Below are 112,126 nucleotides of genomic sequence, written 5' to 3'. Positions count from 1 at the left end.
CGGATCCAGCGCGAACTGCTGGCGAGCACGCCCACCGGATGGCGGGCGAAGCTGGGCCTGGGCGGGCGCCCGGCGCCGGTAAAGGGCCTGTACCTGTGGGGTGGCGTCGGCCGCGGCAAGACGTTCCTGGTCGACCTGTTCTACGACGGCCTGCCGCTGGAGCAGAAGCGGCGTACCCACTTCCACCGCTTCATGCGCGGCGTGCACGAACAGCTGCGCGAGCACGCCGGCCAGGCCGATCCGCTGGCCAGGATCGCGCGGCAGTGGCGCGACGGGCTGCGCGTGCTCGTCCTGGACGAGTTCTTCGTCACCGACATCGGTGACGCGATGCTGCTCGGGCGCCTGCTGGAGCGGCTGTTCGCCGAGGGCGTGACCCTGGTGACCACCTCCAACACCGCGCCGCAGAACCTGTACAAGGACGGCCTGCAGCGCGAGCGCTTCCTGCCGGCGATCGCGCAGCTGCGCGAGCACTGCGTGGAGCTGGCTGCCGACGGCCGCGAGGACTACCGCCTGCGCGCGCTGACCCGTTCACCGGTATACCGGCAGCCGCTGGACGGACACGGCGACGCCTGGCTGGCCGAGCGCTGGCAGGCGCTGGCGGCCGGCGCGCCGGCGCGCAACGGCAGCATCCAGATCGAGGGGCGGCGGATCGCGGTGCGCGGCCGCGGCCACGGCGTGGCCTGGTTCGACTTCGCCGAGCTGTGCGAGGGCCCGCGCTCGACCACCGACTACATCGAGATCGCGCGCGAGTTCCAGATCGTGCTGCTCGGTGGCATCCCGGCGTTTGACGCCGCCAACGAGGACGCCGCGCGCCGCTTCGTCAACCTGGTCGACGAGCTCTACGACCGCCAGGTGACCCTGGTCTGCACCGCGGCCGCCGCGCCGGTGGCGCTGTACAGCGGCAGCCGCCTGGCCGGCGCGTTCGAACGCACCGCCTCGCGCCTGATCGAGATGCAGAGCGCCGAGTACCTGGCGCGCGCGCACCGCGGCTGAGCATACGCCGGCCCCCCACGCAGGGCCTTGCCACCACGGGAGCGTCTTCGGACGCAGTGCCGGAGCGGCGCCGGCATGCCCCGCGCATGCCAGACCGCACGACCAGGATCTGACCTGTTCAGCCTGCGGCGGCGCGCCCGGCCGACGGACGGTAGCCATTTCCGGTCCAGGCCCGCGCGCGGGAACACAAGCCGCGTATGGTGGGGAGATGATGCACCAGTTCCTCACCGACAACCGCGCCGAATTGATCGCCCGGTGCCGCAGCAAGGTGGCCCAGCGGTCGGCTTCCGGCACGCCGGGCGACGAACTGGATTTCGGCGTGAGCGTCTTTCTCGACCAGCTCATCAAGACGCTGCAGGTCGAGCAGACCTCCGAACCGATGCGCAGCCGCAAGGTATCCGGCCCGACCGGCGGAGGAAAGCCGGAACTGTCCGAGATCGGCGAGTCGGCCGCGCTGCACGGCAAGGAACTGCTGCAGCACGGTTTCACCCTCGACGAGGTGGTCCACGACTACGGCGACCTGTGCCAGGCGATCTCGGACCTGGCCTTCGAGCGCGGGGAAACCATCGGGATCGACGAGTTCAGGACGCTCAACCGGTGCCTGGACAATGCCATCGCCAATGCCGTCACCGAGTTCGGCTACCAGCACGACGTCGCACTGGCCGAACGGCAGGCCATGGAGCTGAACGAACGACTGGGATTCTTCGCCCACGAACTGAGGAACCAGCTCTGCACCGCAACGCTCGCCCTTTCCATCATCAAGCAGGGCAAGGTCGGCCTGTCCGGCGCCACCGGCGGTGTGCTCGATCGCGCCCTGGTCGGGCTGGGCAACCTGATAGACCGCTCGCTGGCCGAGGTCCGCATGACCGCGGGCATCCCGGTGCAGAACCGGCTGTACTCGCTCGCGGACTTCATCGCCGAGATCAAGCTCTCCGCCACCCTGGAAGCGGACGTCAAGGGCTGCGTGCTCAAGGTGTCCGAAGTCGACCCGCTGCTGGCCATCGATGTGGACCGGGACCTGCTGCTCTCGGCGACCGGCAACCTGCTGCAGAATGCGTTCAAGTTCTCGCGGCCGCGCAGCGAGATCGCACTGAACGCCTATGCCGTGGCCGACCGCATCCTGATCGATGTGGAGGACCGCTGCGGCGGACTCGCGGCCGGTGCCGCCGACACGATGTTCCTGCCCTTCGTGCAGGAGGGCGAAGACCGCAGCGGACTGGGTCTGGGACTGTCCATATCGCGCCGCAGCGTCGAGGCCAACCACGGGCTGCTCAGCGTCCGCAGCATCCCCGGTTCCGGTTGCGTGTTCACGATCGACCTTCCACGCCACCTGGTGGCCGATCCCGATTAGGTGCCTGACGACGGCGCTTGATGCGATGACGCATCTGGCGGGCATTGGAGCCGGAATACCGGCTGCCCGTTCTGCTGCACCGGCCCCGGGTGTCAGCGGTGGAACTCCAGCGCTTCCAGGTCGAACGGCCCGGCCTCGGCGTGGACCACCAGTGTGTTGCGCCCCGGTTGCAGCGCCAGGCCGGGGAAGACGGTGCCCGCCCTGGTCGTCGCGCGCGCCGGCACCGGCTCGCCGTTGAGCAGCAGCGAGACACGGCCGCGACCGCGCGTGTGCAGGCGCAGGTCGAAACGGCCGGCCTGCGCCGCGTCGAAGGTGTACTTCAGCCACTCGCCCGCCTCCAGGCCGCTCACGTGGAAGCGGCCATCGGCGCCGCGGGCCAGGTCGACGCCATCGTTGCGGTAGGCCATGGCCGGGTTCCAGACCACCCGCTCGCCGCCTTCGGAGATGTGGTGGTTGGCCGGAGTGCGGTCGCGGTAGGCGACGCCGTCGCGGCCCATGTCGAAGTCGACCGCGGCGATGCGGCCGCCGTCGGCGCCGATGGTGTGTTCGCGGAACGGCAGCGACCGGTCTGAATGCGGCGCGCGGATCAGCGCATCGACCACGTCCGGGTGGAAGCGGTTGTTCTCGTGGCGCACGTCGTGGCGGGCCAGTTGCATCAGCCCGGCCTCCGCCTCCTCGCGCGAGGGCTGCGGGCCCTTGCCGTTCCAGTACGCCAGCACCTGGCGGTAGCCGTCGTTGGCCACGATCTGCAGCGGGTTGTTGTAGCGCAGCTTCTTCAGCGGCCACCATGCCCAGCCGATGCCCTCGCCCTCGGCCAGGGCCACTGTGCGGGCGAACCAGTCGTTGGAGTTCTCGCCGGTCTCGCCAAGCCACAGTGGCATGCCATGCTTCTCGCGCAGTTCCAGCATGCCGGCGATGCTGTCGCGGTCGGTATGGTTCCAGTACTTGTGGAAGCTGATGACCAGGTTGTCGTCCCAGGGACCGCCATCAAGCACGCCCCGATAGTTGTTGCCCCAGCAATTGCCGGCGATGACGATCATGTGGCGCCGGTCCACTTCGCGGATCGCCGCAGTGGTGCGCACCAGCAGTTCGCGCAGCGGTGCGTTGCCTTGCTCCTCGCAACCATTCCTGTCGTCGCTCGAGGCGAAGCCCCAGTTGGGCTCGTTGATGATGTCATAGGCGGCGACGTACGGCTCGTCCCGATAGCGCTCGGCGAGCCGGCGCCACAGCGCGACCATCTTGTCCTGGTGGCGGCGGTCGTCCCACAGCGACGGCGCGTCAGGATCGCGGTCGGCGATGTTGATGTCGTTGCCCTGGCCGCCGGGCGCGGCGTGCAGGTCCAGGACCAGGTACAGGTCGTTGGCCTTGGCCCAGGCCAGCAGCTCGTCGGTGCGGCGGAAGCCTTCCTCCAGCCAGGTCTGTTCTCCGGGCACCGGTTCCTGTTCCACCGGCAGGGTGTACAGCGCGTAGTGCATCGGCAGGCGCACCGAGTTGAAGCCCCAGCGCGCCAGCGCGTCGATGTCGGCCTTGGTGGTGTGGTTGTCGCGCCAGGCCTGGTAGAAGGTCTCGGCCTGTTCCTCGCCGATGAGATCAACGATGCGCGCATGGATGCTGCGCTGGGTGCCGGTGCCTTCGAGGTCGAGCATGTAGCCTTCCTGCAGCATCCAGCCGCCCAGGCCCATGCCGCGCAGGATCACCGGCCGGCCGCCCTCGTCGACGATGTGGCGGCCTTCGGCACGCAGGAAGTCCTTGGACTGCGCCACGGAGGCGGCGCCCAGGCCGAGCAGCGCCAGCAGGATGGCGATGATGCGCATGCGGTTCCTCCCTCGGGTGCGCGGGCGAGGATAGCAGCGGCCCCTGGAAGGCCATCGCATGCGGATGGCCGGTATGGCAGGGTGCGGACATGGATGCCGCCGTGCCCGCCGCCATCGCTGCCGCCTGCCGCGCCGCGTTCGCCGCCGCGGCGCGGGTCTGCGTGCTGACCGGCGCGGGCATGTCGGCTGAGAGTGGCGTGCCGACCTTCCGCGGCGGCGGCGACAGCCTGTGGTCGCGTTTCGACCCGCGGGTGCTGGCGACCGCGGACGCCTGGCGCCGGGATCCGGCGCTGGTCTGGGCCTGGTACCGCTGGCGCATGCACCTAGTCGGCCAGGCCCGGCCGCATGCCGGCCACTTCGCCCTGGCCGAATTGGGCCGCTGCCATGGCCAGGCGCTGTCGCTGGTCACCCAGAACGTGGACGATTTGCACGAGCGCGCCGGCAGCGAAGTGCAGGCGCACGTGCACGGCAGCCTGTTCGCCCTGCGCTGCTTTGACTGCGGCCAGGCGTACGACCGACCGCTGCCGGACTACGAGCCCGGGCTGGAGCGGATCGCGCCGCCGGCGTGCGTGGCCTGCGGCGGCGGCGTCCGGCCCGGGGTGGTCTGGTTCGGCGAGGCGCTGCCCGAAGCAGCGTGGCGGATCGCGGTCGGGTGCGCGACCGGTTGTGCGCTGATGCTGGTGGTCGGCACCTCCGGGCTGGTCCATCCGGCGGCGGGGTTGCCGGCGCTGGCCCGGCGCAACGGTGCAATGGTGGTGGAGATCAATCCCGAGCCGACCGCGCTGTCGGACACGGTCGACCATGCCTGGCGCGCGAACGCGGCCGATGCCCTGCCGCGACTGTTGGCACTGCATCCGGCCGCGCCGCGCGCTGGCGCGGCGGACTAGGTGGGCGAACCCTCCAGGCCCGTCGCGCCGCCTTCGGCGGCCATCGCTGCCGGTGTCGAGCGCAGCCGCCACGCTGCCGTCCCCAGCCACAGCAGGTACAGGGCGATCACCGCTTTCTGCGAACCGCCACGCGGCAGCGCCTTCCACAGCGCATGCAGCCACAGGCCGCCGAACGCTAGCGTGGCCAGCGCCAGCAGCCACGCCGCCAGCGGCCGCCAGTGCGGATCGCGGTGCAGCGCCGCCGACTGCAGCAGCATCGCGGTACCGACGAACAGGAAGGCGCCGATCGCCGAGAGGCCGTGCACCAGCGCGCCGAGGTCGCTCACCGGATGGCCCGGGCTGGCCCCGGGCCAGGTCGCGGTCACCGCCAGCGCCGCGCCGCCGGCCACCAGCAGCGCCGGGACCAGTGCGTAGCGCGCCGCCGGCGCGAGCGTGCGGTACAGGCCGATCGCCAGCAGCACCGAGCCGCCGGCCAGCCCGTAGTACCCCAGCCGCAGCCAGGTGCTGTTCGGTCCGGCCAGGTAGAAGCTCAGCGGCGCCTGCCACCAGTCGTATTCCGGACGCGAGGCCTGCACGCCCAGCGCGGCGAGGCAGAACAGGACGAGCAGGCAGAGGATGGCGGTGCCGAGGCGGCGGTTGCCGGATGCGTCGAGGGAGTCCATGCGCGCAGTGTCGCCGATGCCACAGCGCCGGTCAGGCCCGGGCGAGCACTGCGCGCACCGCGCCCAGGTAGCCGGCGCCGAACAGGTTGAGGTGGTTGAGCAGGTGGTAGAGGTTGTACAGCGGCGCCCGCGCGCGCCAGTGCCGATCGATGCCGGCGGCCTCGTGGTAGGCGTCGAAAAAGGCGGCGGGCGGTTCGCCGAACAGGGTCAGCATCGCCAGTTCCGCCTCGGCCCAGCCGTGGTGCACGGCGGCCGCGTCGATCAGCGCCAGCGCGCCGTCGGCGCAGGGATGCAGGTTGGCCAGCCACAGGTCGCCGTGCAGCAGCGAGGGTGGTTGTTCCGGGATCAGATCCGGCAGTCGCACGCACAACCGTTCCAGCGCGTGCAGGTCCGATGCATCCAGACGACCGGCGTCGCGCGCGCGCCGGCCCTGCGGCAGCAGCCGGCAGCGGGCGAAGAACGCCCAGCCGTCGTCCGCCGGTGTGTTCGCCTGGGCGCTGTCGCCGCACCAGCCGTCGTGCTCCAGGCCAAAGCGGTGGCCGTGGTGCGCATGCAGCACCGCCAGCCGGCGTCCGGCATCGGTCCAGTCCGCCGGCCCGGGGTGTCCGTGGCCGAGGTCCTCGAGCACGATCGCCTCCGCATCGCAGGCGTATACCTGCGGCACGCGCAACGTGGCCGTCGCCCGCAGCCGCGCCAATCCATGCGTCTCGGCGGCGAAGAAGCCGGCCGGGGCACCGCGCCGGCGCTTGGCCACGGCCGCACGGCCATCGGCCAGCCGCAGCCGGTGCAGGCCGTCGGGCAGCGCGGCCAGGCGCGGGTCGTCTCGAGGGGAGTCCGTCGGCACGGCGAGGTCGTGGTGCGGCAACGGCCGCACCTTAAGTCGCCGCCGCTGCCGCCACAATCGCGCGGCTCCAGCGCCGCCGGCCGGCAACCAACCGGCCGCCTCGGGGAGGTTGGGCAGCCCCCTGGAACACGCTCCACCCCGGCCGGGTCGACGGTTTGCGGGGACTGCGTCCGCCGGCCCAAGGCCAGGATTGCTTTCCGCCGCTTTCCCGGCTAGGCCCAACATTCCGTATTGACGATCCCGCTTCCCCCCAATATCTTGTGGTCGTCGGTTCCGGCGGCCCGCTCGCCTCCGGATCAAAAGGGAAGCCGGTGACGCGCCTTGGCGCCAGTCCGGCACTGCCCCGCAGCGGTAATTGGGAACGACCCCGCCATATGAGCACTGGGACCGCCGGTCCCGGGAAGCGGCGGGTAGGAGGAAGGCCAGGCCTTCCGCGCCCATGAGTCCGAAGACCTGCCGACAGCCGCGCGCAGCACACCGCGCGGTGCCGGCCGCGGAATCTCCGGGGGGAGATGGCTGGCGACGCAGGGCCGGCCCGTGCCGGTGCTCTCAATCCCTGCGACGCCGCGTTCCCATCCTCGTTCCGTTCCGGCTTCGCGATCCCGCGCGGGCGGGTCGTGGCGTGCACCACGCACAGGAGGGGACGCAATGACGCACCAGGACACCATCGCCGATGCCGCGCCGGCCGCCGCCGCCGCCGCCACGCCCGCCGTCGCGCCGCCGGCCGCGATCGCCGCCGACTCGACCGACCTCGTGCCCCCGCCCCCCCAGGCCCCGCCCATGCCCCAACCGACCCTGGACGAAAGCGCCGTCGCCACCTGGATCACCAAGGAGGCCGGCAACCGCCGCATTCCGCTCGACCGCGCGCGCCTGGAGCGCAGCATCGACGCCGTCCACGCCGAGTTCCCGCAGCTGGACGTGGCCGACTACAAGCGCAGCGTGTTCGGCTTCGTCGAGCGCAAGGACGCGGTCAACGCCGACGACCTGGTCGACCACCTGATCCGCGAGGCCGAGGCGCGGGTGGACCTGGCCGCGCCGGAGTGGGAGTACTTCGCCGCGCGCCTGTACCTGCGCCGGCTGTACAAGCGCGCCAGCCGCAACCGCTTCTACGACGCCGAGCAGAAGTACGGCTCCTACGTCGGCCTGCAGGAGAGCCTGGCCGACCGCAACGTCTATTCCAACGACATCCTGCGCGCCTACTCCAAGGAGGAACTGCAGGAGGCCGGGCGCATGATCGACCCCGAGCGCGACAAGCTGTTCGCCTACAACGGCCTGTACCTGCTGGCCACCCGCTACCTGGCCACCGACACTTCGCGCGGGGTGTTCGAGCTGCCGCAGGAGCGCTGGCTGACCATCGCCCTGTACTTGATGCAGGACGAGTCCGGCCCCGGCAAGGGCAGCCGCGAGCGGCGCATGCAGCTGGTCGGCGAGGCGTACTGGGCGCTGTCCAACCTGTACATGACCGTGGCCACCCCGACCCTGCAGAACGCCGGCAAGGTCGGCGGCCAGCTGTCGAGCTGCTTCATCGACACGGTCGACGACAGCCTGCAGGGCATCTACGACTCCAACACCGATATCGCCCGCGTTTCCAAGGGCGGCGGCGGCGTGGGCGCCTACCTGGGTTACGTGCGCTCGTCGGGCTCTTCGATCCGCGGCGTGCCCAACTCCTCCGGCGGCGTGGTGCCGTGGATCAAGCAGCTCAACAACACCGCCGTGTCGGTGGACCAGCTCGGCCAGCGCAAGGGTGCGGTGGCGGTCTACCTGGACATCTGGCACCGCGACATCGAGGCCTTCCTCGACCTGCGCCTGAACAACGGCGACCAGCGCCTGCGCGCGCACGACGTGTTCACCTCGGTGTGCGTCCCCGACGCGTTCATGGAGGCAGTGGAGCGCCGCGGCGACTGGTACCTGTTCGACCCGCACGAGGTCAGGCGGATCAAGGGCTGGTACCTGCAGGACAGCTACGACGAGAAGAAGGGCGAGGGCACCTTCCGCAAGCGCTACGAGGAGGTCGTCGCCGACGAGCGCATCTCGCGCAAGACGGTCAAGGCGATCGAGATCTTCAAGCGGATCATGGTCAGCCAGCTGGAGACCGGCAACCCGTTCATGTTCTACCGCGACGAGGTCAACCGGAAGAACCCGAACAAGCACGCCGGCATGGTCTACTCGTCCAACCTGTGCACCGAGATCCTGCAGAACATGAGCCCGACCCGGCTCATGCAGGAGATCATCTCCGGCAACCAGATCGTGACCACCAGGCAGGCCGGCGACTTCGTGGTCTGCAACCTGTCCTCGGTCAACCTCGGCCGCGCCGTGGTCCCGCAGCAGGACCAGGGCGACCTGATCACCGACGTGCTCGAACGCCTGATCCCGATCCAGGTGCGCATGCTCGACAACGTGATCGACCTCAACGACCTGCCGGTGCCGCAGGCCACGATCACCAACCGCAAGTACCGCGCGATCGGCCTGGGCACCTTCGGCTGGCACCACCTGCTGGCGCAGAAGGGCATCCACTGGAACTCGCCGCAGGCCGAGGACTACAGCGACGCCCTGTACGAGCGGATCAACCAGCTGACCGTGCAGGCCAGCATGGAGCTGGCCAAGGAGAAGGGCACCTATCCCGCCTTCCCCGGCAGCGACTGGCACACCGGCGCCTACTTCCGCGACCGCGGCTACAACAGCCCGTCGTGGCTGGACCTGGCCGCACAGGTGGCGGTCAACGGCGTGCGCAACGGCTGGCTGCTGGCGGTGGCCCCGAACATGTCCACCGCGCAGATCGCCGGCTCCACCGCCTCGATCGACCCGATCTACTCGGCGTTCTACTACGAGGAGAAGAAGGACTTCCGCCGCCCGGTCGCCGCGCCGGGGCTGTCCCTGGAGACCTGGCCGTACTACGAGAAAGGCGCCTACAAGGTCGACCAGTTCGCCTCGGTGCGGCAGAACGCCCGCCGCCAGCGCCACGTCGACCAGGCGATCAGCTTCAACCTGTACGTGCCCTCCACCATCCGCGCCAGCACCCTGCTGGAACTGCACATGACCGCCTGGCGCGAGGGCATCAAGACCACCTATTACGTGCGTTCCAACGACATCGATATCGCCGAGTGCGAATGGTGTTCGAGCTGATCGGCTACGGTCGGACTCGACTGCGCCACCCCCAGCGCCGTCATCCCCGCGTAGGCGGGGACCCAGTGACTTTGCTCGCCCGCTTCGCGAAAGACACTGGGCTCCCGCCTACGCGGGAGTGACGAACAAAAGCGACAGCAGGAACCGCGCCTGCGGCGCGTTCCCCTTCCCAATCCTCCCCCCGCAAGCGGAGGGAGGGAGCAAAACTAGAGACCCGAATCCCATGTCCGCCATCGCTCAGCCCACGGCCGCTCCGCTCACCGCCACCCCGCTCGACCGCATCAAGATCCTGGAGCCGCGCCACCCGAACCGCTCCACCGGGATCATCAACGGCAGGACTTCCGGCATCCTCAACTGGAACGACATCCCGTACCCGTCGTTCTACCGCGCCTACAAGGAACTCTCGACCAACTTCTGGATCCCGGACGAGGTCGACATGAAGGGCGACGCCAAGCAGTACGGCGAGCTGTCGGCGCGGGAGAAGAACGCCTACGACTCGATCATCGGCCTGCTCGCCACCCTGGACTCGCCGCAGACCCGCTTCATCTACAACGTCGCCGAGTACATCACCGACCCGGCCGCGCACGCCAACGCCGCGATCATCGGCCAGCAGGAGGTGATCCACAACGAGAGCTACAGCTACGTGCTGGCCTCGATCACCGACCTGGCCAACCAGAACCGGGTGTTCGAGATCGCGCGCACCCACCCGACGATCCAGCGGCGCAACGCGCCGATCATGGCGTCCTACGACGATTTCATGCGCGAGAAGACCGCCGAGACCCTGCTGCGCTCGCTGATCCAGTCCTCGATCCTGGAGGGCATCAACTTCTATTCCGGCTTCGCCTACTTCTACAACCTGGTGCGCCAGAACCGGATGACCGGCACCGGCAAGATCATCAGCTTCATCAACCGCGACGAGCTGGCCCACACCAAGTTCATCAGCGAGGTGATCCGCGCCATCGTCGGCGAGAACCCGGAGCTGCAGACCGACGAGCTGACCGACTACGTGCACGGCGCCTTCGCCCACGCCATCGAGCTGGAGACGCAGTGGACCGGCGAAGTGCTGGACGGCATCGACGGCATCGACGTGGACGAGATGATCCGCTACGTGAAGTACCGCGCCAACAAGATGTCCGGCATGCTCGGCATCGAGAAGCTGTACTCGGAGAGCACCGACAACGTGATGCCGTGGATCAAGGCCTACGCCGACAACTTCACCGAGACCAAGACCGACTTCTTCGAGATGCGCAACGCCAGCTACAAGAAGACCAATTCGGACAACGGCTTCGATGACCTCTGATTCCGTCGTTCCCGCGCAGGCGGGAGGTGCTTTTCCACAGCCGAATGGCTGGTCACCCAAGTGACTTTGCCGTTGGCCCCCCAAAGTCGCTGGATCCCCGCCTACGCGGGGATGACGGCGGAAAGCCAGCCGCAGGAATCCACCCCATGCGCATCCTGATCGCCTTCTCCTCCCTCAGCGGCAACACCCGTGACGTCGCCCGCCAGGTGCGTGCGCGCTGCGAGGCGCTGGGCCACGAGGTGAGCTGGATCGAGGCCGGGATCCAGGCCCTGACCGACGCCGGCGAACCGCGCCACGACCTCTACGTGCTTGGCGCCTGGACCGACAACGCCGGGCGCACGCCCTCTGAGATGAAGGCGCTGATCGCCGAGCTGGTCGCGGCGGTCGGCAAGCCGGCGCAGCTGGCGGTGTTCGGCACCGGCGAGACCCAGTGGGGCGAGGAGTACTACTGCGGCGCGGTGCGCCGGATCGCCGCGTTCTTCGGCACCCGCTACCCGCGGCTGGAGATCGAGCAGATGCCGCACGGCGAGCGCGACGCGCTGAGGATCCAGCGCTGGACCGACCGCATCCTGACCTGTACCCAACGCATGCCTGGTCCGGGCATGCCAAGCGAGACCATCGAGAATGCAGACCCTGCACGCTTCGTCGCCTGACGATTACGCCGCCGCCGTCGCCGCGCACCCGCGCCTGCTGGTGGACTTCCACAAGGACAATTGCCCGGGCTGCACCATGCTCGACATGTCGCTGAGGAAGTTCGCCGCCGAACCTGCCGCCGAGGGCATGGTCCTGCTCAAGGTCAAGCTCGAGCAGGTCGGCGAGGAATTCTTCCGCGGCCTGGGCCTGCGCCAGACTCCGACACTGGCGTTGTTCCGCGACGGTGAGGAAGTTGCCCGGCTGCCAGGGTTCCAGTCGCCCATCCAGGTGGCGCAGGCGGTGGATTCGCACCTGAAGTCATCCATCCGCGAAGCCGCCGTCCCCTTGTAGGAGCCGGGTTCAGCCGGCGACACGGGCGTCGGAACCATGAGGGAGTCGCCTGTGTCGACGTCGTCGTGTCGCCGGCTGAAGCCAGCTCCTACAACAGCAACAGCGCCGCCGCTTTGTGTAGGAGCCGGGTTCAGCCGGCGACCAGGGCGTCGGAACCATGAGGAAGTCGCCTGTGCCGACGGCATCGTGTCGCCGGCTGAAGCCAGCTCCTACAAGAAGCCGTGCCGCGCGGTCACCGTGTACGCAAGTCGTCCGCGCGCGGCGATGACGCGCCTGGAAGACCGAGCCTCTCTGGAGAGCACCACGATGTCCGAAGCCCCCGAGTCCGACTACCGTCCCACCGAGGCGCGGCTGCTGCACATGGTCTTCCCCGACCACACCAACCACCTGGGCACACTGTTCGGCGGCCAGGCGCTGGCGTGGATGGACATGGCCGCCTTCATCGTCGCCTCGCGCTGGGCGCGGACCACGGTGGTGACCGCGCGCTCGGAGCAGGTCGACTTCAGCCAGCCGATCCACAAGGGCGACCTGGTCGAGGTGGTGGCCCGGATCGCCCGGGTCGGGCGCAGCTCGATGAACGTCGAGGTCGAGGTCATCAACGAGAACCTGCTGACCGGCGAGCGCAAGCTGTGCACCCGCGGCCGCTTCGTGATGATCGCGCTCGACCCGCTGGGCCGGCCGACGTCGGCGCCGCCGCTGCCGGCGACGGCTTGAGCCGATACACCGCCGTCCGCTTCACCTGTAGGAGCCCACTTCAGTGGGCGACCCGAGGTGGTGGATGGCCCCGCGTTGAACCTCCACGCTGGCCGGAGCGAGGCAGCCGTCGCACCTGCCCACGGCGTCGCGTCGCCGGCTGAACCCGGCTCCTACAACGACGGCGGACCTGCGTCCGGGTGCCGCCGCTTCCACTCGGCCAGCGCGTGCCGGTATTCCTCCAGCGCTTCGGCGTAGAGGTCGTACACGCAGATCGGGCAGCCGCTCTCGCAGCACTCGGCCGGCAGCGGCTTGTCCGGCGGCAGCGGCGGCGGATCGTCGTCGTCCGGGCGCGGGAGTTCGTGTTCGGGAAGCATCATCGGGAAGCATGGCGGGCGCGTACCGGCCCGGCGGCGGATGCGGGCGGCGGGCGATGGGCGCCGCCACCGCGGGTGCCGGCGCCCACGACGCCGGCACCGGGACGGTCAGGCGATCGAGGCGCGGTAGATCGACTCGATCGTCGCATCCAGTTCGCGGTCGAACTCCTCGTCGCTCTGCTGCGCGCTCAGGCTCTCGGTCAGCGCGCGGCTGAAGCTGGCGATGACGCCGGGGTTGCGCGCCAGCCTGGCGTTGGCGTCGTCGCGGCTGTAGCCGCCCGACAGCGCCACTACCTTGAGCACGCTCGGATGGTCGACCAGTTCCTGGAAGTAGCCGTCCACGCTCGGCAGGGTCAGCTTGAGGATCACAGGCGTGGCCGGGTCGATCTTGTCCAGCCGCGCCAGCAGGCCCTTTTTCAACTCGACCTCGATGGCCTCCTTGTCGGCGGCCTTGATGTCGACCTCCGGTTCGATGATCGGCACCAGGCCGGCGTCGAGCACCTGCTGCCCCAACTCGAACTGCTGGTCGAGCACGGAGGCGATGCCGGCGGGGTTGTTGGCCTTGATCACCGAGCGTTCCTTGGTGCCGAACACGCCCTTGGCCTTGGCCCGCGCCAGCAGCTCGGCCAGGCCCGGGATCGGCTTGAGCCGCTGCACGCCTTCGGCCTCGTCCTCCAGGCCCTTGTCGATCTTCAGGAACGGCACGACCCGCTTGGTCTGCCACAGGTAATGGGCCGCTTCCTGGCCGGCGAAGCTGTCGTCGAGCGTGCGCTCGAACAGGATCGCGCCGAGCACGCGCTCGCCGCTGAAGGCCGGGCTGGTGACGATGCGGGTCCGCATCTGGTGGACCAGCGCGAACATCTCCGCGTCGCCGGAATAGGCCGATTCGTCGATGCCGTAAAGCTTGAGCGCCTTGGGCGTGCTGCCGCCGCTCTGGTCGAGGGCGGCGACGAAGCCCTGGCCGGAGGCGATGCGGTCCTTCTGTTCCTGGTTGATGGACACGTTGGGCGGTTCCTGTGGTGTGCAGGGGGGACCGGCATGGTAGCGCGCCGCGCCGCGCCGGGCAGCCCCGGCGGCGGGCAGCGCCATCGCCGCCGGAACCGGCATGCACCGGCGGTCGCCGGCGCATGCCGTGTGCCCGGGCCGCGTGCTCAGGCCGCGCGCGCCTGCCCGCTGCGCAGGATCCGCGCAGCCTCGACCATCCGCTCCAGCGCGGTGCGTACCTCCGCCCAGCCGCGGGTCTTCAGCCCGCAGTCCGGGTTGACCCAGATCTGCTCGGGCGCCAGCACCGCGCGCGCCTTCTCCAGCAGCCCGACCATCTCGGCCACGGTGGGGATGCGCGGGGAGTGGATGTCGTACACGCCCGGCCCGATCTCGTTGGGGTAGCGGAACCTGACGAACGCGTCCAGCAGTTCCATGCGCGAGCGCGAGGTCTCGATCGAGATCACGTCCGCGTCCATCGCCGCCACCGCCTCGATGATGTCGTTGAACTCGGAGTAGCACATGTGGGTATGGACCTGGGTGGCGTCGGCCACGCCGGAAGCAGTCAGGCGGAAGCCGTGCACCGCCCAGGCCAGGTACGCGTCCCATTGCGCGCGGCGCAGCGGCAGGCCTTCGCGCAGCGCCGGCTCGTCGATCTGGATGACCTTGATGCCGGCCGCCTCCAGATCGGTGACCTCGTCGCGCAGGGCCAGGGCGATCTGCCGGCAAGTGTCGGCGCGCGGCTGGTCGTCGCGCACGAACGACCACTGCAGCACGGTCACCGGGCCGGTGAGCATGCCCTTCATCGGCCGGTCCGTGAGCGACTGCGCGTACTTCGACCAGCGCACCGTCATCGGCGCCGGCCGGACCACGTCGCCGAAGATGATCGGCGGCTTCACGCAGCGGCTGCCGTAGCTCTGCACCCAGCCGAGCTTGGTGAAGGCGAAGCCCTCGAGCTGCTCGCCGAAGTACTCGACCATGTCGTTGCGCTCGAACTCGCCGTGGACCAGCACGTCGATTCCGACCTGTTCCTGGAAGCGCACGCATTTTTCGGTCTCGGCTTCCAGGAAGGCCTCATAGTCGGCCTCGGCCAGCTTGCCGGACTTGAACTTCGCGCGCGCCTCGCGCACCTCGTGGGTCTGCGGGAACGAGCCGATGGTGGTGGTCGGGTACAACGGCAGGCCCAGGGCCGCAGCCTGCGCCTGGCGGCGCGCCGGATATGGCGATTGGCGGCGGCCGGCGTCGGCGGCCAGGCCGGCCAGGCGCGCGGCGACTTCCGGGCGGTGCACGCGCGGCGACGTCTTGCGCGATTCGATCCGCTGGCGCGCCTCCTCCAGCGCGGTCTCGGCGCCGTCACGGCCTTCCAGCGCATCGGCCAGCAGCCTGATCTCGCCGAGCTTCTGCCTGGCGAACGACAGCCAGGACTTCAGGTCCGCATCCAGCGCCTTCTCACCGTCCAGGTCCACCGGCACGTGCAGCAGCGAGCACGACGGCGCCAGCCACAGCCGGTCGCCGCCGACCCGGTTGCGCGCGTAGCGGGCCAGCAGCAGGGCGTTGTCCAGGCGCGTGCGCCAGACGTTGCGGCCGTCGACCAGGCCCAGCGACAGCACGCGATCCGCCGGCAGCCGCTCCAGCACCGCCTCCAGTTCCTCCGGCGCGCGCACCAGGTCCAGGTGCAGGCCGTCCACCGGCAGCGACGCGGCCAACTCGAGGTTGTCGCCGAGCCCGCCGAAGTAGGGCGTCAGCAGCAGCTTCGCCCGCGGCCCGGCGGCGAGGGCCGCGTAGGCGGTGCGGTAGGCCTCGCGCAGCGCCGGGGGCAGGTCCAGCACCAGCGCCGGCTCGTCGACCTGCACCCACTGCGCGCCGGCGGCGTGCAGCTTCTCCAGCAGCAGCGCATACACCGGCAGCAGGCGTTCGAGCAGGGCGAAGCGGTCGCTGCCGTCCACCGTCTTGGACAGCCACAGCAAGGTGACCGGACCGATCAGCACCGGCCGGGTCTCGATGCCCAGCGCCTTCGCTTCCAGGTATTGCGCGACCGGCTTGTCGCCGCGCAGGGCGAACTGCTGGCCGGCTTCGAGTTCCGGCACCAGGTAGTGGTAGTTGGTGTCGAACCACTTGGTCATTTCCAGCGCACGCAGGTCGATGCCGTCGCGCTGCAGGCCGCGGGCCATGGCGAAGTAGCCCGCCAGCGGCGCCGCATCGACCACGGCCCGGTAGCGCTGCGGGATCGCGTCGAACAGGAACGCGGTGTCCAGCACCTGGTCGTACAGCGAGAAGTCGTTGGACGGCGGCAGGTCGATGCCGGCCTCGCGTTGCAGCCGCCAGTGGCGGGCACGCAGTTCGCGGGCGGTGTCCAGCAGTTGCGTGGCGGCGGTATCGCCGCCCCAGTGGGCCTCGAGGGCCTGCTTGAGTTCGCGGCGGGCCCCGATGCGGGGGAAGCCGAGGTTGGTGGTGAGCGTCATGGTGCGATTCCTCATGCATGGTCGATGAGGAACGAAGGGCGGGCGCCGTCCGCGGCCTGGGCCGCGTGCGGTGCCGGAGCGACCTTCGCCCCCGCGGGCGAACCGGAGCGGCCACGGGGACGGGCGCGGAAACGCGCGCACGGCGGGCCGCCGCGCGCAGGTTCCGGCCGCCTCCCCGCGGAGGCTCCAGGTCAGGCGGAAGGCGGGCACGCCTTCCGGCCGGGGCAGGTCTTCGGGCTCATGGACGGGCGGCGCACGGGGCGCCGGGGCCTACTGTCCGCCGCTTCCCGGCCGCGAGGGCCAGTGCGATGGCGGAGGTCGTTTCCAATTACCGCTGCGGGGCAGCGCCGGAATTGCCCGTGCTCGCGCACGGGCGCACCGGACTTCCCTTTTAATCCATCGCTCCATTGGGATGAAGCGATGGAACCGCCGGCGGGGCCACGTTAGCCGGCCGGCCGCGGGGCGTCAACCGCACCGGCTTGCGCCATGCCGCGGGCGGCCCCATGCAGGGCTGCATGGATGCCCTTGTCCAAACCGCCGACGCTGCCGTGCATGAGCCGGCCGCGGTGCTGCGCGACTTCATCGACCGCCACCCTCGCCTGTTCGTGCTGACCGGCGCCGGCTGCAGCACCTCGTCCGGCATCCCCGACTACCGCGACGCCGACGGTGGCTGGAAGCGCGCGCAGCCGGTGACCTTCCAGGCGTTCACCGGCGAGGCGGGCACCCGCCGCCGCTACTGGGCGCGCAGCCTGGCCGGCTGGCCGCGCTTCGCCGCCGCGCAACCGAACCCGGCGCACCGCGCGCTGGCGGCACTGGAAGCGGACGGCCGCCTCGAGGCACTGGTGACCCAGAACGTCGACGGCCTGCACCAGCGTGCCGGCAGCCGCGCGGTGATCGACCTGCACGGCCGGCTGGACCGGGTGGTCTGCCTGGATTGCGCGGCGGCCATGCCGCGCGACGCGTTCCAGCACGAACTGCTGACGCGCAATCCCGGCTGGGAGCGGCATGTGGCCGCGGCAGCACCCGACGGCGACGCCGACCTGGACGGCGTGGACTTCGCCGCGTTCCGGGTGCCCGGCTGCGCCCGCTGCGGCGGCATGCTCAAGCCGGACGTGGTGTTCTACGGCGAGAGCGTGCCGCGCGCGCGGGTCGAGGCCGCCGCCACCCACCTGCGCCGCAGCGACGCGATGCTGGTGGTCGGTTCTTCGTTGATGGTGTATTCGGGATTCCGCTTCGCGCGGATGGCGGCGGAGGCGGGGATTCCGCTGGCGGCGGTCAACCTCGGCCGCACCCGCGCCGACGATCTGCTCGCGCTGAAGGTCCGTGCCGATTGCGCGCAGGCACTGGCGCAGCTGGCCGGCGGCGCCACGGTGGGCCGGCTTCGGTAACAGCTGCAACCGGCCGCGCGCCGCCGCCTGTGCTCGCCTACCATGGCGCCCCTATGCGCCACGACCACGTCCTCGCCCTCTCCTGCCCCGACCGCACCGGGATCGTCTACCGCGTCAGCGGCCTGCTGTTCGGCCAGGGCTGCAACATCCTCGACGCCCAGCAGTACGGCGACGAGGAGAGCGGCCGCTTCTTCCTGCGCGTGCATTTCGAGGTGCCCGAGCCCGGCGTGCTGCCCGTCGTGCACGAACGCTTCGGCCACCTGGCCGACGAGTTCGACATGGACTGGCAGATCCACGACGCGCGCCGGCGCGCGCGCCTGCTGGTGCTGGTCAGCCGGCAGGGCCACTGCCTCAACGACCTGCTGTTTCGCGCGCACAGCGGCCAGCTGCGGGTGGACATCGCCGCGGTCGCCTCCAACCACGCCGACTTCGCGGCGCTGTCGGCGTCCTACGGGGTGCCGTTCCACCACCTGCCGGTGGACGCGGCCAACCGCGCGGAGCAGGAGCAGGCGATCCTCGGCCTGGTCGAGCGCGAGCGCATCGACCTGGTGGTGCTGGCGCGCTACATGCAGATCCTCTCGCCGCGGCTGTGCGAGGCGCTGGCCGGGCGCGCGATCAACATCCACCACAGCTTCCTGCCCAGCTTCAAGGGCGCCCAGCCGTACCACCAGGCGCACGCGCGCGGGGTCAAGATCATCGGCGCCACCGCGCACTACGTGACGCCCGACCTGGACGAGGGCCCGATCATCGAGCAGGACGTGGCCCGCGTGGACCACGCCATGACTCCGCGCGACCTGGTCCGCACCGGCAGCGACATCGAATCGCAGGTGCTGGCGCGGGCGGTGCGCCGCCACGTCGAGCACCGGATCCTGCTCAACGGCCACAAGACCGTCGTATTCCGCTGAGCGACGTCGCAGCGGCATCGCGCTTTTTGTAGGAGCCGGGTTCAGCCGGCGACACACCACGTCGGCACAGGCGACGCCCTCGTTTTCCCGACGCCCGTGTCGCCGGCTGAACCCGGCTCCTACAAGGAACTGCGTGGCGGGCTCAGAATCCCAGCCACCCGCGCAGCGGATGCGCTGGATCGGCCAGCAGCTTCAGCGCCAGCAGCAGCGACACGGTCACCAGCAGCGGCTTGATCACCCGCGTGCCGTGCCGCATCGCGAAGCGCGAGCCCAGCTGCGCGCCGAGGAACTGGCCGGCGCCCATCAGCAGGCCCACCTTCCACAGCACCGAGCCGGTCACCGCGAACACCGCGAACGCGCCCAGGTTCGAGCCGAAGTTGAGGAACTTGGTGTGCGCGGTGGCCTTGAGCAGGCCGAAGCCGGCCAGGCCGACGAAGCCCAGCATCAGGAACGAGCCGGTGCCCGGGCCGAACACGCCGTCGTAGAAGCCGATCGCCGGCACGAAGGTCAGGCCGAACGCGCGCGGGCTCATCCGCCGGTGGCGGTCGACCGCGCCGATGTCGGGCTTGAGCGCAAAGTACAGCGCGATGCCGATCAACAGGAATGGCAGCACGGCGCGCAGCCACGCGCCCGGCACCACCGTGGCCAGCAGTGCGCCGAGCACCGCGCCGGCCGCGGCGGCCAGCGCCATCGGCAGTTGCCCGCGCAGGTCCACGTGGCCGTGACGCGCGTAGGACCAGCTGGCCGAGGCCGAGCCGAACAGCGACTGCAGCTTGTTGGTCCCCAGCGCCTGCAGCGGCGGGATCCCGGCCAGCAGCATCGCCGGCAGGGTGATCATGCCGCCGCCGCCGGCGATCGAATCGATGAAGCCGGCCAGCAGGCCGGCGAGGAAAAGCAGCAGCAGGAGCTGCAGGGCGAGATCGGCCATCGGGCTACCGGCGTGGGGAAGACGCCGGCGCGGATGACGTGGCGTGGGTCGCCATTCTAGGGAAAGGCCTGAACAACTGTCGTCGTCCCCGCCTGCACGGGAATGACGAAGACCGTTCCGGCCCTTCCTGGAGTCCGATGCCGCCATGTGCATGCGTAACCGGTAGCATCGACGGATCATCCACCGGAGTCGCGCGATGTCCCTGGCTGCCCGCTCGAGTGCTTCCCTGCTTGCCTGCGCCCTTTCGTTCGCCCTTGTCCCGCCGGCGCAAGCCGATGCTGCGCAGCGCCCCGAAGTGGCCGCGGCAGCCGCGCAGCTGCAGCAGCAGGTGGTCGACTGGCGCCGCGACTTCCACCAGCACCCGGAGTTGTCCAACCGCGAGGCGCGCACCGCCAGGGTGGTGGCGGAGGAACTGCGGCGCATGGGCCTGGAGCCGAAGACCGGCATCGCCCACCACGGCGTGGTCGCGATCCTCAAGGGCGGAAAGCCGGGACCGCGGATCGCCCTGCGCGCGGACATGGACGCGCTGCCGGTGACCGAACGCACCGGGCTGCCGTACGCGTCGAAGGCGACGGCGACCTACCGCGGCCAGACCGTCGGGGTGATGCACGCCTGCGGCCACGACGCCCACACCGGCATCCTGCTCGGCGTGGCCAAGGCGCTGGTGGCGATGCGCGACGAGTTGCCGGGCGAGGTCATGTTCGTGTTCCAGCCCGCGGAGGAAGGCGCGCCGGAGGGCGAGGAGGGCGGCGCCTCGCTGATGCTGGCGCAGGGCCTGTTCGCGGACTTCAAGCCCGAGGCCGTGTTCGGCCTGCACGTGTTCTCCTCGGTGCCGGCCGGGCAGATCGCGGTGCGCGGCGGCCCGCTGATGGCCGCGTCCGACAGCTTCAGCATCAAGGTGGTCGGCCGGCAGACGCACGGCTCGCGGCCGTGGGGCGGGATCGACCCGATCGTCGCCGCGGCCGACCTGGTCGGCACCGCGCAGACGATCGTCAGCCGCCGCACCGACATCGCCAGACTGCCGGCCGTAGTCACCTTCGGCGCGGTCAACGGCGGCATCCGCTACAACATCATTCCCGACGACGTGGAGCTGATCGGCACCATCCGCACCTTCGACGAAGCCATGCGCGAGCGGATATTCGCCGACCTGCGCAACGTGTCCGAGCACGTGGCCGCCGCGCACGGCGCCATGGTCGAGGCGAAAGTACCCGACGGCGACGGCAACCCGGCCACGGTCAACGACCCGGCGCTGACCGCGAAGATGCGGCCGAGCCTGCAGGCGGTGGTCGGTGCGGACAACGTGTACGAGCCGCCGCTGCAGATGGGCGCGGAGGACTTCTCCTTCTACGCGCGGCAGGTGCCGGCGATGTTCTTCTTCGTCGGCGCGACCTCGCCGGGCATCGACCCGGCCACCGCGCCGGGCAACCACTCGCCGGAGTTCCTGCTCGACGAGACCGCGCTGGACGTCGGCTTGCGCGCGCTGCTGCAGGTGTCGCTGGACTACCTGCACGGCACCGCCGGCTGAGCCGCGGTCGCGCTTCCTGAGCGTGTGTGTAGGAGCCGGGTTCAGCCGGCGACACGGGCGTCAGGAGAATGAGGGAGTCGCCTGTGCCCGCGACGTCGCGTCGCGGGCAAGCCCGGCTCCTGCAACCGCAATGGCGCAGGCCTTGTAGGAGCCCAGCTTGCTGGCGACACGGGCGTCGGAACCATGAGGAAGTCGCCTGTGCCGACGGCGTCGTGTCGCCGGCTGAACCCGGCTCCTACAACAGCCATGGCGCCGCCGCTCTTCTGTAGGAGCTGACTTCAGTCGGCGACATGGGCGTCGGAACCGTGAGGGAGTCGCCTGCGCCGACGTGGCATGTCGCCGGCCGGAGCCCGGCGCCTAAAGATCGAACCCCAGCAACAGCGGATCGTGGTCCGAACTGCGCCACGGGCCGGGCACGTTGCGGCCGGCATAGCCGGCGTCACCGGGCTCGTCGGCGTTGACGTGCCACTCGGCCGCGCCGCGCAGGTGCGGCACCAGCGCCGGGCTCAGCAGGGCGTGGTCGAGCCGGCCGCTGAGGCCCTGGTACACGTAGCTGTAGGGACCGGCTGCATCCGGGTCCGCGACTCCGGCGGCGGCGAAGGCATCGGCCCAGCCTCCCTCCTCGCGCAGCCAGCGCACCGGATCCTCCATCCCGTAGGCATTGAAATCGCCCAGCAGGATCACCCGCTCGCGGCCGCGCCCCAGCGGCGCCGACTGCAGCCAGGCGTGCAGCCGCTGCGCCGAGTCCAGGCGCAGCGCGTTCCAGCAGGCCTGGCCGTCCTTCTGGTCGGCGTCGGCGCCCTCGGCTTCGCTGCAGCCCTTGGACTTGAAGTGGTTGGCGACCACCACGAACTCCCCGCCGCCGCCCTTGCGCCGGAACGCCTGCGCCAGCGGCACGCGGCTGCGTTCGCCGAACGGCCCGCCCTCGAGCACCGCCGGCTTGCCGCGCGCGACCAGGCGGTCGGCGCGGTAGAGCAGGCCGACGCGTATGGCGTCCGGACCGGGGCCGTGGCCGGTGTTGACGAAGCGCCAGCGGCCGCCGTCGGGGTCGAGCGCCCGCACCAGTGCGGCGATGCTGGAATCCTCGCCATAGCCGTCGTTCTCCAGCTCCATCAGCGCGGCCACGTCCGGGTCCAGCGCCTCGATCGTGGCCACCAGCTTGGCCAGCTGCGCGTCCAGCGCCTGCGGCGTGCGCGCGCCGCGCGCGGTCGGGAAGCCGCCGCCACGACCGTCGCCGTTGAACAGGTTCTCCAGGTTGAACGCGGCCACGCGCACATTGCCCGGCACCTGCGGCGGTTCCGGTCGCTCCGCCGCCTCGATCCGTGGTGGCGCGGTCAGCTGCAGCCGCCAGCCGCCGTGGCGCTGGTCGACGATGCCTTCGGCGCCGCGCACCACGCTGCCCGTGCGCGGCACCTCGCCGCCGTCGAGCCAGGCGACCTGCGCCGGGTCGCGCTGCGCGCTGCCGTCGTCCAGCAGCAGGCGCTGGCGCGCGTTGCGCGCCGCCAGCGCGGCGTGTTCGGCCGAGCCCGGGCGCGCCAGTTCGCTGGGCTGCCACTGGCGGCCATCGAACGACACCGCCAGCTCGCCGAAGCGCTGCACCGCGTCGGTACCGGTGACGGTGAGCGGGGCGTCCACGCGCACCGCCATGCCTTCCAGCGACTCCCAGTCGTCCGGCAGCGCCGCGATCGCCTGCACCGGTACCGGCGTGCCCGGCCGGCAGCGGTCGATGCGGTCGACCCGCAGCGCGGTCAGGCTGTCGCCGCCGCGTCCTTCCAGTTCGGCCACGCGGCCGTGGAAGCGGCAGCGCGCACCGGCCGCCAGGCCGGCCGGAAACTCGAAGCCGTCGGCCGCCTGCACGAACAGGCCGTCGGAGGTGGCCGGGTCGCCGTCGCCGGCATCCTGGATGTAGAGGCCGCCCAGTCCCTCGCGGAAATCGGCGCTCACCGTGCCGGCCACCGATACCGCCTGGCCCTCGAGCGGGCTGCGCGGGCCGCTGCCCTGGACCTGGCCGATCGCCAGGGTGGCGGCGCCGGCCGGGCCGGCGACGGCGAGGGCCAGCAGCAGGAGGGACGGACGCAGCGGCGAAATGGGGCGCATGGTGGGCCTACCGTGGGCGGAAACGACAACGCCGCCCGGAGGCGGCGTTGTCTGGAAGGGGGCGTGGCTTACTTCAGGTTGGCGAGCATCCAGTCGACCGTGACCTGGACCTGTTCGTCGGTCAGCGAGGGGTTGCCGCCGCGCGGCGGCATGATCCCGCCGTCCGGGCCGGTGAAGCCCTCGATGGCATGCCGGTACATCGTCTCGGTGCCCTGCGCGATGCGCGCATTCCACTGCGCGCGGTCCAGGGTCGGGGCCTGGCCCACGCCGGTGGTGTGGCAGGCGCCGCACAGGTTCTGGTAGATGACCGCGCCGTCGGTGGTGCCGCCGTAGGCGACCTGCGAGGCGGCCTTGGCCGCGGCCGCGGCGGCCGCGGCGGCCTGGGCGGCGGCGCCGGTGTCGCCGGCATAGACCGCGCCGACCGGGTGGATGCGCTCGGCCGTGCGCCGGGCGGCCGTGGGCGAGATTTCCGGCGGCAGCTGGCGGTGCAGGTAGATCGCCAGCAGGATCAGGCCCAGGGTGACCAGGGCCAGCAGGCCGATGATCATCGAGAAGCGCTTGAGGAATTCCAGGTCGTAGTTACGCACATCGCATCCTATGGCGAGTGGCGCGGCCGGCCACAGCTGGCGGCGATTATAGAGAGGGTTGCGCCGGCTTCGGAAGCCGGAAGCCTTGAAGGGCGGGCGCTGCGGCGTCGCGGTGGGCGATCCGGCGCGGCCGGGGAGGTCGTCCCTCTGTCCGCGGCGGGATGGCCTGGCTGGCCCGCCGACCTCTCCGGTCCGTCGCAAAAGGGCTGTTGCGATGCAGCAGGCCGGGCCCCGCCCATGGCCGGCCCGACATGGGCCTGCCCGCGGGACGGGAGGACGGCAATCGCCCGCCAGCACGGGGGTTTTCCGGGCCCGGCCGCGCCCCGCGCGCGGACGCCCGCCGGGGCCCTGCCGGAAGTCACGGGACAGGAACCCGCCCGTCCGGTTGACAGCGCTGCCATTTGTGACAAGCCTCTGCGCCCGTCATTGCCGCAAAAGGCGCCCGGATGGTTGTGGGCGCCTCCAGAGACCGACCGGAGGGAGATCCTGATGAGCATCCATGCCGGCGCCCGTGCGCCTGCCGTCCGCATCCGCCACGCATTGGCCGCCGCACTGGCGCTGGCCGTGCTGGCCGCCTGCAACCGCGCCCCGGCACCGGCCGACGCGCCGGCCACCGCCGACCCGACGGCCACAGCCGACGGCAGCATCCACCCGGATGCCTGGCCGGCGCTGGCCTGGCCGCTGGCCGCCGATCCGGCGCTGGAGCAGCGTATCGACGAGCTGCTGGCGAGCATGACCCTGGAGGAGAAGGTCGGCCAGATCATCCAGGGCGACATCGACAGCATCACCCCGGAGGACGTGCGCAAGTACCGGCTCGGCTCGATCCTGGCCGGCGGCAGCTCCGACCCCGGCGGCAAGTACAACGCCGCCCCGGCCGAATGGCTGGCGCTGGCCGACGCGTTCTGGGAGGCGTCGATGGACACCTCCGGCGGCGGCAAGGCGATCCCGGTGATCTGGGGCATCGACGCGATGCATGGCCAGAGCAATGTCGTGGGCGCGACCCTGTTCCCGCACAACGTCGGCCTCGGCGCCACCCGCAACCCGGAACTGCTGCGCCGCATCGGCGAGATCACCGCGCTGGAGACCCGCGCCACCGGCATGGAGTGGGCATTCGCGCCGACCGTGGCGGTGCCGCAGGACGTGCGCTGGGGCCGCGCCTACGAGGGCTATTCGGAGAACCCGCAGGTGGTGGCCGAGTTCGCCGTGGCGATGGTCGAGGGCCTGCAGGGCAAGGTCGGCGCGCCGGACTTCCTCGGCGACAACCGGGTGATGGTGTCGGTCAAGCACTTCGTCGGCGACGGCGGCACCACCGGCGGCCGCGACCAGGGCGACACCCAGGTCAGCGAGGCCGAACTGCGCGACGTGCACACGGCCGGCTACAAGACCGCGATCGAGGCCGGCGCGCAGTCGGTGATGGCCTCGTTCAACAGCTTCCACGGCACCAAGATGCACGGCCACCAGCCGCTGCTGACCGACGTACTGAAGGGCCGCATGGCCTTCGGCGGCTTCATCGTCGGCGACTGGAACGGCCACGGCCAGATCCCCGGCTGCAGCAACGACGACTGCCCGGCCACCTTCGTCGCCGGCCTGGACATGGCGATGGCGCCGGACAGCTGGAAGGGCATGTACGAGACCACCCTGGCCGCGGCGAAGAACGGCACGTTGCCGATCGAGCGCCTGGACGATGCGGTGCGCCGGATCCTGCGGGTCAAGTTCCTGATGAAGCTGTTCGACGCGCCCAAGCCGTCGCAGCGCGCGCTCGGCGGCAAGTTCGAGTTGCTCGGCGCGCCCGAGCACCGTGCCGTCGCACGCCAGGCGGTGCGCGAATCGCTGGTCCTGCTCAAGAACCAGGGCGGCGTCCTGCCGCTGCGCACGGACCAGCGGGTGCTGGTCGCCGGCGACGGCGCAGACAACATGACCAAGCAGACCGGCGGCTGGACCCTGAGCTGGCAGGGCACCGGCACGGTCCGTGCCGACTTCCCCAACGCCGACACGATCTGGGAAGGCATCGCCCGCGCGGTCAAGGCCGGCGGTGGCCAGGCCGAGCTGGCGGTGGACGGCAAGTACCGGAACAAGCCGGACGTGGCCGTGGTGGTGTTCGGCGAAGAACCCTACGCCGAATTCCAGGGCGACATCCCCAACCTGCTGTTCAATCCCGGCAACGACAGCGACCTGGAACTGATCCGCAGGCTCAAGGCCGACGGCATCCCGGTGGTGGCGGTGTTCATCACCGGCCGGCCGCTGTGGATGAACCGCGAGATCAACGCCGCCGATGCCTTCGTCGCCGCCTGGCTGCCGGGCGGCGAAGGTGCCGGCGTGGCCGACGTGCTGCTGCGCAAGGCCGACGGCAGCGTCGGCCACGACTTCAAGGGCAAGCTCAGCTTCTCCTGGCCGCGCAACGCGCTCGACGCGGCGGTCAACCAGCCCGGCCACGACCCGCTGTTCGCCTTCGGCCATGGCCTCACCTACGCCGACAACGGCGACCTGGCGCCGCTGCCGGAAGATTCCGGCATCGAGGGCCTGCAGGCGCCGGCCGGCGTGTACTTCGCCCGCGGCCTGCTCGCCCCGGGCCTGAGCCTGAAGCTGGAGGACGCGCAGGCCCAGGCCGTGCAGGTCACCACCGTGCCGGCGGCGCTGGCCGACAACAGCCTGGCGGTGACCGCGGTCGACCACGAGCGACAGGAGGACGCGCGCCGCTTCACCTGGTCGGGCGCGCAGGCCGCCAGCGTGGCGATCGCGTCCCAGCCGCCGCAGGAGCTGACCCGCGAAACCAACGGCGACCTGCTGCTGGTGCTGACCCTGCGCCCGGACGCGGTCCCGGCCAGCGGTTCGGTCGCCGCCAGCGCCGGTGCCGGTTCGCCGCTGCCGCTGCGCGACGCGCTGGCCGCGCTGCCGGCCGGGCAGTGGACCACGCTGGGCATCCCGCTGAAGTGCTTTGCCGCCAGCGGTGCCGACGTGGCCGGGCTCGACACGGTGGTCAGGCTGCACAGCGATGCGGCGACCACACTGTCGATCTCCCGCGTGGCGATCGGCGCAGTGAGCGAGGCGCGGCAAATCCTCGACTGCCCCACCGCGAACTAGCCGTACCCGGCCCGCGCCGCGCCGGGAGGGCGGCGGCGCGGGCCTGCTGATGGAAACCTGCCGCCGCGGCTGCGATCGCCGCGACCCGGCGGGCCGTGCCGCCCTCCCCACATCGACGGCAAGCAACCGGGAGAGGCTGGATGAAGCTGGCAACACTGGATGTGGTGATCGTGCTCGTCTACCTGGCGGGCATCTTCACCCTGGCGCAATGGGTCTCGCGCGAGAAGGCGGGGCACCAGAAGTCCGCCACCGACTACTTCCTGGCCAGCAAGTCGCTGCCGTGGTGGGCGATCGGCGCCTCGCTGATCGCGGCGAACATTTCGGCCGAGCAGATCATCGGCATGTCCGGTTCGGGCTACGCCCTCGGACTGGCGATCGCCTCCTACGAGTGGATGGCCGCGGCCACCCTGCTGATCGTCGGCAAGTTCTTCCTGCCGATCTTCCTGCGCAACCGCATCTACACGATGCCGCAGTTCCTGGAGGAGCGGTACGGCACCCGCATCCGCACGCTGATGGCCGTGTTCTGGCTGGGCCTGTACGTGTTCGTGAACCTGACCTCGATCCTGTGGCTGGGCTCGATCGCGGTGACCCAGGTCACCGGCATGGACCAGACCTTGGCGCTGGTGCTGCTGGGCGTGTTCGCCTTGGCCTACCAGCTGTACGGCGGCCTGAAGGCGGTGGCGCTGACCGACATCGTGCAGGTCACCCTGCTGGTGATGGGCGGCCTGCTGGTCACCGGGATCACCCTGAGCCACATCGGCGACGGCAGCGTCGCCGGCGGCTTCTCGCGCCTGTGGGCCGAGCACCCCGGCCACTTCGAGATGATCCTCAGCAAGGACAACCCGTTCTACAAGGACCTGCCGGGCATCAGCGTGCTGATCGGCGGCATGTGGATCATGAACATCAGCTACTGGGGCTTCAACCAGTACATCATCCAGCGCGCGCTGGCGGCCAAGGACCTGCGCGAGGCGCAGAAGGGCGTGGTGTTCGCCGCCTTCCTCAAGCTGCTGATGCCGCTGGTGGTGGTGGTGCCGGGCATCGCCGCGGTGATGCTGGCGCCGGACCTGGCCAAGCCCGACCAGGCCTATCCGACGATGATGTCGCTGCTGCCCGGCGGCATCCTCGGCCTGGTGTTCGCCGCGCTGGTGGCGGCGATCGTGGCCTCGCTGGCGTCCAAGATCAATTCGGTGGCCACCATCTTCACCCTGGACTTCTACGCCAAGTCGCGCCCGCAGGCCGAGCAGGCGCGGCTGGTGCGCGTGGGCCGCATCGCCGCGACGGTGTCGGTGCTGCTGGCGATCCTGACCGCGCGCCCGCTGCTGGGCAGCTTCGACCAGGCCTTCCAGTACATCCAGGAATACACCGGCTTCTTCACCCCGGGCATCGTGGTGATCTTCGTGCTGGGCCTGTTCTGGAAGCGCGCCAACGAGGCCGGCGCGCTGGCAGCGGCGATCGGCTCGTTCGTGCTGTCGATCGTGCTCAAGCTGGCCTGGCCGTCGCTGCCGTTCATCGACCGCGTCGGCCTGGTGTTCCTGCTGGCGCTGGCGCTGGCCGTGGGCGTGTCGCTGGCGACGCGGCCGCAGCGGGCCGGCAGCGACCTGATCCGTACCGACGACGTGGACTACTCCACCTCGGCCGGCTTCAACATCGCCGCGTTCGGCGTGATCGCGATCCTGGCCGCGCTGTACGCGCTGTTCTGGTGATGCGGATGCGACGGGGCGGGCACATGGCGGGGGCATGATGCGGGTCAGGATCGAGGACGTCGCCAACCAGGCCGGCGTATCCATGAAGACGGTGTCGCGCGTGCTCAACAACGAGCCGGGCGTGCGCGAAGTCACGCGCGCGCGCGTGCTGGAGACGGTGGCGGCGCTGAACTACCGTCCCGATCCGTCGGCGCGCAGCCTGGCCGGCAACCGCTCCTACCTGGTCGCGCTGCTGTACGACAACCCGTCGCCGAACTATCTGATGGAGATCCTGACCGGGGTGGTGGAGGCCTGCGAGAGCCACCACTACGGCATGGTGATGCAGCCGGTCGGCTACCACAGCCCCGACTTCCTCGACGCGGTCGATGCGCTGGTCATGGCCTCGCGCCTGGACGGGCTGATCCTGACCCCGCCGCTGACCGACAGCGCCGCGCTGCTGGACCGGCTGGACCAGCGCGGGATCGCGTTCTCCTGCATCTCGCCCAAGCACCGCGAGGGCCGCATCGGCGTGACCCTGGACGAGCACGAGGCGGTGGGCGAGCTGATGGCGCACCTGATCGCGCTCGGCCACCAGCGCATCGCCCACGTGCGCGGCCACCCCGACCACGGCGCCAGCGAATGGCGCATGGCCGGCTACCGCAGCGCACTGCGCCGCGCCGGCCTGCGCTACGACCCGGCGCTGGTGGTCGACGGCGAGTTCTCGTTCGATTCGGGCCTGGCCGCCGGGCGCCAGCTGCTCGCCCTGGCCGAGCGGCCGACCGCGATCTTCGCCGCCAACGACGACATGGCCGCCGGGGTGATGCGCGCGGCCAGCGAACTGGGCCTGCGCGTGCCGCGCGACGTGTCGGTGTGCGGCTTCGACAACACCCCGATCTCGCAGCAGATCTTCCCGGCGCTGACCACCGTGCAGCAGCCCACCCGCGACATGGGCCAGGTCGCCACCGTGCAGCTGCTCAACGCGATCCGCGACCGCAGCGCCGGGCGCATGGTGCGCATGCCCTACGCGCTGCAGCTGCGGCAGTCGACCGGGCCGGTGCCAGCGGGGTGAATGGCAGCCTCGTGCTGCCCGCGGGTATTTCCTATATCCGGCAAGCCGGTTTCCTGGTTTTCCCGGCGTACTGGCGTTGGGACATTGGACGCCGCGCGCGGCAATTCCCGGCATGCCCTGGCGGTGGGAGCGGGCAGGAAGTGGCGGGACGCACGCATTGCCATTTATTCCCGAACAGGTATATTCATGGAGCAGCACCGGAAGCGGCTGTACTGGGAGGGCTCCGCGAAGAAGGATTTCAAGGAATTCCCCATCGATGTGCAGAAGGACATGGGCGTGGCGCTGTTCGTGGTCCAGCTGGGCGGCCTGCCGGATTCGGCCAAGCCATGGAAGGGGCTGGGTTCCGGCGTGCATGAACTGGTGGAGGACCACCGGGGCGATACCTTCCGGGCGGTCTATACCGTGCGGCTGGGCGATGCAGTCCACGTGCTGCACGCCTTCCAGAAGAAGTCCAAGTCCGGCGCCGCCACGCCACAGCCGGACGTGGAACTGATCGAGAAGCGGTTGAAAGCGGTGCTTGCCCGCCATGGCGCAGGCAGGAGGACGCAATGAAACGCAATTCCCATCCCCGGGGTACCGACAACGTGCTGCTGGATCTCGGCTTCGACGATGCCGAGGAACTGTCGGCCAAGGCCGCGCTTGCGTTCAAGCTCAACGAACTGATCGCGCAGCGCGGTTTGAGCCAGACGGAAGCGGCGGCGATCACCGGCATGACCCAGCCCAAGGTGTCGCAGGTGCGCCGCTACAAGCTCCAGAACATCTCACTGGAGCGGTTGATGCAGGCGCTGGTGTCGCTGGACCAGCGCGTGGAGATCGTGGTGCAGCCGGCCCGGCGTGCGCGGGCGGCGGGGATCAGCGTGGCGGCCTGAATCGCCCATGGGCGCCGAGAGGCGGCCTGACGTCATTGGAGTCGACACCGTTCCGCGGCATGAGGTCACTCCACTTCGCCATGCGCCCGCTTCCTGCGCTCGAACCACCACAGCGCACCGACCAGCAGCAGCCAGCCGAGCAGCCACGGCCAGGACGGGCCGCGGCGTGGCGGGCCCGCCGCTGCCGGAGCCGCGGCCGGGGCCTGCGCGGCCAGTCGCAGGGTCGCTTCGCGGCGTTGCGCGGACTGCAGGACCAGGCCGTCGTCCCGCGCCGTCACGTGGAACGGCACGGGCGGGTCGTCGCCCTGCTGCAACCAGTGCCAGCCGGCCTGCTGCGGCCAGGCCGCGGCACAGGCGCCGGGCACGGCCGGGTCGATCACCAGCGGGATGGGACTTCCATCCGGCGGGAGCAGGCGCGCGCCGTCGTCCAGTCCGCACAGCACCAGGCGTTCGTCCTGCCGCGCCGGCGACGGCGGCACGACCCGCGGTGCGTGCATGCCGCGGGCCACGGTGGCGAAGGCGTGGCTCCAGAATTCGCCATGGCGGTCGGTGCGCCCGGCCAGCACCAGCCGGTAGCTGTCGGCCAGGCCGACCACGCCGACCCGGCCGCGGCCGCGCGCCGTCCACGCCGCCAGCGCCTGGCCCTTGCCATCGCGCGCCAGCGGCAGCACGGCATCGCCGTCGATGCGCAGGTCACGCCGTTGCAGTGCCGGCAGGGCGGTGGCCGGCGCGTCCGCGCTGCGCGGCGCATCGGCGGTGCCGGGGCCGATGCGCGCGTGCAGGGTCGCGGCCCGTCCGTCTTCGCCGGCGCCGAAGTCCTCGTCCAGCACGGCCTCGACCGCGGCATCGCCGGCACTGGCGTGCAGCCCCCAGGCCTGCAGCTGGCGGCGCAGGTCGGCCGGCAGCGGGCCGGTCGCGCGCAGCAGCAGGCCCAGGCCGGCGGCGACGGCCTCGTCCAGGCCGCGGCGCTGGGCGGAAGACAACGACGACCAGGCGCGCTCGTCCAGCACCAGCAGGTCGAACCTGCCCAGCGAGGCGGCGTCCATCGCCACCGGGCCGTCGCCCAGGTCGATGCCGGCGCCGGCGTCGATGCGCGCGTGCAGGTCCAGGCCGGCATCGACCGCCCAGCGGCGCAGGTACTTCAATTCCGGGTTCGGCGCGCCGGCCAGCACCAGCACGCGCAGCGGCGCCGGGTCGGTCACCTGCAACGGCAGTGGCAGGCGCTCGTGCGGCTGGCCGCGCGCGTCCAGCACGCGCAGCGCATAGTCGGCCAGCCCGGCCACGCGCGCGGTGCCGGCGAGGTGGAAGCGGCCGTCCTCGCCCGGCGGTTGGCGGTCCAGCACCTGTCCGGCGGGATCGAGCAATTCGATGCTGCCGCCTTCGATGCCGTGCACGCGGCCGCGCACGGCGAAGGCGTCGCCACGGCCGACGCGGAACGGTGCATCCAGTTCGACCAGGCCGACCGGCTCCGGCGGCGCGGCGAATTCCAGCGGCAGGCCGCGCGCGGCATCGCGGTCGCGCGCTTCCAGCCCGCCGCCCAGCACCTGCAGCGCTTGGGTGCCCGGGTGCCGGCGCAGCGCGGTGGCCAGGTCCGGCACGCGCTCGGCGTCGCTGCCGGCTGCGGCTTCCGGCAGGACGACCAGGGTTTCGCTGGCGATCGCGGGCGCAGTTGTTTCCGCGCCGGCGGTCAGCACGGTCAGCCGGCCGCCTTGGGTGGCGGCATGCGGCGGGAACAGGACCAGGTACAGCAGACCGGCGGCCAGCGGCTGGGCCAGCAGCAGCACCGCCAGGCGACCGCGGCGCGGCGGCTGGCCGGCCGCGCGGTGGCGCTGCCAGTGCAGCAGGCGCGCCCAGGACAGCACGGTGGCCAGGGCCAGCAGCAGGGCGCAGGCGAGTGCGGGACCGCTCATCGCTGTTCCTCGCGGCGCAGGGCGTCCAGGTAGCGCCGGCCCTGCGCATCGCCGTCGTCGCGGCGCAGCGTGGCGGCCGGCGGGCGCGGCAGCAGCGGCCACAGCAGGCCGCGCAATGCAGTGCGGCAGTCGGCGCAATCGGGTTGCCGGCGCAGCGCATCGATTGCCGCATAGAGCGACAGCGCGTCCGGTGCGCGGTCCGGGTGTTGCCGCAGCCAGGCCTCCAGCCCGTCCAGGCTGTCCGTGATGGAGCTGCCGTCGCTGCCATCCTGTTGCGGACCCAGCGCGCGCCACAGCGATTCGATCGCCGCCGCGTCGGCGTCGTCGCGGCGCTGCAGCGCACCGGCGCGCGGAGCGATGCCGTCGCGCTTGCCGCCCAGCCGGCGGCCTTCGTCGATCGGCGGCAGCTGCGGGCCGACCCGGGCCAGGTAGATGCGGCTGGCCTGCTGCACCTGCTTGATGAAGTCCAGCGCCTTGTAGGCATAGGGCAGCGCCTGGTCGGGACGGCCCTGGCGCAGGTGCAGTTCCGACTGCCACATCTGGTCCAGCGCCTGCTTGAGGATGGCGCGGGTCTCCGGATCCAGCAGGGTCGCGGCCTCGGCGTGGTCGTGGGTATGGCCGTACTCGGCCAGCACGTCTTCCTGGCGGCCGAACACCTGCGGTTGGCCCGGGTCGTCGTCGTGGCCATGGTCGTGCAGGTCGGCGGTCGCGGCGGAGCGGCCATGGTCGTGGCCGTCGTCGTCGTGGTGCTCTTCCCCGGCATCGTCGGTCGGCAGCGGCGGCCGCCTCGGCGCGCCTTCGGTTTCCTCGCCGAGGAACTGGCCGTAGCGCAGGCGCAGGATGCGCTGGTCCACGCCGATCGCGTCCGAGCGCTTGACGAAGTCCGCATCGCCCAGCGCCGGCTTGCGCTTCTGCAGCGCCTCGGCGTCGATGATGATCTGGCGCTGGCTGCGGAAATACGCCGGCAGGACCTGCCTGACCACCGCCTCGATCCCGGTCGGCGCCGCGCCCAGTCCGGCCTGCCAGCGCAGGATCAGGCTGGGGCTGCGCGCCTCGTGCGGCCGCGGCCGGCGGTTGTCGGCGACGACCAGCTGCACCACCAGGTCGTCGCCTTCGGCGAAGCCCAGCGCGGCCAGGTCCAGCCGGTGGGCGAAGCGCTTGCGGACCGGTTCGCCGCTGCCGGCCAGGGCGATCCGCGATTCCCGGAAGGCGATGTTCTCGCCGCTGCCCTGGGCCAGCACCACGCGCAGCTGTGCGGCGGCGGCCACGCCGTAGTCGTCGCTGGCCTCGAAGGCCACGTCCCAGTGGCGCTGGCCCGGCGTCGCCAGGCTCAGGCTGCGATCCGGCTGCAGCACCCGGACCTGCGGCGGCCGGTCGGGGATGGCGTCCAGCCGGTACAGGCGCTGCGCATCGTCGGCCGCACCGTCCGCTTCGATGCGGTACAGCACCGATTCGGTGAGCACGGCATCGGCGTGCCACGCGCCCTCGTGCAGCCGCAACGGCAGGCGCCTGCCGTCGTGGAAGACCAGCGCTACCGCTTCGGGCGTGCGGTCGTAGCGCAGCGACCAGTGCAGGCGGGAATCCTGCGGTGCCTGGGCCTGCAGGTCGGTGCTGCTGCGTTCCGGCAGGCCGGTATGGGCCGGGGGCTGCACCCGCAGCTGCTGCCCGATCCGTTGCGGTGGCGGCGCAGGGACGACGGCGTCCCGACCCGCCACGGCGGCGGTCGGGCCGGCCGGCAGCGGATCGGCCGGGGGCCAGCCCAGCGCGAGGACGGCCACGGCCAGCGGCAAGGCCACGGCCGGCAGCAGCCGGCGCCACGGCCACGACCGGCGCAGGTCGGGCGGATCGGCGCGCAGGCGCTGCCACAGGCGCTGCTGCTGCAGGCGCGGCAGTGGCGGCAGCGCGGCCGCATCGGCCAGCAGCAGGTCGGCGCTGTCCTCCAGGCCGGCGCGTTCGTCGTTGAGCCGGCGCACCAGCCAGGTGGCGTCGTGCCGGCGCCAGCGCCGTATGAGCTGGATGCCGGCGATGGCTGCGGCCAGCGTGGCGATGGCGATGGCCGCAGGCGTGCCGCCCAAGCGCCAGGCCAGGGAGGTCATGGCAAGCAATACCGGCACGACGAAGGCCAGGTCGATCGCCAGGCCGCGGCGTTGCGCCTGTCGCAGCAGGCGGTGGGGCAGGAACGGCAGGGTCACGGCGACGGGCCCCGTTGCCGGCGCGTGGCCAGCCAGCGTTCCAGCGCGAACAGCGCCGCCAGCAGCACCGCCAGCCAGGGCTGCAGCGGCAGCGGCGGCTGCGGGTAAACCGCATCGCCGGTATCAGGTGTGTAGGCCGTTGCCGCGACCAGCGCCGGCGCCGGCGCTGGCGGTTGCAGCAGGGCCAGTAGGCGCTGCGGGAAGTCCGCTTCCAGCAGGACCGGCATCGCCTGCGGCCGCAGCGGCACGGTGAAGCGCAGCAGGCGGCCGCGGCCGTCGCGCACACCTTCGACCAGCACCGTGCCCTGCGCGTCGCGCCACAGCGGGGCGAAACCCGCCACGCCATCGACCGCGGTGTCGTGGTCGACCAGGGCGGTGCCGCCAGCCTGGATCCATTGCCGCACGGCGGCCGGCAGTTCGCCCGCGCCCAGCCACAGCAACGGCCGCGGCGCGGCTTCCGGCGGTTGCGCGGCCGTGGCGATCGATAGTGCGGCGTCGCTGACGTCGACTTCGCCGCCGTCATCGGCCGGCGGCTGCCAGGCGCGGGCGGCGGCGCGCAGGTAGCGCAGGCCTTCCGCACCGTCGCCATGGCGGATGGACGGCAGCACGGTCGCGGCCGGCTCGCGCGGTGCGGCGCCGCCGCCGTCGACGATGCGCCAGTCCACCGCGCGCGACAGCCGTGGCCGCTGTGCGTCGGTGCCGTCGAGGATGTCCGGCACGATCACCGTCAACGGCACGCCGGCCGGCAGTTCGGCGTCCAACTGGCGCAGCAGACTGGCCAGCGGTGCCGGGCCGGCGGGCGTGCCGGTCGCGTCCAGTGCCGGGAAGCCCGCGGCCAGCCGGTGCAGACGCGCTCCGGCGGGCAGGGTGTCGCGGTCGATCGCGGCCGCATCGACGCCGGTCGCCACCGCCACGTAGGGGCGCCGGTCCTCGCGGCCCAGCAATACCGGCTGCGCCAGCCACAGCGCCAGCCCGGCCAACAGCAGCAGGCGCAGCAGCAGCAGCGGCCATTCGTCGAAGCGGATGCGATGGCGCGGCCGCGGTTTCTGCCGCAGCCAGCGCAGCGCGGCAAACGGCGTCGGCTGCAGCTGGCTGCGCCGCGCCAGGTGCAGCAGCAGCGGCACCAGCAGGGCCGCGAGCGCGACCAGGGCGGCGGGCAGCAGCAGCGCCAGGCTCATGCGTATTCCACCGCGTCGTGCCTGCCGAACAGCCTGCGCAACGCCAGGTCCGGCGCTTCGTCCAGCACGTGGCGCGCATGGCGGATGCCGGCCGCGTCGAGCCGCGCATCCAGCGCCGCCTGCGCCTGGGCGAAGCGGGCCAGGTAGTCGGCGCGCATCGCCGTGCCGTCGCCCAGCAGTTCCTCGCCGCTTTCCGGATCGTGGAAGCGGTGCCCGCCGCGGAACGGGAAATCGCGTTCCTCGACCGTCAGCAGCTGGATCGCCAGCACCTCGCGGCGCGCGGCCGCCAGCCGTTCGGCCAGCGCCACGGCGGCCTCGTCGAAGCAGTCGCTCAGCAGCACCACCAGGTCGCGGCTGCCGATGCGTTCCCACAGCGGCGCCAGCCGCGACTCGGGCGGGAAGCCGCCGCCGGCCTCGAGCCCGCGCAGTTCCAGCTGCAGGCGGTCGCGCTGGCGGGTGCCGGTGCCCGGCGGCAGCAGGCGCAGGCCGCCCTCGTGCAGGCCGACCAGGCCGAAGCGGTCGCCCTGGCGCAGCGCCAGTTCGCCCAGGCAGGCGGCCAGGCAGCGTGCCGCATCCAGCCGCGACCAGTCCGGACGGGTGGCATCGGCCTGCGCCATCGAGGCGCTGGCGTCCAGCAGGATCCACACGTCCAGCGGGCTTTCGCGCTCGGATTCGCGGACGAAGAACCGGTCCGAGCGCGCGTACAGCTTCCAGTCGACCTGGCGCGGGTCGTCGCCCGGCTCGTAGGCGCGGTACTGGGAGAACTCCAGCCCGGCGCCGCGGCTGTGGCTGCGGTGCAGGCCGATGCCCTGCGCGCCGATTGCATGGCGCGAGGTCAGGCGCAGGTCGCGCAGGCGGTTGCGCAGTGCGGGCGGGATGAGGTCGCCGGTCACGGAAGGCGGTCGCGGGCCGGGATCAGGCGCCGGGGAACGGTACGGCCTTCAGCAACGCGGCGACCACGCTGTCGGCGTCCTGCTGTTCGGCCTCGGCGGCGAACGACAGCAGCAGGCGGTGGCGCATCACCGGCGCGGCCAGCGCGACCACGTCCTCGCGGGTGGCGGCCAGGCGGCCGTGCAGCAGCGCGCGCGCCTTGGCCGCCAGCACCAGCGACTGCCCGGCGCGCGGGCCGGCGCCCCAGCGCACGTACTTGCGCACCGCGTCCGGCGCGCCCTCGCCGGGGCGGCTGGTGCGGACCAGGCGCGCGATCCAGGCCAGCAGGTCCGCGCCCAGGTGCACCTGGCGCACCAGTGCCTGCAGCTCCAGGATTTCCTCGCCCTGCATCACCTTGGGCACCTGCTGGGCGTCGCTGCCGGTGGTCCGGACCAGGATCGCCTGCTCCTCGGCCTCGCTGGGGTAGTCCACGCGCACGTGCAGCAGGAAGCGGTCGAGCTGCGCTTCCGGCAGCGGATAGGTGCCGGCCTGCTCGACCGGGTTCTGCGTGGCCAGCACGAAGAACGGCCGCGGCAGCGCGTAGGTGGTGCCGGCGTAGCTGACCGTGCGCTCCTGCATCGCTTCCAGCAGCGCGGCCTGGGTCTTGGGCGGCGTGCGGTTCAGTTCGTCGGCCAGCAGCAGGTGGGTGAACACCGGGCCGGGCTGGAACTTGAAGTGGCGCTTGCCGGTGCCGTGGTCCTCTTCCAGCAGCTCGGTGCCGAGGATGTCGCTGGGCATCAGGTCCGGGGTGAACTGCACGCGCCGGAACTGCAGGTCCAGCGCCTGGCCGAGCGTGCGCACCAGCAGGGTCTTGCCCAGCCCGGGCACGCCTTCCAGCAGGCAGTGGCCGCCGGCCAGCAGGCCGATCAGCAACTGCTCGACCACCTCGGCCTGGCCGACCACGGCCTGGGCGATGGCTTCGCGCAACGGGTCCAGGCGGGCGAGTCGTTCCTGGATGAGGGTTTCTTCGGTGGCCTGCGGCATGGTCGTTCCGGGTCCGTCAGTTGTTCAGTGCGTACATCACGATGTTGACCGCGAACCGGGTGTTGTCCTCGGCCAGGAAGCGCTTGTTGCGCCAGTCGTAGTCCCACTCGCAGCCGTAGTCCTTGTTGCTGTAGAGCACGCCCAGGCGGCCATCGATCTCGATGCCCTTCAGGTAGTCGTGCACCAGGTCGTCGCCCCAGCCGTTGAGTTCGAAGCTGGTGGCCGGCGGACCGTCGGGAAAACGGAAGAAGCTGTGGTAGACCGGGTGGCGGTTTGGCAGCTTCTTCAGCGCGCGCGGGCCGAAGATCGATGCCATCTGCGCTTCGAACGACTTGGCGAACAGGCCGTCGATGTCGTGGTTGCAGTCGTCGACGAAGACGAAACCGCCGTTGCGCACGTAGCGCTCGAAGATGCGCCGCTCGTCCGGGTTGAACTCCACCAGCTTGTGCCCGGCCAGGTAGCAGAACGGCGCGTCCAGCACCTTCGGGTCGGACAGCGCCAGAACGTGTTCCTTCGGGTCCACCCGCAGCGTGGTGTAGTCGATCAGCGAAGTGATGACGTTGGACGGCATGCGCGCGTCCACGTCCCAGTCGCCGGAGTCGTACTTGAGCCGGGTGAACCAGAAGTCGTAGCCCGCCGCCGCGCGCGCGGCGCGCAGCGGGCCGGCCAGCAGCGCCGCGCCCAGGCCGGAGGCCATCAGCCGCAGGAACTGCGCCCGGTTCATCGCGGTGCGCATCCGCGCCGGCCCGCGGCCGCGGAGGCGGTCGTGCTGGCTGGCGGTACGGGCGGGGAGGAGTTCATCGGGCGAGGGCACGGCGCTGGAGCGGCATCGGATTGCGGAACGACCCGGCGCCATGTCGCGTGCGCCGGATCGCGTCGGGTCCGCATCCTGGCCCTCCCCCGCGCGCGGGGGAGGGCATCCGCACTCAGACCGCGTCGGACAGCGAGGTGAAGGTGAAATCGCGCAGCCGCATCGGCGGCAGCACCATCGCGAAACGGGACTCGTCGCCGCCGACGCGCACCGGCTTGCCCAGTTCGTCGATGTTGTTGAGCATGATCACCGGCGACTCGTTGAAGCGGAAGTTCTTGATCGGGTGCTTGATCTGGCCGTTCTCGATGTAGAAGGTGCCGTCGCGGGTCAGGCCGGTCAGCAGCACGGTCTGCGGGTCGACCATGCGGATGTACCAGGTGCGGGTGACCAGCACGCCGCGGTCGGTGCCGCGGACCAGGTCGGCGGTGGACTTGTCGCCGCCGGTCATCAGCAGGTTGCCGGGGCGGCCGACCGCCTGCTTGCCCTGCTTCTGCGCCCAGAAGCGCGAGTAGTCCAGGTTGGCGATCCTGCCGTTCTCGATCAGCGGCTGCCGGGTCCGCGCCAGGCCTTCGCCGTCCCACGGCATGACCGGGGCCAGCGGGTCCCACGGGTCGGCGTAGATGTTGACCTGCGGATCGTAGACCTGCTCGCCCAGCCGGTTGCCGCCGCCCTTCCTGGACAGGAAGCTGCGGCCTTCGTCGGCGGCGCGCGCGTCGAAGAAGTTCATCATGAACGAGATCAGCCCCGCCGCCGCCGCCGGTTCCAGCACCACCGTGTACTTGCCCGGCTCCAGCGCCTTGGCGTCGACCGAGGCGCTGGCCTTGCGGATGGCGGTGCGGATGTCCTGGCCGGCGTCGAATTCGCTGGCGTCCCTGAGGTTGCGCCCGACCCAGCCCGAACCACGGCCGTCCTCGGTGCGCACGGTGCAGGTGTAGTTGAGGTCGGTCGCCCGCTGGTAGCCGAAGTTGCCCTTGCTGTTGGCGAAGGCGACGAAGCGCTGGCCGTCTTCCAGGAAGCCGGCGGCGACCAGTTGCTCGGCCTTGCACGGGGCGATGGTGTCGGCGGCGACCTTGGCGCGGTAGGCCGGGTCGATCGCCGCGGTCGACTCGCTGAAGGTCGGGGTGGGCCGGTAGGCCTGCTTCTCGATGGCCGGCATGAATTCCGGGTTTTCCGGCGCCAGCCTGGCCAGGTCCTCGGCACGCTTGACCACGCGGGCCAGCGCTGCGTCGTCGAACTCGTTGATCGTCGCGGTGCCCACGCGCCTGCCGAACGCAACCTGCACGCCCAGTTCGATGTCGTAGACCTCGCCGCTGGTGGAGACGTTGTTCAGGGCGAAGCGGATGTTGCCGGTGGTGGTGCCGGTCAGGGTCGCGGTGCATTCGTCGGCGGTGGACAGGGCCAGGACCTTGTCCAGGATGGCTTTGGCCTGTGCTTCGGTGAGGATGCTCATGATTCGTGGATTCTCCTGACCGTCAGCCGAGCGACCGGGCGGTGTTGATGACGTTGATGCCGTCGAAACGGGCGGTGGACGAGCCGTGCGAGACCGCCGAGACCTGGCTGGGCTGGCCCTTGCCGTCGAAGAACGAGCCACCGAGTCGGTAGTCGCTGTCGTCGCAGATGGCCGAGCAGGCGTTCCAGAATTCCGGCGTGCGGATCTGGTAGGCCACGTCCTCGATCTGCTGGGTGATCCGCCCGTCCTTGATCTCGAAGAACAGCTGGCCGCCGAACTGGGCGTTGAACCGTTGCTGGTCGATCGAGAACGAACCGTCGCCGATGATGTAGATGCCGTTTTCGACGTCCTTGATCATGTCGGCCACCGAGAGCCTGGACTTGCCCGGGGCCAGCGAGACGTTGGGCATGCGCTGGAACTGCACGCTGGACCAGGAGTCGGCGTAGCAGCAACCGTCCGACTCGTTCTTGCCGAGGATGTGCGCCTGGTCGCGGATGGTCTGGTAGTCGACCAGGATGCCGTCCTTGACCAGGTCCCACTGCTTGGTCTTGACGCCCTCGTCGTCGTAGCCGACGAAGCCGAGGCTGCCGGGCTGGGTCTTGTCGGCGAACAGGTCGACCCGGTCGCTGCCCCAGCGGAAGCCGGCCTCGCGCTTGTCCAGGGTGGCGAAGCTGGTGCCGGCATAGTTGGCCTCGTAGCCGAGCACGCGGTCCAGCTCCAGCGGATGGCCGACGCATTCGTGGATGGTCAGCCAGGTGTGCGAGGGATCCAGCACCAGGTCGTACTTGCCCGGCTTGACCGACGGCGCACTGAGCTTGGCGCGCGCGTGTTTGGCGGCGGCGGTGATGTCTTCCAGCAGGTCGTAGCGCTGGCCGTAGTTGACCACGCCGTTGGGCGAGACGAACTTCTGCGCGGGGTCGGCGTCCAGGTATTCGTAGCCCAGGCCCATCGGCGCGGACAGTTCACTGCGGGTACGGAACCTGCCGCTGGCCTTGTCGATGGCGGTGACCGTGAACGGCAGCCAGATCCGGTGCACGTCCTGGTCGATGTAGGAGCCGTCGGTGCTGGCGAAGTACTTCTGCTCGTTGACCAGGAACAGGGTGGAATTGACGAAGTCGGCGCCGGCGTTCATGGCCGCGGCGTTCGCGCCGAGCAGCAGGTCGACCTTGTCCTTGATCGGCACTTCCATCGCGTTCTTGCGGATCGGGGTCTTCCAGGCGACCTCGCCCACGCCCGGCGCGGGCGCCAGCTGCACCGGCGCGGTCCGGATCGAGCTGTTGGCCTTGGCGATCGCCACGGCCCGGCGCGCGGCCTCGGCCACGTCGTCGGGTGTCAGCCGGTTGGTGGCGGCGAAGCCCCAGGCGCCGTTGGCGATCACGCGCACGCCGGTGCCGGTGGACTCGGTGTTGACCACGTTCTGCACCCGGTCCTCGCGGGTCATCACGAACTGGCGCAGGTAGCGGCCGACGCGCACGTCGCAGTAGCTGGCGCCGGCCTGGCGTGCGGCGGCCAGCGCGGCGTCGGCCAGGCGCCGCTTGAGCGCCGGGTCGAGCACGGACACCAGCTGTTCGGCGGCGATGGCCTTGCCGAACATGGCCGGCAGGGCGGCACCGGCCAGGCCGAGGCCGCTGCAGATGAGGAAGTCGCGTCTGTGCAAGGCAGGTCTCCGGGAAGTGGCCACGGACGGCCACGGCAGGCGGGAAGGCAGGTCGCGCTTACTGGTTCCATCACCCATGACAGGCACGCGCGGCGTGCCCGATTCTCGTCATGCACCGCCACCTGGGTCAAATGACTTTGGTCATGTCCGCGCTGCGGTGGGCGGAGCGTCGCTCAACCCAGCGATCGGGCGGTGTTGATGACGTTGATGCCGTCGAAACGGGCGGTGGACGAGCCGTGCGAGACCGCAGAGACCTGGCTGGGCTGGCCCTTGCCGTCGAAGAACGAGCCGCCCAGCCGGTAGTCGCTTTCGTCGCAGATGGCCGAGCAGGCGTTCCAGAATTCGGGCGTGCGGATCTGGTAGGCCACGTCCTCGATCTGGCGGGTGACCTGGCCGTTCTTGATCTCGAAATACAGCTGGCCGCCGAACTGGGCGTTGAAGCGCTGCTGGTCGATCGAGTACGAGCCGCGGCCGTGGATGTAGATGCCGTTCTCGACGTCCTTGACCATGTCGGCTACCGAGAGGGACGCCTTGCCCGGGGCCAGCGAGACATTGGGCATGCGCTGGAACTGCACGCTGGACCAGGAGTCGGCGTAGCAGCAGCCGTCCGACTCGGCCTTGCCGAGAATGTGCGCCTGGTCACGGATGGTCTGGTAGTCGACCAGGATGCCGTCCCTGACCAGGTCCCACTGCCTGGTCTTGACGCCTTCGTCGTCGTAGCCGACCGCGCCCAGGCTGCCGGGCTGGGTCTTGTCGGCGAAGAAGTTGACGATCGGGCTGCCCCAGCGGAAGCCGGCCTCGCGCTTGTCCAGGGTGGCGAAGCTGGTGCCGGCGTAGTTGGCCTCGTAACCGAGCACACGGTCCAGCTCCAGCGGGTGGCCGACGTTCTCGTGGATGGTCAGGAACAGGTTGCTCGGGTCGATGACCAGGTCGTACTTGCCCGGCTTGACCGACGGCGCGTCGAGCTTGGCGCGCGCCTGCCGGGCGGCGGCCACCACGTCCTCCATCACGTCGTAGGAGCGCTTGTAGGCGACGACCCCGCCGGGCAGCTGCAGTTTGTCGGCCGGGTCGGCGTCCAGGTATTCGTAGCCCATGCCCATCGGCGCGGACAGGCCGTCCCGGGTGCGGAACGCGCCGCTGGCCTTGTCGATGGCGGTGACCGTGAACGGCAGCCAGATCCGGTGCACGTCCTGGTCGATCCAGGAGCCGTCGGTGCTGGCGAAATACTTCTGCTCGTTGATCAGGAACATCCGCGAAGCGACGAAGTCGGCGCCAGCGTTTTGCGCGGCGGCGTTGACCGCCAGCAGCAGTTCGACCTTGTCCTTGATCGGCACTTCCATCGCGTTCTTGCGGATCGGGGTCTTCCAGGTGACCTCGCCGACGCCCGGCGCGGGCGCCAGCTGCACCGGCGCGGTCCGGATCGAACTGTTGGCCCTGGCGATCGCCACGGCCCGGCGCGCGGCCTCGGCCACGCCGTCGGGCGTCAGCCGGTTGGTGGCGGCGAAACCCCAGGCGCCGTTGGCGATCACGCGCACGCCGGTGCCGGTGGATTCGGTGTTGGCCACGTTCTGTACCCGGTCCTCGCGGGTGACCAGCGACTGGCTCAGGTAGCGGCCGATGCGCACGTCGCAGTAGCTGGCGCCGGCCTGGCGTGCAGCGCCCAGCGCGGCATCGGCCAGCGACTTGCGGGTGGCGACGTCGATCGAGCCCAGCAGCTCCTCGGCGGCGACCAGGCGCGAATGCGGCAGCATCAGGCCGGCCAGGCCCAGGCCGGAACAGGAGAGGAAATCGCGTCTGCGCATGGGGAATGCCCGCAAGGAGAACAGCGCCGGACTTTGGTCGGCGTGCGCCGTTGCGTCAAGCGATGGAGGTCACGTCGGTGGCGTGATGCACAATGCGCCGATGTCCGCCGCCAGCGAAAAACCGTTCGCGCCGGCCTGCGAGCGCAACCAGGGGCCGATCCTGGCCGTACTGCAGAGGCACTTCGGCGGCGTGCGCCGGGTGCTGGAAGTCGCCAGCGGCACCGGCCAGCATGCGGTGCACTTCGCCGCGGCGATGCCGTGGCTGGTCTGGCAGGCCAGCGACCGTGCCGCGTACCTGCCGGGCATCCGCCAGTGGCTGGACGAGGCGGCGCTGGTCAACACGCCGCCACCGCTGGCGCTGGACGTGGCCGGCGAGTGGCCGTCCGCCGGTTTCGATGCGGTGTTCAGCGCCAACAGCCTGCACATCATGGGTTGGGCGGAAGTCGAGGCCTTCTTCGCCGGCACCGGCCGCGTGCTGGCGCCCGGCGGCCTGCTGGTCGTGTACGGGCCGTTCAACTACGGCGGCGGCTACACCAGCGACAGCAACCGCGACTTCGACGCCTGGCTGAAGGCCCGCGATGCACGCTCGGGCATCCGCGACGCCGAGGCCGTGGACGCACTGGCGTGCGGCATCGGCCTGGCATTGCTGGAAGACAGTGCCCTGCCGGCCAACAACCGCTGCCGGGTCTGGCGGCGGACGGGCTGAGGCGGTCGGCTGCGCGAGTCCGGCGCCAGTCACCGGCGAAGCGCATCGCGTGCCGCGAAGATCGTTCCCCGCTGCAGGGCCCGGTCTCCACACTGCCGCCTCTCGTGTGCGGTCCAGGCGAACCGCCTTTGCTGATGGCGCACCTGATCGCGCTCTGCTACCAGCGCATCGCCGACGTGCAGCGATTCGGGCCCGGAGGAATTGATACTCTCGCCCCTCGCTTCCCGGGGACCCACCATGCGCCATACGATCATCGGTCTGTTGCTGGCCATCGCCGCTTTCTTCCCGACAGCCGCCCTGGCCGCACCGCCGACGGATGCGGAAGTGGCGCGCTACGCGCGGTCCCTGCTCGAACAGTCGTTCCCGGATCCTGCAGCCACGCCCGGCATGGCGGTGCTGGTGGCGCGTGGCGACCGCGTCCTCTATCGCGATGCGCGCGGCACGGCCAGCCTGGAACTGGGCGTGCCGCTCGCGCCGGACCAGGTGTTCCGGATCGGCTCGGTGACCAAGCAGTTCGCCGCCGCCGGCGTGCTGAAGCTGGTGGAGGAGGGCAAGGTCGCGCTGGACGATCCGCTGGCGAAGTACGTGCCGGGATATCCCGGTGCCGGCCAGGTCAGCGTACGCATGCTGCTCAACCACACGTCCGGCATCCGCAGCTACACCGGCGTGCCCGGCGTCATGGACGGACCGATCCGGCAAGACCTGGCCACCGCGCAGCTGATCGACACCTTCAAGGACGAGAAGCCCGATTTCGAGCCCGGCAAGGGCTTCCGCTACAACAATTCCGGCTACGTGCTGGCCGGCGCGGTGATCGAGGCGGCCAGCGGCATGCCCTGGCACCAATACCTGGACCAGGCGCTCTTCCAGCCGCTGGGCCTGGCCCGCACCGGCTACGGCAACCAGGCGGTGGCGGTGATCCCGGGCCATGTCACCGGCTACACGCTCAACGGCGGGCAGTGGGCGCATGCGCGCCATCTCAGCATGACCCAGCCGCATGCGGCCGGCGCGCTGGTGTCCACGGTGGACGACCTGCTGAAGTGGAACCGCGCGCTGCATGGAGGCCGGGTGCTGAAGGCGGAGACCTACCGGCAGATGATCGAACCGTTCCAGGAGGATGAGCCGTACGGGTTCGGCATCGTCCACCAGCCGTTCCGTGGCGCGCACCTGCTGCAGCATGGGGGCGGCATCTTCGGCTTCTCGTCCTACCTGGCCTACGTGCCGGACGCCGAACTCACCGTGGCCGTGCTCTACAACGGCGACGCCAGGCGTCCGCCGATGCCCGGCACCGGCACCTTCGCCCACCGCATCGCTGCCTACGCCATCGGCCGGCCCTACCCGGAGAAGAAGGCGGTGGCCGTGGATGTGGCCACGCTGGCGTCGTACGAGGGCGTGTACCGCATCGACAAGGACACCGCGCGGGTGCTGCGCGTGGTCGATGGCCGCCTGACGTCCCAGCGGACCGGCAGCGAGGCCTTCGCGTTGATTCCGATCGGGGGCGACCAGTTCCTGTTCGAGGAGGGACTGTCGCGGATCGCATTCGAGCGCGATGCGGTGGGCAAGGTGACGGCGATGCGCTTCTTCCCCGACGACGAGGGTGAAGGCGAGGTCACGTCGCGCAGCGACGAGCCGCTGCCGGCCGCGCGTACCGAGGTCGAGCTGCCGGCAGCGGTGCTGCAGCGCCTGGTCGGGCGCTATTCGCACCAGGGCAGGGTACTGACCGTGGCGCTGGCCGATGGCCGGCCGACCGCGCAGCTGGCCGGGCAACCGGCATTCGAGATCTTCGCCGAGTCGCCGACCCGGTTCTTCCTCAAGGTGGTCGATGCGGCGCTGGAGTTCGCGCCGGGCGAAGCGCCGGCATCCGGTGTAACCCTGCACCAGGGTGGGAAAGCGCTGGAGTACGCCCGCGTCGTGGACTGACGGGAGCGGGCGCCGGGCACGCCGACGCTGCCGGCCCACACCCGCCATGGGTCATGCCGCGTCGAGGCTGACCACCCGCAGCGGGTTGTCCCAGTCCCTCAGCAACTGCGCCTCGCGCGCCTTGGCCTGGTGCAGGTGCGCTTCCTTGACGTGGCCGTAGCCGCGGATGTGCTCGGGGATGCTGGCGATCTGCGCGGCCAGTTCGAGGTTGCCGGCATCGAGCTTCGCCAGCAGCCGCTCGACGGTGGCGAAGTAGTCGGCGATCAGCTGCCGCTCCATGCGCCGCTCGGCAGTGCGGCCGAACGGATCCAGCGCGCCGCCGCGCAGGAAGCGCAGCCTGGCCAGCCACTTGAATGCGGTGAACACCCAAGGCCCGTACTCGCGCTTGAGCAGCCGGCCCTGTTCATCCTTCTTCGCCAGCAGCGGCGGCGCCAGGTGGAGGCGCAGGCTGTAGTCGCCTTCGAACTGCTGCTGCAGGCGGCGCTGGAACTCGCCGCTGGTGTACAGCCGGGCGACTTCGTACTCGTCCTTGTAGGCCATCAGCTTGAACGCGTAGCGGGCCACCGCCTCGGTCAGCGCGGTCGAGCCCGGCGCCTTCAGGTTCTCGGCGGTGCGCACCCTGGCCACCAGGTCGGTGTAGCGGCGCGCGTAGGCGGCATCCTGGTAGTCGGCCAGGAACTTCTCGCGGCGCGCGACCAGTTCGTCGAGGCTGCGCGACAGGCGCAGGTCGTCCAGCGGCAGCGCGACGACCTGGCCGGTGGCGGTGTCCAGCGGCGAGGCGCCGCCGTCCGGCAGGCCGCCATGCTCGGGCAGGCCGCGCAGTTCGCGCTCGGCGCGGACCGGCCGCGGCGCGCTGGTGCTGCCCCATTCGTTGCCTTCCCAGTCGCCGGGCGGCAGCTGGCGCAGGCCGTCGGGCACGCGTTCGTCGGCGGTGGCCGGGTTGGAGACCAGCCCGGCGGCGGCGGCCACCGCCTGCGGATCGACCGCGGCCAGGCGGCCCCAGGCGAAGGCCTGCTGGTTCATCTCGATGGCCGCGCCGTTGAGCTCGATCGCGCGCATCAACGCGGTGAAGGAGATCGGCACCAGCCCCAGCTGCCAGGCGTAGCCGAGCATGAACAGGTTGCTGGCGATGGCGTCGCCCAGCAGCGCGGTGGCCAGCTGGGTGGCATCGAGCAGGCGCGGCTCGCGCCCGCCGAGCGCCAGCTTCACCCCGGCGACGATGTCGGCCGCGGGGAAGTGCAGGTCCGGGCGCATGGTGAAGGTGCCCGGCATCGCCTCGTAGGTGTTGAGCACCACTTCCGAGCGTTCGGCGCGCACCTTGGACAGCGCCCAGTAGTCGTTGACCACGACCATGTCGCAGCCCAGCACCAGGTCGGCCTCGCCGGCGGCGATGCGCACGGCGTGGATGTCCTCGGGCGTGCGCGCGATGCGGATGTGGGTGGTGACCGCGCCGCCCTTCTGCGCCAGGCCGGTCTGGTCGAGCACGGTGGCGCCCTTGCCCTCCAGGTGCCCGGCCATGCCCAGCAGCGCGCCGATGGTGACCACGCCGGTGCCGCCGACGCCGGTGATCAGGATGTTCCAGGGCTGTTCCAGCGCGGAGCGGAACACGGGATCCGGCAGGTTCTCCAGCCGCGCCGCCGCCTCGGCCTTGCGGCCCTTGCGCGGCTTGCCACCGTGCACGGTGACGAAGCTGGGGCAGAAGCCCTTCACGCAGGAGTAGTCCTTGTTGCAGTTGGACTGGTCGATCTCGCGCTTGCGCCCGAACTCGGTTTCCTTGGGCAGCACCGACACGCAGAAGCTCTTCTGGCCGCAGTCGCCGCAGCCTTCGCACACCAGGGTGTTGATCATCACCCGCTTCTGCGGGTCCTCGAGCTTGCCGCGCTTGCGCCGGCGCCGCTTTTCGGTGGCGCAGGTCTGGTCGTAGATCAGGATGCTGACGCCCTTCACTTCGCGCAGGCGCTTCTGCACCGCGTCCAGCTCGGCGCGGTCGAAGAACTCCATGCCGGACGGGAACAGCTCGCGCTTGTGCCAGCGCGAGATGTCGTCGCTGACCAGCACGATCGTGTCGATGCCCTCGGCGCGCATCTGCCAGGCGATGTCCGGCACGCTCAGCTGGCCGTCCACCGGCTGGCCGCCGGTCATGGCCACCGCGTCGTTGTAGAGGATCTTGTAGGTGATGTTGACCTTGGCCGCGACCGCCTGGCGGATCGCCAGCGAGCCGCTGTGGAAGTAGGTGCCGTCGCCCAGGTTCTGGAACACGTGCGGGGTGTCGGTGAACGGTGCCTGCCCGGCCCAGGTCACGCCTTCGCCGCCCATGTGGGTGAAGGTGTCGGTGGAGCGGTCCATCCAGGTGACCATGTAGTGGCAGCCGATCCCGCCCAGCGCGCGCGAGCCGTCCGGCACCACCGTGGAGGTGTTGTGCGGGCAACCCGAGCAGTAGTGCGGCACGCGCGGGAAGTTGGCCCGCGGCAGGGCCATCTCCGCTTCCTTGGCGTCCATCCAGCGCAGTCGCTGCTCGATCGACTCCGTATTGAAGAAACGCTGGATGCGCCGGCCGATGACGCCGGCGATGGTCGCCGGGGTGAGCTCGCCGGTGGACGGCAGGATCCACTCGCCGGCCTCGTCGTACTTGCCGACGATGCTCGGCCGCCGGCCCCAGTCGGCCGGCCAGTTGTAGAACTGCTCCTTCATCTGCCGCTCGAGGAAGGCGCGCTTCTCCTCGACCACGACGATGTCCTCCAGGCCGCGGGCGAAGCGGGCGATGCCCTCCGGCTCCAGCGGCCAGGTCATGCCGACCTTGTACACACGGATGCCGATGTCGCGGCAGGCGGTCTCGTCCAGGCCCAGGTATTCCAGCGCCTGCAGCACGTCCAGGTAGCTCTTGCCGGTGGTGACGATGCCCAGGCGCGGGTTCGGCGCATCCAGCACGATGCGGTCGATGCCGTTGGCGCGGGCGAAGGCCTGCGCGGCCTTGACCGCGTAGCGGTGCAGGCGCATTTCCTGGTCCAGCGGCGGGTCGGGCCAGCGGATGCTGAGCCCGCCCGGCGGCAGTTCGAAATCCTCCGGCAGCACGATCGACCGCGCGAACGGATCCACCTGCACCGAGGCCGAGGACTCCACCGTCTCGGCGATGGTCTTGAAGCCGATCCAGCGCCCGGTGTAGCGGCTCATCGCCCAGCCGACCAGGCCCAGGTCGAGGATGTCCTGCACCCCGGCCGGGTTGAGCACCGGCATCATCGCGCTGACGAACTCGTCCTCGCTGCCGTGCGGCAGGGTCGAGCTGCGGCAGGCGTGGTCGTCGGCGGCCAGCGCCAGCACGCCGCCATGCTTCGAGGTGCCGGCGGCGTTACCGTGCTTGAACACGTCGCCGCAGCGGTCCACGCCCGGGCCCTTGCCGTACCACATGGCGTAGACGCCATCGACCTTGGCCCCGGGGAACAGATTGGTCTGCTGCGTGCCCCAGACCATGGTCGCGCCGAGGTCCTCGTTGATGCCCGGCTGGAAACGGACCTTGGCCACCTCCAGGTGCTTGCGCGCCCGCCACAGCTCCAGGTCGAAGCCACCCAGCGGGCTGCCGCGGTAGCCGCTGACGAAGCCGGCGGTATCCAGTCCGGCGGCCGCGTCGCGCAGCTGCTGCATCAGCGGCAGTCGCACCAGCGCCTGCACCCCGCTGAGGTAGATGCGGCCGTCGCGGCGGGTGTACTTGTGCTCCAGCGTGTAGTCGCGGTCGAACGTGTCCAGCCCGGGCGAGTTGGCGGAGGAGGGCGAGGTCAGTTCGGCGGTGCTGGTCATGGGCTGGCCTTGGGGCGCTGGCGGGTGCCGGGCCTCGCCGGCCCGGTGCGGAATGATATCAAGCGCCATTCTGTGATGAACCGCACTCCCTGAGTGTGCGCTGCTGCGGTTAGGATGCGGGAGGGGAGGCTGTTGCTTCGGGGAATCGTCGTGAAGAAGTTGCGTTTTCCGCTGGCCCTCGGGCTGGCGATGTGTTCGTGGCTGGCCCAGGCGCAGTCGCTGCCGGCGCCGAAGGAGTTCTACTTCGACCAGGATGTGCAGACCACGCGCGCGATCGTGGCCATTCCGGGCGAGGGCGACGCCGTGGTCGACCGGCTCGCGGCCGCGGTGCAGCGCAAGCCGACGGATGTCGAAGCGCGCGCCCAGCTGGCGCGCGTGGCCATGCGCTCCGGCCGCGCGGAGCTGGGCGAGGAGCTGTACCGCGTCGCGCTGAGGAACGCCGGCGGCAACCAGCGGATCACCCGCACGGTGTCCTGGAACTACGCCTGGGACCTGTACATCGCCGGCGAACACAGGCGCGCGCTCGAGCAGTGGCAGAAGCTGCTGGGCGGCTGGCCCGCCGCTCCCGGCTGGCAGCCGCCGACCATGGCGCTGGCGCTGTGGAAGCTCGGCTACAAGGCCGAGGCGGTGGCCTGGTATGCGGCGGCGGTGCGCACCGAGCCGCAGGAGTGGACCAGCGCGGGCAACTTCTCGCGGCTGCTGCCCGAGTGGCGCGATGAGGATCGCGCTGCGCTGGCCGAGGTGCTGGCCGCCTGGCAGGCCGATCCGCCGTCCTGGCCGTAACCGGCACCGACGCCACGGCCATGCGAAAATTTCGCGGCGCCGCGTCGGCGCCGGCACGTCGCGGCCCATGATCAGCAACGAACTCGACATCGAGCCCTTCCGCGCGCGGCTGCGCGCGCACGGACGGGTGCAGATTCCCGGCTTCCTGCAGGAGGATGCGGCCACCCGGCTGCACCACTGCCTGCGCGACGAGGTGCGCTGGGAGACCGCGCAGCGCGCCGACGCCGAACCCGCCCCCGGCCAGTCCGCCAGCGCGGTGCCGGGCAGCGCGCAGGACGCGGCGTTGCTGGAAGCGGCCACCCGCCGCGCGCGCGAGGGGTTCGAGTTCTACTTCGACCGCTACCGCATGATCGAGGCGCGCCGCGACGGCCTGGATCCGGAACTGGTGCTGCACGCGGTGGTCGATTTCCTCAACAGCCCGCCGTTCCTGCAGTTCGCCCGGCACCTGACCGGCGACCAGGCGATCCGCATGGTCAGCGCGATCGCCGTGCGCTACCGGACCGGGCATTTCCTGCGCGCGCACAACGATCGCGTCGGCGACGAGGACCGTGCCTTCGCCTACGTGATGAACCTCAGCCGCGACTGGCTGCCGGACTGGGGCGGCCTGCTGCACTTCCTCGACCCCGCCGAGCAGCGGGTGGTCGACACCTTCACGCCGCTGTGGAATTCGCTGAGCCTGTTCCGCGTGCCGCAGCCGCACGTGGTCAGCCTGGTGGCGCCGTGGGCCGGCGCGCCGCGCTACAGCATCACCGGCTGGCTGCGCCGCGGCTGATCCACGCATGGCCTGGGACGCGTTCGCCCTGATCCTGGCCATGCTCGGCCTGGGCATGGCCCTGGGCCGGACCACGCTGCTGCCGGCCAACGCCTCGGAAACACTGAACCTGGTGGTGCTGTACGTGTGCCTGCCGGCGGCGGTGCTGCTGTACGTGCCGCGGCTGCGCCTGGAGTGGTCGTTGCTGGGCGTGGCCCTCACCCCGTGGCTGCTGATGGGCGCGACCTGGCTGCTGGTGACGCTGGCGGCGCGGCTGTGGCGCTTCCGCCGCGACGAGTACGCGGTGCTGCTGTTGTGCGTGGGCCTGGGCAACACCAGCTTCATCGGCTACCCGATGGTGCGCGCGCTGCTGGGCGAGGACGCGGTGCAGTACGCGGTGGTCTACGACCAGTTCGGCACGTTCCTGATGCTGTCGACGGTGGGCCTGTACATCGTCGCCCGCTACAGCGGCGACGCCGCGCCCGGCGCGCGCGCGATCGCGCTGCGCATCGCCCGCTTCCCGCCGGTCTGGGCGCTGCTGGCCGGGCTGACGCTGATGCCGGAACAGCCGCCGGAGTGGATCGCCTCCGGCCTGAGGCGCCTGGCCGAGGCGATGCTGCCGCTGGTGATGCTGGCGGTGGGCCTGTCGATCCGGCTGAAGCTGCCGCGCGACGAAGTGCGGCCACTGGCGACCGGGCTGGTGCTCAAGCTGCTGGTGATGCCGGCGCTGGCGCTGCCGGTGTCGCTGCTGTTCGCCATGCCCGACGCGATGCTGCGCGCCAACGTGCTCGAGTCGGCGATGCCGGCGATGATCTCCGCCGCCGCGCTGGCGATGGCGCACGGCCTGGCGCCGCGGCTGGCGGCCGCGCTGGTCGGATACGGCATCGTGCTGTCGCTGCTGACGCTGCCGGCGTGGGCCTGGTTACTGATGCGCATCGCTGGCTGAGTTGTCGCGGGAGCCGGGCTCCGGCCGGCGACATGCCACGTCGGCACAGGCGACTTCCTCGTGTTTCCGACGCCCGTGTCGCCGGCTGAACCCGGCTCCTACAGAAGAGCCGGGCGACACAGCTGTTGTAGGAGCTGGCTTCAGCCGGCGACATGCCAGGTCGGCACAGGCGACTTCCTCGTGTTTCCGACGCCCGTGTCGCCGGCTGAACCCGGCTCCTACAGAAGGCCGGGCGACGCAGCTGTTGTAGGAGTTGGCTTCAGCCGGCGACATGCCACGTCGGCACAGGCGACTCCCTCGTGTTTCCGACGCCCGTGTCGCCGGCTGAACCCGGCTCCTACAGAAGAGCCGGGCGACGCGGCTGTTGTAGGAGCTGGCTTCAGCCGGCGACACGACGCGCTGGCACAGGCGACGCCCTCATGTTTCCGACACCCAGGTCGCCCATGAACAGGCTCCTGCACGGGAAGCGCCGGATCATCGACGTTGCCCGCGCGCGACCGCGCGCCCGCTTGTCCGCATGCCTGCGACGCCTCCTGGCATGCCCACGCTCCCGTGCCGCCGCAGGCGCCGCGCAGTCAGTCCGCCGGCACCGTGCGCTCCAGCGCCCAGGCGCGCAGCGCGGACACCTGCTCGGCCATCAGCACCGACAGCGGCCGGGTGCCGCGGATCTCGGCCATCAGCAGTTCGGTGTCCAGCGCGCGCTGCTGGGCATGCGCCGCGTACAGGCCCGAGACGATGGCCTGCTCGATCTCGGCCCCGGAAAACCCGTTCGAGGCGGCCGCCAGCGCCGGCAGCGCGAACGCCTGCGGCTCCAGGCCGCGTTCCACCAGGTGGATGCGCAGCAGCTCCACCCGGGTGTCCGGATCGGGCAGGTCGACGAAGAAGATCTCGTCGAAGCGGCCCTTGCGCAGCAGCTCGGCCGGCAGGTGCTGGACCTGGTTGGCAGTGGCGACCAGGAACACCGGCGCCTTGCGCTCGGCCATCCAGGTCAGCAGGTAGCCGAGCACGCGCCGCGACACTCCGCCATCGCCCTCGCCGGCGTCGGCCGCAACGCCCTTCTCGATCTCGTCGATCCACAGCACGCACGGCGCCAGCTGCTCGGCCGAGGCCAGCGCGGCGCGCAGGTTCTGCTCGGTCTCGCCGTGGTACTTGGCGTACAGGGTGCCGAAGTCCAGCCGCAGCAGCGGCACGCCCAGCGATCCGGCGATGGCCTTGGCCAGCAGCGACTTGCCACAGCCCTGCACGCCCAGCAGCAGCACCCCGCGAGGTGGGTCCAGCCCGGGCGGCGGCGACCCGGCGAAGGCGGCGCGGCGCTGGCCGACCCAGCGCTTGAGCCGGCGTGCGCCGGCCACCTCGTCGAAGCCGGCGGTGTCGTATTCGTAGTGCAGGTGGCCGCTGCGGTTGAGCAGCTCGAACTTCAGCCGCGCCAGCTGCGGCAGGTCCGAGGCTGTGAGCGCGCCGTCGGCGTGGATCAGCTGGCGGGCGATCCGGCGCGCGTCGTGCAGGTCCAGGCCCTGCAGGTGGCGCACGATCTGCCGCACCGCGTCCTCTTCGGCCTCCACCCGGCGGCCGCCGTTCTCGCGGGCGTAGCCGGCCGCTTCCTCGCGGACCAGCTTCAGCAGGGCGGCCGCATCGGGCAGGCGCGGGGAAAAGCGCACCGCCAGCGCGTCGAGTTCCGCCGGCAGCTCGACCTTGGCGCCGACCAGCACCAGCACGTGCGGCTCGCAGCCGCGGCGCTGGACGATGTCGCGCAGCAGGCGCTGGTGGCTGGCGTAGCCCAGGTAGGGGTGGAAATCCAGCAGCAGGTAGATGCCGCGCTGGTCGGCCTGGCGGATCGCGTGCAGCACCGAGCTGGCGTCCGGCGGACCCTCGGCGGCGTCCTCGCGGTCCAGGTCCATCCGCCGCAGGCCTTCGGTGATGGTCCAGCGGTGCAGCGCGCGCCACACCTGCATCAGCGACTGCCGGAACAGCTCCACCACCCGCTCCTCGTCGCGGGTCTCGATCACGATCAGCGGGGTATTGGCCCGGATCAGGGCGGTCAGGTCCTGCAGCTGGCTCATGGTGCGTCCGTGGCGGTGGCCGGGGCACGATAGCAAGCGGCGACAGGGGCTTCCTACCGCCTCCGCGGGGCCCGGTGTACCCTGCCGGTAGCCAATCCGGAGGCAGACCGCGCATGAAGACGATCCTCGTGGCCGGTTCCAAGGGCGGGGTGGGCAAGACCACCATCGCCACGCACCTGGCGGCGCATTCCGCGCTGCAGGGCAAACGCACGGTGCTGGCCGACGCCGATCCACAGGGTTCGTCGACCCGCTGGGCCGAGCGCCGCGCGGCGCTGGACAGCGCGGTGCTGCCGCTCGATGCCAGCCGCCGCCGCGCCTGGCGGGCCTGGCTGCCCGACGACGCCCAGCGGGTGATCATCGACGCGCCGGCCGGTGCCATGGCCGACGACCTGGACGCCTTCATCGAGCATGCCGACGCGGTGGTGGTGCCGGTGCAGCCTTCGGCGCTGGACATCGAGGCCACGGTCGCCTTCCTCAACACCCTGGGCAAGGTGCCGCGGGTCCGCAAGCACAAGCTGCCGGTGGCCCTGGTGCTCAACCGCAGCAAGCCCTGGACCAACACCAGCCAGCAGGCGCTGGAGATGCTCAAGACCTGGCCGTACCCGGTGGTGGCGCAGCTGCGCGACACCCAGGCCTACGTGGTGCTGGTCGGCCTGGGCCGCAGCCTGTTCGACTACCACTCCGCGCAGGTGCGCGAGCACCAGGCCGACTGGGAGCCGCTGCTGAAGTGGCTGGCCAAGGCCTGAGCGGGCGTACCGGCAAGTTAAGGAGGAGTCCGCGATGCGACAAGTGATCCTGCTGCGCCATGCGCATGCAGAACCAGCCTCGCCGGGACAGGCCGATCTCGACCGGCCGCTGTCGCCGGTCGGGCTGGCCGAAGCCGAAGCCGCCGGCCGCTGGCTGCAGGCGCAGGGACTGCAGCCGGACCGGGTGCTGTGTTCGCCGTCGCGGCGCACGCGCGAGAGCCTGGAGGCGGTGCTGGCGGTGATCGGCTATGCCGAGCAGCGGTTGGAGGAGGCGATCTACGAGGCCACCCCGGGCACGCTGATGGGCCTGCTGCAGGAGCAGCGCGACGTCGAGCGCCTGCTGCTGGTCGGCCACAACCCGGGCCTGGAGCGGCTGGTGGCCCTGCTCGACACCGGCCAGTCCAGCGACTATCGCGGCATGCCGCCGGGAGGCGTGGCGGTGCTCGCGCTGCCGGAACTTCCGGCCCAGGACACGATCGAACCGGGCCTTGGCCGGCTGACGGCGTTCTGGTGGCCCTGAGCCGATGTGGAAGTCCGGGGGATATGCGTGGCTGCCGTGCGCGGTCCTCGTTTGCGCCGCGCTGGCGGCGGCGGCCGGAGCCCAGGAGCCGGCCGCGTCGGTGGCGTTCGACACCGACCGCAGCTGGCTGGGCTTCGAGGTGCGTACCCGCTTCGGCCAGCGCCTGGTCGGCGAGTTCCCGCACTACGAGGGCGCGGTCGAGCATCTGCCCGACGGCCGCCACCGGGTGCGCCTGCGGGTGGCCACCGGCGAGGCGGCGATCCCGGGCCGGCCTCGCTACACCGGCTGGATGCACGGCCAGAGCTTCTTCGATTCGGTGCGCTACCCGTGGATGGAGTTCGTCTCCGAGCCCTATGCCCCGGCGCTGGTGCACGAAGGCGGGCCGCTGAAGGGACGCCTGAGCCTGCGCGGAGTGACCCGCGACCAGGAACTGGAAGTGGCGCCGGCCGCCTGCGCCCGCCCGGGATGGGACTGCGACATCCAGGTCGGCGGCGGCATCGACCGCGCCGACTACGGCATGCGCGAATGGCAACTCGCGCTGGCCGACCAGGTGCGCCTGGAAGTGCGCGTGCGCCTGCGCGAGGCCGCGCCGTGACCTTGAGGGTGTGCCGCCTGGCCTGGGTCCTGCTGCTGCTGTCGACCGCCGCCTGCAGCACCCTGACCGCGGCCCAGCGCGAGCATGCCGCCGGCATCGCCGTGGCCGCGCGCGAGGACGCGGTCGGGTGCGACCGTGCGGACCGCTGCGCCGAACCGTCGGAACTGCGCGCGCTGGCCGGTGCCGCGTTCACCGAGTCGGCGGCCGCGCCGGACGCACCGCCCCGGCACTACGCGCTGATCCTGGACGAGGGCGGCGACGCCTTGCTGGCGCGGATCAACCTGATCCGCAGCGCCACCCGCAAGATCGACCTGCAGACCTACATCTTCGACAAGGACGACAGCGCGCGGCTGGTGATCGACGAACTGCTGGCGGCGGCACGCCGCGGGGTGCAGGTGCGCGTGCTGATCGACCAGCTGTCGGCGATCGCCGACCTGCAGATCCTGGCGGCGCTGGCCGGCGCCCACGAGAACCTGCACCTGCGCATCTACAACCCGACCTTCGGCCAAGCCGTGCCCAACTACCTGGACTACGCGGCCAGCGTGGTCTGCTGCTTCCGCCGCTTCAACCAGCGCATGCACAACAAGCTGCTGGTGATCGACGACGCGGTCGGCATCGCCGGCGGCCGCAACTACCAGGACGACTACTACGACTGGGACAGCGAGTACAACTTCCGCGACCGCGACGTGCTGGTCGCCGGGCCGGTGGTGCGCGAGATGGAACACAACTTCGTCGCCTACTGGAACGACCCGCGCAGCGTGCCGGCCGAGCGCCTGGACGACGTGGCCGGGGTGCTACTGGCGCAGGGCGTGCCGGCGCTGCCGCCGGCGCGGCCGACCCGGCCGGAGCGCATCGAGACGATGTCGCAGGCGGCCCGCGACGCGGCGCTGGTGCGCGAGCGGCTGGTGGCGCGCGCCATCCCGGTGGGCGCGGTCGCCTACCTGGCCGACGTGCCGCGCAAGCACCACGAGGGCCCGGATACCGACGGCGCCGGCCTGTCCGGGCTGGCCGCGCTGCTGGCCGGCGCGCAGGACGAGATCCTGCTGCAGACGCCGTACCTGGTGCTGTCCGACCAGGCGCTGGAGATCTTCCGCGGCCTGCGCGCGCGCCCGCAACCGCCGCGCGTGGTGGTGTCCACCAACAGCCTGGCCGCCACCGACAACCCGATCGTCTATGCGCTCACCTACAAGTACAAGCGCCGGCACGTGCGCGAACTGGGCTTCGACCTGTTCGAGTACATGCCGTTCCCGGCCGATCCGCCGGTGGACCCGGCGCTGGGCGCGTGGCAGGCGGGCGATCCGCCGACGCGGCCGAACGTGGCCCGCAGCGAACTGCCCGGTGGCAGCCTGGGCGGCAGTTCGGGCGCCGACGGCGACGGCCGGGTCGAGGACAAGCTGCGTACCGAGACGCGGCCCTCGCTGCTGCGCACCAGTGCCCCGGCCAGCCGGCCGGTGCCGGTGAGCGGGGAGGGGCCGCGCATGGGCCTGCACGCCAAGTCGATGGTGATCGACCGTCGCATCGGCGTGGTCGGCACCCACAACTTCGATCCGCGCAGCGAGACCTACAACACCGAGGCCGTGGTGCTGATCGAAGACCCCGCGTTCGCCCACGCGCTGGCGCAGAGCATCGAGCGCGACATCGCGCCGGGGAATTCGTGGACGGTGGCGCCGCGGCAGAAGCCGCCAGTGCTGTCCGGGCTGAACTACAGCATGGGCAAGGTGCTGGAGGCCTCGCCGGTGCTGGACCTGTGGCCGTGGCGCTACGCCACCAACTATGCGTTCCAGCCGGGGCCGGACTGCCCGGCGCCGCTGCCGCGCCGCGACCCGGACTTCCACCGCTGCTACGAAGCGGTCGGTGATTTCCCCGAGGTCAGCCTCGGCGCGAAATCGATCCTGACCCGCATGCTGACCGCCTTCGGCGCCGGCCTGGTGCCGATCCTGTAGGGCGCCACGATGCGGCCCGGCCCGCCCGGGTCGAGGAACGCGCCGCCGCACGTGAGGAAGTAAAGCGATCGGGGGTTGCTGTCCTTGGGTGCGTGGCCACGCACCCAAGGCACAGGTGACGCCCCGTGATTGCGACGCCGGTGTCGCGGGCAAGCCCGGCTCCTACAAGGGATGGCGCCGGCCTCGGCGATAATGGCCGCGCCTTCCCGCCACCCTGCCCGCCATGGCCTTCCGCGCCCCCGTTTCCCTCGACGCCCTCAACCAGCTCAGCCGCGGCACCCTGATCGAGCACCTGGGGATCGTCTTCACCGCCGCCGGCGAGGACTGGCTGCAGGCGACCATGCCGGTCGAGCCGCGCACGCGGCAACCGTACGGGCTGCTGCACGGCGGCGCCTCGGTGGTGCTGGCCGAGACCCTGGGCAGCAGCGCCGGCAACCTGTGCCTGGACACCCGCGAGTGCATGGCGGTGGGTCTGGAGATCAACGCCAACCACCTGCGCGCGGTCCGTGAAGGCACGGTCACCGGCACGGCCCGGGCGCTCCACGTGGGCCGCACCACCCAGGTCTGGGACATCCGCATCGAGGACGCGCGCGGCCGCGCGGTGTGCGTCTCGCGGCTGACCCTGGCGGTGGTGCCGGTGGCCGCGCCCGTGTAGGCGCCGGGCTTGCCCGCGACCGCCGCCGCCGGCACAGCCGACGGCCTCGTGTTCCGATGCCCGTGTCGCCGGCAAGCCGACCGTGCAACCGAGTCGACGGGCCCGCCGGTCGCCGGCTGCTCCATCCGGTCGCGTCGCCCGCAAGACCGTGCCTGAACCCCGGACCGTTCACGTCCGCCGCGCACGCCGCGGGGGTCTTCCACCCCGTATCCATCCCGCGTCCCGGCGCGGTATCGTGCGCGCCCATGGACCCCACTCCCCCACGTGCGGCCCGGCATCCCGAGCGATCCGGCGCCCTCGCGCGTTCCTTCCGCTACCTCTACCGCATCCCGCTGCTGCTGCTGCACGTCCTGCTGCCGCTGCCGCTGACCCTGCTGTGCCTGGCACCGCCGCTGGCGCGCATTCCCTGGGGCCCGGAGACCCTGGGCGACCGCGCGGTGCGCGCCTGGTCGGCCGGGCTGCTGCGGATCTTCGGCTTCCGCCTGCGCCGCTTCGGCACGCCGCTGCCGGGGGCGACCCTGTTCGTGGCCAACCACGTCAGCTGGATCGACATCGAGACCCTGCACAGCCAGCGGATGATGGGCTTCGTGGCCAAGCGCGAGATCGCCGGCTGGCCGCTGGTGGGCTGGCTGGCCGCGCGCGGGCAGACCATCTTCCACCAGCGCGGCAGCACCGACTCGCTCAACGGCGTGCTCGGGCAGATGGTGGAGCGGCTGCGCAGCGGCAAGTCGGTGGGCGTGTTCCCGGAGGGACGCACCCGCGGCGGCCATGAGGTCGGCCCGTTCCACGCGCGGATCTTCCTGGCCGCGGTCGAGGCGCAGGTGCCGGTGCAGCCGGTGGCGCTGCGCTACGGCGAGCGTGGCGAGGCGCAGACGCTGGTCGCCTTCGCCCCGCGCGAGAACTTCGTGGCCAACTTCTTCCGCCTGCTCGGCGAGCGCGCCCGCGCCGCCGAGGTGCATTTCCTCGAGCCGATCCCGCCCGGCGACATCGGCGGCCGCCGCCGCATCGCCGAACTGGCGCGCGAACGGATCGTCGCGGCGATGGAACAGCCCTAGCGCGCCGGCGCACTTGCGCGGCGGATGTTGCGGTGCAAAATTAGCCCCGCTGCCCCCGTCGACCGCCATGCTGACCGCCTCCGACTACCGTCCGCCCCGCCTGCTGCGCAATCCACACCTGCAATCGGTGCTGGGTTCCAGCAGCCTGCGCCGGCGCCGTGGCCTGCGCGCGCTGGCCGCCAGCGGCGCGGCCACCCGCGAATACATCCTCGACGGCGGCCACGGCGCACGCCTGCAGGGCTGGCACAGCCATGTGCCCGGGCGCGAGCCGGCGGGCATGGCGCTGCTGCTGCACGGCTGGGAGGGCAGCGCCGATTCGGGCTACATGCGCCTGACCGCCGCGCGCCTGCTGGCCGACGGGCTGGACGTGTTCCGGCTGAACTTCCGCGACCACGGCGACACCCATCACCTCAACGAAGGCCTGTTCCACTCCAACCGGCTGGACGAGGTGGTGCACGCGACTGCCGACATGGTCCAGCGCCTGCGCGTGCGCGACCTGGTGGTGGCCGGCTACTCGCTGGGCGGCAACCACGCCCTGCGCCTGGGGCTGCGCGCCGGCATGGCCGGGCTGCCGTTGCGGCGCATCGCCGCGGTCTGCCCGCTGGTCGACCCGGCCACGACCATGGCCCGCATGGAGCGCGCGCCGCAGTTCTATGACTGGTACTTCCGGCGCAAGTGGCGCAGTTCGCTGCTGCGCAAGCGCGAGCTGTTCCCCGAGCAGCACGGCTATGACGACGCCACCCTGGCCCTGGACATGCGCAGCCTGACCGCCTGGCTGGCCGAGCGCTACGCCGGGTTCGGCCGGGTGGAGGACTACTTCGACAGCTATTCCATCGCCGGTGACCGGCTGGCCGGGTTGGCGGTGCCGGCCAGCATCCTGATGGCCGAGGACGACCCGGTGATCCCGTTCGAGGACTTCCGGCGCTGGCGGCTGCCGGCCGGGGCGGAACTGGAAGTGGCGCGCTGGGGCGGGCATTGCGCATTCGTTGAGAGCCTGTCCGGCGACGGCTTCGCCGAGCGCTGGGTGGCTGAACGGCTGCGCGCGGGCCTGCCCGGGCGCTGACCCGCCGGCAGGACGGGAGCGCGCCCGGAGCGGCGCGGTAAACTGCGGGTTTTCCCCTGAAGACCCCCGAAATGCAGGAACGGATCCAAGAAGCGCTGCGGCGCGATGCGGTCGACGAGGCCCTGGCCCTGGCCCAGGACTGGGTGGCCCAGGCCCCCGACGACGCCAGGGCACAGCGCATCCTGTCGGCCGTGCTGGCGCGGTCCGGCGACCCGGCTGCGGCGCTGGTCGCACTGGACCAGGCGATGCTGCTGGCGCCGGAGGATGCCGGGCTGCACTTCGAGCGCGCCTTGCTGCTGCTGCGCACGAGCGACCCGGGTGCGGCCGGCGAGGCGCTCGGCCAGAGCCTGGGCCTGGACCCGAACCACCTGCCCTCGTACCTGGCCCAGGCGCACATGGCGCTGGCCCGCGACGACCTGGACGAGGCCGAACGGATCAGCCGCACCGCCGCGCGCATCGACGCGGACGACCCGCGCCTGGTGGCGCTGGACGCCCTGGTGGCGCTGCGCCGCGGCAACACCGACCACGCGCTGGCGCTGGCCTCGGCCGCCAGCGTGCAGCTGCGCGACGATCCGCAGCTGCTCTCCACCCTCGGCTTCGGCTACCTGGCCAAGCGCCACTGGGCATTCGCCGAACAGGCGTTCCGCCGCACCGCGGAACTGCTGCCGGACGCGCGCGCGCTGCAGCCGGTGCTGGCCCAGCTGGCGGCGGCGCAGGGACGCCCGGACGAAGCGGTCGACCTGCTGGTGCCGCTGCTGGAGGATCCTGCCACCGACACCGCGGCGCTGCGCCGCAGCGCGGGGCTGTTCGCACTGCAGGCCGGGCGTGGCGAGCAGGCGATGTCGCTGCTGCGCCGCAGCCTGGCGCAGCAGCCGGACGACCGGGTGGTGCTGGGCGGCCTGCTGGCCCTGTGGCGCGAGCGCGGCGACCGCGATGACGCGGTGGCCACGCTGGAGGCCGCGCTGGCGACCTCGCGCGAGGTGGGCGACCTGTGGGCCGCACGCCTGGCGCTGGAACCGGCCGGTACCGCGGAAGGCGAGCGGGTCCTGGAGCGCTGGCTGCAGGCCATGCCGGAGCACGTGCCGGCGCTGGAGACTGCGCTGTTCGCCCGCGACCGCGCGGGCGACCGGGAAGGCGTGGAGCGCTGCGCCCGGCGCCTGCTCGAGTTGCAGGCCGGGCATCCGGCGGCCGAACAGTTCCTGGTCGAGTCGCTGTTCGTCGACGATCCCGATGCGGCGCTGGCGCGCGTGCGCGCCATGCTCGTCCGGCCGTCGGCGGAGGGGGGGCAGGCGGCCGTGCGCAGCTGGCTCGGCCACCTGCTCGACCGCGCCGGCCGGCCGGCCGAGGCGCTGGCGGAATGGCAATCCCTCCATGGCGATTTCCGCACCGGCCGCCTGCCGCTGCCGGAATACGTGGGACTGGGCGCCGACGGTTGGCCGATCCTGGCCACGCCCGCTTCCGCCGAATCGCGGCCGCTGCTGGTCTGGGGCCTGCCGGGCTCGGGCATCGAGCGCGTGGTCGAGACGCTGGCGGGCGCCGGCGGGCCGGTGCGCCACGACCGCTTCGGTTCCGCTCCGCCCGCCGACCCGCTGCAGTCGCCGCTGGCCGCGCGCGCGCTGCGCGATGGCCAGCTGGACCCGGCTGCGCTGGTCGCGCAGTGGCGCGAGCAGCTGCCGTTGCGCGGCGTCGACGACGGCAACGTGGTCGACTGGCTGCCGTGGTGGGACAACGCCCTGCTGCTGGCACTGTGCCCGCACCTGCCCGAGGGCCTGCTGCTGACCACGCTGCGCGACCCGCGCGACATGCTGCTGGACTGGCTGGCGACCGGTTCGCCGGTGCCGCTGGCGCTGGAGTCGCCGGCCGCCGCCGCCGACTGGCTGGCGCAAGGCCTGGAACAGGTCGCCGAGCTGCACGAGCAGAGCCCGTATCCGCACCTGCTGCTGCGCGTGGACGACGTACTGGATTCACCCCCGGCGCTGGCCGCGCTGGTCGGGCAGGCGCTGGGCATCCAGCTGCCGCTCCCGGCGCCGGTACCGCGGCGCCTGCCGCCGGGCCGCTGGCGCGCCTATGCCGAGGTGCTGGCCGTGCCGTTCGCGCGGCTGGCGCCGGTGGCGGCGCGGCTGGGCTACCCTGAGGCCTGAGCCACCGCGAGGAGCAGCGCATGCGCATCTGGAGCGAGAGTTTCGAGCACCGCGGGCCGATTCCGGCGGAATTCGCCATGGGCCAGCCGGACGGCTTCGCCGGCAACCGCAACCCGCACCTGGCCTGGGACGAGGTCCCCGATGGCACCCGGTCCTTCGCCCTGCTGTGCATCGACCCGGACGTGCCGACGGTGGCGGAGATGGTCGGGCGCGAGGACGTGGAGATCCCGGTCGAGCAGCCGCGCACGGAGTTCGTGCACTGGGCGGCGGCCGACATCGCCGCCGACGTGCGCCAGCTCGCCGCCGGCAGCTGCAGCGACGGCGTCACCGCCAGGGGCAAGCAGGCACCGGCCGGTCCACCCGGCGCGCGCCAGGGCCTGAACGACTACACCGGCTGGTTCGCTGGCGACGCGCAGCTGGGCGGCGACTACCGCGGCTACGACGGTCCGTACCCGCCGTTCAACGACCAGCGCCTGCACCGCTACTTCTTCCGCCTGTTCGCGCTGGACGTGGCCGCGCTGGAACTGCCGGAGCGCTTCAGTGCCGCGGATGTGCTGCGCGCGGCGCACGGCCACGTCCTGGCCGAGGCGTCGGTATACGGCACCTACACCCTGAATCCGGCGCTGCGCGGCTGACGCGCCGGTCCAGGTTGGCTGCATCCGCTTCCGGCCGGGGGACCGCGGCGCGCGGCGGCTCGCGCCTGCTTGGGGTGCTGGCGTGCCTGGCGCTTGCGGTCGCTTCCGGCGCCGGGGGCGCGGCGGAACCGGCCGGGGATGCGTTCGACGCCCTGCAGGCCGTGGACCTGCACCGCGGCGCGGTGGCGCAGGCCATGCGGCAGATCGATGCCGCCGAGCAACGCGGCGAGGCGGTGCCGGAGCGGCTGCGGCGCATCCGGCACGAGCTGTATCCGCTGCTGTCGTGGGGGCGGATCACCGCCGACGGTTCGATCGTCGCCATCGACCCGGGCCGCAGGGATGGCGTATGGGGACTGGTGCTCGACCGCGGGCACCCGCTCCTCGCCGTGCCCATGCCGACCTTGACGACGCTGGATCTGGACGGCATCCACGCCGTCCGCATCCGTCCCGACCCGATGACCGGACCGTGGGCCGGCGTGTTCCTGGTCCACGAGCTGTCGCACGTGCTCGACCAGCGCGACGGTGTGGCGCGCGATCCCGCTTGCCGGGCGGAGTTTTCCGCGTACGTCGCCGAGCGGCAGTATTACGACCTGGCCAATGCCGGACGCCTGTCCACGGAGCTCGACCGGACGATCGACCTGCTCGGGCTCCGGCATCCGCAGGACGTCGTCCGCCTGTTCGTCACCGACGCCGAGCGTCTCGGCGATGCGCTGGCCGCACTGGAGCTCAGGCTCGGCGAACCGCCCGCGGCGAGCGCGGCGGAACGGGAAATGCGGGACGGCTTCTACTACGTCTCGCTGGTCGACCGCCTGGGCGCGCGCACCGGCCTCGCCGACGCGGAACGATGCGCCGGCATGGAAGAGGCCATGCGGCCGGCGAGCAAGTACTGATCCACGCCGACCCGCGCCAGGCGGGCCGGCGCGGAAGCGGACGTCAGCGCCGCACCTGCTCGCTCTCGACCACCAGGTCCAGCACGTAGGCGTAGCGCGAGGCGTCGGCCGGCACGTCCTGGCGGGTGTAGCGGTCGATGCGCAGCACGTTGCGCACGCCCGGCTGGTGGGTGAAGCCCTCGATCTCGTCGTAGAAGTTCTGCCACTCGCCCGGCTCGCCGGCGCGCAGGCCGTTCTCGTCGAAGCGGATCTCGCGGACCTGCAGGCACTGCTTGTCCGGGATCAGCGGGTGGCTGCATGGCTTGGTCTCGGAGGCGACCTCCAGGAACACGCGCTCGGGCGCCGCGCCGAAGCGGGTGGCCGGGGTAGGCGTGCCCTGGAACACCAGGCGGTCGCCGGCGGCGTTGGTCAGTACCAGCTCGGGCGCGTCGCCGGTGGTGGTGGCCACGGTCAGCGCGCCGGTGAGCCGATTGCCGACTTCCGCGTCCAGTGCGGACAGCTTCGGATCGGGGCAGGCCATCATGGTCGAGGCCATCGGGCTGAGGGTCAGCGTCTCGCCGTCCATGGTGAAGCCGCCGGACATGCGGTTGCAGGTGTTGGATACGGCCAGCCGGCCGTCGGCGAAGTCCAGTTGCAGCGGCTGGTCCGGACGCGCGAACAGCGCCTCGATGCGCTGGCCCTGGGCGTCGGTGGCCTCGCTGAGCCGCCAGTGGTGGGCCGGCAGCAGCGCGGCGGTGTCGCCGGCAGCCAGCGTCGGCGGCGCGGCCGGATCGGGCGTGGCCGCATCGGGCAGCTCGCCGGCCGGCGGCTCGGTGGGCACCGGCTGGGTGCAGGCGGCGATCGCCAGCGGCAGCAGCAGCGCGAGGGAGAACGACAGCGGGCGTTTCATGCGGAACCTCCGGGGCGGCGCCGGCCATGCCGGCCGGCAGATGGATACAGCGCATGGATACAACGGCTGGATGCGCCCGCCGGGGTTCGTCCCGCGTGAAGGTTCTCAGCTGCCGGCGGGCATCAGGGTCAGCAGCAGCAGGCCCAGGACGATCCGGTAGAGCGCGAAGCCGGTGAAGCGGTGGGCCTTGATATACCCCATCAGCCAGCGCACCACCACGAAGCCGGTCGCCGCGGCCGCGGTGAAGGCCAGCGCCACCGCGGTCCAGTCCTCGCCGCCGAGCGCGTCGTCCAGCACCAGTTCGACAAAGGCGAAGCCGCTGGCGGCGAACATGGTCGGGATGCCGACCAGGAACACGAACTCGGTCGCCGAGGAGCGCCGGCTGGTGCCGGCCAGCATCGCCACGAAGATCGCCGCGGCCGAGCGCGAGGTGCCGGGAAACACGCCGGCCACCACCTGGGCCAGGCCGACCAGCACGGCCACCTTCCAGCTCACCGTGGCGATGTCGCCGCGCTTTTCGGCGTAGTGCTCGGCCAGCAGCATCCACAGGCCGCCGATGACCAGCGCCCAGGCGATCGGGGTGACCGTCTCGGGCAGCTCCCAGCCGGCCAGCCGCACCGGCAGGCCGACCACGGCGGTGACCAGGAAGGCCACCGCGATCTTGGCCACGTAGTCGCGGTGGGCCGGCACGTGCAGTTGCGTGGCCAGCTCCCACAGGCGCTGCCGGAACACCAGGGTCACCGCCAGGATCGCGCCGGCCTGGATGACGATGTTGAAGAAGTCCGAGCGCGGGCCGAGCCAGTGCTGGGCGATCAGCAGGTGCCCGGTGCTGGAGATCGGCAGGAATTCGGTGAGGCCTTCGATGATGCCCAACAGCAGGGCGGCAAGCAGGTCGGGCACGGCACGGTGGCGGGCGGAAGGGGTGCACAGCATAAGCGACCGGGCCACCGCACCGGATTGCACCAAATTGGTTCTTGCGCCGCACCCCGATGAAGCACCATATCGGTGCAAAGCCGCTGCTTCTGGCCGCGGCGTTCATTAAAATCAATGACTTGTGAGCGACCGCGACTTGGCACGGGCCCTGCTAAACCCTCGGTACCCATCAACCCCGAGGTTGCAAGCGATGTCCGTGGAAAACGTTGAGAAGCTGATCAAGGAGCACAAGGTCGAGTTCGTCGACCTGCGGTTCGTCGACATGCGGGGCGTGCAGCAGCACGTGACCTTCCCGGTGGGCATCGTCGAGCCGTCGCTGTTCGAGGACGGCAAGATGTTCGACGGCAGCTCGATCGCCGGCTGGAAGGGCATCAACGAATCGGACATGGTCCTGCTGCCCGACGCCGACACCGCGGTGCTGGATCCGTTCACCGCCGACCCGACCCTGATCCTGACCTGCGACGTGCTCGACCCGGCCACGATGCAGGGCTACTCGCGCTGCCCGCGCGGCATCGCCAAGCGCGCCGAGGCCTACCTCAAGTCGTCCGGCATCGCCGACCTGGCGTTCTTCGGCCCGGAGCCGGAGTTCTTCATCTTCGACGCGGTCCGCTTCGCCAACGAGATGGGCAACACCTTCTTCAAGATCGACTCGGAAGAGGCGGCCTGGAACAGCGGCACCAAGTACGAAGGCGGCAACAGCGGCTACCGCCCGGGCGTGAAGGGCGGCTACTTCCCGGTCGCGCCGACCGACTCGCTGCACGACATCCGCGCCGAGATGTGCAAGACCCTGGAAGAATCCGGCATCGAGGTCGAGGTCCACCACCACGAGGTCGCCACCGCCGGCCAGTGCGAGATCGGCACCAAGTTCAACACGCTCGTGCGCAAGGCCGACGAGCTGCTGACGATGAAGTACATCATCAAGAACGTCGCCCACCGCAACGGCAAGACCGCCACCTTCATGCCCAAGCCGATCGTCGGCGACAACGGCAGCGGCATGCACGTGCACCAGTCGCTGGGCAAGGAAGGCAAGAACCTGTTCTCCGGCGACGGCTACGGCGGCCTGTCGCAGCTGGCGCTGTGGTACATCGGCGGCATCTTCAAGCACGCCAAGGCGATCAACGCGTTCGCCAACTCCGGCACCAACAGCTACAAGCGCCTGGTGCCGGGCTTCGAGGCGCCGGTGATGCTGGCCTACTCGGCGCGCAATCGCTCGGCCTCGTGCCGCATCCCGTGGGTGTCCAACCCGAAGGCGCGCCGCATCGAGATCCGCTTCCCCGATCCGCTGCAGTCCGGCTACCTGACCTTCACCGCGCTGATGATGGCCGGCCTGGACGGCATCAAGAACCAGATCGACCCGGGCGCGCCGAGCGACAAGGACCTGTACGACCTGCCGCCGGAAGAGGAGAAGCTGATCCCGCAGGTCTGCTCGAGCCTGGACCAGGCGCTGGAGGCGCTGGACGCCGACCGCGAGTTCCTCAAGGCCGGCGGGGTGATGAGCGACGATTTCATCGACGGCTACATCGCGCTGAAGATGCAGGAAGTGACCAGGTTCCGCGCCGCCACGCACCCGCTGGAGTACCAGCTGTACTACGGCAACTGAGCAAGAACCGGCGCGCGCGGTTGGGGAACCGCGCGCGACCGGCGGCGCCCGCCCGGACGGGGCGGACGCCTGCAAGGAGAGAAAGAAGACGCCACACGCCACACAGGGGAAGCAAGAGAGAGATTCACGGGCCTGCATGACCTCCCCCAAGAAGTCGGATGCATGCCTGCGAATCGGTGCGCCGCCGCCGGTAAGGAGCGGCCATGTCGTACGGGACGCCGGGTCCGTCTGGACCCGGCGCATTCCCGCCAGTTCCGAACGCCGGCCTGCGCGGCCGGACCCTCCACCATCGGGATGCGAACATGAAACTGATTACCGCCATCATCCGGCCGTTCAAGCTTGACGAGGTGCGCGAAGCCCTCGCCCAGGCGGGCGTGTCCGGCATCACCGTGACCGAAGTGAAAGGTTTCGGCCGGCAGAAGGGCCATACCGAGCTGTACCGCGGCGCCGAGTACGTCGTCGATTTCCTGCCCAAGATCAAGATCGAAACCGTCGTCACCGACGAGAGCCTGGACGCGGTGCTGGAAGCGATCCAGCAGTCGGCCGGCACCGGCAAGATCGGCGACGGCAAGATCTTCGTCACCGCGGTCGAACAGGTCATCCGCATCCGCACCGGCGAGATCGGCGCGGACGCGCTCTAACCCCACTCGGAGCCCACTATGAACATTCGATTCCTGGCCGGGTGGAAAACCCGGTTCTATGCCGTATGCACGCTGATGATGCTCAGCGCGGTATTGGCGCTGGGCGTGTCCGGCAATGTCCTGGCCCAAGAGGAGGCGCCGCCCGCCGAAACCGCCGCCGAAACGGTGGAGGAGCCGGCGCCCGGCGATGCGCTGGCCCCGGTGTTCGACGCGCCGCAGGCGGCCGCGGCCGAAGCCGCCGAGGAAGCGGAGGAGGCGCCCGCGTTCGACAGCGGCAACGTCGCCTGGATGCTGACCTCGACCTTCCTGGTGCTGCTGATGGTGGTGCCGGGCCTGGCCCTGTTCTACGGCGGCATGGTCCGCTCCAAGAACGTGCTGTCGGTGCTGATGCAGGTGCTGGTGGTGTACTCGGTGGTGGTGCTGGTCTGGGTCTCCTACGGCTACAGCGCGGCATTCACCGAAGGCAACGCGTTCTTCGGCTCTTTCACCGAGAAGGCGTTCCTGCGCGGGATCGTCGCCGACACCGACGCCGGCGGCCTGCCGGAGTTCCTGTTCATCGTGTTCCAGTCCACCTTCGCCGGCATCACCACCGCGCTGATCGTCGGCTCCTTCGCCGAGCGCATCAAGTTCAAGGCGGTGCTGCTGTTCGCGGTGCTGTGGGTGACCTTCGGCTACCTGCCGATGGTGCACATGGTGTGGAGCGGCGAGGGCGGCTTCCTGGCGCACAAGGGCGTGATCGACTTCGCCGGCGGCACCGTGGTGCACATCAACGCCGGCGTGGCCGGCCTGGTGGGCGCCTGGATCCTGGGCAAGCGCCTGGGCTACGGCAAGGAGGCGATCAAGCCGCACAGCGTGCCGTTCACCTTCGTCGGCGCCTCGCTGCTGTGGGTGGGCTGGTTCGGCTTCAACGCCGGCTCGGCGCTGGCCGCCGACGCGTCCGCGTCGCTGGCGATGATCAACACCATGGTCGCCACCTCCGCCGGCGTGGTCGGCTGGACCGTGGTGGAAGCGCTGACCAAGGGCAAGCCCTCGGCGCTGGGCGCGGCCTCCGGTGCGATCGCCGGCCTGGTCGGCATCACCCCGGCCGCCGGCACCGTCGGCCCGATGGGCGCGATCGTGATCGGCCTGGCCGCCGGCGTGCTCTGCGTGTGGGGCGTCACCGGCCTGAAGCGGCTGCTGGGCGCGGACGACAGCCTGGACGTGTTCGGCGTGCACGGCATCGGCGGCATCGTCGGCGCGCTGCTGACCGGCGTGTTCAGCGCCCAGACCCTGGGCGGCACCGAGGCCGACCTGGCGATCGGCGCGCAGGTGTGGGTGCAGCTGATCAGCGTCGCGTTCACCATCCTGTGGTGCGCGGTGGTCACCGCGGCGGCGATGCTGGTCACCAAGGTCGTGGTCGGCCTGCGGGTGCCCGAGGAGTCCGAGCGCGTGGGCCTGGACATCACCTCGCACGGCGAGTCGGCCTACGAGTCGTAATGCGGCAACCCCCGGCCCGCGGCACCGCCGCGGGCCGGGGGATCCCACGATGCGGCCGGCGTGGCCGGCCGCATCCCGAGCGAAGCGCGCTGCCAGGGGGCGCAGCGCATCCGCCATCGCCGAGGTGACCTGTGTTCCCCCTCCTTTCCCGCACCCGAGCCCCGCGCCGGCACGGCCCAGGCTTGCCATCCGCCGCGCCTGCCGCTGCAATGGGCCATGGCCTTCCGTTGCGTATCCCTCGCTCTGCTCCTGCTGCTGTGCGCCTGCACCCAGGCACCAGTGCGCAATCCGATCGCGCAATGGGAACCGTCGCCCAACCACGACGCGCGCCGCGCGGTGCTGATCGTGCTGCATGCGACCGAGCAGGAGTCGGTGGCGCAGAGCCTGCACACGCTGCGCACGCGCAACAGCGGCGGGCCGGTCAGCTCGCACTACCTGGTCGGCGCCGACGGCGGCCTGTACCAGCTGGTCGAGGATTCGCGCCGCGCCTGGCACGCCGGCGGCGGCAGCTGGGGCACGGTCGCCGACCTGAACTCCGCGTCCATCGGCATCGAGCTGGACAACGATGGTGCTGAACCGTTCCCGCCCGCGCAGATCGACGCGTTGCTGCGCCTGCTCGAGGACCTGTGCACGCGGCTGCGCATCCCGCGCCATGCAGTCATCGCCCACGCCGACCTGGCGCCGACGCGCAAGCGCGATCCCGGGCCGCAGTTCCCGTGGGCGCGGCTGGCGCAGGCCGGCTTCGGCCTGTGGCCCGACCCGGCCGACGGCGAGCCGCCGCCCGGCTTCGATCCGTGGCTGGCGCTGCAGGCCGTCGGCTACCCGCTGCACGACCGCGCCGCCAGCGTGCGCGCCTATCGCCGCCACTATCGCGGTGACGAGGCCGACACCCTGGACGCGGAGGATCACCGCATCCTGCATTCGCTGGTCCTGCAGGCGCGCCGCTTGCGCTGAGCCGGTGTGCGAACCGTTCCCTTCACCGGCTCCGCCGCGCCGCGCCGCGCCCATTCCCGTATTCCCCCGCACCGTCGTCCCCGCGCAGGCGGGGACCCAGCGACTTGCGCCGCCGCCGATAGAGACACTGGATGACCAGCGCTTCGCGCTGTTGTGGAGCGTTTCCCGCCTGCGCGGAGATGACGGCAGCTCGCGGCCGCGACCCGTTTGCACTAAATTGGTGCAATGGATATGACTGCCCCCGCCCCCACCCTCGACCAGCTCGGCACCCCCGTGGCCTGGGTGGACCGGCAGGCGCGCATCGTCGGCACCAACCCGGCATTCCCGCGCTGGCTCGGGGTCGGCCCACGGCGCCTGCTCGGCCAGCCGCTGGCGGCGCTGGAACTGGAGGGCGACGCCCTGGCCCGGTTCCTCGAGCAGGACGAACGCGAGGTGCTGCGCCTGCACCGGATCGCCCTGGGCATGCCCGGCGAGGAGCCGCGCTTCGCCGACGGCTGGGTCACCCGCACCGGCGACGGCTGGCTGCTGGAGGCGCACCCGGCCGGGGCCTTTCCCGCGCCCGACCCGGCGCAGTCCCTGCCCGGCGCGCTGCAGGCCGCGCTGAAGGGGCTGGCCCACGAGCTGCGCAATCCGCTGGCCGGGCTCAAGGGCGCCGCGCAGCTGCTCGCGCGCCGGGCCGTCCAGCGTCCGGAGGAGAGCGGCGAGCGCGAGCTGCTCGAACTGATCGGCGCGGAGATCGACCGCCTCAGCCAGCTGGTCGACCAGCTGATGTCGCCGGCGCCGCAGCGCCCGCATGCACCGCTGAACATCCATGCCGTGCTCGAGCGGGTGCTGCGCCTGGCCGAGTCCGAAGGCGGCTGGGCGGTGCGGGTGCAGCGCGACTACGATCCCAGCATCCCGGAGTTCTCCGGCGACGCCGACCGCCTGACCCAGGCGGTGTGGAACCTGGTCCGCAACGCGCTGCAGGCCAGCGCCTCGACCATCATCCTGCGCACCCGGGTGGAGAGCGGCCTGCATATCCGCGATCACCTGCACGCGCGCGCGCTGCGGGTGGAGATCGTCGACGACGGCCGCGGCGTGCCCGAGGAACTGGCCGAGCACCTGTTCCTGCCGCTGGTCAGCGGTCGCGCCGAGGGCACCGGCCTGGGCCTGGCCCTGGCCCACCAGGTCGCGCGCGAGCACCGCGGCTCGCTGACTTTCCGTTCGCGCCCTGGCCACACCGTCTTCACCCTGCTGCTGCCGCAGAACGAACCCGAAGGAGCACCGTCGCCATGAGTTTCCCGACATGAGCGCGGCCATCAGCGCCGACAACCGCCGCGTGTGGGTGGTCGACGACGACCGCTCGGTCCGCTTCGTGCTGGCCACCGCGCTGCGTGACGCCGGCTACGAGGTCGACGGCTTCGAGAACGCGGCCAGCGCATTGGCCGCGCTGCGCGTGCGCGGCGCGCCGGACCTGCTGTTCACCGACGTGCGCATGCCTGGCGATGACGGCCTGGTGCTGCTGGACCGGCTGAAGTCGGCGCACCCGCAACTGCCGGTGATCGTGATGTCGGCCTACACCGACGTGGCCAGCACCGCCAGCGCGTTCCGCGGTGGCGCGCACGAGTTCCTGTCCAAGCCGTTCGACCTGGACGACGCGGTGGCGCTGGCCGCGCGCGCGCTGCCGGCCGGAATGGCCGCGCCGCCCGAACCGGAACCGGCGCCCGGGCCCGCGGGTGCGGGCGGCGCGCCGGACCTGATCGGCGATACCCCGGCCATGCGCGCGCTGTTCCGCGCGATCGGCCGCCTGGCGCAGGCGCCGCTGTCGGTGCTGATCACCGGCGAGACCGGCACCGGCAAGGAACTGGTGGCCAGCGCGCTGCACCGCGAGTCGCCGCGGTCGGCGGGTCCGTTCGTCGCGCTCAACACCGCCGCGATCCCGGCCGAGCTGCTGGAGAGCGAACTGTTCGGCCACGAGGCCGGCGCCTTCACCGGCGCTTCCAGGCGCCACGTCGGCCGCTTCGAGCAGGCCGACGGCGGCACCCTGTTCCTCGACGAGATCGGCGACATGCCGGCCTCGCTGCAGACCCGCCTGCTGCGGGTGCTGGCCGAGGGCGAGTTCTTCCGGGTCGGCGGGCGCGAACTGATCCGGGTCGACGTGCGGGTGATCGCCGCCACCCACCAGGACCTGGAGACGCTGGTCCAGCAAGGCCGCTTCCGCGCCGACCTGCTGCACCGGCTCAACGTGGTGCGGCTGCAGATCCCGTCGTTGCGCGAGCGCCGCAGCGACATCCCGCTGCTGGCCGAGACCTTCCTGCACCGCGCCGCGCGCAAGCTCGGCGCCGGCTCCAAGCGCTTCGACCCGGCGGCGCTGGCCGCGCTGCAGGCGATGGACTGGCCGGGCAACGTGCGCGAGCTGCAGAACCTGTGCTGGCGCCTGGCCGCGCTGGCGCCGGGCGAAACCATCACCGTCGACGACCTGGACGGGGTGCAGGCGCCTGCGCCGGGAAGCGCGCCGGCCACCGCGGCCGACGCCCCGGGCGAGTGGGACCGCCAGCTCGGGCAGTGGGCGCTGGCCTGCCTGCAGGCCGGCGCGCGCGACCTGCATGCCGAGGCGCGCGACCGCTTCGACCAGGCCCTGCTCAACGCGGCGCTGCGGCACACCGGCGGCCGCCGGGTCGAGGCGGCCGCACTGCTGGGCGTGGGCCGCAACACGGTCACCCGCAAGCTCGGGCCGGGGCGCAAGCGGCGCTGAGCGGTTCGATGTGTGGCCGCCGTCGGACCGTAGTGCGCGCGATTTCCACCGCCGTCGTCCCGGCGCAGGCCGGGACCCAGTGACTTTGCTTCGCATCGGCATGCCCGATGCCGGCGTCCATGACACGCCGGAGACCAACGCCTTTGCCCGGTACCAATCGCAACGCGCGGCATCGGTGCGGATCGCGGGCGAAAGACGCCGGGTCCCGGCCTGCGCCGGGACGACGGTGGGCGGGTGCTCCGCACGAAGCCGATCCATCCAGCCGGGCCGGAGTCCAGTCCACGTCGCCCTGTGTGCGGACGAGGCATCGGGCCAAGACTTCATGCTTCGTGTACCGGCCCACCCCGTATCCTCATGGGCCATTCCCCCGAGGAGACCCACCATGCGCACCGCCCTCGCTTCGTTCGGCCTGCTTGCCCTGGCCGCCTGCAGCAGCACGCCGCCGCCGCCGCCGCCGGCGGCGCCCGCGCCGGTCAGCACCGCGCAGCAGGCCACCGCGGTGCTCGCCTCGGCCTCCGGCAGCCGGGTGAGCGGCAAGCTGACCCTGGCGCCGATGGGCGACGGCGTGCACATCAGCGGCGAGGTCGGCGGACTGACGCCGAACGGCCAGTTCGGCTTCCACGTGCACGAGAAGGGTGACTGCAGCGCGGTCGACGCGACCAGCGCCGGCGCCCACTTCAACCCGACCGACAGCGCGCACGGCCGCGCCGGCACCGCCAGCCACCACGCCGGCGACATGGACAACATCGCCTCCGACGCCGGCGGCGTGGCCAAGGTCAATGCGCACCTGCGCGGGGTCACCCTCGGCGGCGGCGCGGGCAACGACATCGCCGGCCGCGCGGTGATCGTGCATGCGGCGCCGGACGACTACCACACCCAGCCCACCGGCAACGCCGGCGCGCGCCTGGCGTGCGGGGTGATCAAGGTAGTGCAGTAGGCGGTTGTATTCCGCCCCGGGCGCATGCCGGGGCGGACATCTCCAACCGCGCGCGCGTGGTGTTGTAGGAGCCGGGTTCAGCCGGCGACACGGGCGTCGGGAAAACGAGGGAGTCGCCTGCGCCAACGTGCCGTGTCGCCGGCTGAACCCGGCTCCTACAACAGCAGCTCGCGGGCGTCGTCGCGGCCGTTGCAGTGCACGTACAGCACGGGGATGCCGTGCGCCTCGAGCACCGCGGCGAACTGGCGCTGGCGGGCGAGGAACTGCTCGTACACCCGCTGCAGGCGCTCGCAATCGCCCTGGCCGTGCCCGTAGTGGACGCACCAGGCGGCGGGATCGAACAGGGCCAGGCGCGCTTCGCCGCCCTCCAGCCGCAGCAGCGGCTCGGGGCCGTCGTCCAGCCACTCCACCGCCCGCGGCGACAACAGCGCGGCCTCGACCAGGTTCCACAGCCGCGCCAGGCCCTGGTGGTCGTACTGCATCGCCATCATCGCCGCTAGGTCGTGGGCGCTGAGGTAGCGCGCATGCTCGATCCGCGCGGCGAAGCCGTCCTGCGCCGCCAGCGCGGTGTCGGGCTGGGCCATGCCCAGCGCCAGCAGCTTCTCCTCCAGCGCCTCGGCCACCGCGACGACCGCGTCTTCCGCGCCGACCAGCAGGAACGGCAGCACGCGCAGGCCGCCGCCAGCCAGCGCCGGATCGGCCTGCAGCGGCAGCGGCACCCCGCCGATGGCATCGGCGCCGAAGGCGAGCACGCGCGGTCCCTCGCCGCGCCCGGGCGCGCGCGCCTGCAACTCCTGCAGCCGCCGGTGCAGCGGCCAGTCCGGGCGCAGCGCCTCGGCCGGGTCGAAATGCGCCGCCGCCAGCACCAGGTCCAGTCCGGCCACGCCCTCGACCAGCGCGGCCAGGTCGCGGCCGACGCGGGCAGCCAGCTCGCCGGCCTGTTCCGGCGGCAACGCCGCCAGCTCCGGTGCGGCACCGCCGGCCAGTTCCAGCGCGAACACGCCCTTGAACGCGACCTCAGCCATGCGTGCGCCTCCCCGGGCGGGTAGCCCGCGGGATGCGGCGCACACCGGGCCGGTGCGCGGGAACTCCATTCATGCCGGGGTAGGTCTGGATCATTGGCCGCCTGACGGGTCGGGGCTACACTCGCATTATGCATTCGGCCGCGTATGCAGGCCGCCCCCCACGAATGGACTCTGCTTGAGGTAGCCCCATGCCAGCCGCCCGTCCCGTCGCCATCCTCGGCGGCGTCCGCATCCCGTTCTGCCGCCAGAACACCGCCTACGCGGACGTCGGCAACCTCGGCATGTCGGTGCGGACCCTGGGCGCGCTGGTCGAGCGCTTCGGCCTGCACGGCCAGCAGCTGGGCGAGGTGGCGATGGGTGCGGTGATCAAGCACTCGTCGGACTGGAACCTGGGCCGCGAGGCGGCGCTGTCGTCGGGCCTGTCGCCGCTCACCCCGGGCATCACCCTGCAGCGCGCCTGCGGCACCAGCCTGGATTCGATCGTCACCATCGCCAACAAGATCGCGGCCGGGCAGATCGAGTCGGGCATCGGCGGCGGTTCGGACACCACCTCCGACGTGCCAATCGTCTATGGCAGGAAGCTGCGCGCGCGCCTGCTGGCGGCCAACCGGGCCAAGACCACCAAGGACAAGATCGCCGCGTTCAAGGGCTTCAAGTTCGCCGAGCTCAAGCCCGATTTCCCCGGCGTGGCCGAGCCGCGCACCGGCAAGAGCATGGGCGACCACTGCGAGGACATGGCCAAGCAGTGGAACATCGCGCGCGACTCGCAGGACGAGTGGGCGGTGTCCTCGCACCGCAAGCTGGCCGCGGCCTACGAGCGCGGTTTCTTCGCCGACCTGATCGCGCCGTTCCGCGGGGTGGAGCGCGACAACATCCTGCGCCCGGACACCACCCTGGAGAAGCTGGCCACGCTCAAGCCGGCGTTCGACAAGGTCTCCGGCCGCGGCACCCTGACCGCGGCCAATTCGACCCCGCTCACCGACGGCGCCGCGGCGGTGCTGCTGGCGTCCCAGGAGTGGGCGCGCAGCCGCGGCCACGAGCCGTTGGCCTACCTGAAGGACGCGCACGTGGCCGCGGTGGACTTCGTCCACGGCGAAGGCTTGCTGATGGCGCCGACCGTGGCCGTGCCGGAGATGCTCAAGCGCAACGGCCTGACCCTGCAGGACTTCGACCTGTACGAGATCCACGAGGCCTTCGCCGCGCAGGTGCTGTGCACGCTGCGCGCCTGGGAGAGCGAGGACTACTGCCGCAACCGCCTCGGCCTGGACGCGCCGCTGGGCCGGATCGACCCGGAGAAGATCAACCCGGTCGGCTCCTCGCTGGCCACCGGTCATCCCTTCGCCGCCACCGGCGCGCGGGTGGTGGCGACGGCCGCCAAGCAGCTCGAAGAGCGCGGTGGCGGCCGCGCGCTGATCTCGATCTGCACCGCCGGCGGCATGGGCGTGGTGGCGATCGTCGAGCGCTGAGCCACCGTCCGCCGCTGGTTCGCGGCCACGTGTGGCGGCGCGAGTGCGCCGGCATCCACGCGTTCCCGACTCCCGTCGTCCCGGCGAATGCCGGGACCCAGCGACTTCCGCTTTCGGCGGGTCAACAGGCGTCCGCTAAAGGTAAGGCACTGGGTCCCGGCATTCGCCTGAACGACGGGGCTGGTTACTCCTTGAGCCGCGGGATGCCGTGTTCGTCGCGGTCCTCGACCACGGCGCGGTCGTAGATCTTCTCGCGCAGGTCGCGGCCGGGCAGTTCCTCGGCCGCCTCGCCGCGCGCGGCGTGCAGGGCGTTGGCGTAGGCACGGCGGGCCAGCGCCTCGTCGCCGGCGGCGGCGAAGCCGGCACCCATCTCTTCCCAGGCGTCGGCGCCGGCGCCCTGGGCCAGGGCGCGGTGCAGGAAGTCCTGGGCCTGCAGCCACTGGCCCTGCTTGCGCGCCAGCCGCGCCAGGGTCACCAGCAGCGCGGGGCTGGCCGGGTGCGCCTGCAGCCAGCGCTGGGCGCTGGCGCGGCGCGAGTCGACGTGGCCGATCGCGAGGCGGCCGTACAGGTCGGCCAGCGATTCGTCCCAGCGCGCGTCCAGCGCCTGCTCGAGGTGGCGCAGCGCGGCCTCGTCCCAGCGCAGCGCGGCGGCGCGCTCGGCGTAGGCGGCGACCACCACTGGCTCGGTGCGCAGCGGCTTGGGCATGGCCTCCCAGTATTCGGCCAGCAGGTTGGCGTCGGCGGCTTCGCGCAGCGAGCCGGTGGCCAGCTCCATCTCCAGCCGCGCCAGGTCCGCTTCCGGCAACGCTGCCTGCTGGCGCAGCGCGCCGAGCAGACCATAGGCCTCGCCGGCGCGGCCGATCGCCTGCAGCGCACGCACGCGCAGCAGCAGGCCGCGCGGCGGCAGCGGCTGCGCGGTCGCCACGTCCAGGGCGTTGATCGCGTCCACCGGCAGGCCGCGTTCGAGCAGGCGCTCGGCCGACAGCATCGCGTGCGCGGCCGGATCGCGCGCGGCCAGCGCGGTCAGCCAAGCCTGCGCGGCGGCTTCGTCGCCACGGCCGTCGGCGGCGCGCACCGCGGCGGCGGCGGCAATCGCGCCGACTTCCGGATCGTCGACCGCGCCGGCCAGCAGGCGCTCGGCGCGCAGCCAGTGCCCGCCCTGCAGCGCGCGCAGACCTTCGATCAGGCGCGCGCGGCCCTGGCGCTCGCGGTAGCGGCCCCATGCCCGGAACGGCAGGCGCAGCAGCGACCACAGGAAACCCAGCGCCAGCCACGCCAGCACCAGCAGCAGCATCGCGCGCGGCAAGGTGGTGCTGTAGTCGTAGCCGCCGGTGCGCACGATCACCTGGCCCAGTCCGGACTGCTCCTGCTGCGCCAGCCATTGCGCGCCGATCACGCCGAGCACGGCGACCACCAGCATGGCCACGAGCCAACGATAGGGTTTCATCTGCCGGCCTCCTTCCCGTCGCGCACGGCGCGCAGCTGCTGCAGGGTGCTGTCGAGCAGCGGCGACTGCGGCTGCAGCGGCGCTTCGCGCAACGATTCCAGTTCGCCGCGAACCTCGCGCAGCGCGGGTGAATCGGGCCACAACCGGCCGATCCACCGCGCGCTGCGGTTCAGCGCGGTGTGGAAACCGTCAACGTCGCCGCGCTCGAGCGCGGCGCGGGCCAGGGTCAGCTCGACCTGCAAGGCGTCCTCGCCCTCGCGACGTTCGGCGTCGGCCATCAGTGCATGGCCGCCGGCCGGGCGGATCTCCAGCAGTGGCGAAAGCAGGCGCTGCCACAGCGGCCGCTTCGCGGCCGAGGTGTCGGCGGCGGGCACTTCGTGCGGCAGTCCGGCGAGCCTGGCCTCCAGCGCCTGCAGTCGCTGCAGTGCTTCGGCGCGCGGCCCCGGGCCCAGCGCATCGAGCGCATCGCGCTCGGCGGCCAGGGCCTGGCGCAGGTTGCGCACCGCCGGGTCGTCGAGGCGGTCCAGCACGCCGGCGGCCAGCGCGTAGGCGCGGCGCGCGCCGTCCAGGTCGCCGGCCACGTGCAGGCGCTGGGCGCCCAGCACCAGCAGCAGTTCGGCCTCGTCCAGGCGCAGCGCCTGGTGGCCTTCGCGCGCGCTGGCGTCGAGCCGGGCGACGGCGTCCTCCAGCAGCGCGTTGCGCTGGCCCAGGCCGAGCACTTCGTCGCGCAGGATGCGGTTGGAGGCGGCCGCATCCTGCAGCAGGCGGCCCTGCGCGCGCAGGTCGCCGCGCAGCGTATCCAGGCGCTGGCCGAGCGCGTCGATCTGGCGAGCGTCCTCCTGCGCGCGTTCCTGCGCCTGCTGCGCGCGTTCCTGCCAGTGGCGCCAGCCGGACCAGCCGGCCACGCCGAGCGCCAGCACCAGCAGGGCCGGCACGAGCACGCGCCAGGGGACGCGGCGGGGGGCGGCGGCGGAAACATCGTTCACGGCAGCATCCTTGTGCGGGTGGCCGCCTTCGCCCAGTCAACCGTGACGCGTTTCGCACTGGCGGCCCTGTGCGAAAGCATCGCTTGGCGTCCCCGCAGCCGCAAGCGGCGCGTGGTTCAGACCTTGGTCGCGACCGCCTGCGCGGCGGTACCGGCCAGCGCCGCCGGGCGGGGGCTGCCGGCGAGCACGATCCGCCGCCAGCCCAGTTCGCCGGCGAGGTCGGCCAGGCGCTGGCTGGCCACCACCGCCGTCGCCTGCCGCAACCGCGCCTGCAGGTCGGGGGGCAGGCTGGTCAGCACCATGCGCAATGCCTGGCCGCTGCTCAGGGCCAGGCCGGCCGGGGCATCCAGCGCCGCCAGCCGGGCCAGGGCCGATGCGCGCAACGGCAGCGGCACGCGTTCGTAGACGTCGGCACGTTCGATCGCGACGCCGCGTGCGGCGAGCGTGGCGGCGAGCAGGCCACGGCCTTCCGGCGCGGTGACCAGGCCGACCTGGCCAGCCGCCGCCAGCGCCGGCATCGCCAGCAGGCCCTCGCTGTCCATCCGGGCCGGGGCCTGCGTCCCGGCGATGCCGGCGCGGCGCAGGGCCGCGGCGGTGCCGGCGCCCACTGCCAGCCAGTGCTGGTCCGGCCGCGGGTCGAGCCGGACCAGCGCCGCCGCCGCGCGCACCGCCGCCGGACTGGTGAATACCAGCACCGGCGCCTGCAGGGCGCGTTCGAGCGCCTGGCGGCTGGCCGCGTCCTGCCGGGGTTGCAGCCGCCACGGCGACAGCGGCAGCAGGCCGCCGCCGTGGCGCGCGGCGGCGCGGCGCAGCGCGGCATGCTCGCCCTGCGCACGCAGCGAGACCAGGTACCAGGCGGGCGGACGTGGCGCGGGCATTGCGGCATTATGCGGGCCCCGCGCGCGACGCCGCGCGCATCTCCCACGGAACACGATGCAACCGAACGACTCCCTGGACGCGCTGCGCGCGCACCTGCAATCGATCCCGCAGGTACGGTCGATGCAGGTCGAAGTGCTCGGCGAGTCCGACGGCCGCCTGCAGCTGCGCGCGCCGCTGGCGCCCAACGTCAACGACAAGGGCTCGGCCTTTGGCGGCAGCCTGGTCTCGCTGATGACCCTGGCCGGCTGGGGCCTGGCCACCCGGCGCCTGGCCGGCGCCGGGCTGGCGGCCGACGTCTACGTCGCCGACAGCCAGGTCCGCTACCTGGCGCCGCTGGAGGACGCGCTGCTCGCCGAGGCCTGGCTGGAGGAGGGCGACTGGGCCACCTTCGTGGCCACCTTCCGCCAGCGCGGCCGCGCGCGCTGCCGGATCGCCGCCTGCGTGCGCCTGCCCGACGGTGGCGAGGCGACCCGTTTCAGCGGCCGCTTCGTGGCCCTGGCACGCGGATGAGGCACGGGCGCCGGTCCTGCTAGCATGGCTCCGATGCGCGCCCTCCTGTCCCTGTTGCTGTTCGTCCTGCTGACGGTCCTGGCCGCGCCGGCGGACGCGGTCGGCGCTCGCCAGCGGTCCAAGCTCGAACAGGTCCAGTCGGCCTTCGCCTCGGCGGTGCGCTGGAGCGACTTCGAGGCGGCCTGGCAACTGGTCGACCCGGCCGTGCGCGCCGAGCATCCGCTGACCGACCTGGAGCTGGAACGCTATCGCCAGCTGCAGGTTTCCAGCTATCGCGAGGGCGGCAACGGCGCGCTGGACGACGGTACCGTGGTGCGCACGGTCGAGATCGGCGTGGTCAACCGCCACACCCAGGCCGAGCGCACCGTCCGCTACCAGGAACGCTGGCGCTGGGATCCCCAGGCCAAGCGCTGGTGGCAGGTGGCCGGACTGCCGGACTTCTGGGACGGCAGCTAGCGTCGGCGCCGGCGGGCGCCTGTGCGACAATCGCCGCCCTTTCCCGCTGCCGCTCCGGACCGCCGTGAATTTCGAGACCCTGATGGCCTTCTTCGGCCGCCACCCGATGCTGTCGCTGGCACTGGCGGGCCTGACCGTGGCCATCGTCTACACCGAGGTCGCCCGCCTGTTCCGCGGCTACAAGGCGCTCAAGCCGGCCGGCCTGACCACCCTGGTCAACCAGGAGAACGCGCTGGTGGTGGACCTGTCGGCGATCGGCGACTTCGAGAAGGGCCACATCCCGGGCAGCCGCAACCTGATCCCCAGCCAGTTCGACCCGCAGGGCAAGCTGCTGGCTGCCAGGAAGCAGTCGCCGGTGGTGCTGGTGTGCCGCAACGGCATGGCCTCGGCCACCGCCGCCAGGAAGCTCAAGAAGGCCGGTTTCGAGCAGGTCTACTGGCTCGACGGCGGCACCGCCGCCTGGGATGCGGCCGGGCTGCCGCTGGTCAAGGGCCGCGCCTGACCGCCCTGCCACGCCCGCGCGGGCGTGCCATAATCCGGGGTTCTTCCCGATCGCGCTGATCGTTCCTCAAGTATTCCTGGAGTTTGTGAAATGTCCGACGAAACCACCAACGGCGCTGCCGCCCCCGCCCAGCAGGACGCCGCTGCCGCTGGCCCCGCTTTCAGCGTCGAGAAGATCTACGTCAAGGACGTTTCCTTCGAGGCTCCCGGTGCGCCGGCGATCTTCAGCGAGCAGGGCCAGCCGGACCTGCAGCTCAACCTCAACCAGCGCGTGCAGCGCCTGAACGAGGCCCTGTTCGAGGTCGTGCTGACCGTCACCCTGACCTGCAAGGTCGGCGACAAGACCGCCTACGTGGCCGAAGTGGAGCAGGCCGGCGTGTTCGGCCTGGTCGGCCTGCAGCCGCAGGCGATCGACGTGCTGCTGGGCACCCAGTGCCCGAACATCCTGTTCCCGTACGTGCGCCAGACCGTCGGCGAGCTGATCCAGGCCGGTGGCTTCCCGCCGTTCCTGCTGCAGCCGATCAACTTCGACGCGCTGTACGCCGAGACCCTGCGCCAGCGCCAGCAGCAGGCCGCCGCGACCGACGAAGCCGCCGCTGCCGAGCCGGTCGGCAACGCCTGATCCCGGAACCCGGCGCCGGCCCATGACCGCGGGAGTTGCCGTGCCCGACACCCTGGCGGTCCTGGGCGCCGGTTCCTGGGGTACGGCGCTGGCCACCCTGGCCGCGCGCAACGGCCTGGCCACCACCCTGTGGGGCCGGGACCCGGCGATGGTCGCGGCGATCGACCGCGACCACCAGAACCCGCGCTACCTGCCCGGCATCGAACTGCCGGCCGCGCTGCGCGCCACCACCGACCTGGCCGAAGCCCTCGCCGGCTGCCACTGGGTGCTGGTGGTGGTGCCCTCGCACGCCTTCACCGAGACCCTGCACGCACTCAAGCCGCTACTGCCGGCCGGTGCCGGCGTGGCCTGGGCGACCAAGGGCTTCGAGCCCGGTTCGGGCCGTTTCCTGCACGAAGTCGCCGAGGACGTGCTCGGTCCCGAGGTGCCGCTGGCGGTGGTCACCGGCCCGTCCTTCGCCAAGGAGGTCGCGCTGGGCCTGCCGACCGCGGTGACCGTGCACGGCGCCGACGCGGAGTTCGCCCAGAAGGTGGCCGACGCGCTGCACGGCCCGGCCTTCCGTGCCTACACCGGCAACGACATGGTCGGCGCCGAACTGGGCGGGGCGATGAAGAACGTGCTGGCGGTGGCCACCGGCGTGGCCGACGGCATGGAGCTGGGCCTGAACGCCCGCGCCGGCCTGATCACCCGCGGGCTCAACGAGATGCTGCGCCTGGCCGCGGCGATCGGCGCGCGCCCGGAAACGCTGATGGGCTTGGCCGGGCTGGGCGACCTGGTGCTGACCTGCACCGGCGACCTGTCGCGCAACCGCCGCCTGGGCCTGGCCCTGGGCCGCGGCCAGGCGATGGACGAGGCGATCCGCGAGATCGGCCAGGTGGTCGAGTCGGTGCAGACCGCCGACGAGGTGATGCGCCTGGCCGGCCGCCACGGCATCGAACTGCCGATTTCGGCCGGCGTGCAGGCGGTGCTGCACGGGGAGATCACCCCGGTCGACGGCCTGCGGCAGCTGCTGGCGCGGGAACAGAAGCCGGAGTATCCGGATACGTTGTTCCGCTGAGCTTCCCGGCCGGACACAAGAAGAGCCCGGCTTGCGCCGGGCTCCGGGGACTGGCGTGGGGGGAGGGAACACGCCAGCAAAGCAAGCCGGGAACAGGGAGAGAGGTACCGCTCCCGGCTTTCGCACTCTTGATCGGCCGCGGGCCTACCAGCTGAAGCGCGGGCCGACGAACCACTGGGTGTCGCCGTCGATGAACTTCACGTCGCCGCTGACGCCCCAGTTCTGGTTGAACTTGGCCTGGGCGCCGAGGCGGCCGTAGAACTCGCCGCCGTAGTAGTCGCCGTTCTCGTAGCCGGCCATCACGTAGCCTTCGAAGTTCGGGGCCAGCGCGCCGCGCACGCCGACCTCCGCGCTCCAGCCGTCGTGGTCGAAGCCGCGGCCGGCGTCGAGCTTCTCGTAGGCCACGCGGGTGACCAGGTCGGCGGCCGGGGCGATCTCGCGGTGGTAGCCCACGCCCACGCGCCACTGGTCGAAGTCGATCGAGGTGTTGTCGATCTCCTGGTTGCTGTAGGCGCCGAAGACGTGGAAGTTCGGGGCGATGGCGACCGAGCCGTTCAGGCCCCAGCCGTCGGCGTCGCCGCGGTCGGCATTGGTCGCGGCGTAACCGCCCTCGACGTAGTTCCAGGACACGCCCTCGGCGGCCGAAGCGGCGAACGGGGCGGCGACCAGCAGGGTCAGGGCAAGCAAGGACTTCTTCATTGTTCTATCGACCTCTATGTCGTTTGGTAGACCGATCCTTTATGCCGACCGGTGTGGGTAATTATTCGCGGCAGCCCTCAATCCAGCCTGAATATCAAACTGACTGGTACATTAATTGATCGTGGCAACCGGGAACTTCCGGCCCATCGCGCGTACCGCTCAGCCGGCGCCGGTGAAACCGTGCTGGCGCCAGGCCTCGAACACCACCACCGCCACCGCATTGGACAGGTTGAGGCTGCGGTTGCCCGGCCGCATCGGCAGGCGCAGGCGCTGCTCCGGCGGGATCGCGTCCAGCGTTTCCTGCGGCAGGCCGCGGGTTTCCGGGCCGAACAGGAACGCGTCGCCGTCGGCGTAGCGCGGCTGGTCATGGCGCACCTGGCCGCGGGTGCTCAGCGCGAACAGGCGGGCTGGCCGGACCGCGTCGAGCGCGGCGTCCAGGCTGGCGTGCACCTGCACGCGGGCGTACTCGTGGTAGTCCAGCCCGGCGCGCCGCAGCTGCTTGTCCTCCATCGCGAACCCGAGCGGCTCGATGAGGTGCAGGCGCGCGCCGGTATTGGCGCAGAGCCGGATCACGTTGCCCGTGTTGGGCGGGATCTCCGGCTGGTACAGCAAGACGTCGAAAACAGGGTCGGACATCGCGGCGATTGTATGCGGGCCCTGCCTGCCGCCGCGCGGGTGCGGCGGTCAGGGCAGGGCGACGGCCAGGGTCTCGGCCAGCAGGGTCGTGCCCAGCTGCGCGGTCAGGGCCTGGGCCTGCTCGGCGGCGACGACGGCGGCGCGATCGGCCAGCTGCTCGGCGGTCGGACGCACGTGCACGGCCGGCAGGTCGACGATGCGGGCCACGGCGGTCCGGGCCATCAACTCGGTGCGCAGTGCGGCATCGGGGCGGACGGTGACGGTCGGCAGGTCGACGACGTGGCCGACCATGGCGGCGGAGGCCAGTTCGGCGCGCAGGCCGGCGTCGGGCTGGACGGTGACGGTCGGCAGGTCGACGATGTGGTCGACACGAGCGTTGTCGGCGGCGGTGGCGGACAGGGCGGCCAGCGACAGGATCAGGCTCATCGCGGCGGACAGGGTCTTGGCGTTCATGGCGTGCTCCAGTGATGTGTAGCGGTGGTGTGGTAGTAAAGTAATACACCTAATCAGCAAGCGCAAGGGAAAGTTCAAAATTCCCCGCTTTGGTTCACTTGACGTTCAGTATTTGGCTGGACGTTGCTTGCCTGCCCCAGAGCAACGCATACGGCGTGCCAACCGTATCTTTTTGAAATTCAAGGAATTCGCGGTGCGTCCGCGGTGTCCGCGCCGCGCCGCGGACGTCCGCCCGAGCTTCCTGGGTCCTTGGATTCCGGTCCGAAGCGGCGTTTCCGGCAGCCCTGACGGGGCTTGCAGGCGCCCAGGCGCGGCCAGGCCGCGCCGTTGCCAGGTGACGGGCCAGCGGGGTGCGGACGGAGATGGACGTTCCGGGGCGCGGGATCCCGCGCCTGCATCACCAGGGCACGGGTTGTCCGTGGCGGTCGAGGAACAGGCCGGTTGCCCCGGCTTCGAGGCGGCCGATCACCTGCAGCAGCTCCGCCACCGCTTCCTCGGCCGGCAGCGTGGCCTGCGCGCCGCCCATGTCGGTGCGCACCCAGCCCGGATGCAGCGCCACCACGCGGATGCCGCGCGACGCCAGGGCCTGCGCCAGCAGCACGCTGCCCATGTTCTGCGCGGCCTTGCCGATGGCGTAGCTGGGCGTGCGGAATTCCTGGCGGCGGGCGATCGAGCCGATCTCGGAAGACAGGTTGGCCACCACCGCACCCGGTCGCGCGCTCTCGGCGTCGGCCAGCAGCGGCGCGAGCGCCTGGGTGAGCAGGAACGGACCGACGGCGTTGGTGCGCAGGCTGGTCTCCAGGTCGGACTCGGCGACCTGGCCGAAGCGCTCGCCGCCGTGCAGCACGCCGGCGTTGTTGAGCAGCAGGCCCAGGCGTGCATCGTCCAGGACCAGCGGCAGTTCCCGCACCAGCTCGTCGCGGCTGCGCGCACTGGCCACGTCCAGCGGTAGCACGTGCAGCCGCCCCGGGTACTCGCCGGCGAGCGTATTCAGGGCGGTGGCGCGGCCGGGCTGGCGGCAGGCGGCGACCACGCGATCGCCGCGCGCCAGCAGCTGGCGGACGAACTCCAGGCCCAGGCCGCGGTTGGCCCCGGTGACCAGGCAGTGGCGATCGGCTTCGACGGACTGCGGCATCTGCGCCTCCGGGCCGGCATGGCTTGTGGCCTAGTGTAAAGGCCGGGGGCGCTGGGTAGGATCGAGTGTCCAATCCCCAAGGAGCGTCACCATGATGGTAGTCCGCCGGCCGCGTATGGCCGCCCTGGTCCTGGCCATCACCGCCTCGCTGGGCGTCGCCGCGCTGGCGCCGCCGCCGGCGCTGGCCGCCAAGGCCGCTCCGGCCGCGGGCGAGCAGTTGGTGCCGTACGAGCAGTTCACCCTGCCCAACGGCCTGCGGGTGATCGTGCACACCGACCGCAAGGCCCCGGTGGTGGCGGTGAACCTCTGGTACCACGTCGGCAGCAAGGACGAGCCGGCCGGCCGCAGCGGTTTCGCCCACCTGTTCGAACACCTGATGTTCAACGGCTCGGAGAACTACCGCGGCGAGTTCTTCGAACCGTTCGAGCTGGCCGGCGCCACCGACCAGAACGGCACCACCTGGCTGGACCGCACCAACTACTTCCAGAACGTGCCCACCACCGCGCTGGACCTGGCGCTGTGGATGGAGTCCGACCGCATGGGCCACCTGCTCGGCGCGATCGACCAGAAGGTGCTGGATGAGCAGCGCGGCGTGGTCCAGAACGAGAAGCGCCAGGGCGAGAACCAGCCCTACGGCCAGGCCGACGACGCGCTGTACCGCGCGCTGTACCCGAAGGGCCACCCGTACCACCACAGCACGATCGGTTCGATGAACGACCTCAACGCGGCCTCGCTGGAGGACGTGAAGCAGTGGTTCCGCGCCTGGTACGGCCCGAACAACGCGGTGCTGGTGCTGGCCGGCGACATCGACGTGGCCACGGCCAGGGAGAAGGTCACCCGCTACTTCGGCGACATCCCCGCCGGCCCGAGCCTGAAGCGGGTCGATGCCGGCCCGGTGCAGCGCGGGACCACCCGCGCCACCATGACCGACAAGGTGCCGCAGGCGCGCATCTACCGCGCCTGGAGCGTGGCCGGCTACAGCGACGCCGACGTCGACCGGCTGCAGGTGCTGTCGCAGGTGCTGGGCGGCAGCAAGAGCTCGCGCCTGGACCGCCGCCTGGTGCACGAGGAGAAGCTGGTCGACAAGGTCAGCGCCTTCGTGCAGCCGTTCGAGCTGGCGTCCACCTTCTACATCACCGCCGACGTCAAGCAGGACGTGGACCCGGCCAAGGTCGAGGCGATCATCGACGAGGAACTGCGCCGGCTGCTGGCCGACGGCCCGACCGACGCCGAACTGCAGCAGGCGCAGACCGTGATCGAGGCCGCCTTCGTGCGCGGCATCGAGCGCATCGGCGGCTTCGGCGGCAAGGCCGACGCGCTGGCCGAGTGCGCGGTGTACACGAAGGATCCGGGCTGCTTCCGCAAGGGCCTGGACGTGGTCCGCACCACCAGCGCCGCCGCGCTGAAGGACACCGGCAGCCGCTGGCTGGGCGACGGTTCGCACACCCTGGTGGTGCTGCCGGGCGAGCGCACCGTGCTGGAGGAGGAACCGTCGCCGACGCCGGCGCCGTTCGCCCTGCCCAAGCCCGATGCGAAATACAAGACGGTCAGGACCTCGGTGGACCGCAGCACCGGCGTGCCGATGCCCGAGAGTTTCCCCGACCTGAAGTTCCCGGCGCTGGAGCGCACCACCCTCAGCAACGGCACCCAGGTGATCCTGGCCCGCCGCGACGCGGTGCCGGTGGTGCAGTTCAGCTACGAGTTCAAGGGCGGCTTCGCCTCCGACCAGGGCCGCAAGCTGGGCACCTCCAGCTTCACCATGGGCATGCTCGACGAGGGCGCCGGCGACCTCGACGCGCTGGGCTTCGCCAACCGTGCCGAGTCGCTGGGCGCCACGCTCGGCGCCGGCGCCTCGCTGGATGCCGGCAACGCCTACCTATCGGCGCTGAAGGAGAACCTGGACGAGTCGCTGGGCCTGTATGCCGACATGTTGCGCAACCCGCGCTTCGACCAGCAGGAGATCGATCGCGTGCGCGCGACCTGGATCGCCGGCATCGCCCAGGAGAAGGCGCGCCCGAACGGCGCCGCGCTGCGCGTGCTGCCACCGCTGCTGTACGGCCAGGGCCATCCCTATGCGATCCCGTTCAGCGGCAGCGGCACCGAGGCCTCGATCGGCGCGCTGACGCGCGATGACCTGGTCGCCTTCCACCGGCAGTGGGTGCGTCCTGACAACGCCACCCTGATCGTGGTCGGCGACACCACCCTGGACGAGGTGGTGCCGCTGCTGGAGAAACACTTCGGCGACTGGAAGGCCGCCACGCCGGCAGTGGCCACGGCCACGCCGGCGGCCGTGCAGCGCCCGGCCCGGCCGACCGTATACCTGGTCGACCAGCCCGGCGCGGTGCAGGCCACGATCCTGGCCGGCCAGGTCGTGCCCTCGACCAAGGACCCGGGTGCGATCCGGTTCGACTTCGCCAACTCGGTGCTCGGCGGCGAATTCACCTCGCGCCTGAACATGAACCTGCGCGAGGACAAGCACTGGGCCTATGGTGCGTACAGCACCAGCCCGGGCGCGATCGGCCAGCGGCCGTGGATCACCTTCGCCCCGGTGCAGATCGACAAGACCGCCGAGTCGCTCAAGGAACTGGACCGCGAGATCCGCGAGTACGCCGGCGGCAAGGCACCGGTCACCGCGGCGGAGGTGGCCAAGATCCAGGCCACCGAGATCCGCAGCCTCCCCGGCGCCTACGAGACCAGCCGCGCGGTGATGGGCACGATCGGCGGCATCGTCCGTTACGACCGCCCGGACGACTACGTGTTCAAGCGCAAGGCCGAGATCGAGGCGCTGACCGTGGAGCAGGTGCAGCAGGCGGCGGCCACCCTCGATCCGGACAAGCTGGTCTGGGTGGTGGTCGGCGACCTCAAGCAGGTCGAGGCGCCGGTGCGCGCGCTGGACCTGGGCGAGGTCCACGTGGTTGACGCCGACGGCAAGCCGGTGGCCGCGAAGAAATGACTCCGCGCACGCGCCGGCTCCGGCCGGCGCGTGCTTTCTTGTGCAGGAGCTGGCTTCAGCCGGCGACACGGGCGTCGGAACCATGAGGGAGTCGCCTGTGCCGAGGGCGTCGGGTCGCCGGCTGAACCCGGCTCCTACAATGAGCTCCGCTTCGACCACATTCATCCTCCGGCCGGCACCCTGATGCCACCGGACCCTTTCTGGAACCGCCTCATGTCCCGCCGCCTGTCCGTCCTGCTGCTCCTGGTCCCATCGCTGGCCGCCTGCACCTGGGTGCCGATCAAGCCCGAGGCCAAGCAGGTCCGGGTCGTGCCCGCCGGCGCCGCGCCGGCCGGCTGCGTGAAGCAGGGCGAGATCGAGGTCGCGGTCAAGCACAGCGTTGCCTTCTACGAGCGCAACCAGGTCAAGGTTCGCGACGAGCTGGAAACCCTGGCCCGCAACGAGGCCGTGGCCTTGCCGGCCGACACCCTGCAGCCGCTCGGCGAGCCGTCCGGTGGCAGCCAGCGTTTCGCTGCCTGGCGTTGTGGTTCCTGAACGTCGCCGGCCGGCGCAGATCGTAAAGATGCGGTGAAGGCGGCCAACCGGTAGAATCGACGCCCCTTTCGCCCGATCGGCGCGGATTGCCATGCTTTTCAAGAATGTCTCCATCGCGGGACTGGCGCATGTCGATGCGCCGCACACCCTCACCTCGCAGGAAATCAACGAGCGGCTGAAGCCGACCCTGGATCGCCTCGGCATCCGGGTCGACGTGCTCGGCGACATCGCCGGCATCCACGCCCGCCGCATGTGGGACGAGAACGTGCAGGCCTCCGACGTCGCCACCGTGGCCGCGCGCAAGGCGCTGGAAGACGCCGGCATCGACGTGGACAGGATCGGCCTGCTGGTCAACACCTCGGTCAGCCGCGACTACCTGGAGCCGTCCACCGCCTCCATCGTCTCGGGCAACCTGGGCGTCGGCGACGAGTGCATGACCTTCGACGTCGCCAACGCCTGCCTGGCCTTCATCAACGGCATGGACATCGCCGCGCGCATGCTCGAGCGCGGCGAGATCGACTACGCCCTGGTCGTCGACGGCGAGACCGCCAACCTGGTCTACGAGAAGACCCTGGAGCGGATGATGGCCCCGGACGTGACCGAGCAGCAGTTCCGCGACGAAATGGCCGCCCTGACCCTGGGCTGCGGCGCCGCGGCCATGGTCCTGGCCCGGCGCGAGCTGGTCCCGGACGCGCCGCGCTACAAGGGCGGGGTGACCCGCTCGGCCACCGAGTTCAACAAGCTGTGCCGCGGCAACCTGGACCGCATGGTCACCGACACCCGGATGCTGCTGATCGAGGGCATCAAGCTGGCGACCAAGACCTTCGCCGCCGCCAAGCTGGCACTGGGCTGGGCGGTGGACGAGCTGGACCAGTTCGTGATCCACCAGGTCAGCCGTCCGCACACGGCCGCCTTCGTCAAGTCCATCGGCATCGACCCGAAGAAGGTCATGACCATCTTCGGCGAACACGGCAACATCGGCCCGGCTTCGGTGCCGATCGTGCTGAGCAAGCTCAAGGAGCTGGGGCGCCTGAAGAAGGGCGACCGGATCGCCCTGCTGGGGATCGGTTCGGGCCTGAACTGCTCGATGGCCGAGGTGGAGTGGTAAACCGCTTGCCGGCAGAACGGGCAGGAAATTTCCTTGGCCGGTCAGCAGGGGTTGACTAGGTAAAATTCATGTATCAAATTTTCCTTGTTTCCGGATTCCGGGCTGCAAGGAAAAGCTGATGCCGCGTGAAGCCACAGGGCATTACGTCCCCGGTTCGCTTGCCGGTAGCCGCTACCAAGCCTTCGTCCCAGATCCATTGCCGCCGGACCCGCCGCTGGACTTCGGTGCTGGCGAGCTGGTCGCCCGCAAGGAACGCGCCGACCAGGCGCTGGGCCGGCTGGACGGCATCACGTTGATGCTGCCGGACCCGGCCCTGTTTCTCTACCAGTACGTCCGCAAGGAAGCGTTGCTGTCGTCGCAGATCGAGGGCACCCAGTCCTCGCTGTCGGACCTGCTGCTGTTCGAGGCTGATGCTGCGCCGGGCGTGCCCATTGACGACGTCGAGGAGGTCTCCAACTACGTCGCCGCCCTCAACCACGGTCTGCGCCGGCTGCGTGAGGACGATTTCCCGCTGTCCCTGCGCCTGATCCGCGAGATGCATGCCCTGCTGCTGAAGGGGGGGCGCGGTGCGACCAAGCAGCCGGGCGAGTTCCGCAAGGGCCAGGTCTGGGTCGGCGGTCTCTCGCCGGCGCTCGCCCATTTCGTGCCGCCGCCGCCGGAGGCCCTGCCGGACGCGCTGGCCGCGCTTGAACGCTTCCTACATACGCCGCCCGGGCAGACGCCGCCGCTGGTCAAGGCGGCCCTGGCGCATGTCCAGTTCGAGACCATCCACCCCTTCAGCGATGGCAATGGCCGGCTCGGGCGGCTGCTGATCGCCCTGATCCTGTGCAACGAAGGCGTGCTGCGCGAGCCGAGCCTGTACCTGAGCCTGTACTTCAAGCGCCGGCGCGCCGACTACTACGACCGCCTCAACGCCGTGCGCGTGAACGGCGACTGGGAGGGCTGGCTGGGCTTCTTCCTCGACGGCGTGGCCGAGACCGCGCAGCAGGCGGTGGACACCGCCCAGCGCCTGCTTGCCCTGCTGGCCAGCGACCGCGCCCGCATCGCCGCCCTGGGCAAGCGCGCCGGCAACGTCGGACTGGTGTTCGAGCAATTCGCCCGCCGGGTAGTGCTGACCGTGCCGCAGGTCGCTCCGCAGCTGGCGCTCAGCGCCCCGACCATTCGCGCCGCAGTGCGCGCGCTGGAAGAACTGGAAATCGTCAACGAACTCACCGGCCAGCAACGGCACCGGGTGTTCGCCTACCAGAAGTATCTCGACATCCTCAGCGAGGGAGCGCAGCCGCTGTGAAGGATGACAGGAGTATGTCCGCATGCCACTGAGCCTCAATGAGATCCAGCAAAAAAGGGGCCAGAGGGAATTACCGCTTTAAACGGCAACTCCCTCTGGCCCCTTCTCCCCGCCCCTTTTCCCCACCCGCAGCCGGGGAGTTCAATCCACCCCGCAGCACTTCTTGTACTTCTTCCCGCTGCCGCAGGGGCAGGGATCGTTGCGGCCCGGTCCGGCGTCGCGGCGGATCGGGGTGCGCGGAGTCAGCGCGTGCACGCGGTGGTGGTTGAGATCGGCCAGCATCGAGGGCAGGTCGATGACGACCGCCAGGCGTTCGCGGTAACCAATGGGCGTAGCCGGTACGCCCGGGTCGTCGGGATCGATCGCCTCGCCGCTGGCCAGGCGGTCGAGCTGGTCGAAGATCTCCTCGATCCACGCGTTCTCGTCCAGCCACTGGTCCCACTCCTGCTCACGCAGCATCACCGCGGTGAAGAAGCCCAGTGCCCAGTCCTGGCCGACGTCGAGTTCGTCTTCCTGCAGGGCATTCCCGCCGGTCAGCTCCGGGTCTTCGGGCAGCCACAGCAATGGCGCGAGGTGGTCGGGCAGGGTGTCGCCGTCGTGGCGCGCGCGCGCGGCGCACATGTTCCAGTGGCCCATCAGCAACTGCTGGACCTGGAGGCCGTCCTCCTCGCTGTCCCAGCGCGGCGGCTTGCCGCCCCAGACCACAGGCTGCCATTCGCTGGGCGGCACCAGCGACGGAGCCACCACCAGGGCCGACAGGAATCCGTCCAGCGCCTCCAGATTGAGGCCCTTGAAAGGTACCGCGCGCTGCTCGAGCAGTTCGGAGAGGCGCTCGATCTGGTGGTCGTCGAGGTGGGGCGGGGGCGTGGCGTGGCGGGACATGGCAAAGGACGTTGGCGGGATCGCGCGCATGGTAGTCCGTGCAGGCCGGGCCTGGCACCGCGACGGACGGGGAGCAGGCCACGTCCGTGGCGGTCCGTGCCATCCGCCAGCGGGCGGCACGCAGTCGCGGGGCCCGGGCCGACTGGTTGCAGTGCGAACAGGCAGGGAGCCCATGGGTACAATGCCCGATTCGACGCTTGTGCCCGCTGCCATCGTGGCCTACCCAGATTACGAGTTCACCCGCCACCACCTGGAAGTGCGTCCCGGCATCCGGATGCACTACCTGGACGAGGGCCCGCGCGACGGCGAGGTCGTGGTCATGCTGCACGGCAACCCGTCGTGGAGCTACTACTGGCGCACGCTGGTGGCGGGGCTCAGCGACAGGTACCGCTGCATCGTCCCCGACCACGTCGGCATGGGCCTGTCGGACAAGCCGGACGACTACCTGGCCTCCTCGCCGCGCTACGACTACACCCTGCAGTCGCGGGTGGACGACCTGGAGGCGCTGCTGCGCCACGCCGGCGTCGATGACGCCACGCCGGTGACCCTGGCCGTGCACGACTGGGGCGGGATGATCGGCTTCGGCTGGGCGCTGGCGCACGCCGCGCAGGTCAAGCGCCTGGTGATCCTCAACACCGCCGCGTTCCCGATGCCGCCAGCCAAGGCCATGCCCTGGCAGATCGCGCTGGGCCGCGACTATTTCGTCGGCGAGGTGGTGATCCGCGCGTTCAACGCCTTCTCCGCCGGCGCCTCGTATCAGGGCGTGGAGCGGAAGATGCCGGCCGGGGTGCGCCGCGCCTACGTGGCGCCGTACGACTCCTGGAAGAACCGGATCGCCACCATCCGCTTCATGCAGGACATCCCGCTCTCGCCGAAGGACAAGGCGTGGCCGCTGCTGGAGGCGGCCGGAAAGGCGCTGCCTTCGTTCGCCGACCGGCCGGCCTTCATCGGCTGGGGCCTGAAGGACTTCGTGTTCGACCAGCACTTCCTGGAGCGCTTCCGCGCCGACCTGCCGCAGGCCGAAGTGCACGCGTTCGAGGACGCTGGGCACTACGTGCTGGAAGACAAGCACGAGGTGCTCGTGCCCGCGATCCGCGCCTTCCTAGACCGCCATCCCCTGTAGGAGCCGGGCTTGCCCGCGACAGGAGCGTTGGAAGGGCGAGGGCGTCGCCTGTGTCTGCGTGGCCGATCACCGGCAAGCCCGGCTCCCGCAACAGCCGCAGTGCCGCCGCTTTTCTGTAGGAGCTGACTTCAGTCGGCGATACGGGCGTCGGAATCACGAGGGCGTCGCCTGTGCAGACGTCGTCGCGTCGCCGGCTGAACCCGGCTCCTACAACGGTAGCGGCGCGGCTGCCCTTGCTGTGCCTGCGTGGCCGATCGCCGGCTCCCGCAACCGCCGCCGTGCCGCCGCTCTTCTGTAGGAGCTGACTTCAGTCGGCGACACGGGCGTCGGGATCACGAGGGCGTCGCCTGTGCAGACGTCGTCGTGTCGCCGGCTGAACCCGGCTCCTACAACAGCAATGGCGCGTCTGCTCTTGCTGTGCCTGCGTGGCCGATCGCCGGCAAGCCCGGCTCCCCGTAACAGCTGCAGTGCCGCCGTTCTTCTGTAGGAGCTGACTTCAGTCGGCGACACGGGCGTCGGAATCACGAGGGCGTCGCCTGGGCCGACGGCGTCGCGTCGCCGGCTGAACCCGGCTCCTACAACAACAGCGGTACGGCCGCTTTTGCAGGAGCGGGCATGACGGCGACCCGGGCGTCGGCAACACGGAGGCGTCGCCGGCGTGACTCGGCCGCCGTCCGCAAGACCGGCGCCTATGCCGGCAACGGATCGCCCTGCACCTGGCCGATGCCCGCCCATGCGTCCATGGTCAGCGGCGGCAAACCGTGCGCCACGCGCGCCCGGTCGCACTGCGGGCTGGGCCGGCCGGATTCCCAGGCCGCTTCCACGTCGCGGCACGCGCTCGGCCGCTGTGGATGGATGGTGCAGCGCGAATAACGGCCGATCTGCGCATCCAACGCGATGCAACGCGGTCGCGCCTGCGACGTGCCGCGCATGGCGCGCTCATGGGTGCGCAGCGGTTCGGTCAGCGCGACCGGCACCGGTCCCCCCAGCGCGGGATCGGTTTCGCTCCAGTGGAAGCTCACGCGGAAATGGGCGCAGCAGGCGCCGCAGCTCAGGCAGGGATGGGGCATCGGGTCCGGGTGCCGGGCAATGCGCGGCGCGAATGGGTGGGCGCGGCATTCTGCCCGAACCGCGGCGCCGGCGTCGCCGCGCCCATCGGCGATAATCGGCCGATGACTTCCAGCCCCTGCAACATCGCCGCGGCGCTGCCGCGACTGGCCGCCGAGCGTCCCGACCAGCCCGCGATCCGCTGCCCCGGCCGGCGCGGCGCCGGCGGCGGCCTGGCCGCCTACGACGTGGTCCTGGACTATCGCGCGCTGGACGCGCGCAGCGACGCGATCGCCGCCGGCCTGGCCCGGCACGGCATCGGCCGCGGCGTGCGCACCGTAGTTATGGTGCGGCCCTCGCCGGAGTTCTTCCTGCTGATGTTCGCCCTGTTCAAGGCCGGCGCGGTGCCGGTGCTGGTCGACCCGGGCATCGACCGGCGCGCGCTGAAACAGTGCCTGGCCGAGGCCCAGGCCGAGGCCTTCGTCGGCATCCCGCTGGCACACGTGGCGCGGCGGGTGCTGGGCTGGGCGAAGTCGGCGCGGACGCTGGTCACCGTCGGCCGCCGCTGGGCCTGGGGCGGAACCACGCTGGCGCAGGTCGAGCGCGCCGGCGCCGGCGCCGGGCCGCAGCTGGCCGACACCGCCCCGGACGAGGTCGCGGCGATCGTCTTCACCAGCGGCTCGACCGGCGTGCCCAAGGGCGTGGTCTACCGCCACCGCCATTTCGTCGCCCAGATCGAGCTGATGCGCCAGGCCTTCGGAATCGAGCCGGGTGGGGTGGACCTGCCGACCTTCCCGCCGTTCGCGTTGTTCGATCCGGCGCTGGGCCTGACCTCGGTGATCCCGGACATGGATCCGACCCGGCCGGCCAGGGCCGATCCGGTGCGCCTGCACGACGCCATCGCCCGCTTCGGAGCGACCCAGCTGTTCGGCTCGCCGGCGCTGATGCGGGTGCTGGCCGACCACGGGCGGCCGCTGCCGACCCTGCGCCGGGTGACCTCGGCCGGCGCGCCGGTGCCGCCGGAAGTGGTGGAGAAGATCCGCACCCTGCTCGCCGACGAGGCGCAGTTCTGGACCCCCTACGGCGCCACCGAGTGCCTGCCGGTGGCGGTGATCGAGGGCCGCGAACTGCAGGCCACGCGTGCGGCGACCGAGGCCGGCGCCGGCACCTGCGTCGGCCGGCCGGTGCCGCCGAACCAGGTGCGGATCATCGCCGTCGACGACGCGCCGATCGCCGACTGGTCCGGGGTGCGCGAGCTGGCGCCGGGCGAGGTCGGCGAGATCACCGTGGCCGGGCCGACCGCCACCGACAGCTATTTCAATCGCGAGGCGGCCACCCGCGCGGCCAAGATCCGCGAGGTGCCGGACGATGGCGGCGAACGCGTCGTGCACCGCATGGGTGACGTCGGCTACTTCGACCGCGAGGGCCGGCTGTGGTTCTGCGGGCGCAAGACCCAGCGCGTGGAAACGGCCGACGGCCCGCTGCACACCGAGCAGGTCGAGCCGGTGTTCAACGTGCATCCGCAGGTGCGGCGCACCGCGCTGGTCGGCGTCGGTGCGCGCGGCACGCAGCGGCCAGTGCTGTGCGTGGAACTGGAGCAGGACGTGCCTGCCGGCGAGTTCCCGCGGATCGAGACCGAATTGCGCGCCATCGGCACGCGCCATCCGCACACCGCGCGCATCGACGCGTTCCTGCGGCATCCGGGCTTCCCGGTCGACATCCGCCACAACGCCAAGATCGGCCGCGAGAAGCTGGCCGAGTGGGCAAGCTCGCGCCTCGGAGGCAACGCATGAAGATCCTGGTCACCGGTGGCGGCGGTTTCCTTGGCCAGGCCCTGTGCCGCGGCCTGCGCGAGCGCGGGCACGAAGTGGTGAGCTTCCAGCGGCGGCACTCGCCGGAACTGGCGGCGCTGGGGGTGGGCCAGGTCCGCGGTGACCTGGCCGACGCGCACGCGGTGATGCACGCGGCCGCCGGTGCCGAGGCGGTATTCCACAACGCGGCCAAGGCCGGCGCCTGGGGCAGCTACGACAGCTACTTCCAGGCCAACGTGGCCGGCACCCGCAACGTGCTGGCCGCCTGCCGCGCGCACGGCATCGGCCGCCTGGTCTACACCTCCACGCCGAGCGTGACCCACCGCGCCACGCATCCGGTCGAAGGCCTGGGCGCCGACGACGTGCCCTACGGCGAGGACTTCCAGGCGCCCTACGCGGCGACCAAGGCGATCGCCGAGCAGGACGTGCTGGCCGCCAGCGACGCGTCGCTGGCGGTGGTCGCGCTGCGCCCGCGCCTGATCTGGGGCCCGGGCGACGCGCAGATCCTGCCGCGCCTGGTCGAGCGCTCGCGCGCCGGCCGCCTGCGCATCGTCGGCAGCGGCGACAACCTGGTCGACACCACCTACATCGACAACGCCGCGCAGGCGCACTTCGACGCCTTCGAGCACCTGGCGCCGGGCGCGGCCTGCGCCGGCAAGGCCTACTTCATTTCCAACGGCGAGCCGAAGCCGATGCGCGAGGTGCTCAACGCGTTGCTGGCCGCCGCCGGCGCGCCGCCGGTGCACAAGCAGCTCTCGTTCAAGGCCGCCTACCGCATCGGCGCGGTGTGCGAGGCGCTGTGGCCGCTGCTGCGCCTGCGCGGCGAGCCACCGATGACGCGTTTCCTGGCCGAGCAGCTCAGCACCACCCACTGGTACAGCATGGAGCCGGCGCGGCGCGACTTCGGCTACGTGCCACGGGTGTCCTTTGACGAGGGGATCACGAGGCTGAAGGCTTCCCTGCGGGCTACCGACGCCCTCACCTGATCACCACCTGACCGCGCGCAACATCCCCGGCAACCGCCCGGAGTGGCGTTCACCGAGGGATGCCCCATGCTGCACTACGCCGTCGTCTTCTTCGTCATCGCCGTCATCGCCGCGCTGCTGGGTTTCAGCGGCATCGCCGGTGCCGCCACCAACATCGCCTGGATCCTGTTCGTCGTGTTCCTGGTCCTGGGTGCGATCTCGCTGCTGCGCGGCCGCAAGGTATAGCGTCGCCGCGGTAAGCCTGGCCGGGGGCATCCGGCCAGCGACGGGCGACGTCCGGCCCCGTGCCGGACGTCGCCTTTTTTGTGTAGGAGCCGGGTTCAGCCGGCGACACGCCACGCTGGCACAGGCGACTCCTCCATGGTTCCGACGCCCGTGTCGCCCACTGAAGTGGGCTCTTACATGAGGCGCCACTGGCCGGCATCGGACGTGTGGCGTCGGTAGAATGCCGGCCATGCCGACTCCCTTCGCAGCCCTCAAGCCGCTGGCCGGACGCGCCCTGGAAGCGGCGCTCAACCATGCCGTGGCGCTGGACCCCGATACGCGCACCGCGCTGGCATCGCTGGACGGCCGCCGCGTGTCGCTGACGCTCGAGTCGCCGCCGCTGGCGCTGGAGATCGGCGTGCACGGCGGCTACCTGCAGGTGGGCCCGCCGCTGCACGAGGCGGACCTGGCCGTGCGCGGCAGCGTCGGTGGCCTGCTCGGGCAGCTGCCGTTCCTCGCCGGCGCGCGCGGCAAGGGCCGCCTGCACGTGTCCGGCGACGCGGAACTGGCGCAGCGCCTGCAGCGGCTGGCCGCCGGGTTCGACCCGGACTGGCAGCAGCCCTTCGTAAACGCCTTCGGCGAGGTGATCGGGGTGCAGATCGCCAACGCCGCCGCCGCGGCGCTGCGCGACGCGCGCGCGGCAGCCGTGGGCCTGGCCCGGTCGGGCGCCGAATACGTCACCGAGGAAAGCCGCGACGTGGTCGCCCGCGCCGAACTGGGCGCATTCCACGACGACGTCGACACCCTGCGCGACGACGTCGAACGCGTCGCCGCGCGCATCGCCCGCCTGCGGCAAACCGAGGCTGCCCCGTGAGGGCCGCGCTGCGTGCATGGCGCATCGGCCGGGTGGTCCTGCGCTATCGCCTGGACGAACTGCTCGACGACACCCCGGCCGAACGCTGGCTGCGCCTGGGCAAGCCGTTCGTGCCGCGCGCGCCTGCGCAGGTGGCGTCGCTGCCGCGCGGCGCGCGCCTGCGCCTGGCGCTGCAGGAACTGGGGCCGATCTTCGTCAAGTTCGGGCAGATCCTGTCCACCCGCCGCGACCTGGTACCGCTGGACATCGCCGAAGAGCTGACGCTGCTGCAGGACCAGGTGGCGCCGTTCGACGGCGACGCCGCGCGCGCGATCGTCGAACAGGCGCTCGGCCGCCCGGTGGGCGAGGCCTTCGCCGCGTTCGACACCGTGCCGCTGGCCTCGGCCTCGGTCGCGCAGGTGCACGCCGCGCGCCTGCACGGTGGCCGCGAGGTGGTGGTCAAGGTGCTGCGGCCGGCGGTCGAGAAGCAGATCGCCTCGGACATCGCCCTGCTGCGCTCGCTGGCCGCGCTGGTCGACCGCACCCATCCCAACGCCGACAAGATCCGCCCGCAGCTGGTGGTCGACGAGATCCAGGCGACCCTGGCCGCCGAGCTGGACCTGCAGCGCGAGGGCGCCAACGCCAGCGTCATGCGCCGGCTGTGGGCCGACTCGCCGGACCTGTACGTGCCGGAAGTGATCTGGACCCACACCGCCGAGCGCGCGCTGACCATGGAGCGGGTCAGCGGCATCCCGTCGGACGACATCGCAGCACTGGATGCGGCCGGGATCGACCGTAGCAGGCTGGCGGCCAAGGGCGTGCGCGTGTTCTACACCCAGGTGTTCCGCGACAACTTCTTCCACGCCGACGCGCACGCCGGCAACATCTGGGTCGACGACGACCCGGCCCGCCGCGAGGACCCGCGCTTCGTGGTGCTCGACTTCGGCATCGTCGGCCAGCTCTCGGCGCAGGACCAGTACTACCTGGCCGAGAACTTCATGGCGATCTTCCGCAAGGACTACCGCCGCATCGCCGAACTGCACGTGGAGGCCGGCTGGATGCCGGCGACGGTGCGGATCGACGAGCTGGAGGCCGCCGCGCGCGCGGTGTGCGAACCCTACTTCACCCGGCCGCTGAGCGAGATCTCGCTGGCCGAAGTGCTGGCCAAGCTGTTCCGCACCGCCCAGCGCTACCAGCTGACCCTGCAGCCGCAGCTGATCCTGCTGCAGAAGACCCTGCTCAACATCGAGGGTGTCGGCCGCCAGCTCGACCCGAAACTGGACATCTGGGCGGTGGCGCAGCCGGTGCTCGAACGGATCCTGCGCGAGCGCTACAGCCCGCGCCGGCTGCTGCGCGAGTTCAGCAAGCGCGCGCCGGAACTGGTGACCCGCGCGCCGGAGATGCCGCGGCTGCTGCACGCCTGGCTGGAGCAGCAGGTCGAGGGTTGCCACGAGATGGGCATCCGTTCGCAGGAACTGGCCGAGCTGGCGCGCACGCTGCAGACCCTGCAGCGCCGCTCGGTCGCGGCGATCCTCGGCAGCGGCCTGCTGCTGGTGGCCGCGGTGCTGTACGCGCTGGAAGCCGGCGGCCCGCGCCTGCTGGGGGTGCCGCTGTCGGCGTGGATCGCCGGGATCGGCGGCCTGTGGGCGATCCTGGCGGCGCTGCCGCGGCGCTGAGCGCGGCTTTCTCGCCGTCTCCGGATGATCGTCGCGCGATTTCCGGCGAACGCGCGCGACTGGCTTGGACACGCATCCCACACCTCGCCGTTGCAGGAGCCGGGCTTGCCTGCGATGCGACGCCGTCGGCACAGGTGACGGCGTCGTGATCCCGACGCCCGTGTCGCCGACTGAAGTCGGCTCCTACAGGAGAGCGGCCGCGCCGCGGCTGTTGTAGGAGCCGGGTTCAGCCGGCGACCCGACGCCGTCGGCCCAGGCGACTCCCTCGTGTTTCCGACGCCCGTGTCGCCAGCAAGCTGGGCTCCTAGAGAAAGCCGCCGCCTCGTTGCAGGAGCCGGGCTTGCCGGCGACAGACTGCTGCAGGGCGGCAGTCGCAGGCGGCCCAGGCGACCGGCCCGTGCCACCCGCTGGCGTGATGCGGCGACCCCTTACTGCCCGGTCGCCGCTGCCGCGAAATCACCGGCGGCGAACACGCTCAACTTGGCCGGATCCAGGTGCCTGCGGATCGCGGCGTTGACCTGCTCCAGCGTCAGCGTGCGGTACTTCTCGTCCAGGTCGGCGGTGAACTGCATGGTGCGGCCGAAGAACAGCTGGTCCTGCAGCATGCTGGCCACCTGCGCGTCGTTGGCGCGGGCCTGCTCGCGTTCGGTCAGCAGGCCGGATACCGCGTCGCGCAATTCCTCGGCGGTGATGCCGTCGGCGGCCAGCTTCGCCAGTTCCTCGCGCACCGCCGCCTCGACCTTGTCGATGTTCTGCGGCGCGGCGATGGCCTGGATCGAGAAGCTGCCGGCGTCGTCCTGGCCGTCGAGGCTGTCGTCGGCGCGGATCGCGCTGGATACGCCATAGCTCAGGCCCTCCCGCTGGCGGATGCGGTCGCCCAGCCGCGACTTCAGCGCGCCGCCGCCGAACACCCGGTTGGCCACCACCAGCGCCGGGTAGTCCTCGTCGGTGACGCGCAGGGCCACGTTGTGGCGGGCCAGGAACACCGCGTTCGGCTTGTCCGGCGCGGGCAGGCGCTGCTCCGCCACCGCCACCGCGGCGTGGCGCGTGGCGATCGGCGCATAGGCGCGCGCGGTCTTCCAGTCGGCGAACAGTTCCTCCAGCTGCTTCCTCACCGCCGCAGGATCGAAGTCGCCGACGATGGCGATCTCGCCCTGCGCGGTGCCGTAGAAGTCGCGATGGAACGCGACCAGGTCCTCGTGCCCGAGCGCGCGCAGCGCGGCCAGCGACTCGTCCAGGGTACGCACGTGCAGCGGATGGCCGGCCGGCCACGGGTCGAAGTGCAGCGACAGTGCCTGTCCGGCAATCGAACCGGGCTCCCTGCGCGAGGCTTCCAGGCCGGTGACCGCCTGCAGCCTGAGCTGCTCGAACTCGTCCTGCGGGAACGCCGGCTCGCGCAGCAGCGAAGCCATCAACGCCAGCGCTTCGGGCAGGTGCTCGCGGCGGCTGAGCAGGGACAGCGAGGCGCCCTGCAGGCCGCCGCCGACGCCGCCCTTGGTCTGCAGCGCCTCCAGCTTCTGGTCGATCTGCACCCGGCTCAGCTGTTTCGAGCCGCGCATCAGCATCGCGCCGGTCAGGCCCGCGGCGGTGTCGCGGCCGGCAAGCGAGGCCGCGTCGCCGAAGCGGAAGCTGCCGGTCACCGACACGGTGCCGCCGCGGGTGCGCTTGGGCAGCAGCGCCACTTTCAGCCCGTCGCCGAGGGTGAAGCGCTCGGTGCGCGCTTCGATGTTCGCCGGCGTCGGCTCGAAGTGCTCGCCGGCCTCCACCGCGGCGCGGCCGGTGTAGCCGGCCACGACCTGTGCCGCCGCCGGCGCGGCCGGTACCTCGACCCGGTCGGGCGCGTCGGTCGGCACGAAGCGGCCCAGGGTGCGGTTGCTCGAGCGCAGGTACTGCGCGGCGACGCGGTTGACGTCCTCGGCGGTGACCTGGGCGATCGCGTCGCGGCTGGTGAACAGCAGCCGCCAGTCGCCGGCGGCGACGAACTCCGACAGGCCCATGCCCACCGCGTTGACGTCGGTGAAGTACAGGTCGTAGGAGTTGGCGATGCGCTGCTGCGCCTGCGCCACTTCCTCGGCGGTGACCGGTTCCTTGGCCACCTGTTCCAGCTGCGCCAGTAGGACTTGTTCCATCTTCGCCGCGTCGCCGTCGCGCGGCTGCACCGCCACCGCGGTGAACAGCCCGGCGTCGGCGCGCGCCTCGGCACTGGCGCCGGCGCCGGCCGCGATCCGCGGTTCGACCAGGGCCCGGTGCAGGCGCCCGCCCGGGGTGTAGCCGAGCACGTTGGCCAGCACCGCCAGCGCCGCGCTGTCGGCGTGGGTGCGCGCCGGGATGTGGTAGGCGGCCGCGACCAGGTTGATGTCGCCGGTGCGGCGCACGGTGACCTCGCGCTCGCCGTCCTGCGCCGGCTCCACGGTCGGGAAGCGCGGCAGCGGCGCCTTCGGGTTCTTCAGCGGACCGAACGCGGCCTGCACCTTGCCCAGCACTTCGGCCGGGTCGATGCGGCCGGCGATCACCAGGGTCGCGTTGTCCGGCCGGTACCAGGTCCGGTAGAAGTCCTGCAGCTGGCCGATGTCGATGCCTTCCACGTCCGAGCGCGCGCCGATCGTGGTGTGGCCGTAGTTGTGCCAGAGGTAGGCGGTCGAGCGCAGGCGCTGCATCAGCACGCCGGCCGGATTGTTCTCGCCGGCCTCCAGCTCGTTGCGGACCACGGCCATCTCGCTGTCCAGGTCGGCCTTGGCGACCCGCGAGTTGAGCATGCGGTCGGCCTCCATGCGCAGCACCCAGTCCAGGTTCTCCGCGCCGGCGGGGAACGAGGCGAAATAGTTGGTGCGGTCCAGCGAAGTGGTGGCGTTGAAGGCGATGCCGCGGCGCTTCATCTCGCCGCTGATGTCGTCGTGGGTCGGCGTGCCCTTGAACAGCAGGTGCTCGAGCAGGTGGGCCATGCCGGTCTGGCCATAGTTCTCGTGCACCGAGCCCACGCCGTAGGTCAGGTTGACGGTGACGGTGGGCTTGGTCGGATCGGGGAACAGCAGCACGCGCAGGCCGTTGGCCAGGGTGAACTCGCTGATGCCCTCGATGCTCGGACCGGCGGCCACGCCCTTCGGCAGCGCGGGTGCCTGCGCGACGGAAATGCCGGGCAGGGCGAGTGAGAATGCCAGGGCGAATGCGAGAATTGCCTTGTGGCTGGGGATCATCCGTGGTCTCCAATGGGTCGAGGCCGGCGCTCGTGCCGGTCGCGCGAGTTTCGCAGATGCGGCGGTGGGCTGCAGCGGAAGGGAGGAGCGATGCGGTTGCCGGTACTGTACGAGGATGCGTGGCTGGCGGTGGTCGACAAGCCGGCGGGGTTGATGGTGCACGACAGCGCGCTGGCGGCCGACGAGACCGACTTCGCCGCCGACCGCCTGCGCGGGCAGTTCGGCCGGCCGATCCACCTGGTGCACCGCCTCGACCGCGCCACCAGCGGCTGCCTGCTGGTGGCGTTCGACCGCGACAGCGCCTCGGCGCTGGGCAAGGCAGTGATGGCGCAGCAGCTGGACAAGCGCTACCTGGCCGTGTGCCGCGGCTGGCCGGAGGACGCCTTCACCATCGACCATCCGCTCGACGGCGGGCCGGGCAAGCCGCAGAAGAAGCCGGCGGTGACCCGTTTCCGGCGCCTGGCCACCGGTGAACTGCCGGTGCCGTCGGCCGGCTTCCCGACGTCGCGTTACGCGCTGCTGGAGTGCGAGCCATTGACCGGCCGCTTCCGCCAGATCCGCCGCCACCTCAAGCACGCCTCGCACCACCTGGTCGGCGACACCAGCCATGGCGACGGCCGCCACAACCGCGAGTTCCGCATGCGCGGCGTGCACCGGATGCTGCTGCATGCCTGGGTGCTGGGTTTCCCGCATCCGCAGGACGGCCGCCTGCTGCGGGTGCAGGCGCCGCTGGATGACGAGTACGCGAAGGCGCTGGGCCTGTTCGGCTGGCAGTTGCCTCCGGTCCTGTAGGAGCCCAGCTTGCTGGCGACACCGGCGTCCGGGTCATGAGGGCGTCGCCTACGCCGACGGCGTCGGGTCGCCGGCTGAACCCGGCTCCTACAACAGCACCGGCGCGGCCGCTCCCTGTAGGAGCTGACTTCAGTCGGCGACACGGGCGTCGGAACCACGAGGCCGTCGCCTGTGCCGACGGCGTCGCGTCGCGGGCAAGCCCGGCTCCTACAGGGCGGGTCGTGCCGCGCGTGGTGGCATGTTCACCGGCCGGGGCCCACCTGTGTCGCATCATCGGGACGACGTCCATGTCGCCGGCGAGCCGGCTCCTACATACAATCCGTCCATGCCCGCCGATCCACTCACCATCAGCCCCGGCCTGGCGATCCCGGAGTCGGAGATCGCCGAGCGCTTCGTGCGCGCCAGCGGCGCCGGCGGGCAGAACGTCAACAAGGTCTCCAGCGCGGTGGAGCTGCGCTTCGACGTCGCCAACTCGCCCTCGCTGCCGGACGCGCTGCGCGCGCGCCTGCTGGCCCGGCGCGACCGCCGCCTCACCGACGAAGGCGTGCTGGTGATCGACGCGCAGCGCTTCCGCACCCAGGACCGCAACCGCCAGGACGCGCGCGAGCGCCTGGCCGCGTTCATCGCCGCCGGCCTGTCGGTGCCCAAGCGCCGGATCGAGACCAAGCCGACCCGAGCCTCGAAGCAGCGCCGCCTGGAAGGCAAGCGCGAGCGCAGCCAGATCAAGCGCGGCCGCAGCACGCGGAGCTGGGACTGAGCATGGCCGCGGACGCACCGCTGCTGCCCGCGATCCCGCCGAACATGCCGCAGGTACCCGCGCGCCGCCGCTTCTCGCGCTGGCTCGGCCGCACCGTGCTGCGCCTGGGTGGCTGGCGGGTGACCGGTGAGCTGCCGGACATCCCCAGGCTGGTGCTGATCGCCGCGCCGCATTCGTCCAACTGGGACGGGGTGTGGGGCATGGCGGCCAAGCTGGCGCTGGGCTTCGACGTGCGCGTGCTGGGCAAGGACTCGCTGTTCTGGTGGCCGCTGTCGATCGTGCTGCGCCGGCTGGGCGTGATCGCGGTGGACCGCGGCAACCCGCAGGGCGTGGTCGAGCAGGCGATCGAGCTGGTCCGCACCTCGCCGAGGATGTGGTACGCGCTCACCCCCGAGGGCACGCGCAAACCGGTGCGGCAGTGGAAGAGCGGCTTCCTCAAGATCGCACACGGCGCCGGCGTGCCGGTGCTGATGGCCTACTTCCACTACCCGGACAGGACCATCGGCGTCGGTCCGCTGTTCCACCCCAGCGGCGACCTGCAGGCCGACATGGCCGCGGTGCGCGAGTGGTACCGGCCCTGGATGGGCAAGAACCGCGGCACGGTATAGGGAGGCGCGCGATGGCCGTCGCCCTGGTCTGGCTCCGCGACGACCTGCGCCTGGACGACCAGCCGGCGCTGCGCGCCGCGCTCGAGCGCGGCTGGCTGCCGGTGCCGGTGTACATCCATGCGCCGGACGATGAGGGCGACTGGGCGCCGGGGGCGGCGTCCGATGCCTGGCGTCGCCGCTCGCTCGCGGCGCTGGCGGCCGAGCTGGAGCGCCGCGGCTCGCGCCTGCTGCTGCTGCACGGCCCGACCCTGGGCACGCTGCAGGCGCTGGCCGCGCTCACCGGCGCCGAGGCGGTGCTGTGGACGCGGCGCTACGAACCGGCGATCGAGCAGCGCGACGCGAAGATCAAGCGCGCACTGCGCCAGGCCGGCCTGCATGCGGAGAGCTTCAACGGCGCGCTGCTGTTCGAGCCGTGGGAACTGGCGACCAGGCAGGGCGATCCGTACCGCGTGTTCACTCCGTTCTGGCGTTCGGCGCGGGCCGCCTGGCGCGCGCCGCGGACCTGGGATGCGCCGGCGCGGCTGCCGTCGCCGGACGAGGCGGGGGTGCCGCACGGCGTGCCGCTGGACGACGTGCTACCGGCACCGCGGCCGGCGTGGGACGCCGGCTTCTGGGACCGCTTCGTCCCGGGCGAGGCCGGCGCGCGACGGGCGCTGGCGCACTTCGTCGAGCACGCGCTCGGCGACTACGCGGCGGCGCGCGACATGGCCGGCGAACCGGGCACCTCGCGCCTGTCGCCGCACCTGCACTTCGGCGAGGTGTCGGTGCAGCGCGTGGCTGCGGCGGTGCTGGCCGCGGGCGAGGCGGTGGCCGCGGCCGATCGCGACCGCTTCCTCGCCGAGCTGGGCTGGCGCGAGTTCGCCCACCACGTGCTGCACCACTACCCGCACGTGCCCGGGCGCAACCTCGATCCGCGCTTCGAGGCGTTCGCCTGGGCCAACCCCTCGCCGGCGAAGCTGCAGGCGTGGCGCGAGGGCCGCACCGGCGTGCCGATCGTGGATGCCGGCATGCGCGAACTGTGGCACACCGGCTGGATGCACAACCGCGTGCGCATGATCGTGGCCAGCTGGCTTACCAAGCACCTGCGCCTGCACTGGGAGCACGGCGCGCGCTGGTTCTGGGACACGCTGGTGGACGCCGACCTGGCCAACAACACCCAGGGCTGGCAGTGGACCGCCGGCACCGGCGCGGACGCGGCGCCGTACTTCCGCATCTTCAACCCGGTCGCCCAGGCCGCGAAGTTCGATCCCGACGGCGCCTACATCGCGCGCTGGGTGCCGGAACTGGCGCCGCTGCCGGTGCCGGCGCGCTTCGCCCCCTGGGAGCATCCGGACCTGCTGCGGCGCCTCGCGCCGGCGTACCCGCGGCGGCCACAGGTGGACCTGGCCGCCGGCCGCCAGGGCGCGCTGGACGCATTCGCCGCACTGCGGTCGCCCGCCCTGTAGGAGCCCATTCATGGGCGACCCGATGCCGCCGGCTTCATTGCGTTCGCAAGCGGCTCCCGTGATCCGATGCCTGGGGCCGACAGCCTGGCTTCCTCCACCGCACGACCCGCATCACGGCGAGGCAACGGCCGCCGGTTAGCATCGACTGCACCGTTCCCGCCGGAGATGCCGCCATGCGTTCCCTGTCCGCCGTCGTGCTCGCCTCCACGCTCGCCGTCGCCTGTGCCGCCGCGCTGGCCCAGTCGGCGCCCGCACCGGCGGCCAAGCCCTTCGCCGAGCGCGAGGTCGCCCGCTTCGACGAGCCCTGGGCGATGACCTTCCTGCCCGATGGCCGCCTGCTGGTCACCGAGAAGGCCGGTCGCCTGCTGGTGTTCGACCCGGCCACGGGCAAGCGCGCGCGCGTGGGTGGCGTGCCCGACGTGGTCCATGCCGGGCAGGGTGGCCTGGGCGACGTGCTGCTGCACCCGCAGTTCGCGCAGAACGGCTGGGTCTACCTGAGCTACGCCGAGGCGGGCGACGGCGATACCGCCGGCGCGGTGGTGGTGCGCGCCACGCTGGAGCTGGACGGCGACGGCGGCGAACTGCGCAAGCCGCAGGCCATCTGGCGGCAGGTGCCGAAGGTCGCCGGGCGCGGCCACTACGGCCATCGCCTGGCCTTCGACCGCGACGGACTGTTGTGGATCACTTCCGGCGAGCGGCAGAAGTTCGATCCGGCCCAGGACATGGACTCCAACCTCGGCAAGCTAATCCGCCTGCGCGACGACGGCAGCGTGCCCGGGGACAACCCGTTCCAGGGCCAGGGCGAGGTGTCGTCGCAGGTGTGGTCGCTGGGCCACCGCAATCCGCTCGGCCTGGCCTTCGACCGCGACGGCCGGCTGTGGGTGCACGAGATGGGGCCCAAGGGCGGCGACGAGCTCAACCTGATCGAAAAGGGCGCCAACTACGGCTACCCGATCGTCTCCAACGGCGACCACTACGACGGCAAGCCCATTCCCGACCACGACACCCAGCCGCAGTACCGCGCGCCGCTGATCACCTGGACGCCGGTGATCTCGCCGGCCGGCTTCGTGATCTACAGCGGCGACCGCTACCCGGGCTGGAACGGCAGTGGCCTGATCGGCGGCCTGTCCTCGCAGAGCCTGGTGCGGGTGGCACTCGATGGCGACACCGCGCGCGAAGCCGAGCGCTTCGACATGGGCACGCGCATCCGCGAGGTCGAGCAAGGGCCCGACGGCACGATCTGGCTGCTGGAGGATGGCGGGCGCGGCGCGCAGGGGCGGCTGTTCCAGCTCGAGCCGCGGAGCTGAGGCGGCGCGCCGCCCATGCGTGGCCGGCGAGCCTGGCGGCATCGCCGGCGCGCAGGGGAGCGGACGGACTCCGCCACGGCCCGATCGACCACGAACCTGCACGCAGGCGAGGTGAGGCATGCGCACGCCCGAACAGGAAATCCGCGATACGACGGCCGCCTGGGACCAGGCCATGGTCGGCAACGATGCGCAGGCCATCGGCAGGTTCATCGGGGACGAATGGGCCATCATCGGTCCGGATGGCGGCGTCGGCGACAAGCCGCGCTTCCTCGCGCTGGTGGCATCGGGCGAGCTCGCGCACGACGTGATGGAAACGCACGAGCTGGAAGTCCGGGTGTACGGCGATACCGCGGTGACCGTTGCCCGTGGCCTGTCCGGCGGCGCCTGGCGCGGTGCGCCGTTCCTGCTCGGCGAACGCGTTTCCTGCGTATTCGTGCGTCGCGACGGACGCTGGCAGTGCGTACTGACACATCTCTCGCCGCTGCCGGCGGATACGGAGTGATGGCCGTACCGGTAGCGGCATTGCGGACTTCGGGCATGGCAAGATGGCCCGGCACAGGGAGGCTCACATGGAATACGGACCCAAAGTCCACGGCATCCGCCAGATCGCGGTGACCGTGGCGGATGTCGACGTCGCACTCGGCTTCTACCGCGACGTGCTCGGCCTGCCGTTCCTGTTCCGCGCCGGACCGCAGCTGGCGTTCCTGGATGCCGACGGCGTGCGGATCATGCTGACCACGCCGCAGGGCGCGGGCGCGGCCGGCGCCAACTCCGTGTTGTATTTCCGCGTCGCGGACATCGGCGCGGCCTACGCCGCGATGCTCGCCCGCGGCGCTGTCGCCGAGCGCGAGCCGCAGCTCGCAGCGCGCATGCCCGACCATGAACTGTGGATCGCGTTCCTGCGCGATCCGGACGGCAATCTGGCCGGGCTGATGGAGGAAGTGCGCTAGCCGATCCGTGCGTCGCGTCGCGGGCAAGCCCGGCGCCTGCAACGGCCGCGTCGGCTCTTGCAGGAGCCCCAGCTTGCTGGCGACCCGGGCGTCGCAACGTGAGGGCGTCGCCCGGGCCGGCGGCGTCGGGTCGCCGGCTGAACCCGGCTCCTACAACGGCGGTGCCGTCGCCGCTTTTCTGTAGGAGCCGACTTCAGTCGGCGACACGGGCGTCCGAATCATGAGGAAGTCGCCTGTGCCGACGCGTCGTGTCGCGGGCAAGCCCGGCTCCTACGGGGGTGGGTCCTGTGGCGCGGAGTCGCCGCCGCCGCGGTCGCGGCCCAGGGCCATGCCCGCGCCGGCACCGGCGGCCATGCCCCCGCCCATGCCTCCCATTCCACCGCCGCCCCCGCCGCCCTTCCCTTCGCCGCCGTCGCGCTTGCCGCCTCCCCCGCCGCCGGAGGTCACGCGCAATGGACCCTGGCTGGGGATGGCCAGTCCCGTCGGGATCGGCTCCAGGTCCAGTGCCTGGCGGATGAAGGCGCGCAGCGAGGCGACCAGCGCCGCGGTCTCCACCCTGCGCCCGGCGACCATGTCGTCGGCCGCCTGCGCGGCCAGTCGCACCTGCTCCTCGGTGCCGAGCAGGATCACGTCCGACAGCGCGGCCTCGACCGCATCGCGGATGCGACGGCGGCGGTCCGAGCCGGTGGACGACGGATCCTCTTCGGCGGCCAGCTCCGGGTTGCGGCGCAGGTCGCGCAGGTGGGCCGGGTCCACGCTCAGCTCGCCGGTGAAGGAGCCACCCAGGGTCTTGTAGGCGGCGATCAGGGTCTTCAGGCGCTCGTTGATCTGCCGGTTCTCGCGCTCGCGCCGGCGCTGCATCGTCTGCATGAACGCCAGGCGGATGCCGACCGCCACCAGCGACACGATCACCAGCCCGAGCAGCGTGGTGAACAGGCCGGACCAGGAACTGAAGTCGAGGAAGCTGCGCATGCGGGTATCCGTCGGCCGGTGCCGGAGTGGAGCCGGGGTCGGCACAACATAGCGCGGCGGCGTCGCGCCTGCGCCAAGGGCCGGGCCCCGTCCTTCACGTCGCGCCATCACCGCAGAGGCGTCCCGCTGCCAGGGTCGTGATGTTCCTGCCATCTCCCTTTCGCCAGTCGGGAAGGGGGAGGAAACGGAGCTGCGCCGCATGGAGGCAGGCGCGATTGAAGGTCGTGCCGACCCTGCCATCGGTCATGTGGATTCGCGTTGCGGTCGGCGATAGCTTGACGCATTGCCAGTCGCGGGAGCCGCCGATGGACAGGTCGAAGGAGAACGGACGCGCGCGCAATGCCGGCGCCTGGCTGCGCCGCGAGGTGCTGCCGCTGGCCGTGATGCTGCTGCTGCTCGGTACCGCACGCGCCTCGTTCGCCAACCACTACCACGTGCCCAGCGGCTCGATGCAGCCCACGCTGCAGGCGGGCGACCGGGTGGTGGTGGACATGAGCGCCTACGGCCTGCGCGTGCCGTTCACCCGCCACGTGCTGGTGGAACGCGGCCGGCCGCAGCGCGGCGACGTCGTGGTGTTCGCATCGCCGCGCGACGGCACGCGGCTGATCAAGCGCGTGGTCGCGGTGGCTGGCGACCGGGTCGAGCTGTACGACGGCCGCCTGTCGATCAACGGCCTGCCGCTGGCCGACGCCGACGGCGGGGAGGCGGAACGCTTCGGCGCACGCGTGGCGCGGCTGGACCTGGCCGACGGCGGCGGTCCCGACATCCCCGGTGTGGTGGTGCCGCCCGGCCACGTGCTGGTACTGGGCGACCACCGTGGCGACAGCGTCGACGGCCGCTGGTTCGGCTTCGTCGAGGCCGATGCGCTCTACGCCCGCGCGGTGGC

General features: G+C 71.5%; 95 protein-coding genes, 2 pseudogenes and 2 riboswitches (2 of these 99 only partly in view). Of the genes and pseudogenes, 62 read left to right on the top strand and 35 right to left on the bottom strand.

Going from position 1 to position 112,126, the window contains the following annotated elements:
- On the top strand, window positions 1-993 hold the 3' portion of the coding sequence (gene zapE, locus WQ53_RS07655; protein ID WP_052631593.1) for a cell division protein ZapE. Its footprint begins 111 nt before the window's first position; the window shows 993 of its 1,104 coding nt (coding positions 112-1,104); its start codon lies off the left edge, out of view; it ends in the stop codon at window positions 991-993.
- A gap of 208 nt (window positions 994-1,201) precedes the next feature.
- Entirely contained in the window at window positions 1,202-2,344 is a 1,143-nt protein-coding gene (locus WQ53_RS07650; protein ID WP_173427209.1) for a sensor histidine kinase, read from the top strand.
- Between the two features lie 92 nt (window positions 2,345-2,436).
- On the opposite strand, the gene WQ53_RS07645 is transcribed toward WQ53_RS07650, so the two are convergent.
- The gene (locus WQ53_RS07645; protein ID WP_052631592.1) at window positions 2,437-4,158 is read right to left on the bottom strand and encodes a cellulase family glycosylhydrolase; all 1,722 of its coding nucleotides are present in this window, start codon (window positions 4,156-4,158) and stop codon (window positions 2,437-2,439) included.
- A 101-nt stretch (window positions 4,159-4,259) separates the two neighbouring features.
- Between WQ53_RS07645 and WQ53_RS07640 the strand changes: the two genes are divergently transcribed.
- Window positions 4,260-5,045, top strand: coding sequence for an SIR2 family NAD-dependent protein deacylase (locus WQ53_RS07640; RefSeq protein ID WP_236685924.1), 786 nt, complete (start codon window positions 4,260-4,262; stop codon window positions 5,043-5,045).
- Here WQ53_RS07640 and WQ53_RS07635 read toward each other — a convergent pair.
- Window positions 5,042-5,707, bottom strand: coding sequence for a DUF998 domain-containing protein (locus WQ53_RS07635; protein WP_052631590.1), 666 nt, complete (start codon window positions 5,705-5,707; stop codon window positions 5,042-5,044). The two genes, WQ53_RS07640 and WQ53_RS07635, sit on opposite strands and share 4 nt — an antisense overlap.
- Window positions 5,708-5,738: 31 nt before the next feature.
- Window positions 5,739-6,551 (bottom strand): fructosamine kinase family protein, encoded by an 813-nt coding sequence (locus WQ53_RS07630; protein WP_158497820.1) that lies wholly within the window; start codon window positions 6,549-6,551, stop codon window positions 5,739-5,741.
- A 251-nt stretch (window positions 6,552-6,802) separates the two neighbouring features.
- Window positions 6,803-7,026, top strand: a riboswitch (cobalamin riboswitch).
- Window positions 7,027-7,199: 173 nt separating this feature from the next.
- Between WQ53_RS07630 and WQ53_RS07625 the strand changes: the two genes are divergently transcribed.
- From WQ53_RS07625 to WQ53_RS07605, 5 genes are all read left to right on the top strand, one after another.
- Entirely contained in the window at window positions 7,200-9,674 is a 2,475-nt protein-coding gene (locus tag WQ53_RS07625; RefSeq protein WP_052631586.1) for a ribonucleoside-diphosphate reductase subunit alpha, read from the top strand.
- A gap of 223 nt (window positions 9,675-9,897) precedes the next feature.
- The gene (locus WQ53_RS07620; protein ID WP_052631584.1) at window positions 9,898-10,974 is read left to right on the top strand and encodes a ribonucleotide-diphosphate reductase subunit beta; all 1,077 of its coding nucleotides are present in this window, start codon (window positions 9,898-9,900) and stop codon (window positions 10,972-10,974) included.
- 146 nt (window positions 10,975-11,120) lie between these two features.
- Window positions 11,121-11,627 carry a flavodoxin gene (locus WQ53_RS07615; protein ID WP_082112902.1) on the top strand — a complete coding sequence of 169 codons (507 nt, stop codon included), beginning with the start codon at window positions 11,121-11,123 and terminating at the stop codon, window positions 11,625-11,627.
- On the top strand, window positions 11,599-11,958 hold the full coding sequence (locus WQ53_RS07610) for a thioredoxin family protein (RefSeq protein ID WP_052631583.1): 360 nt from the start codon (window positions 11,599-11,601) through the stop codon (window positions 11,956-11,958). The genes WQ53_RS07615 and WQ53_RS07610 overlap by 29 nt, the downstream gene beginning before the upstream one ends.
- Before the next feature lie 306 nt (window positions 11,959-12,264).
- Window positions 12,265-12,672 carry an acyl-CoA thioesterase gene (locus tag WQ53_RS07605; protein WP_052631582.1) on the top strand — a complete coding sequence of 136 codons (408 nt, stop codon included), beginning with the start codon at window positions 12,265-12,267 and terminating at the stop codon, window positions 12,670-12,672.
- A gap of 152 nt (window positions 12,673-12,824) precedes the next feature.
- Here WQ53_RS07605 and WQ53_RS07600 read toward each other — a convergent pair whose 3' ends face one another.
- The 3 genes from WQ53_RS07600 to metE all read right to left on the bottom strand — a co-directional run bounded on the left by WQ53_RS07600 (window position 12,825) and on the right by metE (window position 16,471).
- Entirely contained in the window at window positions 12,825-13,031 is a 207-nt protein-coding gene (locus tag WQ53_RS07600; protein WP_052631581.1) for an oxidoreductase-like domain-containing protein, read from the bottom strand.
- 105 nt (window positions 13,032-13,136) lie between these two features.
- Window positions 13,137-14,030 carry a fructose bisphosphate aldolase gene (locus WQ53_RS07595; protein WP_144409264.1) on the bottom strand — a complete coding sequence of 298 codons (894 nt, stop codon included), beginning with the start codon at window positions 14,028-14,030 and terminating at the stop codon, window positions 13,137-13,139.
- Between the two features lie 149 nt (window positions 14,031-14,179).
- Entirely contained in the window at window positions 14,180-16,471 is a 2,292-nt protein-coding gene (gene metE, locus WQ53_RS07590; RefSeq protein ID WP_052631580.1) for a 5-methyltetrahydropteroyltriglutamate--homocysteine S-methyltransferase, read from the bottom strand.
- Window positions 16,472-16,677: 206 nt separating this feature from the next.
- Window positions 16,678-16,918: riboswitch (cobalamin riboswitch) on the bottom strand.
- Window positions 16,919-16,986: 68 nt separating this feature from the next.
- On the opposite strand from metE, the gene WQ53_RS07585 reads away from it, so the two are divergent.
- Together WQ53_RS07585 and purU are read left to right on the top strand one after the other, a co-directional pair.
- Window positions 16,987-17,859, top strand: a complete 873-nt coding sequence (locus WQ53_RS07585; protein ID WP_052633976.1) for an NAD-dependent protein deacetylase — start codon at window positions 16,987-16,989, stop codon at window positions 17,857-17,859.
- A 53-nt stretch (window positions 17,860-17,912) separates the two neighbouring features.
- Window positions 17,913-18,764 carry a formyltetrahydrofolate deformylase gene (purU, locus tag WQ53_RS07580; protein ID WP_052631579.1) on the top strand — a complete coding sequence of 284 codons (852 nt, stop codon included), beginning with the start codon at window positions 17,913-17,915 and terminating at the stop codon, window positions 18,762-18,764.
- A 142-nt stretch (window positions 18,765-18,906) separates the two neighbouring features.
- Here purU and WQ53_RS07575 read toward each other — a convergent pair whose 3' ends face one another.
- Complete coding sequence (locus WQ53_RS07575; protein WP_052631578.1) at window positions 18,907-19,692, bottom strand: TSUP family transporter; 786 nt, start codon at window positions 19,690-19,692, stop codon at window positions 18,907-18,909.
- 196 nt (window positions 19,693-19,888) lie between these two features.
- Here WQ53_RS07575 and WQ53_RS07570 point away from each other — a divergent pair, with 196 nt between their 5' ends.
- Window positions 19,889-21,217 carry an amidohydrolase gene (locus tag WQ53_RS07570; RefSeq protein WP_052631577.1) on the top strand — a complete coding sequence of 443 codons (1,329 nt, stop codon included), beginning with the start codon at window positions 19,889-19,891 and terminating at the stop codon, window positions 21,215-21,217.
- 357 nt (window positions 21,218-21,574) lie between these two features.
- Here the strand turns inward: WQ53_RS07570 and WQ53_RS07565 are convergent, their stop codons facing one another.
- Together WQ53_RS07565 and WQ53_RS07560 are read right to left on the bottom strand one after the other, a co-directional pair.
- On the bottom strand, window positions 21,575-23,314 hold the full coding sequence (locus WQ53_RS07565; RefSeq protein ID WP_052631576.1) for an ExeM/NucH family extracellular endonuclease: 1,740 nt from the start codon (window positions 23,312-23,314) through the stop codon (window positions 21,575-21,577).
- 68 nt (window positions 23,315-23,382) lie between these two features.
- Complete coding sequence (locus WQ53_RS07560) at window positions 23,383-23,901, bottom strand: c-type cytochrome (RefSeq protein ID WP_052631575.1); 519 nt, start codon at window positions 23,899-23,901, stop codon at window positions 23,383-23,385.
- Between the two features lie 489 nt (window positions 23,902-24,390).
- On the opposite strand from WQ53_RS07560, the gene WQ53_RS07555 reads away from it, so the two are divergent.
- The 5 genes from WQ53_RS07555 to WQ53_RS07535 all read left to right on the top strand — a co-directional run bounded on the left by WQ53_RS07555 (window position 24,391) and on the right by WQ53_RS07535 (window position 30,602).
- The gene (locus WQ53_RS07555; RefSeq protein WP_173427207.1) at window positions 24,391-26,982 is read left to right on the top strand and encodes a glycoside hydrolase family 3 protein; all 2,592 of its coding nucleotides are present in this window, start codon (window positions 24,391-24,393) and stop codon (window positions 26,980-26,982) included.
- A gap of 140 nt (window positions 26,983-27,122) precedes the next feature.
- Window positions 27,123-28,685, top strand: coding sequence for a sodium/sugar symporter (locus WQ53_RS07550; RefSeq protein ID WP_052631574.1), 1,563 nt, complete (start codon window positions 27,123-27,125; stop codon window positions 28,683-28,685).
- Window positions 28,686-28,722: 37 nt separating this feature from the next.
- The gene (locus WQ53_RS07545) at window positions 28,723-29,733 is read left to right on the top strand and encodes a LacI family DNA-binding transcriptional regulator (protein ID WP_052633974.1); all 1,011 of its coding nucleotides are present in this window, start codon (window positions 28,723-28,725) and stop codon (window positions 29,731-29,733) included.
- Window positions 29,734-29,817: 84 nt separating this feature from the next.
- A complete protein-coding gene (locus tag WQ53_RS07540) occupies window positions 29,818-30,285 on the top strand; it encodes a type II toxin-antitoxin system RelE/ParE family toxin (protein WP_236685923.1) in 468 nt (155 codons plus the stop codon).
- A complete protein-coding gene (locus tag WQ53_RS07535; RefSeq protein WP_052631572.1) occupies window positions 30,282-30,602 on the top strand; it encodes a helix-turn-helix domain-containing protein in 321 nt (106 codons plus the stop codon). Before WQ53_RS07540 ends, WQ53_RS07535 begins: the two co-directional genes overlap by 4 nt.
- Before the next feature lie 65 nt (window positions 30,603-30,667).
- Here the strand turns inward: WQ53_RS07535 and WQ53_RS07530 are convergent, their stop codons facing one another.
- The 9 genes from WQ53_RS07530 to WQ53_RS07490 all read right to left on the bottom strand — a co-directional run bounded on the left by WQ53_RS07530 (window position 30,668) and on the right by WQ53_RS07490 (window position 43,516).
- Window positions 30,668-32,512, bottom strand: coding sequence for a hypothetical protein (locus WQ53_RS07530; RefSeq protein WP_052631571.1), 1,845 nt, complete (start codon window positions 32,510-32,512; stop codon window positions 30,668-30,670).
- Window positions 32,509-34,704 (bottom strand): DUF4175 domain-containing protein, encoded by a 2,196-nt coding sequence (locus tag WQ53_RS07525; RefSeq protein ID WP_236685922.1) that lies wholly within the window; start codon window positions 34,702-34,704, stop codon window positions 32,509-32,511. Before WQ53_RS07525 ends, WQ53_RS07530 begins: the two co-directional genes overlap by 4 nt.
- A complete protein-coding gene (locus WQ53_RS07520) occupies window positions 34,701-35,882 on the bottom strand; it encodes a BatA domain-containing protein (RefSeq protein ID WP_052631570.1) in 1,182 nt (393 codons plus the stop codon). Before WQ53_RS07520 ends, WQ53_RS07525 begins: the two co-directional genes overlap by 4 nt.
- The gene (locus WQ53_RS07515) at window positions 35,879-36,775 is read right to left on the bottom strand and encodes a DUF58 domain-containing protein (RefSeq protein WP_052631569.1); all 897 of its coding nucleotides are present in this window, start codon (window positions 36,773-36,775) and stop codon (window positions 35,879-35,881) included. The genes WQ53_RS07520 and WQ53_RS07515 overlap by 4 nt, the downstream gene beginning before the upstream one ends.
- A gap of 22 nt (window positions 36,776-36,797) precedes the next feature.
- Window positions 36,798-37,796, bottom strand: coding sequence for an AAA family ATPase (locus tag WQ53_RS07510; RefSeq protein ID WP_052631568.1), 999 nt, complete (start codon window positions 37,794-37,796; stop codon window positions 36,798-36,800).
- A gap of 16 nt (window positions 37,797-37,812) precedes the next feature.
- Window positions 37,813-38,520 (bottom strand): DUF4159 domain-containing protein, encoded by a 708-nt coding sequence (locus WQ53_RS07505; RefSeq protein WP_052633972.1) that lies wholly within the window; start codon window positions 38,518-38,520, stop codon window positions 37,813-37,815.
- A 202-nt stretch (window positions 38,521-38,722) separates the two neighbouring features.
- Entirely contained in the window at window positions 38,723-40,057 is a 1,335-nt protein-coding gene (locus WQ53_RS07500) for a TldD/PmbA family protein (RefSeq protein WP_052631567.1), read from the bottom strand.
- A 22-nt stretch (window positions 40,058-40,079) separates the two neighbouring features.
- Window positions 40,080-41,714, bottom strand: a complete 1,635-nt coding sequence (locus WQ53_RS07495) for a TldD/PmbA family protein (RefSeq protein ID WP_052631566.1) — start codon at window positions 41,712-41,714, stop codon at window positions 40,080-40,082.
- A gap of 173 nt (window positions 41,715-41,887) precedes the next feature.
- The gene (locus WQ53_RS07490) at window positions 41,888-43,516 is read right to left on the bottom strand and encodes a TldD/PmbA family protein (RefSeq protein WP_052631565.1); all 1,629 of its coding nucleotides are present in this window, start codon (window positions 43,514-43,516) and stop codon (window positions 41,888-41,890) included.
- Window positions 43,517-43,616: 100 nt separating this feature from the next.
- Between WQ53_RS07490 and WQ53_RS07485 the strand changes: the two genes are divergently transcribed.
- Complete coding sequence (locus WQ53_RS07485) at window positions 43,617-44,222, top strand: DUF938 domain-containing protein (RefSeq protein ID WP_052633971.1); 606 nt, start codon at window positions 43,617-43,619, stop codon at window positions 44,220-44,222.
- 237 nt (window positions 44,223-44,459) lie between these two features.
- Window positions 44,460-46,139, top strand: coding sequence for a serine hydrolase (locus WQ53_RS07480; protein ID WP_052631564.1), 1,680 nt, complete (start codon window positions 44,460-44,462; stop codon window positions 46,137-46,139).
- A gap of 51 nt (window positions 46,140-46,190) precedes the next feature.
- On the opposite strand, the gene WQ53_RS07475 is transcribed toward WQ53_RS07480, so the two are convergent.
- Complete coding sequence (locus WQ53_RS07475; RefSeq protein ID WP_052631563.1) at window positions 46,191-49,931, bottom strand: indolepyruvate ferredoxin oxidoreductase family protein; 3,741 nt, start codon at window positions 49,929-49,931, stop codon at window positions 46,191-46,193.
- A 150-nt stretch (window positions 49,932-50,081) separates the two neighbouring features.
- On the opposite strand from WQ53_RS07475, the gene WQ53_RS07470 reads away from it, so the two are divergent.
- From WQ53_RS07470 to WQ53_RS07460, 3 genes are all read left to right on the top strand, one after another.
- Window positions 50,082-50,714 (top strand): tetratricopeptide repeat protein, encoded by a 633-nt coding sequence (locus WQ53_RS07470; RefSeq protein WP_428992274.1) that lies wholly within the window; start codon window positions 50,082-50,084, stop codon window positions 50,712-50,714.
- A gap of 67 nt (window positions 50,715-50,781) precedes the next feature.
- Complete coding sequence (locus WQ53_RS07465; protein WP_052631562.1) at window positions 50,782-51,486, top strand: 2OG-Fe(II) oxygenase; 705 nt, start codon at window positions 50,782-50,784, stop codon at window positions 51,484-51,486.
- A 7-nt stretch (window positions 51,487-51,493) separates the two neighbouring features.
- The gene (locus WQ53_RS07460) at window positions 51,494-52,411 is read left to right on the top strand and encodes an AEC family transporter (protein ID WP_052631561.1); all 918 of its coding nucleotides are present in this window, start codon (window positions 51,494-51,496) and stop codon (window positions 52,409-52,411) included.
- 575 nt (window positions 52,412-52,986) lie between these two features.
- Here WQ53_RS07460 and WQ53_RS07455 read toward each other — a convergent pair.
- Complete coding sequence (locus WQ53_RS07455; RefSeq protein ID WP_052631560.1) at window positions 52,987-54,471, bottom strand: AAA family ATPase; 1,485 nt, start codon at window positions 54,469-54,471, stop codon at window positions 52,987-52,989.
- 113 nt (window positions 54,472-54,584) lie between these two features.
- Here WQ53_RS07455 and WQ53_RS07450 point away from each other — a divergent pair, with 113 nt between their 5' ends.
- The 10 genes from WQ53_RS07450 to WQ53_RS07405 all read left to right on the top strand — a co-directional run bounded on the left by WQ53_RS07450 (window position 54,585) and on the right by WQ53_RS07405 (window position 64,714).
- Entirely contained in the window at window positions 54,585-55,217 is a 633-nt protein-coding gene (locus tag WQ53_RS07450) for a ParA family protein (protein WP_052631559.1), read from the top strand.
- 34 nt (window positions 55,218-55,251) lie between these two features.
- A complete protein-coding gene (locus WQ53_RS07445) occupies window positions 55,252-55,737 on the top strand; it encodes a SixA phosphatase family protein (protein ID WP_052631558.1) in 486 nt (161 codons plus the stop codon).
- A 100-nt stretch (window positions 55,738-55,837) separates the two neighbouring features.
- On the top strand, window positions 55,838-56,332 hold the full coding sequence (locus WQ53_RS07440; protein WP_236685921.1) for a YceI family protein: 495 nt from the start codon (window positions 55,838-55,840) through the stop codon (window positions 56,330-56,332).
- On the top strand, window positions 56,329-58,275 hold the full coding sequence (locus WQ53_RS07435; RefSeq protein WP_052631556.1) for a phospholipase D family protein: 1,947 nt from the start codon (window positions 56,329-56,331) through the stop codon (window positions 58,273-58,275). Before WQ53_RS07440 ends, WQ53_RS07435 begins: the two co-directional genes overlap by 4 nt.
- 223 nt (window positions 58,276-58,498) lie before the next feature.
- Complete coding sequence (locus WQ53_RS07430) at window positions 58,499-58,930, top strand: hotdog fold thioesterase (RefSeq protein ID WP_052631555.1); 432 nt, start codon at window positions 58,499-58,501, stop codon at window positions 58,928-58,930.
- Window positions 58,931-59,175: 245 nt separating this feature from the next.
- Window positions 59,176-59,985 (top strand): lysophospholipid acyltransferase family protein, encoded by an 810-nt coding sequence (locus WQ53_RS07425; protein WP_052631554.1) that lies wholly within the window; start codon window positions 59,176-59,178, stop codon window positions 59,983-59,985.
- Between the two features lie 70 nt (window positions 59,986-60,055).
- Window positions 60,056-61,048 carry a YheT family hydrolase gene (locus tag WQ53_RS07420; protein ID WP_173427234.1) on the top strand — a complete coding sequence of 331 codons (993 nt, stop codon included), beginning with the start codon at window positions 60,056-60,058 and terminating at the stop codon, window positions 61,046-61,048.
- A 71-nt stretch (window positions 61,049-61,119) separates the two neighbouring features.
- On the top strand, window positions 61,120-63,189 hold the full coding sequence (locus WQ53_RS07415; protein ID WP_052631552.1) for a tetratricopeptide repeat protein: 2,070 nt from the start codon (window positions 61,120-61,122) through the stop codon (window positions 63,187-63,189).
- 20 nt (window positions 63,190-63,209) lie between these two features.
- Window positions 63,210-63,824: a YbhB/YbcL family Raf kinase inhibitor-like protein gene (locus WQ53_RS07410; protein WP_052631551.1), complete on the top strand. Its 615-nt coding sequence runs from the start codon at window positions 63,210-63,212 to the stop codon at window positions 63,822-63,824.
- A gap of 14 nt (window positions 63,825-63,838) precedes the next feature.
- Window positions 63,839-64,714: a hypothetical protein gene (locus WQ53_RS07405; RefSeq protein ID WP_052631550.1), complete on the top strand. Its 876-nt coding sequence runs from the start codon at window positions 63,839-63,841 to the stop codon at window positions 64,712-64,714.
- 43 nt (window positions 64,715-64,757) lie between these two features.
- Here the strand turns inward: WQ53_RS07405 and WQ53_RS07400 are convergent, their stop codons facing one another.
- Both WQ53_RS07400 and WQ53_RS07395 read right to left on the bottom strand, forming a co-directional pair.
- Window positions 64,758-65,591, bottom strand: a complete 834-nt coding sequence (locus WQ53_RS07400) for an META and DUF4377 domain-containing protein (protein WP_052633969.1) — start codon at window positions 65,589-65,591, stop codon at window positions 64,758-64,760.
- A 117-nt stretch (window positions 65,592-65,708) separates the two neighbouring features.
- On the bottom strand, window positions 65,709-66,503 hold the full coding sequence (locus tag WQ53_RS07395) for an undecaprenyl-diphosphate phosphatase (protein WP_052633968.1): 795 nt from the start codon (window positions 66,501-66,503) through the stop codon (window positions 65,709-65,711).
- Between the two features lie 223 nt (window positions 66,504-66,726).
- On the opposite strand from WQ53_RS07395, the gene glnA reads away from it, so the two are divergent.
- The 7 genes from glnA to WQ53_RS07360 all read left to right on the top strand — a co-directional run bounded on the left by glnA (window position 66,727) and on the right by WQ53_RS07360 (window position 74,878).
- A complete protein-coding gene (gene glnA / locus WQ53_RS07390) occupies window positions 66,727-68,136 on the top strand; it encodes a type I glutamate--ammonia ligase (RefSeq protein ID WP_052631549.1) in 1,410 nt (469 codons plus the stop codon).
- A gap of 302 nt (window positions 68,137-68,438) precedes the next feature.
- Complete coding sequence (locus WQ53_RS07385) at window positions 68,439-68,777, top strand: P-II family nitrogen regulator (protein ID WP_052631548.1); 339 nt, start codon at window positions 68,439-68,441, stop codon at window positions 68,775-68,777.
- 18 nt (window positions 68,778-68,795) lie between these two features.
- Complete coding sequence (locus WQ53_RS07380) at window positions 68,796-70,253, top strand: ammonium transporter (RefSeq protein ID WP_052631547.1); 1,458 nt, start codon at window positions 68,796-68,798, stop codon at window positions 70,251-70,253.
- Between the two features lie 216 nt (window positions 70,254-70,469).
- A complete protein-coding gene (locus tag WQ53_RS07375) occupies window positions 70,470-71,207 on the top strand; it encodes an N-acetylmuramoyl-L-alanine amidase (protein WP_052631546.1) in 738 nt (245 codons plus the stop codon).
- 225 nt (window positions 71,208-71,432) lie between these two features.
- Complete coding sequence (locus tag WQ53_RS07370) at window positions 71,433-72,482, top strand: two-component system sensor histidine kinase NtrB (protein ID WP_173427206.1); 1,050 nt, start codon at window positions 71,433-71,435, stop codon at window positions 72,480-72,482.
- Window positions 72,483-72,492: 10 nt separating this feature from the next.
- Window positions 72,493-73,941 carry a nitrogen regulation protein NR(I) gene (ntrC, locus tag WQ53_RS07365; protein WP_052631544.1) on the top strand — a complete coding sequence of 483 codons (1,449 nt, stop codon included), beginning with the start codon at window positions 72,493-72,495 and terminating at the stop codon, window positions 73,939-73,941.
- Between the two features lie 382 nt (window positions 73,942-74,323).
- Window positions 74,324-74,878 carry a superoxide dismutase family protein gene (locus WQ53_RS07360; RefSeq protein ID WP_052631543.1) on the top strand — a complete coding sequence of 185 codons (555 nt, stop codon included), beginning with the start codon at window positions 74,324-74,326 and terminating at the stop codon, window positions 74,876-74,878.
- 155 nt (window positions 74,879-75,033) lie between these two features.
- Here the strand turns inward: WQ53_RS07360 and WQ53_RS07355 are convergent, their stop codons facing one another.
- A complete protein-coding gene (locus WQ53_RS07355) occupies window positions 75,034-75,903 on the bottom strand; it encodes a hypothetical protein (protein ID WP_052631542.1) in 870 nt (289 codons plus the stop codon).
- 188 nt (window positions 75,904-76,091) lie between these two features.
- On the opposite strand from WQ53_RS07355, the gene WQ53_RS07350 reads away from it, so the two are divergent.
- Window positions 76,092-77,369: an acetyl-CoA C-acetyltransferase gene (locus WQ53_RS07350; RefSeq protein WP_052631541.1), complete on the top strand. Its 1,278-nt coding sequence runs from the start codon at window positions 76,092-76,094 to the stop codon at window positions 77,367-77,369.
- Between the two features lie 184 nt (window positions 77,370-77,553).
- Here the strand turns inward: WQ53_RS07350 and WQ53_RS07345 are convergent, their stop codons facing one another.
- The 3 genes from WQ53_RS07345 to WQ53_RS07335 form a co-directional block, all read right to left on the bottom strand.
- Window positions 77,554-78,816 (bottom strand): heme biosynthesis HemY N-terminal domain-containing protein, encoded by a 1,263-nt coding sequence (locus WQ53_RS07345; RefSeq protein ID WP_052631540.1) that lies wholly within the window; start codon window positions 78,814-78,816, stop codon window positions 77,554-77,556.
- On the bottom strand, window positions 78,813-79,802 hold the full coding sequence (locus tag WQ53_RS07340; RefSeq protein WP_052631539.1) for a uroporphyrinogen-III C-methyltransferase: 990 nt from the start codon (window positions 79,800-79,802) through the stop codon (window positions 78,813-78,815). The genes WQ53_RS07345 and WQ53_RS07340 overlap by 4 nt, the downstream gene beginning before the upstream one ends.
- Before the next feature lie 116 nt (window positions 79,803-79,918).
- The gene (locus tag WQ53_RS07335) at window positions 79,919-80,680 is read right to left on the bottom strand and encodes a uroporphyrinogen-III synthase (protein WP_052631538.1); all 762 of its coding nucleotides are present in this window, start codon (window positions 80,678-80,680) and stop codon (window positions 79,919-79,921) included.
- Between the two features lie 55 nt (window positions 80,681-80,735).
- Here WQ53_RS07335 and WQ53_RS07330 point away from each other — a divergent pair, with 55 nt between their 5' ends.
- The 5 genes from WQ53_RS07330 (at window position 80,736) to WQ53_RS07310 (ending at window position 83,827) form a co-directional block, all read left to right on the top strand.
- On the top strand, window positions 80,736-81,191 hold the full coding sequence (locus WQ53_RS07330) for a YiiD C-terminal domain-containing protein (RefSeq protein ID WP_052631537.1): 456 nt from the start codon (window positions 80,736-80,738) through the stop codon (window positions 81,189-81,191).
- Between the two features lie 33 nt (window positions 81,192-81,224).
- Window positions 81,225-81,647, top strand: coding sequence for a hypothetical protein (locus tag WQ53_RS07325; RefSeq protein ID WP_052631536.1), 423 nt, complete (start codon window positions 81,225-81,227; stop codon window positions 81,645-81,647).
- 64 nt (window positions 81,648-81,711) lie between these two features.
- Complete coding sequence (locus WQ53_RS07320) at window positions 81,712-82,149, top strand: rhodanese-like domain-containing protein (RefSeq protein ID WP_052631535.1); 438 nt, start codon at window positions 81,712-81,714, stop codon at window positions 82,147-82,149.
- A gap of 90 nt (window positions 82,150-82,239) precedes the next feature.
- Entirely contained in the window at window positions 82,240-82,770 is a 531-nt protein-coding gene (gene secB, locus WQ53_RS07315; protein ID WP_052631534.1) for a protein-export chaperone SecB, read from the top strand.
- Between the two features lie 22 nt (window positions 82,771-82,792).
- Entirely contained in the window at window positions 82,793-83,827 is a 1,035-nt protein-coding gene (locus WQ53_RS07310; protein WP_052631533.1) for an NAD(P)H-dependent glycerol-3-phosphate dehydrogenase, read from the top strand.
- A 144-nt stretch (window positions 83,828-83,971) separates the two neighbouring features.
- Here the strand turns inward: WQ53_RS07310 and WQ53_RS07305 are convergent, their stop codons facing one another.
- The 4 genes from WQ53_RS07305 to WQ53_RS07290 form a co-directional block, all read right to left on the bottom strand.
- A complete protein-coding gene (locus WQ53_RS07305; protein WP_052631532.1) occupies window positions 83,972-84,526 on the bottom strand; it encodes an Ax21 family protein in 555 nt (184 codons plus the stop codon).
- Between the two features lie 159 nt (window positions 84,527-84,685).
- Complete coding sequence (trmL, locus tag WQ53_RS07300; protein ID WP_052631531.1) at window positions 84,686-85,162, bottom strand: tRNA (uridine(34)/cytosine(34)/5-carboxymethylaminomethyluridine(34)-2'-O)-methyltransferase TrmL; 477 nt, start codon at window positions 85,160-85,162, stop codon at window positions 84,686-84,688.
- Window positions 85,163-85,210: 48 nt separating this feature from the next.
- Window positions 85,211-85,615 (bottom strand): hypothetical protein, encoded by a 405-nt coding sequence (locus tag WQ53_RS07295; protein WP_052631530.1) that lies wholly within the window; start codon window positions 85,613-85,615, stop codon window positions 85,211-85,213.
- A 397-nt stretch (window positions 85,616-86,012) separates the two neighbouring features.
- Window positions 86,013-86,750 (bottom strand): SDR family oxidoreductase, encoded by a 738-nt coding sequence (locus WQ53_RS07290; RefSeq protein WP_052631529.1) that lies wholly within the window; start codon window positions 86,748-86,750, stop codon window positions 86,013-86,015.
- A gap of 91 nt (window positions 86,751-86,841) precedes the next feature.
- Here WQ53_RS07290 and WQ53_RS07285 point away from each other — a divergent pair, with 91 nt between their 5' ends.
- From WQ53_RS07285 to WQ53_RS07270, 4 genes are all read left to right on the top strand, one after another.
- A complete protein-coding gene (locus WQ53_RS07285; RefSeq protein WP_052631528.1) occupies window positions 86,842-89,703 on the top strand; it encodes a M16 family metallopeptidase in 2,862 nt (953 codons plus the stop codon).
- A 213-nt stretch (window positions 89,704-89,916) separates the two neighbouring features.
- The gene (locus WQ53_RS07280) at window positions 89,917-90,237 is read left to right on the top strand and encodes a DUF4156 domain-containing protein (RefSeq protein WP_052631527.1); all 321 of its coding nucleotides are present in this window, start codon (window positions 89,917-89,919) and stop codon (window positions 90,235-90,237) included.
- Between the two features lie 91 nt (window positions 90,238-90,328).
- Complete coding sequence (locus WQ53_RS07275; RefSeq protein ID WP_052631526.1) at window positions 90,329-91,345, top strand: 3-oxoacyl-ACP synthase III; 1,017 nt, start codon at window positions 90,329-90,331, stop codon at window positions 91,343-91,345.
- A gap of 118 nt (window positions 91,346-91,463) precedes the next feature.
- A complete protein-coding gene (locus tag WQ53_RS07270; RefSeq protein WP_173427205.1) occupies window positions 91,464-92,633 on the top strand; it encodes a Fic family protein in 1,170 nt (389 codons plus the stop codon).
- Between the two features lie 141 nt (window positions 92,634-92,774).
- Here the strand turns inward: WQ53_RS07270 and WQ53_RS17385 are convergent.
- Both WQ53_RS17385 and WQ53_RS17380 read right to left on the bottom strand, forming a co-directional pair.
- Window positions 92,775-92,885, bottom strand: a pseudogene (locus WQ53_RS17385) (SEC-C metal-binding domain-containing protein); the annotation flags it as partial.
- A gap of 171 nt (window positions 92,886-93,056) precedes the next feature.
- A pseudogene (locus WQ53_RS17380) lies at window positions 93,057-93,515 on the bottom strand (UPF0149 family protein); the annotation flags it as partial.
- 274 nt (window positions 93,516-93,789) lie between these two features.
- On the opposite strand from WQ53_RS17380, the gene WQ53_RS07260 reads away from it, so the two are divergent.
- Window positions 93,790-94,638, top strand: coding sequence for an alpha/beta fold hydrolase (locus WQ53_RS07260; RefSeq protein WP_144409402.1), 849 nt, complete (start codon window positions 93,790-93,792; stop codon window positions 94,636-94,638).
- Window positions 94,639-95,327: 689 nt separating this feature from the next.
- Here WQ53_RS07260 and WQ53_RS07255 read toward each other — a convergent pair.
- Window positions 95,328-95,708, bottom strand: a complete 381-nt coding sequence (locus WQ53_RS07255) for a YkgJ family cysteine cluster protein (protein ID WP_052631524.1) — start codon at window positions 95,706-95,708, stop codon at window positions 95,328-95,330.
- A 102-nt stretch (window positions 95,709-95,810) separates the two neighbouring features.
- Here WQ53_RS07255 and oleC point away from each other — a divergent pair, with 102 nt between their 5' ends.
- From oleC to ubiB, 5 genes are all read left to right on the top strand, one after another.
- Window positions 95,811-97,478, top strand: a complete 1,668-nt coding sequence (gene oleC / locus WQ53_RS07250) for an olefin beta-lactone synthetase (RefSeq protein WP_052633965.1) — start codon at window positions 95,811-95,813, stop codon at window positions 97,476-97,478.
- A complete protein-coding gene (gene oleD / locus WQ53_RS07245) occupies window positions 97,475-98,482 on the top strand; it encodes a 2-alkyl-3-oxoalkanoate reductase (RefSeq protein WP_052631523.1) in 1,008 nt (335 codons plus the stop codon). Before oleC ends, oleD begins: the two co-directional genes overlap by 4 nt.
- Window positions 98,483-98,548: 66 nt before the next feature.
- Window positions 98,549-98,707 carry a DUF1328 domain-containing protein gene (locus tag WQ53_RS16270; RefSeq protein WP_024868921.1) on the top strand — a complete coding sequence of 53 codons (159 nt, stop codon included), beginning with the start codon at window positions 98,549-98,551 and terminating at the stop codon, window positions 98,705-98,707.
- Window positions 98,708-98,936: 229 nt separating this feature from the next.
- Window positions 98,937-99,560 (top strand): ubiquinone biosynthesis accessory factor UbiJ, encoded by a 624-nt coding sequence (locus tag WQ53_RS07240; RefSeq protein ID WP_052631522.1) that lies wholly within the window; start codon window positions 98,937-98,939, stop codon window positions 99,558-99,560.
- Window positions 99,557-101,215 carry a ubiquinone biosynthesis regulatory protein kinase UbiB gene (gene ubiB / locus WQ53_RS07235; RefSeq protein ID WP_052631521.1) on the top strand — a complete coding sequence of 553 codons (1,659 nt, stop codon included), beginning with the start codon at window positions 99,557-99,559 and terminating at the stop codon, window positions 101,213-101,215. The genes WQ53_RS07240 and ubiB overlap by 4 nt, the downstream gene beginning before the upstream one ends.
- Before the next feature lie 428 nt (window positions 101,216-101,643).
- Here ubiB and WQ53_RS07230 read toward each other — a convergent pair whose 3' ends face one another.
- A complete protein-coding gene (locus tag WQ53_RS07230) occupies window positions 101,644-104,409 on the bottom strand; it encodes a M16 family metallopeptidase (RefSeq protein WP_052631520.1) in 2,766 nt (921 codons plus the stop codon).
- A 90-nt stretch (window positions 104,410-104,499) separates the two neighbouring features.
- Here WQ53_RS07230 and WQ53_RS07225 point away from each other — a divergent pair, with 90 nt between their 5' ends.
- From WQ53_RS07225 to WQ53_RS07195, 7 genes are all read left to right on the top strand, one after another.
- Window positions 104,500-105,201, top strand: coding sequence for a pseudouridine synthase (locus tag WQ53_RS07225; protein ID WP_052631519.1), 702 nt, complete (start codon window positions 104,500-104,502; stop codon window positions 105,199-105,201).
- Window positions 105,202-105,526: 325 nt separating this feature from the next.
- Window positions 105,527-105,958, top strand: a complete 432-nt coding sequence (arfB, locus tag WQ53_RS07220) for an alternative ribosome rescue aminoacyl-tRNA hydrolase ArfB (protein ID WP_052631518.1) — start codon at window positions 105,527-105,529, stop codon at window positions 105,956-105,958.
- 2 nt (window positions 105,959-105,960) lie between these two features.
- Window positions 105,961-106,566: a lysophospholipid acyltransferase family protein gene (locus tag WQ53_RS07215; protein WP_052631517.1), complete on the top strand. Its 606-nt coding sequence runs from the start codon at window positions 105,961-105,963 to the stop codon at window positions 106,564-106,566.
- An 11-nt stretch (window positions 106,567-106,577) separates the two neighbouring features.
- A complete protein-coding gene (locus WQ53_RS07210; RefSeq protein WP_052631516.1) occupies window positions 106,578-108,011 on the top strand; it encodes a cryptochrome/photolyase family protein in 1,434 nt (477 codons plus the stop codon).
- A 173-nt stretch (window positions 108,012-108,184) separates the two neighbouring features.
- Window positions 108,185-109,318 carry a PQQ-dependent sugar dehydrogenase gene (locus WQ53_RS07205; protein ID WP_052631515.1) on the top strand — a complete coding sequence of 378 codons (1,134 nt, stop codon included), beginning with the start codon at window positions 108,185-108,187 and terminating at the stop codon, window positions 109,316-109,318.
- A 118-nt stretch (window positions 109,319-109,436) separates the two neighbouring features.
- Window positions 109,437-109,820, top strand: coding sequence for a nuclear transport factor 2 family protein (locus WQ53_RS07200; protein WP_052631514.1), 384 nt, complete (start codon window positions 109,437-109,439; stop codon window positions 109,818-109,820).
- A 67-nt stretch (window positions 109,821-109,887) separates the two neighbouring features.
- Window positions 109,888-110,268 carry a VOC family protein gene (locus WQ53_RS07195; protein WP_052631513.1) on the top strand — a complete coding sequence of 127 codons (381 nt, stop codon included), beginning with the start codon at window positions 109,888-109,890 and terminating at the stop codon, window positions 110,266-110,268.
- A gap of 270 nt (window positions 110,269-110,538) precedes the next feature.
- Here WQ53_RS07195 and WQ53_RS17200 read toward each other — a convergent pair whose 3' ends face one another.
- Window positions 110,539-111,240 carry a hypothetical protein gene (locus WQ53_RS17200; RefSeq protein ID WP_052631512.1) on the bottom strand — a complete coding sequence of 234 codons (702 nt, stop codon included), beginning with the start codon at window positions 111,238-111,240 and terminating at the stop codon, window positions 110,539-110,541.
- A 305-nt stretch (window positions 111,241-111,545) separates the two neighbouring features.
- On the opposite strand from WQ53_RS17200, the gene lepB reads away from it, so the two are divergent.
- Window positions 111,546-112,126: the 5' portion of a signal peptidase I gene (gene lepB / locus WQ53_RS07185; protein WP_052631511.1), read on the top strand. Its footprint extends 46 nt past the window's final position; the window shows 581 of its 627 coding nt (coding positions 1-581); its start codon is at window positions 111,546-111,548; its stop codon lies beyond the right edge, outside the window.

Source organism: Pseudoxanthomonas suwonensis (assembly GCF_000972865.1).
GTDB lineage: Bacteria > Pseudomonadota > Gammaproteobacteria > Xanthomonadales > Xanthomonadaceae > Pseudoxanthomonas > Pseudoxanthomonas suwonensis_B.
The sequence above is the reverse complement of the archived record's forward strand: the minus strand, read 5'-3'. Positions and strand labels throughout refer to the sequence as shown.

What these genes read in the sequence shown, in the direction of transcription:
- WQ53_RS07650 (WP_173427209.1), top strand. Translation starts at nt 1,202, where the DNA reads ATGATGCACCAGTTCCTCACCGACAACCGCGCCGAATTGATCGCCCGG.
- WQ53_RS07645 (WP_052631592.1), bottom strand. Translation starts at nt 4,158, where the DNA reads ATGCGCATCATCGCCATCCTGCTGGCGCTGCTCGGCCTGGGCGCCGCC.
- WQ53_RS07635 (WP_052631590.1), bottom strand. Translation starts at nt 5,707, where the DNA reads ATGGACTCCCTCGACGCATCCGGCAACCGCCGCCTCGGCACCGCCATC.
- WQ53_RS07625 (WP_052631586.1), top strand. Translation starts at nt 7,200, where the DNA reads ATGACGCACCAGGACACCATCGCCGATGCCGCGCCGGCCGCCGCCGCC.
- WQ53_RS07620 (WP_052631584.1), top strand. Translation starts at nt 9,898, where the DNA reads ATGTCCGCCATCGCTCAGCCCACGGCCGCTCCGCTCACCGCCACCCCG.
- WQ53_RS07615 (WP_082112902.1), top strand. Translation starts at nt 11,121, where the DNA reads ATGCGCATCCTGATCGCCTTCTCCTCCCTCAGCGGCAACACCCGTGAC.
- WQ53_RS07610 (WP_052631583.1), top strand. Translation starts at nt 11,599, where the DNA reads ATGCAGACCCTGCACGCTTCGTCGCCTGACGATTACGCCGCCGCCGTC.
- WQ53_RS07605 (WP_052631582.1), top strand. Translation starts at nt 12,265, where the DNA reads ATGTCCGAAGCCCCCGAGTCCGACTACCGTCCCACCGAGGCGCGGCTG.
- WQ53_RS07600 (WP_052631581.1), bottom strand. Translation starts at nt 13,031, where the DNA reads ATGATGCTTCCCGAACACGAACTCCCGCGCCCGGACGACGACGATCCG.
- metE (WP_052631580.1), bottom strand. Translation starts at nt 16,471, where the DNA reads ATGACGCTCACCACCAACCTCGGCTTCCCCCGCATCGGGGCCCGCCGC.
- WQ53_RS07585 (WP_052633976.1), top strand. Translation starts at nt 16,987, where the DNA reads ATGGATGCCCTTGTCCAAACCGCCGACGCTGCCGTGCATGAGCCGGCC.
- purU (WP_052631579.1), top strand. Translation starts at nt 17,913, where the DNA reads ATGCGCCACGACCACGTCCTCGCCCTCTCCTGCCCCGACCGCACCGGG.
- WQ53_RS07575 (WP_052631578.1), bottom strand. Translation starts at nt 19,692, where the DNA reads ATGGCCGATCTCGCCCTGCAGCTCCTGCTGCTGCTTTTCCTCGCCGGC.
- WQ53_RS07570 (WP_052631577.1), top strand. Translation starts at nt 19,889, where the DNA reads ATGTCCCTGGCTGCCCGCTCGAGTGCTTCCCTGCTTGCCTGCGCCCTT.
- WQ53_RS07565 (WP_052631576.1), bottom strand. Translation starts at nt 23,314, where the DNA reads ATGCGCCCCATTTCGCCGCTGCGTCCGTCCCTCCTGCTGCTGGCCCTC.
- WQ53_RS07555 (WP_173427207.1), top strand. Translation starts at nt 24,391, where the DNA reads ATGAGCATCCATGCCGGCGCCCGTGCGCCTGCCGTCCGCATCCGCCAC.
- WQ53_RS07550 (WP_052631574.1), top strand. Translation starts at nt 27,123, where the DNA reads ATGAAGCTGGCAACACTGGATGTGGTGATCGTGCTCGTCTACCTGGCG.
- WQ53_RS07545 (WP_052633974.1), top strand. Translation starts at nt 28,723, where the DNA reads ATGCGGGTCAGGATCGAGGACGTCGCCAACCAGGCCGGCGTATCCATG.
- WQ53_RS07535 (WP_052631572.1), top strand. Translation starts at nt 30,282, where the DNA reads ATGAAACGCAATTCCCATCCCCGGGGTACCGACAACGTGCTGCTGGAT.
- WQ53_RS07530 (WP_052631571.1), bottom strand. Translation starts at nt 32,512, where the DNA reads ATGAGCGGTCCCGCACTCGCCTGCGCCCTGCTGCTGGCCCTGGCCACC.
- WQ53_RS07520 (WP_052631570.1), bottom strand. Translation starts at nt 35,882, where the DNA reads ATGAGCCTGGCGCTGCTGCTGCCCGCCGCCCTGGTCGCGCTCGCGGCC.
- WQ53_RS07510 (WP_052631568.1), bottom strand. Translation starts at nt 37,796, where the DNA reads ATGCCGCAGGCCACCGAAGAAACCCTCATCCAGGAACGACTCGCCCGC.
- WQ53_RS07505 (WP_052633972.1), bottom strand. Translation starts at nt 38,520, where the DNA reads ATGAACCGGGCGCAGTTCCTGCGGCTGATGGCCTCCGGCCTGGGCGCG.
- WQ53_RS07500 (WP_052631567.1), bottom strand. Translation starts at nt 40,057, where the DNA reads ATGAGCATCCTCACCGAAGCACAGGCCAAAGCCATCCTGGACAAGGTC.
- WQ53_RS07490 (WP_052631565.1), bottom strand. Translation starts at nt 43,516, where the DNA reads ATGCGCAGACGCGATTTCCTCTCCTGTTCCGGCCTGGGCCTGGCCGGC.
- WQ53_RS07485 (WP_052633971.1), top strand. Translation starts at nt 43,617, where the DNA reads ATGTCCGCCGCCAGCGAAAAACCGTTCGCGCCGGCCTGCGAGCGCAAC.
- WQ53_RS07480 (WP_052631564.1), top strand. Translation starts at nt 44,460, where the DNA reads ATGCGCCATACGATCATCGGTCTGTTGCTGGCCATCGCCGCTTTCTTC.
- WQ53_RS07475 (WP_052631563.1), bottom strand. Translation starts at nt 49,931, where the DNA reads ATGACCAGCACCGCCGAACTGACCTCGCCCTCCTCCGCCAACTCGCCC.
- WQ53_RS07465 (WP_052631562.1), top strand. Translation starts at nt 50,782, where the DNA reads ATGATCAGCAACGAACTCGACATCGAGCCCTTCCGCGCGCGGCTGCGC.
- WQ53_RS07460 (WP_052631561.1), top strand. Translation starts at nt 51,494, where the DNA reads ATGGCCTGGGACGCGTTCGCCCTGATCCTGGCCATGCTCGGCCTGGGC.
- WQ53_RS07455 (WP_052631560.1), bottom strand. Translation starts at nt 54,471, where the DNA reads ATGAGCCAGCTGCAGGACCTGACCGCCCTGATCCGGGCCAATACCCCG.
- WQ53_RS07450 (WP_052631559.1), top strand. Translation starts at nt 54,585, where the DNA reads ATGAAGACGATCCTCGTGGCCGGTTCCAAGGGCGGGGTGGGCAAGACC.
- WQ53_RS07445 (WP_052631558.1), top strand. Translation starts at nt 55,252, where the DNA reads ATGCGACAAGTGATCCTGCTGCGCCATGCGCATGCAGAACCAGCCTCG.
- WQ53_RS07430 (WP_052631555.1), top strand. Translation starts at nt 58,499, where the DNA reads ATGGCCTTCCGCGCCCCCGTTTCCCTCGACGCCCTCAACCAGCTCAGC.
- WQ53_RS07425 (WP_052631554.1), top strand. Translation starts at nt 59,176, where the DNA reads ATGGACCCCACTCCCCCACGTGCGGCCCGGCATCCCGAGCGATCCGGC.
- WQ53_RS07415 (WP_052631552.1), top strand. Translation starts at nt 61,120, where the DNA reads ATGCAGGAACGGATCCAAGAAGCGCTGCGGCGCGATGCGGTCGACGAG.
- WQ53_RS07410 (WP_052631551.1), top strand. Translation starts at nt 63,210, where the DNA reads ATGCGCATCTGGAGCGAGAGTTTCGAGCACCGCGGGCCGATTCCGGCG.
- glnA (WP_052631549.1), top strand. Translation starts at nt 66,727, where the DNA reads ATGTCCGTGGAAAACGTTGAGAAGCTGATCAAGGAGCACAAGGTCGAG.
- WQ53_RS07385 (WP_052631548.1), top strand. Translation starts at nt 68,439, where the DNA reads ATGAAACTGATTACCGCCATCATCCGGCCGTTCAAGCTTGACGAGGTG.
- WQ53_RS07380 (WP_052631547.1), top strand. Translation starts at nt 68,796, where the DNA reads ATGAACATTCGATTCCTGGCCGGGTGGAAAACCCGGTTCTATGCCGTA.
- WQ53_RS07375 (WP_052631546.1), top strand. Translation starts at nt 70,470, where the DNA reads ATGGCCTTCCGTTGCGTATCCCTCGCTCTGCTCCTGCTGCTGTGCGCC.
- WQ53_RS07370 (WP_173427206.1), top strand. Translation starts at nt 71,433, where the DNA reads ATGGATATGACTGCCCCCGCCCCCACCCTCGACCAGCTCGGCACCCCC.
- ntrC (WP_052631544.1), top strand. Translation starts at nt 72,493, where the DNA reads ATGAGCGCGGCCATCAGCGCCGACAACCGCCGCGTGTGGGTGGTCGAC.
- WQ53_RS07360 (WP_052631543.1), top strand. Translation starts at nt 74,324, where the DNA reads ATGCGCACCGCCCTCGCTTCGTTCGGCCTGCTTGCCCTGGCCGCCTGC.
- WQ53_RS07355 (WP_052631542.1), bottom strand. Translation starts at nt 75,903, where the DNA reads ATGGCTGAGGTCGCGTTCAAGGGCGTGTTCGCGCTGGAACTGGCCGGC.
- WQ53_RS07350 (WP_052631541.1), top strand. Translation starts at nt 76,092, where the DNA reads ATGCCAGCCGCCCGTCCCGTCGCCATCCTCGGCGGCGTCCGCATCCCG.
- WQ53_RS07345 (WP_052631540.1), bottom strand. Translation starts at nt 78,816, where the DNA reads ATGAAACCCTATCGTTGGCTCGTGGCCATGCTGGTGGTCGCCGTGCTC.
- WQ53_RS07335 (WP_052631538.1), bottom strand. Translation starts at nt 80,680, where the DNA reads ATGCCCGCGCCACGTCCGCCCGCCTGGTACCTGGTCTCGCTGCGTGCG.
- WQ53_RS07330 (WP_052631537.1), top strand. Translation starts at nt 80,736, where the DNA reads ATGCAACCGAACGACTCCCTGGACGCGCTGCGCGCGCACCTGCAATCG.
- WQ53_RS07325 (WP_052631536.1), top strand. Translation starts at nt 81,225, where the DNA reads ATGCGCGCCCTCCTGTCCCTGTTGCTGTTCGTCCTGCTGACGGTCCTG.
- secB (WP_052631534.1), top strand. Translation starts at nt 82,240, where the DNA reads ATGTCCGACGAAACCACCAACGGCGCTGCCGCCCCCGCCCAGCAGGAC.
- WQ53_RS07310 (WP_052631533.1), top strand. Translation starts at nt 82,793, where the DNA reads ATGACCGCGGGAGTTGCCGTGCCCGACACCCTGGCGGTCCTGGGCGCC.
- WQ53_RS07305 (WP_052631532.1), bottom strand. Translation starts at nt 84,526, where the DNA reads ATGAAGAAGTCCTTGCTTGCCCTGACCCTGCTGGTCGCCGCCCCGTTC.
- trmL (WP_052631531.1), bottom strand. Translation starts at nt 85,162, where the DNA reads ATGTCCGACCCTGTTTTCGACGTCTTGCTGTACCAGCCGGAGATCCCG.
- WQ53_RS07295 (WP_052631530.1), bottom strand. Translation starts at nt 85,615, where the DNA reads ATGAACGCCAAGACCCTGTCCGCCGCGATGAGCCTGATCCTGTCGCTG.
- WQ53_RS07290 (WP_052631529.1), bottom strand. Translation starts at nt 86,750, where the DNA reads ATGCCGCAGTCCGTCGAAGCCGATCGCCACTGCCTGGTCACCGGGGCC.
- WQ53_RS07285 (WP_052631528.1), top strand. Translation starts at nt 86,842, where the DNA reads ATGATGGTAGTCCGCCGGCCGCGTATGGCCGCCCTGGTCCTGGCCATC.
- WQ53_RS07280 (WP_052631527.1), top strand. Translation starts at nt 89,917, where the DNA reads ATGTCCCGCCGCCTGTCCGTCCTGCTGCTCCTGGTCCCATCGCTGGCC.
- WQ53_RS07275 (WP_052631526.1), top strand. Translation starts at nt 90,329, where the DNA reads ATGCTTTTCAAGAATGTCTCCATCGCGGGACTGGCGCATGTCGATGCG.
- WQ53_RS07270 (WP_173427205.1), top strand. Translation starts at nt 91,464, where the DNA reads ATGCCGCGTGAAGCCACAGGGCATTACGTCCCCGGTTCGCTTGCCGGT.
- WQ53_RS07260 (WP_144409402.1), top strand. Translation starts at nt 93,790, where the DNA reads ATGCACTACCTGGACGAGGGCCCGCGCGACGGCGAGGTCGTGGTCATG.
- WQ53_RS07255 (WP_052631524.1), bottom strand. Translation starts at nt 95,708, where the DNA reads ATGCCCCATCCCTGCCTGAGCTGCGGCGCCTGCTGCGCCCATTTCCGC.
- oleC (WP_052633965.1), top strand. Translation starts at nt 95,811, where the DNA reads ATGACTTCCAGCCCCTGCAACATCGCCGCGGCGCTGCCGCGACTGGCC.
- oleD (WP_052631523.1), top strand. Translation starts at nt 97,475, where the DNA reads ATGAAGATCCTGGTCACCGGTGGCGGCGGTTTCCTTGGCCAGGCCCTG.
- WQ53_RS16270 (WP_024868921.1), top strand. Translation starts at nt 98,549, where the DNA reads ATGCTGCACTACGCCGTCGTCTTCTTCGTCATCGCCGTCATCGCCGCG.
- WQ53_RS07240 (WP_052631522.1), top strand. Translation starts at nt 98,937, where the DNA reads ATGCCGACTCCCTTCGCAGCCCTCAAGCCGCTGGCCGGACGCGCCCTG.
- WQ53_RS07230 (WP_052631520.1), bottom strand. Translation starts at nt 104,409, where the DNA reads ATGATCCCCAGCCACAAGGCAATTCTCGCATTCGCCCTGGCATTCTCA.
- WQ53_RS07225 (WP_052631519.1), top strand. Translation starts at nt 104,500, where the DNA reads ATGCGGTTGCCGGTACTGTACGAGGATGCGTGGCTGGCGGTGGTCGAC.
- arfB (WP_052631518.1), top strand. Translation starts at nt 105,527, where the DNA reads ATGCCCGCCGATCCACTCACCATCAGCCCCGGCCTGGCGATCCCGGAG.
- WQ53_RS07215 (WP_052631517.1), top strand. Translation starts at nt 105,961, where the DNA reads ATGGCCGCGGACGCACCGCTGCTGCCCGCGATCCCGCCGAACATGCCG.
- WQ53_RS07210 (WP_052631516.1), top strand. Translation starts at nt 106,578, where the DNA reads ATGGCCGTCGCCCTGGTCTGGCTCCGCGACGACCTGCGCCTGGACGAC.
- WQ53_RS07205 (WP_052631515.1), top strand. Translation starts at nt 108,185, where the DNA reads ATGCGTTCCCTGTCCGCCGTCGTGCTCGCCTCCACGCTCGCCGTCGCC.
- WQ53_RS07200 (WP_052631514.1), top strand. Translation starts at nt 109,437, where the DNA reads ATGCGCACGCCCGAACAGGAAATCCGCGATACGACGGCCGCCTGGGAC.
- WQ53_RS07195 (WP_052631513.1), top strand. Translation starts at nt 109,888, where the DNA reads ATGGAATACGGACCCAAAGTCCACGGCATCCGCCAGATCGCGGTGACC.
- WQ53_RS17200 (WP_052631512.1), bottom strand. Translation starts at nt 111,240, where the DNA reads ATGCGCAGCTTCCTCGACTTCAGTTCCTGGTCCGGCCTGTTCACCACG.